The organism is Sorangium sp. So ce381, from assembly GCF_051473845.1.
In the GTDB taxonomy this organism is placed as follows: Bacteria; Myxococcota_A; Polyangia; order Polyangiales; family Polyangiaceae; genus Sorangium; species Sorangium atrum.
Window position 1 is genome coordinate 11,703,601 of sequence record NZ_CP150336.1, and the last position, 115,343, is coordinate 11,818,943.

93 protein-coding genes (2 of these 93 only partly in view) are annotated in these 115,343 nt (G+C 71.7%); 52 read left to right on the forward strand and 41 right to left on the reverse strand.

Annotated elements, in window-relative coordinates; genetic code table 11:
* Positions 1 to 196 carry the 5' portion of an NADP-dependent oxidoreductase gene (locus WMF29_RS43840; protein ID WP_437325986.1) on the reverse strand. Its footprint begins 830 nt before the window's first position, so the window shows 196 of its 1,026 coding nt (coding positions 1–196); its start codon is at positions 194 to 196; its stop codon lies beyond the left edge, outside the window.
* 150 nt (positions 197 to 346) lie between these two features.
* Between WMF29_RS43840 and WMF29_RS43845 the strand changes: the two genes are divergently transcribed.
* Positions 347 to 1,267, forward strand: coding sequence for a hypothetical protein (locus WMF29_RS43845; RefSeq protein ID WP_437325987.1), 921 nt, complete (start codon positions 347 to 349; stop codon positions 1,265 to 1,267).
* A 55-nt stretch (positions 1,268 to 1,322) separates the two neighbouring features.
* Here WMF29_RS43845 and WMF29_RS43850 read toward each other — a convergent pair whose 3' ends face one another.
* The 4 genes from WMF29_RS43850 to WMF29_RS43865 all read right to left on the reverse strand — a co-directional run bounded on the left by WMF29_RS43850 (position 1,323) and on the right by WMF29_RS43865 (position 6,061).
* A complete protein-coding gene (locus WMF29_RS43850) occupies positions 1,323 to 2,123 on the reverse strand; it encodes an MlaE family ABC transporter permease (RefSeq protein ID WP_437325988.1) in 801 nt (266 codons plus the stop codon).
* Positions 2,124 to 2,310: 187 nt separating this feature from the next.
* On the reverse strand, positions 2,311 to 2,862 hold the full coding sequence (gene tsaE, locus WMF29_RS43855; protein WP_437325989.1) for a tRNA (adenosine(37)-N6)-threonylcarbamoyltransferase complex ATPase subunit type 1 TsaE: 552 nt from the start codon (positions 2,860 to 2,862) through the stop codon (positions 2,311 to 2,313).
* Positions 2,863 to 2,865: 3 nt separating this feature from the next.
* Positions 2,866 to 4,005, reverse strand: a complete 1,140-nt coding sequence (locus WMF29_RS43860) for a hypothetical protein (RefSeq protein ID WP_437325990.1) — start codon at positions 4,003 to 4,005, stop codon at positions 2,866 to 2,868.
* A gap of 148 nt (positions 4,006 to 4,153) precedes the next feature.
* The gene (locus WMF29_RS43865; RefSeq protein ID WP_437325991.1) at positions 4,154 to 6,061 is read right to left on the reverse strand and encodes a hypothetical protein; all 1,908 of its coding nucleotides are present in this window, start codon (positions 6,059 to 6,061) and stop codon (positions 4,154 to 4,156) included.
* Between the two features lie 176 nt (positions 6,062 to 6,237).
* Between WMF29_RS43865 and WMF29_RS43870 the strand changes: the two genes are divergently transcribed.
* From WMF29_RS43870 to sdhB, 3 genes are read left to right on the forward strand one after another with little or no spacing between them, the layout of a single operon-like run.
* Positions 6,238 to 7,053: a succinate dehydrogenase gene (locus tag WMF29_RS43870; protein ID WP_437325992.1), complete on the forward strand. Its 816-nt coding sequence runs from the start codon at positions 6,238 to 6,240 to the stop codon at positions 7,051 to 7,053.
* A 55-nt stretch (positions 7,054 to 7,108) separates the two neighbouring features.
* Positions 7,109 to 9,154 (forward strand): succinate dehydrogenase flavoprotein subunit, encoded by a 2,046-nt coding sequence (gene sdhA / locus WMF29_RS43875; protein ID WP_272101827.1) that lies wholly within the window; start codon positions 7,109 to 7,111, stop codon positions 9,152 to 9,154.
* Between the two features lies 1 nt (position 9,155).
* Entirely contained in the window at positions 9,156 to 9,977 is an 822-nt protein-coding gene (sdhB, locus tag WMF29_RS43880) for a succinate dehydrogenase iron-sulfur subunit (protein WP_437325993.1), read from the forward strand.
* A gap of 11 nt (positions 9,978 to 9,988) precedes the next feature.
* Here the strand turns inward: sdhB and WMF29_RS43885 are convergent, their stop codons facing one another.
* The 6 genes from WMF29_RS43885 to WMF29_RS43910 all read right to left on the reverse strand — a co-directional run bounded on the left by WMF29_RS43885 (position 9,989) and on the right by WMF29_RS43910 (position 16,182).
* The gene (locus WMF29_RS43885) at positions 9,989 to 10,555 is read right to left on the reverse strand and encodes a hypothetical protein (RefSeq protein WP_437325994.1); all 567 of its coding nucleotides are present in this window, start codon (positions 10,553 to 10,555) and stop codon (positions 9,989 to 9,991) included.
* A gap of 110 nt (positions 10,556 to 10,665) precedes the next feature.
* Positions 10,666 to 11,550: a branched-chain amino acid ABC transporter permease gene (locus WMF29_RS43890; protein ID WP_437325995.1), complete on the reverse strand. Its 885-nt coding sequence runs from the start codon at positions 11,548 to 11,550 to the stop codon at positions 10,666 to 10,668.
* 85 nt (positions 11,551 to 11,635) lie between these two features.
* Positions 11,636 to 12,835, reverse strand: coding sequence for an ABC transporter substrate-binding protein (locus tag WMF29_RS43895; RefSeq protein WP_437325996.1), 1,200 nt, complete (start codon positions 12,833 to 12,835; stop codon positions 11,636 to 11,638).
* A gap of 317 nt (positions 12,836 to 13,152) precedes the next feature.
* Positions 13,153 to 13,911, reverse strand: a complete 759-nt coding sequence (locus WMF29_RS43900) for a TlyA family RNA methyltransferase (protein WP_437325997.1) — start codon at positions 13,909 to 13,911, stop codon at positions 13,153 to 13,155.
* Positions 13,908 to 15,035 (reverse strand): ABC transporter substrate-binding protein, encoded by a 1,128-nt coding sequence (locus tag WMF29_RS43905; RefSeq protein WP_437325998.1) that lies wholly within the window; start codon positions 15,033 to 15,035, stop codon positions 13,908 to 13,910. The genes WMF29_RS43900 and WMF29_RS43905 overlap by 4 nt, the downstream gene beginning before the upstream one ends.
* Entirely contained in the window at positions 15,028 to 16,182 is a 1,155-nt protein-coding gene (locus tag WMF29_RS43910) for a trypsin-like serine peptidase (RefSeq protein ID WP_437325999.1), read from the reverse strand. The genes WMF29_RS43905 and WMF29_RS43910 overlap by 8 nt, the downstream gene beginning before the upstream one ends.
* Before the next feature lie 305 nt (positions 16,183 to 16,487).
* Here WMF29_RS43910 and WMF29_RS43915 point away from each other — a divergent pair, with 305 nt between their 5' ends.
* The 4 genes from WMF29_RS43915 to WMF29_RS43930 all read left to right on the forward strand — a co-directional run bounded on the left by WMF29_RS43915 (position 16,488) and on the right by WMF29_RS43930 (position 21,604).
* Positions 16,488 to 19,013: a DNA internalization-related competence protein ComEC/Rec2 gene (locus WMF29_RS43915; protein ID WP_437326000.1), complete on the forward strand. Its 2,526-nt coding sequence runs from the start codon at positions 16,488 to 16,490 to the stop codon at positions 19,011 to 19,013.
* An 84-nt stretch (positions 19,014 to 19,097) separates the two neighbouring features.
* Positions 19,098 to 20,588, forward strand: a complete 1,491-nt coding sequence (locus WMF29_RS43920; protein WP_437326001.1) for a B12-binding domain-containing radical SAM protein — start codon at positions 19,098 to 19,100, stop codon at positions 20,586 to 20,588.
* Positions 20,589 to 20,626: 38 nt separating this feature from the next.
* Positions 20,627 to 20,875 (forward strand): glutaredoxin family protein, encoded by a 249-nt coding sequence (locus WMF29_RS43925; protein WP_272101817.1) that lies wholly within the window; start codon positions 20,627 to 20,629, stop codon positions 20,873 to 20,875.
* A 78-nt stretch (positions 20,876 to 20,953) separates the two neighbouring features.
* A complete protein-coding gene (locus WMF29_RS43930; protein WP_437326002.1) occupies positions 20,954 to 21,604 on the forward strand; it encodes a TlpA family protein disulfide reductase in 651 nt (216 codons plus the stop codon).
* A gap of 139 nt (positions 21,605 to 21,743) precedes the next feature.
* On the opposite strand, the gene WMF29_RS43935 is transcribed toward WMF29_RS43930, so the two are convergent.
* Positions 21,744 to 22,148 (reverse strand): hypothetical protein, encoded by a 405-nt coding sequence (locus tag WMF29_RS43935; RefSeq protein WP_437326003.1) that lies wholly within the window; start codon positions 22,146 to 22,148, stop codon positions 21,744 to 21,746.
* 198 nt (positions 22,149 to 22,346) lie between these two features.
* On the opposite strand from WMF29_RS43935, the gene WMF29_RS43940 reads away from it, so the two are divergent.
* Together WMF29_RS43940 and WMF29_RS43945 are read left to right on the forward strand one after the other, a co-directional pair.
* Positions 22,347 to 22,646 (forward strand): hypothetical protein, encoded by a 300-nt coding sequence (locus WMF29_RS43940; RefSeq protein WP_437326004.1) that lies wholly within the window; start codon positions 22,347 to 22,349, stop codon positions 22,644 to 22,646.
* A complete protein-coding gene (locus WMF29_RS43945) occupies positions 22,643 to 23,341 on the forward strand; it encodes a GbsR/MarR family transcriptional regulator (protein WP_437326005.1) in 699 nt (232 codons plus the stop codon). Before WMF29_RS43940 ends, WMF29_RS43945 begins: the two co-directional genes overlap by 4 nt.
* Positions 23,342 to 23,353: 12 nt before the next feature.
* Here WMF29_RS43945 and tssI read toward each other — a convergent pair whose 3' ends face one another.
* Positions 23,354 to 25,366, reverse strand: coding sequence for a type VI secretion system tip protein TssI/VgrG (tssI, locus tag WMF29_RS43950; protein WP_437326006.1), 2,013 nt, complete (start codon positions 25,364 to 25,366; stop codon positions 23,354 to 23,356).
* Positions 25,367 to 25,419: 53 nt separating this feature from the next.
* Between tssI and WMF29_RS43955 the strand changes: the two genes are divergently transcribed.
* Genes WMF29_RS43955 through WMF29_RS43975 form a run of 5 tightly spaced genes read left to right on the forward strand, consistent with a single transcriptional unit; the run spans position 25,420 to position 32,624 of the window.
* Positions 25,420 to 26,619 carry a hypothetical protein gene (locus tag WMF29_RS43955; protein ID WP_437326007.1) on the forward strand — a complete coding sequence of 400 codons (1,200 nt, stop codon included), beginning with the start codon at positions 25,420 to 25,422 and terminating at the stop codon, positions 26,617 to 26,619.
* Positions 26,619 to 28,856, forward strand: coding sequence for a pentapeptide repeat-containing protein (locus WMF29_RS43960; RefSeq protein WP_437326008.1), 2,238 nt, complete (start codon positions 26,619 to 26,621; stop codon positions 28,854 to 28,856). Before WMF29_RS43955 ends, WMF29_RS43960 begins: the two co-directional genes overlap by 1 nt.
* On the forward strand, positions 28,853 to 30,592 hold the full coding sequence (locus tag WMF29_RS43965; protein WP_437326009.1) for a pentapeptide repeat-containing protein: 1,740 nt from the start codon (positions 28,853 to 28,855) through the stop codon (positions 30,590 to 30,592). Before WMF29_RS43960 ends, WMF29_RS43965 begins: the two co-directional genes overlap by 4 nt.
* A gap of 19 nt (positions 30,593 to 30,611) precedes the next feature.
* A complete protein-coding gene (locus tag WMF29_RS43970) occupies positions 30,612 to 31,544 on the forward strand; it encodes a S41 family peptidase (protein WP_437326010.1) in 933 nt (310 codons plus the stop codon).
* A 42-nt stretch (positions 31,545 to 31,586) separates the two neighbouring features.
* Positions 31,587 to 32,624, forward strand: a complete 1,038-nt coding sequence (locus WMF29_RS43975) for a hypothetical protein (protein ID WP_437326011.1) — start codon at positions 31,587 to 31,589, stop codon at positions 32,622 to 32,624.
* 23 nt (positions 32,625 to 32,647) lie between these two features.
* Here WMF29_RS43975 and WMF29_RS43980 read toward each other — a convergent pair whose 3' ends face one another.
* The 12 genes from WMF29_RS43980 to WMF29_RS44035 form a co-directional block, all read right to left on the reverse strand.
* Positions 32,648 to 33,199 carry a DUF3540 domain-containing protein gene (locus tag WMF29_RS43980; RefSeq protein ID WP_437326012.1) on the reverse strand — a complete coding sequence of 184 codons (552 nt, stop codon included), beginning with the start codon at positions 33,197 to 33,199 and terminating at the stop codon, positions 32,648 to 32,650.
* A gap of 26 nt (positions 33,200 to 33,225) precedes the next feature.
* The gene (locus WMF29_RS43985) at positions 33,226 to 35,049 is read right to left on the reverse strand and encodes a DUF2169 family type VI secretion system accessory protein (RefSeq protein WP_437326013.1); all 1,824 of its coding nucleotides are present in this window, start codon (positions 35,047 to 35,049) and stop codon (positions 33,226 to 33,228) included.
* Between the two features lie 30 nt (positions 35,050 to 35,079).
* Entirely contained in the window at positions 35,080 to 36,138 is a 1,059-nt protein-coding gene (locus WMF29_RS43990; RefSeq protein ID WP_437326014.1) for an FHA domain-containing protein, read from the reverse strand.
* A gap of 225 nt (positions 36,139 to 36,363) precedes the next feature.
* Positions 36,364 to 37,002 carry a signal peptidase I gene (lepB, locus tag WMF29_RS43995; RefSeq protein WP_437326015.1) on the reverse strand — a complete coding sequence of 213 codons (639 nt, stop codon included), beginning with the start codon at positions 37,000 to 37,002 and terminating at the stop codon, positions 36,364 to 36,366.
* Positions 37,003 to 37,074: 72 nt separating this feature from the next.
* The gene (locus WMF29_RS44000) at positions 37,075 to 37,902 is read right to left on the reverse strand and encodes a trypsin-like serine peptidase (RefSeq protein WP_437326016.1); all 828 of its coding nucleotides are present in this window, start codon (positions 37,900 to 37,902) and stop codon (positions 37,075 to 37,077) included.
* Positions 37,903 to 38,225: 323 nt separating this feature from the next.
* Entirely contained in the window at positions 38,226 to 38,762 is a 537-nt protein-coding gene (locus WMF29_RS44005) for a hypothetical protein (RefSeq protein ID WP_437326017.1), read from the reverse strand.
* A gap of 230 nt (positions 38,763 to 38,992) precedes the next feature.
* The gene (gene proB / locus WMF29_RS44010; RefSeq protein WP_437326018.1) at positions 38,993 to 40,156 is read right to left on the reverse strand and encodes a glutamate 5-kinase; all 1,164 of its coding nucleotides are present in this window, start codon (positions 40,154 to 40,156) and stop codon (positions 38,993 to 38,995) included.
* The gene (locus WMF29_RS44015) at positions 40,149 to 40,802 is read right to left on the reverse strand and encodes a hypothetical protein (protein ID WP_437326019.1); all 654 of its coding nucleotides are present in this window, start codon (positions 40,800 to 40,802) and stop codon (positions 40,149 to 40,151) included. The genes proB and WMF29_RS44015 overlap by 8 nt, the downstream gene beginning before the upstream one ends.
* A 30-nt stretch (positions 40,803 to 40,832) precedes the next feature.
* The gene (locus tag WMF29_RS44020; RefSeq protein ID WP_437326020.1) at positions 40,833 to 41,831 is read right to left on the reverse strand and encodes an ABC transporter ATP-binding protein; all 999 of its coding nucleotides are present in this window, start codon (positions 41,829 to 41,831) and stop codon (positions 40,833 to 40,835) included.
* Positions 41,832 to 41,835: 4 nt separating this feature from the next.
* Positions 41,836 to 44,508, reverse strand: coding sequence for a signal peptide peptidase SppA (gene sppA, locus WMF29_RS44025; protein ID WP_437326021.1), 2,673 nt, complete (start codon positions 44,506 to 44,508; stop codon positions 41,836 to 41,838).
* The gene (locus WMF29_RS44030; protein ID WP_012240946.1) at positions 44,505 to 45,002 is read right to left on the reverse strand and encodes a DUF2505 domain-containing protein; all 498 of its coding nucleotides are present in this window, start codon (positions 45,000 to 45,002) and stop codon (positions 44,505 to 44,507) included. The genes sppA and WMF29_RS44030 overlap by 4 nt, the downstream gene beginning before the upstream one ends.
* 195 nt (positions 45,003 to 45,197) lie before the next feature.
* The gene (locus tag WMF29_RS44035) at positions 45,198 to 46,058 is read right to left on the reverse strand and encodes a hypothetical protein (protein WP_437326022.1); all 861 of its coding nucleotides are present in this window, start codon (positions 46,056 to 46,058) and stop codon (positions 45,198 to 45,200) included.
* A 687-nt stretch (positions 46,059 to 46,745) separates the two neighbouring features.
* On the opposite strand from WMF29_RS44035, the gene WMF29_RS44040 reads away from it, so the two are divergent.
* Together WMF29_RS44040 and WMF29_RS44045 are read left to right on the forward strand one after the other, a co-directional pair.
* Positions 46,746 to 49,172, forward strand: a complete 2,427-nt coding sequence (locus tag WMF29_RS44040; RefSeq protein WP_437326023.1) for a Kelch repeat-containing protein — start codon at positions 46,746 to 46,748, stop codon at positions 49,170 to 49,172.
* A 408-nt stretch (positions 49,173 to 49,580) separates the two neighbouring features.
* Positions 49,581 to 50,672: a hypothetical protein gene (locus WMF29_RS44045; protein ID WP_437326024.1), complete on the forward strand. Its 1,092-nt coding sequence runs from the start codon at positions 49,581 to 49,583 to the stop codon at positions 50,670 to 50,672.
* 88 nt (positions 50,673 to 50,760) lie between these two features.
* Here the strand turns inward: WMF29_RS44045 and WMF29_RS44050 are convergent, their stop codons facing one another.
* Positions 50,761 to 50,970, reverse strand: coding sequence for an aldo/keto reductase (locus WMF29_RS44050; RefSeq protein WP_437331233.1), 210 nt, complete (start codon positions 50,968 to 50,970; stop codon positions 50,761 to 50,763).
* A 565-nt stretch (positions 50,971 to 51,535) separates the two neighbouring features.
* Here WMF29_RS44050 and WMF29_RS44055 point away from each other — a divergent pair.
* Positions 51,536 to 52,579 (forward strand): hypothetical protein, encoded by a 1,044-nt coding sequence (locus WMF29_RS44055; protein ID WP_437326025.1) that lies wholly within the window; start codon positions 51,536 to 51,538, stop codon positions 52,577 to 52,579.
* A 40-nt stretch (positions 52,580 to 52,619) separates the two neighbouring features.
* On the opposite strand, the gene WMF29_RS44060 is transcribed toward WMF29_RS44055, so the two are convergent.
* A complete protein-coding gene (locus WMF29_RS44060; protein WP_437331234.1) occupies positions 52,620 to 53,096 on the reverse strand; it encodes a glutathione peroxidase in 477 nt (158 codons plus the stop codon).
* A 699-nt stretch (positions 53,097 to 53,795) separates the two neighbouring features.
* Between WMF29_RS44060 and WMF29_RS44065 the strand changes: the two genes are divergently transcribed.
* The 15 genes from WMF29_RS44065 (at position 53,796) to WMF29_RS44135 (ending at position 71,342) form a co-directional block, all read left to right on the forward strand.
* The gene (locus tag WMF29_RS44065; RefSeq protein WP_272095970.1) at positions 53,796 to 54,404 is read left to right on the forward strand and encodes a DUF4255 domain-containing protein; all 609 of its coding nucleotides are present in this window, start codon (positions 53,796 to 53,798) and stop codon (positions 54,402 to 54,404) included.
* A gap of 39 nt (positions 54,405 to 54,443) precedes the next feature.
* Positions 54,444 to 55,979, forward strand: a complete 1,536-nt coding sequence (locus WMF29_RS44070) for a phage tail sheath family protein (RefSeq protein ID WP_437326026.1) — start codon at positions 54,444 to 54,446, stop codon at positions 55,977 to 55,979.
* An 18-nt stretch (positions 55,980 to 55,997) separates the two neighbouring features.
* A complete protein-coding gene (locus WMF29_RS44075; RefSeq protein WP_272095973.1) occupies positions 55,998 to 56,459 on the forward strand; it encodes a phage tail protein in 462 nt (153 codons plus the stop codon).
* 17 nt (positions 56,460 to 56,476) lie between these two features.
* Positions 56,477 to 57,241 carry a hypothetical protein gene (locus WMF29_RS44080; RefSeq protein WP_437326027.1) on the forward strand — a complete coding sequence of 255 codons (765 nt, stop codon included), beginning with the start codon at positions 56,477 to 56,479 and terminating at the stop codon, positions 57,239 to 57,241.
* Between the two features lie 185 nt (positions 57,242 to 57,426).
* A complete protein-coding gene (locus tag WMF29_RS44085; RefSeq protein ID WP_437326028.1) occupies positions 57,427 to 58,704 on the forward strand; it encodes a hypothetical protein in 1,278 nt (425 codons plus the stop codon).
* Between the two features lie 19 nt (positions 58,705 to 58,723).
* Positions 58,724 to 59,320, forward strand: a complete 597-nt coding sequence (locus WMF29_RS44090) for a CIS tube protein (RefSeq protein WP_437326029.1) — start codon at positions 58,724 to 58,726, stop codon at positions 59,318 to 59,320.
* A 9-nt stretch (positions 59,321 to 59,329) separates the two neighbouring features.
* The gene (locus WMF29_RS44095; protein ID WP_272095979.1) at positions 59,330 to 59,623 is read left to right on the forward strand and encodes a hypothetical protein; all 294 of its coding nucleotides are present in this window, start codon (positions 59,330 to 59,332) and stop codon (positions 59,621 to 59,623) included.
* Positions 59,624 to 59,626: 3 nt separating this feature from the next.
* Positions 59,627 to 60,763, forward strand: coding sequence for a phage late control D family protein (locus tag WMF29_RS44100; protein ID WP_437326030.1), 1,137 nt, complete (start codon positions 59,627 to 59,629; stop codon positions 60,761 to 60,763).
* Positions 60,760 to 61,632 (forward strand): phage baseplate assembly protein V, encoded by an 873-nt coding sequence (locus WMF29_RS44105; protein ID WP_437326031.1) that lies wholly within the window; start codon positions 60,760 to 60,762, stop codon positions 61,630 to 61,632. The genes WMF29_RS44100 and WMF29_RS44105 overlap by 4 nt, the downstream gene beginning before the upstream one ends.
* 16 nt (positions 61,633 to 61,648) lie before the next feature.
* Entirely contained in the window at positions 61,649 to 62,077 is a 429-nt protein-coding gene (locus WMF29_RS44110; protein WP_437326032.1) for a hypothetical protein, read from the forward strand.
* Complete coding sequence (locus WMF29_RS44115; protein WP_272095983.1) at positions 62,074 to 62,463, forward strand: GPW/gp25 family protein; 390 nt, start codon at positions 62,074 to 62,076, stop codon at positions 62,461 to 62,463. The genes WMF29_RS44110 and WMF29_RS44115 overlap by 4 nt, the downstream gene beginning before the upstream one ends.
* Positions 62,464 to 62,481: 18 nt before the next feature.
* Positions 62,482 to 64,047 (forward strand): baseplate J/gp47 family protein, encoded by a 1,566-nt coding sequence (locus tag WMF29_RS44120; protein WP_437326033.1) that lies wholly within the window; start codon positions 62,482 to 62,484, stop codon positions 64,045 to 64,047.
* The gene (locus WMF29_RS44125; RefSeq protein WP_437326034.1) at positions 64,040 to 66,583 is read left to right on the forward strand and encodes a hypothetical protein; all 2,544 of its coding nucleotides are present in this window, start codon (positions 64,040 to 64,042) and stop codon (positions 66,581 to 66,583) included. The genes WMF29_RS44120 and WMF29_RS44125 overlap by 8 nt, the downstream gene beginning before the upstream one ends.
* Before the next feature lie 33 nt (positions 66,584 to 66,616).
* Entirely contained in the window at positions 66,617 to 68,209 is a 1,593-nt protein-coding gene (locus tag WMF29_RS44130) for an IPT/TIG domain-containing protein (RefSeq protein WP_437326035.1), read from the forward strand.
* 64 nt (positions 68,210 to 68,273) lie between these two features.
* Complete coding sequence (locus WMF29_RS44135; RefSeq protein ID WP_437326036.1) at positions 68,274 to 71,342, forward strand: VWA domain-containing protein; 3,069 nt, start codon at positions 68,274 to 68,276, stop codon at positions 71,340 to 71,342.
* Positions 71,343 to 71,509: 167 nt separating this feature from the next.
* Here the strand turns inward: WMF29_RS44135 and ycaC are convergent, their stop codons facing one another.
* From ycaC to WMF29_RS44170, 7 genes are all read right to left on the reverse strand, one after another.
* Positions 71,510 to 72,133: an isochorismate family cysteine hydrolase YcaC gene (gene ycaC, locus WMF29_RS44140; RefSeq protein WP_437296142.1), complete on the reverse strand. Its 624-nt coding sequence runs from the start codon at positions 72,131 to 72,133 to the stop codon at positions 71,510 to 71,512.
* Positions 72,134 to 72,202: 69 nt separating this feature from the next.
* A complete protein-coding gene (locus WMF29_RS44145; RefSeq protein ID WP_437331235.1) occupies positions 72,203 to 73,129 on the reverse strand; it encodes a pirin family protein in 927 nt (308 codons plus the stop codon).
* 98 nt (positions 73,130 to 73,227) lie between these two features.
* A complete protein-coding gene (locus tag WMF29_RS44150; RefSeq protein WP_437326037.1) occupies positions 73,228 to 74,148 on the reverse strand; it encodes a LysR family transcriptional regulator in 921 nt (306 codons plus the stop codon).
* 211 nt (positions 74,149 to 74,359) lie between these two features.
* The gene (locus WMF29_RS44155; protein ID WP_437326038.1) at positions 74,360 to 76,792 is read right to left on the reverse strand and encodes a glycosyltransferase; all 2,433 of its coding nucleotides are present in this window, start codon (positions 76,790 to 76,792) and stop codon (positions 74,360 to 74,362) included.
* A 204-nt stretch (positions 76,793 to 76,996) separates the two neighbouring features.
* Positions 76,997 to 77,998, reverse strand: a complete 1,002-nt coding sequence (locus WMF29_RS44160; protein ID WP_437326039.1) for a glycosyltransferase family protein — start codon at positions 77,996 to 77,998, stop codon at positions 76,997 to 76,999.
* Positions 77,974 to 78,945, reverse strand: coding sequence for a hypothetical protein (locus WMF29_RS44165; protein ID WP_437326040.1), 972 nt, complete (start codon positions 78,943 to 78,945; stop codon positions 77,974 to 77,976). The genes WMF29_RS44160 and WMF29_RS44165 overlap by 25 nt, the downstream gene beginning before the upstream one ends.
* A gap of 284 nt (positions 78,946 to 79,229) precedes the next feature.
* The gene (locus tag WMF29_RS44170) at positions 79,230 to 80,702 is read right to left on the reverse strand and encodes a hypothetical protein (protein ID WP_437326041.1); all 1,473 of its coding nucleotides are present in this window, start codon (positions 80,700 to 80,702) and stop codon (positions 79,230 to 79,232) included.
* Positions 80,703 to 80,910: 208 nt separating this feature from the next.
* Here WMF29_RS44170 and WMF29_RS44175 point away from each other — a divergent pair, with 208 nt between their 5' ends.
* The 11 genes from WMF29_RS44175 to WMF29_RS44225 all read left to right on the forward strand — a co-directional run bounded on the left by WMF29_RS44175 (position 80,911) and on the right by WMF29_RS44225 (position 94,409).
* Positions 80,911 to 83,088: a type VI secretion system Vgr family protein gene (locus tag WMF29_RS44175; RefSeq protein ID WP_437326042.1), complete on the forward strand. Its 2,178-nt coding sequence runs from the start codon at positions 80,911 to 80,913 to the stop codon at positions 83,086 to 83,088.
* A 43-nt stretch (positions 83,089 to 83,131) separates the two neighbouring features.
* On the forward strand, positions 83,132 to 84,361 hold the full coding sequence (locus tag WMF29_RS44180; protein WP_437326043.1) for a TIGR02270 family protein: 1,230 nt from the start codon (positions 83,132 to 83,134) through the stop codon (positions 84,359 to 84,361).
* A complete protein-coding gene (locus WMF29_RS44185) occupies positions 84,358 to 86,469 on the forward strand; it encodes a DUF2169 domain-containing protein (RefSeq protein WP_437326044.1) in 2,112 nt (703 codons plus the stop codon). The genes WMF29_RS44180 and WMF29_RS44185 overlap by 4 nt, the downstream gene beginning before the upstream one ends.
* 2 nt (positions 86,470 to 86,471) lie before the next feature.
* Positions 86,472 to 87,494: a DUF2169 family type VI secretion system accessory protein gene (locus tag WMF29_RS44190; protein ID WP_437326045.1), complete on the forward strand. Its 1,023-nt coding sequence runs from the start codon at positions 86,472 to 86,474 to the stop codon at positions 87,492 to 87,494.
* A complete protein-coding gene (locus tag WMF29_RS44195) occupies positions 87,491 to 88,561 on the forward strand; it encodes a hypothetical protein (RefSeq protein WP_437326046.1) in 1,071 nt (356 codons plus the stop codon). The genes WMF29_RS44190 and WMF29_RS44195 overlap by 4 nt, the downstream gene beginning before the upstream one ends.
* A gap of 12 nt (positions 88,562 to 88,573) precedes the next feature.
* Positions 88,574 to 89,059 carry a DUF4150 domain-containing protein gene (locus WMF29_RS44200; protein ID WP_272096004.1) on the forward strand — a complete coding sequence of 162 codons (486 nt, stop codon included), beginning with the start codon at positions 88,574 to 88,576 and terminating at the stop codon, positions 89,057 to 89,059.
* Between the two features lie 87 nt (positions 89,060 to 89,146).
* Entirely contained in the window at positions 89,147 to 90,556 is a 1,410-nt protein-coding gene (locus WMF29_RS44205; RefSeq protein ID WP_437326047.1) for a hypothetical protein, read from the forward strand.
* Between the two features lie 71 nt (positions 90,557 to 90,627).
* Positions 90,628 to 91,137 carry a hypothetical protein gene (locus WMF29_RS44210; protein WP_437326048.1) on the forward strand — a complete coding sequence of 170 codons (510 nt, stop codon included), beginning with the start codon at positions 90,628 to 90,630 and terminating at the stop codon, positions 91,135 to 91,137.
* A gap of 14 nt (positions 91,138 to 91,151) precedes the next feature.
* Positions 91,152 to 91,568 (forward strand): hypothetical protein, encoded by a 417-nt coding sequence (locus WMF29_RS44215; protein ID WP_012240971.1) that lies wholly within the window; start codon positions 91,152 to 91,154, stop codon positions 91,566 to 91,568.
* Entirely contained in the window at positions 91,565 to 93,928 is a 2,364-nt protein-coding gene (locus WMF29_RS44220) for a glycosyltransferase (protein WP_437326049.1), read from the forward strand. The genes WMF29_RS44215 and WMF29_RS44220 overlap by 4 nt, the downstream gene beginning before the upstream one ends.
* Positions 93,918 to 94,409, forward strand: a complete 492-nt coding sequence (locus WMF29_RS44225; protein WP_437326050.1) for a hypothetical protein — start codon at positions 93,918 to 93,920, stop codon at positions 94,407 to 94,409. The genes WMF29_RS44220 and WMF29_RS44225 overlap by 11 nt, the downstream gene beginning before the upstream one ends.
* A gap of 197 nt (positions 94,410 to 94,606) precedes the next feature.
* Here WMF29_RS44225 and WMF29_RS44230 read toward each other — a convergent pair whose 3' ends face one another.
* The 3 genes from WMF29_RS44230 to WMF29_RS44240 all read right to left on the reverse strand — a co-directional run bounded on the left by WMF29_RS44230 (position 94,607) and on the right by WMF29_RS44240 (position 99,650).
* Positions 94,607 to 96,757, reverse strand: coding sequence for an ATP-binding protein (locus WMF29_RS44230; RefSeq protein ID WP_437326051.1), 2,151 nt, complete (start codon positions 96,755 to 96,757; stop codon positions 94,607 to 94,609).
* A gap of 25 nt (positions 96,758 to 96,782) precedes the next feature.
* A complete protein-coding gene (locus tag WMF29_RS44235) occupies positions 96,783 to 98,606 on the reverse strand; it encodes an eCIS core domain-containing protein (protein WP_437326052.1) in 1,824 nt (607 codons plus the stop codon).
* Between the two features lie 375 nt (positions 98,607 to 98,981).
* Positions 98,982 to 99,650 carry a hypothetical protein gene (locus tag WMF29_RS44240; RefSeq protein WP_437326053.1) on the reverse strand — a complete coding sequence of 223 codons (669 nt, stop codon included), beginning with the start codon at positions 99,648 to 99,650 and terminating at the stop codon, positions 98,982 to 98,984.
* 416 nt (positions 99,651 to 100,066) lie between these two features.
* Here WMF29_RS44240 and WMF29_RS44245 point away from each other — a divergent pair, with 416 nt between their 5' ends.
* From WMF29_RS44245 to WMF29_RS44260, 4 genes are all read left to right on the forward strand, one after another.
* Positions 100,067 to 103,702, forward strand: coding sequence for an eCIS core domain-containing protein (locus WMF29_RS44245; protein ID WP_437326054.1), 3,636 nt, complete (start codon positions 100,067 to 100,069; stop codon positions 103,700 to 103,702).
* Positions 103,703 to 103,704: 2 nt separating this feature from the next.
* The gene (locus WMF29_RS44250) at positions 103,705 to 104,190 is read left to right on the forward strand and encodes a hypothetical protein (protein WP_437326055.1); all 486 of its coding nucleotides are present in this window, start codon (positions 103,705 to 103,707) and stop codon (positions 104,188 to 104,190) included.
* 16 nt (positions 104,191 to 104,206) lie between these two features.
* Complete coding sequence (locus tag WMF29_RS44255) at positions 104,207 to 105,571, forward strand: prolipoprotein diacylglyceryl transferase family protein (protein ID WP_437326056.1); 1,365 nt, start codon at positions 104,207 to 104,209, stop codon at positions 105,569 to 105,571.
* Positions 105,572 to 105,941: 370 nt separating this feature from the next.
* Positions 105,942 to 106,787: a hypothetical protein gene (locus tag WMF29_RS44260; RefSeq protein WP_437326057.1), complete on the forward strand. Its 846-nt coding sequence runs from the start codon at positions 105,942 to 105,944 to the stop codon at positions 106,785 to 106,787.
* Positions 106,788 to 106,823: 36 nt separating this feature from the next.
* Here WMF29_RS44260 and WMF29_RS44265 read toward each other — a convergent pair whose 3' ends face one another.
* Complete coding sequence (locus WMF29_RS44265; RefSeq protein ID WP_437326058.1) at positions 106,824 to 109,163, reverse strand: LysM peptidoglycan-binding domain-containing protein; 2,340 nt, start codon at positions 109,161 to 109,163, stop codon at positions 106,824 to 106,826.
* A gap of 1,247 nt (positions 109,164 to 110,410) precedes the next feature.
* Between WMF29_RS44265 and WMF29_RS44270 the strand changes: the two genes are divergently transcribed.
* The 4 genes from WMF29_RS44270 to WMF29_RS44285 all read left to right on the forward strand — a co-directional run bounded on the left by WMF29_RS44270 (position 110,411) and on the right by WMF29_RS44285 (position 112,663).
* Positions 110,411 to 111,019 carry a hypothetical protein gene (locus WMF29_RS44270; protein WP_437326059.1) on the forward strand — a complete coding sequence of 203 codons (609 nt, stop codon included), beginning with the start codon at positions 110,411 to 110,413 and terminating at the stop codon, positions 111,017 to 111,019.
* Positions 111,016 to 111,579, forward strand: a complete 564-nt coding sequence (locus WMF29_RS44275; protein ID WP_437326060.1) for a hypothetical protein — start codon at positions 111,016 to 111,018, stop codon at positions 111,577 to 111,579. Before WMF29_RS44270 ends, WMF29_RS44275 begins: the two co-directional genes overlap by 4 nt.
* Before the next feature lie 152 nt (positions 111,580 to 111,731).
* Positions 111,732 to 112,085, forward strand: coding sequence for a DUF3817 domain-containing protein (locus WMF29_RS44280; protein WP_437326061.1), 354 nt, complete (start codon positions 111,732 to 111,734; stop codon positions 112,083 to 112,085).
* A gap of 11 nt (positions 112,086 to 112,096) precedes the next feature.
* Positions 112,097 to 112,663 (forward strand): YaeQ family protein, encoded by a 567-nt coding sequence (locus WMF29_RS44285; protein WP_437326062.1) that lies wholly within the window; start codon positions 112,097 to 112,099, stop codon positions 112,661 to 112,663.
* A gap of 94 nt (positions 112,664 to 112,757) precedes the next feature.
* Here WMF29_RS44285 and WMF29_RS44290 read toward each other — a convergent pair whose 3' ends face one another.
* The 3 genes from WMF29_RS44290 to WMF29_RS44300 form a co-directional block, all read right to left on the reverse strand.
* A complete protein-coding gene (locus tag WMF29_RS44290) occupies positions 112,758 to 113,579 on the reverse strand; it encodes a phosphodiester glycosidase family protein (protein ID WP_437326063.1) in 822 nt (273 codons plus the stop codon).
* 64 nt (positions 113,580 to 113,643) lie between these two features.
* Entirely contained in the window at positions 113,644 to 114,207 is a 564-nt protein-coding gene (locus WMF29_RS44295; RefSeq protein ID WP_437326064.1) for a deaminase, read from the reverse strand.
* A 75-nt stretch (positions 114,208 to 114,282) separates the two neighbouring features.
* Positions 114,283 to 115,343 carry the 3' portion of a CotH kinase family protein gene (locus WMF29_RS44300; protein WP_437326065.1) on the reverse strand. Its footprint extends 679 nt past the window's final position, so the window shows 1,061 of its 1,740 coding nt (coding positions 680–1,740); its start codon lies off the right edge, out of view; it ends in the stop codon at positions 114,283 to 114,285.

Here is a 115,343-nt window from a genome sequence, read left to right on the forward strand (position 1 = left end):
GCATGTACTGCTTCATGTCGCTCATCCAGAGCCGGTTCGTCGGGTCGACGGACAGGTAGCGTGTGCGGACGAGGACTTCGCCATCGCCAGGCTCACGGACCGGAGCCTCGCGGAGCTCGAAATGGCTGCGGTCCGGCGGGCCCTCGGGGCGCGCCTTCAGGGTGTAGTGGCGGTTGGAGAGGGACGAGGTGCTCATCACACGAAGCTAGACGCCCGGAGGCTCCACCGGAAGGTGCAACCCGACCCCGCGGAAGGCGGGCTCGGGTACGTGCCCGGCGCGTCCTGCTCCTGAAGTCGGGCGCTTGGAGCCCGCGCTGGGCCCGCATAGCGTATCGAGACCTCTCCGATGGATCCCCGCGCGCACGATCGCCCCATCCGGCTCGACGTCGATCGCCTCGCCGTCCCCGGGGTGATCGGCGTCCGCGCTCGGGCGAGCCTCTCGTTCGGAGGCGCGCTCCACGTGGCGCTCGGGCCCGACGCGGGCTTTCCGGAGTTCCAGCAGCTCGACGACTGGAAGTCCGACCTCTCGCTCGTCGACGCGCGCGCCCTCGCGCCCCAGCTGCGGGCGGAGGCCGGGATCCAGCTGCCGGAGGAGCGCCTCGCGGAGATCGAGGTGCTCGATCGCGAGATGGCGGCGCTCGACGTCCCGCCGCTGAGCGATCCCCGAGAGATCGACGCCCTCTCCCTGTCGAGGTGCGCCAGGCTGCAAGCGCTCGACGCCGCCCAGCGTCGCGTGCTCGAGGCGCGCGGGGCGCCGTTCTGGGTCGCGGGGTATACGCGCCACTCGGACACGCTCTGGGCGCACCGGATCGGCGGGGCCGAGCCGTTCGACGCATGGGTATCCCGCCATGATACGGAGTGTCGCGCCGCGGAGGCCGCGGGGGAGCCGCCCGGCTGGATGGGTCGCGCCCGCTTCTTCGATCTCTGCCGGACGCTCTGGGCCGATCGGGCGCTCCGCGCGCTGACCGGAGGGGCGGTGAGCGAGCCAGGGCTGCTCTTCGGGCGGCGACGCGCGGCGGGGTGGGACTGCGGAGAGATGGTGGAGGACGAGATCGCCCGCGCCGGGCTCGACGCGGCCGCGGCGATTGCGGCGGGCGCAGAGGAGGTGACGCTCCCCCTGCACGGGCCGGCGCGGCGCGCGCGAATGCCTGCGTTCGAGATGCAGGTGTGGTCGATTCACCCGCTCGACGCGCCGAGTGAAGGGCCGTGGCCGACGCGCCCGATCGAGGTGCCGGCCGAGGACGTGTGGGTGCCAGTGGAGGGCTGAATTCGCAACCCAGCGATTCAGTCGACGTGATGTAGAGAAGGTCCGCCGCTGCGGCTCACATGTCGAGCAAGAGCTGCGTCAGGATGTAGTTCGTGACGAGCACGGTGACGCAGCTCTCGACGACCGCGCGCGTGGTCGCGACGCCGACGCCGCGCGCGCCGCCGGAGGCGTAGAAGCCGTGGCGGCACGAGATCGACGAGACGATGAAGCCGAAGACGCACGCCTTGATGAGCCCCATGGAGATGTCCTTGGGGAGGGCGAAGTCGCGGATGCTCTGGAAGAACGCGCCCGCGTCGCCGCCGAGCCAGAGCACGGCGACGAGGTACGAGCCGCACATGCCGACGCTCGTGTACAGGATGCAGAGCAGCGGCAGCATCACCGTCGCGGCGAAGAGCCGGGGCGAGAGCAGGTACTGCACGGGGCTCACGCCCATCGTCGCGATCGCGTCGATCTGCTCGGTGACGCGCATGTTGCCGAGCTCCGCGGCCATGGCGCTGCCGGCGCGGGCGGTGACCATGATCGCGGAGAAGACCGGCGCGAGCTCGCGGGCCAGCGAGACCGCGACGAGGCCGCCGACGCGGCCCTCCGCGCTGAACGCGCGCAGCGCGTAGGACGTCTGCAGCGTCACGACCATGCCGCTGAAGACGCCGGTCAGGCCGACGATGAAGACCGACTGCGCGCCCATGAAGTCCATCGCCGCGAGGAACTGGGCGGGGCGGAACGGCGGGCGCACGAGCCAGACGATCGTCTGGAAGGTGAGCGTGACGATGTTGCCGATGTTGTCGAGGAACGCGAGGACCGGCTCCAGCGCCCTGTTGAGCAGCTGGCCGCGGCTGGTCTCAGCGCCTTCCTTCACGGTGCGCTCTTGTACCACGCAACGCCGCCGCGCACGGGGCCGGGCTCACGATGGCCCTGCGCGCCCGCTCGCCCGCGCTGCGACGTGCGCTTCGCGCCGGCGTGTGGATCGAGCCGCCGGTCGAGCCTGCCCGAAGGCGCAGCGGTCCCCCGCTCGTCCTCGCCAGGCTCCGGCCGTTCGATGCGCTTCACGCAGCGCCTGGCCCGGCTCCCCGCGATCCGACGGGGCCGCGCCGCAGCTCGTCATCGAGCGCCGCGAGCACCTCGCCGCTCCGCGCGCCGGTCGCCCTGATCTCAGCGGCGCGGCCCGGAGCGGCCGGGTCCTCCGGCGCGGCGAGGTGGATCAGGAGCGCGTCGCCCCCGAGCGCCTCCACGAACGGCTCGCCCCACTCCACCAGGACGAGCGCGCCCTCGGCGCGGCGCTCGCGCAGCCCGAGCTGGGCGAGCTCCGCGGCGGCGTCGTCGCGCGCGTCCTCCGCGGAGGACGCGCCCCCGAGGCGGTAGGCGTCGGCGTGCGCGATGGGGACCCGGCCCTCGTGCTCGTGGACCAGCGTGAACGTCGGGCTGGTGATCGGGAGCTCCGGCGGGACGCCGAGCGCCCGGCAGAGGGCGCGGGCGAAGAACGTCTTCCCGGCGCCGAGATCGCCGGCGAGGACGACCAGATCGCCGCCCGCGAGGCGCCCGGCGAGCGCTCGCGCCAGGCGGATGGTGCTGCGGCGGCTCGGCAGCTCGATGCGCATGCGTCAGAACCGGGCACCGGCGCCGAGCGTCGCGCCGACGAGCAACAGGGAGCCGCCCCCCGTGGGAACCCACCGGAGGTTGCCGAGCTGGGCCTCGAGCTGCACCGAGGGGCTCAGCGCGAGCGCGACGTCGAGCGACGCCCCGAGCACCGGGTGGACCTCGAGGTCGCCGTGGTACGTCGTGAGATCGGGGCCCACGGCGCCGGCGCCGGACCTGAAGAACGCGCCCGCGCGGAGCGACGGGCCGAGGTGGAGCGGGAACGCGCGCCACGCGCCCTCGTGCGGCGTCAGGCTGGGCGTCAGCAGCAGGCGCGCGCCGCCCTCGATCCAGGCGGCGAACGGGCCGGCCAGGTTGCCGCCGCCGCCGGCGAACAGCTCGAGCCCGCGGTCGCCGGGCGCATAGGCCACGCGCGCCTCCCCGACCAGCGAGGCCGCGCTGCCGCTCGCGCCCGGGAGGCGCGCCGCCGCGACGGCCAGCCCGAGCGACGCGGACACGGCGACCCGGCGCCCGCCCGTGTACGCGGGCCACACGCGCTCCGGCCCGAGCGGATACGCCATCAGCACCTCCTTCGCGGGCGGCGCGGGCGGCGGCGCGGGCACCGGGGGCAGCACGATCGCCCCTCCCGCGGCCGGAGGCGGGGGCGCGCTCGCCGGAGCGGAGCGCGCGGCGCGCTCCCAGGGGAGCTCGCCGACGCCGATGCCCTCCGGGCGGAGCAGGACCGCCAGCAGCTCCTGCGTCTGCGGAGCCTCTTTACCCCGGTCGACCTCCCTGGCGACCGACTCGACCCGGCCCGTCGAGGCGAGGTACGCGGTGAGCTCGATCCGGGTGGTCGTGACCGCTGGATCGACGGTGCCGGTCAGGACCCAGTCCGCGCCCGTCCGCGCGCTCACGGCGCGGTACTCGTCCGCGCTGTCGGCGACGCCATCGGCGACGTCCTTGAGCGCGGCCGCGACCGCGCCGTCCGGCGCCGTGGTGTGGCCGAGGGCGGCGAGCCCGCGCGCGACCTCGGCCTGGGCGGCGCTCCGGGCGGCCTCGTCGGTGCCCCCGCGCGTGGGGAGCAACGCCACCCGATCGGCGAGCGCGGCGGGGGCGATCGCCAGGAGCGCGGCGGCGGTGGCACAGGAGAGGGCTCGGCGGATCATGCGGCGCCATGCTACGCCCGCCGGCAGGCCGGAGCAGCCCCGGGGCGACGCGCCGGCACGGTCTCCACGCTGTGCCTCGCGCGTCGTCCCCTGCGATGACCGGGCGCGGGCCGGGTGAGTCGCCTCGTTCACCGCGCTTTCGCCCCGCTCATCGCGCTTTCCCGCTCTCGCGGTGGCCGATCACCCGCGGCAGCACGCGCCGTCCGCCGAAGCCGTCCGCCGACGTCGTCCAGAGCTCCGCCGTCGCTGTGCTCATGGCGCTCGCCGCGGCGAGGCGCCGCGCCTTCACCTCCGCCGGGTCCTCGGTGCCCGTCTTCGGCAGCCGCTGCACGCCGGCCCAGGCGAGCACGCCGGCGTCGCGCCCGAGCGCCGCCCAGAAGCTCGGCGGCGACGGATGGGTGGCGAGCCAGGCCGCGAGCGCGGCCGCCGCGCCCGAGGAAGGCGTCGCCCTCGGATCGCCCGCGCCCGGCGGAGGCTGCGCGCCGGAGGGCGCCGCGAGGAGCGGGAAGAGCCCCGCCGTCGCGACGAGCGATCCCGGCGGCGGCGCGATGGCCGTCTCGAAGGCGACCGCGATCGTCACCGAGCGGGGAGCCGCGCGGAGCGCCTGTTCCGCGCAGCGCGCGTCGCCGGCGAGGACCATCCCGCGGATGGCCGGCGGCCGGAGGCCGCGCGCGTCGAAGGTCCCGTCGCAGGGGAGCGCGAGCGCGATGCCGTGCTCGGCCAGCGGCGCGGCCCCGGCAGCGCCCGGCGGCGCGGCCCCGGCGGCGCCCGCCGGCGCGGGGGCCGCGTCCTTCCGGACATCGGCATCGCCGCCCACGAGCGCCACCGGCTTCGCGCCCCGCTCCGCGAGCGCGGCGGCGAGCACCTCGATGCTCCTCGCGGGCTCCTCGCCCACGACGAAGACGAACGCGCCGTCCAGCGCCGCCGGCTCCGGCGGGTGGACGAGCAGCACCGGGATCGCGTGCGTCCGCGCGAACTTCGCCGCCTCGGTCGCCTGCTCCCGATCCGAGCCGGCGATGAGCACCGCGGCGCCCTCGGCGGTGAGGCTGTTCAGCGCCTCGTCCACGCTGCCCTCGCCGCCGTCGTCGCGGCTCACGAGCCGCGCGTCCGAGCCCGGCCGGAGCAGCCCGAGCCCGTGCGCCACGCCGGCGGCGATCTCGACTCCGCGGCGGCGCGACGCAGGCGTGCGCGTCGACAGCAGCAGGCCGACCGTGGGCGGCTCGACGCGCGCGGCATCCGCGCCGGCCGCGAGCTCGAAGATCGCGTCTCGCTGGGTGCCGAGCGCCGCGTCGGCCCGATCGATCAGCTCCTTCGCGAGCGCCACGTCGCGGCGCTCGCGGGCGACGATCGCGAGGCGCTCGGCGACCAGCGAGCGCAGGTCGACCTCCGGGCTCACGACCTCTCCGGTCGCCTGCCCGGCGCGGAGCGCCCGGACGAGGTGCTCGATCGGCACCTCGCGCAGCTGCGCCCCGATCTGCGCCCGGACGGCGGCGCGCCGGTCGTCGTCGGCCTCGCGCAGCCAGACGCTCATCAGCTCGATCGCCTGCGTCCACGCGTTCGCCTCCATCGCGGCCGTGGTGACCTCCTCGTTGAGGAGCTCGCGCACGTACGGGTCGATCATCTTGCTCACCAGCGGGCGCAGCACCCCGAAGGCGGGCCTCGGCTTGCCGGCCCGCCGGAGCGCCGCCCCGCGGATCACGCGCGCGAGATCGCCGACGGCGCTCCGCCCCGCCGCCTCGACCTCGGCCGCGAGCGCCTCGGCGCGGCGGAGGTCCCCGCGCTCCAGGGCGATCCACGCGAGGTGGACGGTCGCGACGCGCGCGAGGTCGTCGGAGGCGTGGCGCCCCCGGAAGGCGAGGAGCTCCGGCTCGAGCGCGATGCGCTCCGCGCGCGCGCCGTTCGCGAAGCGCGAGAGGAGGGGGCGCAGCTCGGCCTGGGCCGCGGGCGACCCGGCCAGCGCCGGGCTCACCGGCGCTCCGCCGTCCTGCGCGCCGCAGCCGGCGCCGGCGGTCGCGGCGGCGAGCGCGAGCAGGGCCGCGGCCGCGATCGCGGCCACGCGGGAGTGAAGTGGCCGACGTCGCCGGGCGGCGCGGCGGCGCGGGTTGGCCGCTGCGCCGCCGCTCGACGCGCCAAAGGCAGCGGAAAACCGGCCGGAACTGTCGACTGCGTTCACCTTGACGTCACCCGGGGCATCCCATACACCCGCCGCGCCCGCCTTCCATCGAGGTCAGCGTGTCCGAGGCAACCCCCGCGAGATCGCTCTTTCACGAGAGCCGCCGGTCCTTTCTCCTGCGCAAGCTGCATTCTCTCACCGGCGCCCTCCCAGTGGGCGGTTTCCTGCTCTTCCATTTCTGGACGAACGCGAAGGCGCTCCAGGGGCAGGAGCGGTTCGACGCGGCCGTCGCCGATATCTCGCACATGCCGTACCTGCCCGTGCTCGAGATCGGGCTCGTCGTGCTGCCGCTCGCGTTCCACGCCCTCTACGGGGTCAAGCTGGTGCTCGAGGGCAAGCCGAACGTCGGCAGCTACACGTTCTCGCGCAACTGGATGTACACGCTGCAGCGGGTCACGGGGGTGCTCGCCTTCGCGTTCATCGGCTTCCACCTCTGGTCGTACTGGGCGCAGAAGTGGCTGGGCCGGATGGCGCCCGAGGAGTTCTACCCGCGGCTGTGCGCCGACATGGCGTCGACGGTGGGCGGCGTCCCGGTGATCGCGCTCGTCTACCTCTTCGGCATCGCGGCGAGCGTGTTCCACTTCGCCAACGGCCTCTGGGGCTTCTGCTTCTCGTGGGGGATCACCGTGTCGCGCCGGGCGCAGCGGATGGCCGCGGTGGTCTTCGGCGCGGTGGGCCTCGTGGTCTTCCTGTTCGGCGCCAACACGGTGATCTATTTCGCCACCGGCGCGCCGTTCCCCGGGACGCCGGGCCCGTCCGCGGAGGGGGGCCGCACCTGCGCGGACATCGCGTCGTCGTCGACCGGTTCCACCGGCGCGCCCGCGCGCGCGTCTGTCAGCGCCGGCGCCGGCGTGGGCGCGCCGGCCTCGCACTGACCATCGTATCGGCCGCGCCCTTCCGGGGAGCGGCGCGGGAGCATCGGGATCGAACATGGCCGCGAAGAGCACGACGAGGAGCGAGGGGGGGAAGGTTCGGCGCGTGATCGTCGTCGGGGGCGGGCTCGCCGGCCTGATGACGGTGATCAAGCTGTGCGAGGCGAAGGTCCCTGTCGACCTGATCTCCCTCGTGCCGGTGAAGCGCTCGCACTCGGTGTGCGCGCAGGGCGGCATCAACGCCTCGGTGAACACGAAGGGCGAGGGCGACAGCCCCCAGGTGCACCTCGAGGAGACGGCGTACGGCGGCGATTTTCTCGCGAACCAGCCGCCCGTCAAGGGCATGGCCGAGGCCGCGCCGGGCATCGTGAACATGCTCGATCGTATGGGCGTGCCGTTCAACCGGACGCCCGAGGGCCTGCTCGACTTCCGCCGCTTCGGCGGCACGCTGTACCACCGCACGGCGTTCGCCGGCGCGACGACGGGGCAGCAGCTGCTCTACGCGCTCGACGAGCAGGTGCGGCGGTTCGAGCTCGCCGACGTGACCGACGAGCACGGCGTGGCGATCCCGGGCGAGAAGATGGTCCGGAAGTTCGAGTTCTGGGACTTCCTCGAGGCGATCCTCGACGACTCCGGCACGTGCGTGGGCTGCGTCGCGCAGGACCTGAAATCGATGCAGATCCGCGCCTTCACGGGCGACGCGGTCGTGCTCGCGACGGGCGGCTGCGGCATCGTCTTCGGCCGCTCCACGCTGAGCGTGATCTGCACGGGGACGGCGGCGTCGGCGGTCTACCAGCAGGGCGCTGTGTACGCGAACGGCGAGTTCATCCAGGTGCACCCGACGGCGATCCCCGGCGCCGACAAGCTGCGGCTCATCTCGGAGAGCGCGCGCGGCGAGGGCGGCCGCGTCTGGGTGCCGAAGGACAAGAGCGACGCGCGGAGCCCGCGGGACATCCCCGAGAAGGAGCGCGACTACCTCCTCGAGCGGATGTACCCCGGCTACGGCAACCTCGTCCCCCGCGACATCGCCGCGCGCGCGATCTTCAAGACGTGCTTCCACGAGGGGCGCGGCATCTGGAACCCCGCGACGGGCCGGAACGAGAACGAGGTCTACCTCGACCTGACCCACAAGGACGAGAAGTTCCTCCGGTCGAAGCTCGCGGGCATCCTCGAGATCTACGAGAAGTTCGCGGGCACCGACCCGTACAAGAACCCGATGAAGGTCTTCCCGGCGGTCCATTATTCGATGGGCGGCCTGTGGGTCGACTACGAGGCGGACGCGCGGGGCTCGCTCAAGGCCGGGTCGCCGCGCAACCACGCGACGAGCATCCCGGGCCTCTACGCGGTGGGCGAGGTGGACTACCAGTACCACGGGGCCAACCGGCTCGGCGCCAACTCGCTGCTCTCGTGCATCTACGGCGGCATGGTGTGCGGGCCGGCGGTGGCGACCTATCAGCGGAGCATCAGGCGGAGCGCGCTCGATCTGCCGCGCTCGATCTTCGACAAGGCCGAGAAGCGCGCCGAGGCGAGCTACCAGCGCATCCTGACGCAGAACCAGGACGCGAAGCAGCCGGAGAACGCGTACCGGCTGCACCAGGAGCTCGGCGAGACGATGCTGCGCGACTGCACGATCGAGCGCGACAACGCCACGCTCGACCGGGTGCTCGAGAAGCTCGGCGAGCTCGAGGAGCGGGCGGGGCGGATCAAGTGCACGGACACGGCCCCGCGGGTGAACCAGGGGGCGCAGTTCGTGCGCCACCTCGAGAACATGCTGGTGCTCGCGCGGGTCATCGCGCAGGGCGCGAGGAACCGCGACGAGTCGCGCGGGGCGCACTACAAGCCGGAGTTCCCGGCCCGGAACGACGCCGCGTGGATGCGCACGACGCTGGCGCGCCACGAGGAGAAGGGCGCGGTGAGGTTCGTCCGCGAGTTCGACTACGCGTGCGCCGGCCAGTCGATCCACGTGACGGACGCGGTGGACACGTCGCTCGTGACGCCGCGGGAGCGCAAGTACGAGCAGGCGGGCGCGGCGAGCGCAGCGAGCGCCGCGAACTCCGCGAACATCCAGACGACGACAGGGAAGCTGTCGCAGAAGAGCGTGTAGGATGGCCAAGGCGAGCGGAGACGAGGCGAACGGGGCGGCGGCGCCGGCGCAGCCGAAGGGCGAGGGCCGGCTTGTGCACCTGCGCGTGCGGCGGCAAGACACCGCGGACCGGACGGAGTCGCGGCGCTGGGAGGAGTTCAAGGTCCCCTACCTGCCGCAGATGAACGTGATCAGCGCGCTGCAGCAGATCCAGAAGGATCCGCGGACCGTGGACGGCAAGGAGGTGGCTCCTGTCGTCTGGGAGGCGGTGTGTCTGGAGGAGGTCTGCGGCTCGTGCACGATGGTGATCAACGGTCGAGTCCGACAGGCCTGCTCGGCGCTCATCGACCAGATCGCGCCGAAGGGCGAGGTGATCACGCTGGAGCCGATGTCCAAGTTCCCGCTCGTGCGCGACCTGCTCGTCGACCGGAGCCGGATGTTCGAGGACATGAAGCGCGTGCGGGCGTGGATTGACATCGACGGCACGCACGAGCTCGGCCCGGGCCCGCGCGAGTCGCCGGAGCGGCAGCAGGAGCGGTATCCGCTCTCCCGCTGCATGACGTGCGGCTGCTGCGTCGAGGCGTGCCCGCAGTACAGCGACGGGACGAAGTTCGTCGGCGCCTTCGCCATCAACCTGGTGCGGCTCTACAACATGCACCCTTCGGGGGCGATGCACGAGGGCGAGCGCCTCGAGTCGGTGATGAGCGAGGGTGGGATCACCGATTGCGGCAAGTCGCAGAACTGCGTCGAGGTGTGCCCGAAGGAGATCCCGCTCGTCGACTCGCTCGCGGCCGTCTCCCGCGACACGACGAAGCGCATGCTGTTCGGCTGGCTGCTGAAGTAGGGGCGCCCGACCTACGGAAACAGCGACCCCGTCGCGAGCCCGAGCCCGTTCCCGAGCCCCATCTGCAGCGCGTCCGGCGTGCGCGGCCGCGCCAGCTTGTCCATGCGCATCCCGAGGACGTGCGTGATCAGCGTGCAGGCCTGGTGCGCCCGCGCCGTCGCCTCGCACCCCATCCAGGCGCCGAGCGGCTCCCGCTCGCCGTCCTCGGCGTAGCGGATCACCGCGCCGCCCTCGGCGACCGTGATCCAGGCGTTCGCCTGGCGCGGCAGCGAGGCGTGCAGCACGCCGACCTGGCCCAGCGGATCGTCGTTCGGGCCCGTGACCCGGCCGTCCGGCTCGAGCAGCGCCACCGGCTCGGCCTCCAGGCCGAACACGCGCCCGCCGCGATCGACGCTGAGCTGGTGCTCGCCGTTCACGAGGATCTTGCCGTCCGGCATGATGTCGACCGTGAGGTCGGCGAGCGCCCAGCGCGCGCGGGGGATGTCGAGCAGCGCGCCGCCGCGCACCCAGTTGGCGGGGGGCACCGGGGCGCACGCCGCGAGCAGCGAGAGCGGTACGACGAGAGCGAGGCGTCGCATCCGCCGAGCATACCGCAAGGAGGCGCGGCGCGTGGGCCGTCGGGCCAGGGCGGCCCTGCTCGTTCTGGAGGATGGAAGCGCGGCGCGTGGGCCGGCTGGCCAGGGCGGCCTTACACCTTCTCGGTCCCGGTCGTGCCGAGCAGCCCCGTCGGCTTCACGAGGAGCACCCCGATCAGCACCGCGAACACAAGGACGTCCTGCAAGCCGGAGTAGGGCGTGAGCTTCGTCATCTCTCCGATGACCCCGATCAGCATGCCCCCGAGCATGGCGCCCGTGATGTTGCCGATGCCGCCGATGACCGCCGCCACGAACGCGCGGTTGCCGATCACGACGCCCATCGTGGGGTACACCTGCGACTGATCGAGGCAGTACAGCACCGCGCCCACCGCCGCGAGCATCGAGCCCGTGAGGAAGGTGAGCGCGATGATGCGGCTCGTGCGGACGCCCATCAGCCGGGCGGCCTCGACGTTCACGCTGAGCGCGCGCATCGCCTTGCCCGTCCAGGTGCGCCGCACGAGCAGCTCCAGGCCGATCATCACGAGGATCGAGGTGACGAAGATCACCTGCCGCGTGTGCTCGATCGGCAGGAGCTGCGGATAGCCGCGGTAGCGGGCGGTGAAGAGGAGCTGCGCCAGGTTCTGGAGGAGCACGCTCATCCCGAGCGCCGTGACCAGCGGCGTGATCCGGGTGTTCGCGAGGCCCCGCCCCCGGGAGCGGAGCGGCGCGTAAGCCACCTTCTCGACGATGACCCCGAGGACGCCCGCGAAGGCCATCGCGCAGAGGGTGCCGGCCACGCCCGCGAACAGCGGCGCGCTGTTGCCGCCGAACGCCGCGATCCCGAAGAGCCCGGCGAAGGCGCCCATCATGAAGATCTCGCTATGAGCGAAGTTGATGAGCTTGAGGATGCCGTAAACCATCGTGTAGCCGAGGGCGACCAGCGCGATCATCGATCCCTGGGCGAGCCCTGTGATCAGGGCATTCACGATCTTCTCCATGGAGACCTCTTTGACGCACGTTCCGCGCGTCCCGCGCGCTCCTCACGTTCGAGCCAGCGCGCGGGCCAGCGCGGAAACGACCGCGCTACTGCTTCTCAGCCTTCTCGTTGACCGTTGCGTAGTAGGTAAACTGCTTGTCCTTGATCCGGACGATGACGACCGGCTTGTTCGCGTTGCGCTCCGCATCGATGCTGATGACGCCCGTCGCGCCCTGGAACCCCTTGGTGTCCTGGATGGCCGCCCGGATGTCGTCCGGCGTCATCTCCTTCGCGCGCCCCATCGCGTCGGCGAGCAGCCTGGCCGCGTCGTAGGCCTGGGCCGCGATGCTCGACGGCGTGCGGTTGTACCGCTCCTTGTACTTCTTCACGAAGGCCTGCGAGTTGGGCCAGGGGACGTCCGGCGCGTAGTGGTTCGTGAAGTACGCGCCGTCGAGCTCCTCGGCGGCGTCGCGCAGGAGCTCGTTCGCGTCCCACCCGTCGCTGCCGACGAACATGCTCCCTGGTACGCCCGCGGCCTTGGCCTGCCGCGCGACCGGGGCCATGCTCGTGTAATAGATCGGCGCGTAGATCATCTCGGGGTTCGCCGACTTGAGCTCGTTGATGTACGTCGTGAAGTTGGTCTCCTTCTTGAGGAAGCTCTTCTCCATGACGATCTCGCCGCCCAGGCGCTTCACCTCGTCGCGGAACTCCTTGGCGAGGCCCGACGAGTAGAGGTCGTCGGAGGCGAAGAAGAGCCCCACCTTCTTCTTGCCGAGCGTGTTCACGATGAACTGCGCGCCCATCTGGCCCTGCACGTCGTCCGTGAAGCAGGCGCGGAACACGAACGGGCCCACCTTCGTCACGTCCGGGTTCGTGGAGGACGGCGTGATCATCGGCACCTTCTTCTTGTTGGCGACGATGCCGCCGGCGCGCGACCGCGACGAGGCGACCTCGCCGAGGAGGGCCAGCACGTGATCCCGATCGATCAGCTGCAGGACCTTGTTGGTCGCCTCCTCGGGCTTCGACTTGTTGTCCTCGTAGAGGACGTGGATCGGCTTGCCCTTGACCCCACCGGCCTTGTTGATCTCGTCGATCGCGAGATCGATAGCCTCTTTCGAGTCGACGCCGAACGCCGTCTCCTCGCCCGAGAGGCTGAAGTAAGCGCCGACCTTCCACTCGGCGTCGTCCTTCGCGTGCTCAGCCGCGTTGCCGGCCGGCCCTTCGCTCTTCTTGTCGCAACCGAGCGTCATCGCGCTGAGCGCGAGCGCCCCGGCGATCATCTTCACCAAACCCCGTCGTCCGAGCATGTCGTCGTCCTCCCTGTCGCCGGGCTGCCTCGCGTGGGTCGCCCGCGCTGGCCATGGCCGCCCACGCAGCGGCTCAGAGCGCGTGTACTCACCGCGTCTACCATTGTCTACGCGGCACGTCAGCACCGTCGGGCCGCGGCGCGGTCGGCGTGGAGCATCTTAAGTGTTCGATTTTCCACGGATTCCGGCGACCGAGCCCGGCGTCGTGGCGCGCGGCGTCGCAAGCCGCGGCCAGCCAACGCGGTGCGCATGGCGGCTAGCCGACGCCGCGGCTGGTCAACCGGGTGCACATGGCGGCTGGCTGACGCGGCGGCCGATCAACGCGGCGGCTGATCGACGCGGCGCGCATGGACGAAGTGCTCGACGTTCCCCTTCGGCCCGCGCACCGCGCTGTCGACCTGGCCGACGACCGAGAAGCCCGCGGCCTCGATGGCCTGGCGCCCCTCGGCGATCGCCGCGAGGCGGGTCGCCTCGTCGCGGATGACGCCGCGGCCGCGGGCGGCGGCCTCGCGGCCCGCCTCGAACTGCGGCTTGATCAGCGCCACGAGATCCCCCGAGGGGCGGAGCAGGCGGGCGATCGCGTCGATGAGGCGGGAGATGCTGATGAACGACGCGTCGACGACGACGAGATCGATGGGGACGTCGAAGTCCTCTCGCTGGAGCTCGCGGGCGTTGACCCGATCGCGCACCTCGACGCGCGCGTCGGCGCGGAGCTTGGCGGCGAGCTGGCCGTAGCCGACGTCGACGGCGAAGACCCGCGCCGCGCCGCGCTGGAGCAGGCAGTCGGTGAAGCCGCCGGTCGAGGCGCCCACGTCGACGCACGTCTTCCCGGCGACGTCGAGGCCGTGCGCGGCGAAGGCCGCGAGCGCGTGCTCGAGCTTGTCGCCGCCGCGCGAGACGAACCGGGGGCCGGAGGCGACGTGGACCTCGGCGTCCTCCGGGAGGAGCGTGCCCGGCTTGTCGATGCGGCGCGGCCCCGAGGTGACCTTGCCGGCCATGATCAGCGCCTGCGCCTCGGTCCGCGAGCCGACGAGCTTCCGGGCGACGAGCAGGGCGTCGGCGCGCACGCGGGTCATGGCGCCTCCGTCCTGGGCAGGGGCGCCGCGAGGCCCGCGGCGCCGGGGGAGGGGGGGACGGCCGCGTCGTCGGAGAGCGCCAGCGCGTCGCCGTGGAGCGCCCGCGCCACGGCGGCGAGGCCGTCGCCGATGCGGGGGCCCGGGCGCAGCACCACCTCGGCGTTCAGCGGGCGCAGGCGCCCCTCGCGCACGGCGCGCAGGGATCTCCAGCCGGGCGCGTCCCTGAGCGCCGCCAGCCTGGAGGGGCCCCGCATATCGCCTTCGCTGGACGTGCCGTCGAGCAGGACATCGGGATCCAGCACGAGCAGCTGCTCGACGCTGATCGACGGGTAGGGGCCGCCGCGGGTGATCACGTTCTCGCCGCCGGCCAGACGGATGAGCTCATCGGGGAAGCTGCCGGGGCCCGCGACGAAGAGGGGCGAGGTATCGTAAAGCAGGGCGGCCCGGACGCGCGGGGCGGCTTTCGCGGCGACGGCCTGCTCGACCGCGCGGCGCCGGGCGCGGATCCGGCCGATCGCCTGCTCCGCGCCGGGCGTCGCGTCGAGCCGCCGCCCGAGCTCCGTGAGCATGTCCTCGATCTGCGCGAGCGACTCGGTGTCGGGGAAACACGTCGCGATCCCGTGCGCGCGCAGCGACTCGTCGAGCGCGGGCCCCGCGGGGCCGCGGGCGCCGACGACGAGGGTCGGCGAGAGCGCGATGATCGCCTCGATGCTCGGATCGGCGTAGCCGCCGACGCTCGGCAGGCGGAGCACCTCGGGCGGGTGGTCGCAGTAGCGGGAGCGGCCGACGAGCGCCGCGCCGGCGCCGATCGCGCAGACCGCCTCCGTGGTGCTGGGCGACAGCGAGACGACGCGCGCTCCCGCCGCGCGCGACGGGGCGGTGCGCCCGCACGCCGCGAGCCCGAGCGCCGCGAGCCCGGCGAGCGCGGCCCGCCGCGAGAGCGCGGGGCCCGGCGCGCCCGGCAGGAGCGAGGCCCGCGCGGCGCCTGGCGGGAGCGCAGGCCCCGCAGCGCCCGGCAGGAGCGAGGCCGGCGCAGCGCCCGGCAGGAGCGCAGGCCCCGCAGCGCCCGGCAGGAGCGCGGGGCCGGCGGCGCTCCGCGTGGAGGAGCGCCGCTCGTCAGCCAAGCCGCTCCCGGCCGCGCAGCCGCCGGAGGCTCGCGAGGGCGCCCAGGCTCGCCGCCGCGAGCACCCAGGGGACCGGCTGCGTCGGATCAGGCCGCGGGTTGGCGCTGCAGGACCCGCTCCCCTCGTCGTCTGCGGACGGCTCCGAGACCTCGGCGCAGAAGCCGGGCTCGCCGTTGCAGCTGTAGCCGTCGGGGCATGCCGCTGCCCCGTTGCAGGGCCGCGTGCAGTAGCCGTCGAGGCACGCGTTCGCAGGGCACTGCTCCGGCTGTCCGCACGCGGCGCCGACCTCCGCCGAATAGGCGGGATCGGTGGGGTAGCCGGTCGCCCAGGGGGGCTCCTTGTATCCTCCGGCACGGGCGGCGCGCACGGTCGTCTCTTTAATCCATTCCGCCCAGCGGTACACATAGCCGTAGATCGGATACTCGCAGCCCGCGGCCCCGCGCGAGGTCACGCCGATCACGCGGTGCATCATATCGAGGCTGGGTCCGCCCGAGTCTCCCTCGCAGATGCCGGTGTCCCCGACCCACTCCGTCGCCTTCACCAGGGATGACGGGCAGCCGTCAGCCACGCAGTCGATGAACAGCCTGTCGCGGCGCCGCCGCAGGCCCGCGCCCGTGCTCGCGTCGTTCGTCGCCCCGAAGCCGACCGCGTAGTACTCCTCGCCCTCGGCGAGGGGCACGTCGACGCGCGGCACGAGCGGCACGGCCTCGCTCTCCGGGATCGCCTCCTCCAGGATCAGGATCGCCTGATCGTTGCCGCAGAACGCGTCCGTCCCCTCGCCGGGGAGCAGCACGACCTCGCTGCCACCGTAAAAACGCGCGTACCTGCCGATCTCCGCGTCGGTCGTCACGAAGATCCGCCGCGCGAGGTGCGTGTCCGTGAACCTCGTCGATCGACAGGTGATCTGGCCGTCGAGCTCATTGGCCATGTCCGACACGCAATGACGGGCCGTCAGCACCACGTTCGGGGCGATCAAGCTGCCGGTGCAGATCGCGCCGATCTCGTCGTTGTAGATGCCCACGACAGCCCTGTCGCCGTCGTCGAGATATCCGTCCTGAATGGCATCCGGCGCCTCACCGATCTCGTCAGGAGGCTCCTCCAGGGCGGAGCTGCACGCTGTCGCAGCGAGTCCCAGGGCGAGAATCAAGGCGACTCTGGGCAAGCAAAACGACATCGAATGCCTCCAAATACTGCAATGTCTGCGCGCGCTGCGGGCGCCGCAAGGAGCAGAAGATTCTAGAGGCGAAGTTGCGGTCGTGCACGCGCGCCGGGGGCGATGACCGACTCGTCTCGTTGCTTCCCCCACATAACAGAGAGCTCTTGCAGGATCGTCCGTCGCGTCGACGCCGCACGCCGCACGCCGCACGCCGCCATGGCGGCGCCAGGGGCACGGCGGCCGCTCCCCCGTGAAATACCGCGGGAAAGCGCGCGGCCCGGGTGTTGCGGGGCGGCGTGGCCGTGATCGATCCCGTGCTGCTCTTCGGCCTCGCGCTCGCCGCGGGCGCGCCGCTCGCCCTCTCTCCGCTGGCCACGGCGCTCGGCGCCGCGCTCGCCGCCGCGGCGCTCCGCCGCCGGGCCGGTCGCGCCGCGCTCGCCGCCGCCGGGGTAGCGCTCGTCGTGAGCGGCCTCCGCGCCCGCGCGCTGCTCGATGGCGCGGGCACGGCCTACGATGGCGCCCTAGCGCTGCTGCACCCGCCGGCGCGCTGCGAGGTGGCGTGCGCCGTCGTCGGCTCGCCGGTCGTGATCGGGGCGGCGCAGCAGCGCTCCGCAGCGGCGCGCGAGGTGGACGACGAGCCGCCTGCCTCGCGCATCGACGTGGAGCTCTCCGGCGGGACGTGCGGCGGGCGAGCGCTGCCGGGGCCGCTCCGGGCGCGCCTCTACGGCGCGCCGGTGGACCTCGCGCGGGGCGACCGGCTCGAGGTCACCGTGGACCTTGCGCCGATCCACCTGTTCCGGAACGAGGGGCTCCGGGACGGGAGCGCCGCGATCGCGCGGAGCGGGATCGTCGCGAGCGGGACGATCGTGGAGGCGCGGCGGACGTCGGAGGGGCGCTCCATCGGCGCCGCCGTCGATCGCGCGCGGGCCTTCGTGCGCGGGCGCATCGAGGCGACGTTCCACCCCGACGCGGTGGCGCTCGGGCGCGCGCTCGTGCTCGGCGAGACCGACCTCGCGCCCGAGGACCAGGACGCCTTCCGCGAGAGCGGCCTCGCGCACCTGCTCGCGGTCTCGGGGACCCACCTCGTCCTCGCGGTGGCGGGCTTCGCCGCGGCGCTCCGCGCGATCCTCGTCCGCGTCGGGCCGATCGCCGCCCGGTGGGACGCGGGTCGCATTACCGCGGCGCTGTGCGTGCCGGCCGCGTGGCTCTACGCCGACTTCGCCGGCGGCGGCGGCTCGGCGATGCGCGCCGCGGCGATGCTCAGCTGCGCGATGGGCGCCCGCCTCCTGGGCCTCCGTCCGGTGGGCGTCCGCTGCTTCGCCCTGTCGCTCGCGGGCGCCGCGGCCGTGGATCCGCTCGTCGCGTGGGATCTCTCGTTCGGCCTGTCCGCGGCCGCGACCGCCGGGCTGCTCTGGTTGCAGCGGCCGCTCGCCGCGCTGCTCGTCCCCGGCGAGGGGGAGCGCGGCGACGGCGGCGCCGAGGGCGGGTCGTCGCCGCGGGAGCTCGCGCGCAAGGTCCTCGCGCCCCTCGCGACGACGCTCGCCGCCATGTTCGGGTGCACGCCGCTGCTGCTCATGAACGGGGAGACGTTCCCGCTGCTCGGCGTGGCGGCGAACGTCGTCGCCGCGCCGATCGGCGAGCTGGCGGCGCTCCCGTTCTGCCTCGCGCACGCCGTGCTCTCGTGGGCGCCGCCGGTCGAGCGCGGGTGCGCGCTCGTCGGCTCGGGCGCGCTGCTCGCGGTCCGCGCCGTGGCCCGCGCCTCGGCGGACACCGGCGTGGTGCTGCGCCTGCCCGAGCCGTCGCCCGCCCAGCTGGCCGCGCTCGCCGCCGCGATCGCGATCGCGTGGGCCGCGGAGCGCCGCGGCCGCCGGCTCGCCGCGCTCGCCGCCGGCGCCGCCGCGTGGCTGCTGCTCGAGGGCGTCGCCACGCGCGCGGGCGCGCCGCGCGGCGTGCTGCGCGTCAACGTGCTCGACGTGGGGCAGGGCGACGCCATCCTGATCGACCTCCCCGAGGGCGGCGCGATGCTCGTCGACGCGGGCGGCTTCGTCGGCAGCCCCGTCGACACGGGCGCGCGCGTGCTCCGGCCGCTCCTGCGATCGCGCCGCCGTGCGCGCCTCGATGTGGTCGTCCTCTCGCACCCGCACCCCGATCACTTCGGCGGCTTGCCGGCCACGGTGGAGGGCGTCGAGGTCGGCGAATTCTGGGACACCGGCCAGGGCGAGGCCGAGGGCGCGGGCCCGGTCTACCGGAAGCTCCTGTCGGACCTGCGCCGGCGCGGCGTGCCCATCGTGCGGCCCGCCTCGCTCTGCGGCAGGCCGCGGGTCCTCTCGGGGGCGACGATCGAGGTGCTCGCGCCTTGCCCGGAGCTCCACCCCGACCGGGGCGCCAACGACAACTCGTTCGTCCTGCGCATCCGTTACGGGGCTCGTTCCGCGCTGCTCGTCGGCGACGCGGAGCACGAGGCCGAGGACGCGCTCGTGGCGCGCTACGGCGCCGCGCTCCGCGCCGATCTGCTCAAGGTGGGGCACCACGGCAGCCGGACGTCGACAGGCGCGGCGCTCCTCGCGGCCGTCGACCCCTCGATCGCCGCCGTGTCCTCGGGCGTCCGCAACCGCTTCGGGCACCCGAGCCCGGAGGTGCTCTCCCGCCTCTCGGCCGGCGGCGTCGCGATCGCGCGCACGGACCGCGGCGGCGCCCTGACCTGGGAGACCGACGGCGAGCGCGTCCTCTGGTCCCGCCCGGGCGAGCCGCCGCGCCCGGCGCCCGGTCTTCGCGGCCGGGGGGCCGCCGCCGGACACGCTCCGGAGAACGGTGGGCCGTGAGCTGGAAAAAATCGCCGCTCCGGACGGCTGTCAGCCGGCCTTCCCATCCTTGCGCCTGGACGTCCCCTGAGGGACGCTGGGCCGATGTCTCGTAGCGCGATGACGACCACGATCCGCCGCCGCCTGGCGGGCGAGATCGGTCGTATCGACAAGCAGGCGCCCTTCCGCGTCGCGCTGTCTTACCCCTCGCCGTACCGGGCCGGAATGAGCTCGCTCGGCTTCCTCCAGATCTACAAGACCATCCAGGCCGAGCCCGGGATGGCGTGCGAGCGGGCCTTCCTCCCGGACGACGAGGGGCAGGGCACGGACGGCCCCCCGATCACGTACGAGGGGCTCCGCCCCATCTCCGATTTCCCGGTCATCGCGCTCTCGGTGGCCTACGAGCTCGAGCTCGCCGGGGTCGTCCGCCTGCTCGAGCTGGCGGGGATACCGGCGCTCCGGGAGGAGCGCTCCTTTCGCGATCCGTTCGTCCTCGCGGGCGGTCCGCTCACGTTCTCGAACCCGCTGCCGCTCGCGGTGTTCGCCGACGCGATCATCATGGGCGAGGCCGACACCCTGGCCGTGGACGTGCTCCGCCTGCTGCGGGACGCCTCGTCGCGCGAGGCGGCGCTCGACGCGCTGGCGGCCCTCCCCCACGTCTTCGTCCCCGCGCGCCACGGCGCGGAGATGCCCCCGGTCGCGCAGTGCGACAACGCGCTCCTGCCCGCCTGGTCGCCGATCCGCGCCGAGGAGACCGAGCTCTCGAACATGTTCCTCATCGAGGCGGAGCGGGGCTGCTCGCGCGGGTGCACCTACTGCGTGATGCGCCGCTCGACCAACGGCGGCATGCGCATCGTCCCGAAGGAGCGCCTCCTCGAGCTCATCCCCGAGGACGCGAGGCGCGTCGGCCTCGTCGGCGCCGCGGTCAGCGATCACCCGAAGATCGTCGAGGTGGTCCGGACGCTCGCCGAGCGGGGCTGCGAGGTCGGGCTGAGCAGCCTCCGGCCGGACCGGCTGACCGACGAGTTCGTCGGCGCGCTGCGGCTCGCGGGCTACAAGACGCTGACGACGGCGATGGACGGCACGAGCGAGCGGGTCCGCGAGACGCTCGAGCGGCGCGCCCGGCCCAGGCACCTCCAGCGGGCCGCGGAGCTCGCGCGGCAGCACGGGATGAATCGGCTCAAGCTGTACCTGATGGTGGGCGTCCCCGGCGAGACCGACGCCGACATCGACGAGTGCGTCGCGTTCGTCACGGAGCTGTCCCGGATCGTGCCGGTCGCGCTCGGGATCGCGCCGTTCTGCCCGAAGCGCAACACGCCGCTCCACGGCGCGCGCTTCGCCGGGATCGACATCGTGAACAAGCGGCTCGACCGGCTCCGCCGCGGGCTGCGGGGCCGCGCGGACGTGCGGGCCACGAGCGCGCGCTGGGCGTGGGTCGAGGCGGTGCTCGCCGCCGGCGGCGAGGCCGAGGGGCGCGCCGTGCAGCAGGCCGTGCACGCGGGCGGCTCGTTCCGGGACTACGAGCGCGCGTTCGAGAAGATCAAGCGGCCGGAGCCGCCGCGCCGGCAGAGCCTGCCGCTGCTCGCGGCGGGGTGAGCGGGGCGGCAGCCCGGCCCGGAGGGTGCTACGTGACGATGAAGACGCTGACCCTCTTCACGCGCGAGCGATGCCACCTCTGCGAGGAGGCCCACGCCGCGCTCGAGCGCGTGCGCGCCCGGCTGCCGTTCGAGCTCGCCGTCGTCGACCTCGACCGGGAGGCCGGCCCGGAGAAGCGAGCGCTGTACGACTGGGAGGTCCCCGTTGTCGAGCTCGATGGGCGGAAGATCATGAAGTACCGCGTCGACGAGCGGCGGCTCGAGCGGCTGCTCTCCGGCCCGGAGTGAAGCCCGCGCGTCGACGCGCGGCGGCGGGGCGTTTCGGCCCGCTTTCGCCCTGCGCCGCGCTACGCTATGCGAACCCCCGTGAAGTGGACGACCATCGCGCAGCTCGCCTTCATCCTCGTCGCTGCCGTCACGGTCTACGGCTTCGTGCACGCGGCGCAGAATGACCAGCGCACGACAGGCTGCGAGGCCATCTGCGCCCTGCGCCCTGCGTACGCCGGCCGGAACCGGCTCGCGCCGGACTTCGAGCTGCCGGACATGAACGGCAAGCCCGTCCGGCTGTCGTCGTTCCGGGGCAAGACGGTCTTCCTGAACTTCTGGACCAAGACCTGCGCCCCGTGCCTGCAGGAGATGCCGGCGCTCGCGGAGCTCGGCCGGATCGCCCAGTCGCGGAAGGACATCGTCGTCCTCACGGTCTCGACCGACGAGGGGCCGGACGATGTGCGCGACGCGCTCAAGGTGGCTCTGAACGGAGACCCGCCGTTCCCGGTCCTCTTCGACCCCGAGTCCAAGGTCGTGATGGACCAGTACGGCACGCAGCTCTACCCGGAGACGTGGATCATCGATCCGAACGGGATCATCCGGGCCCGCTTCGACGGCGCGCGGGACTGGTCGAGCAGCCTGGCCATCGAGGTGGGCGAGATGGTCTCGCGCTGGGGCAGCTGCCCGGCCGATATCTACAAGAGCAAGCCGCGCGCCGGGTCCGTCGACGTCTGCACCGACGACTCCTGAAGGGCTCATTGCCCCGAGGGCGAGAGCGCCTGGGGTCCGCCCATGCAATGAAGCTCGAAGCCGCCAGCGTGCTCGCAACTCCGGCGCGCGCTCGCGCCCTCGAAGCGGCCGCGGGAGGCGCGGACCGGCAGGCGCGAGGTTATCGGCAGCCCGCTGCCGTATATGTCTTCCCGGCCGGACAGCAGTAGATCATGGATCCTTTGCAGCCCTGCGTGCAGGCGCCTGCGCCCGCTACGCGGTCCCATCCGCAGGAGCGGCCGCCCGGGCAATAGGGTATGCAGGAGCCGCCCACGGAGCCATAGCCCGAGGGACAGCAGTGCACGGCCTGGTTCCCGCTTTGACACTCGCTGGAGCCGGACCAGTCCGAGAGAGAGCAGCAGAGCCCGGAGCCGCAGGCCGTCAGCGCCTCGGACGCCTCCTCCACCTCTTCGGTGACGGCCTCGCTCGATGGGCTCTCGTCCGTCACCACGTCGGCCGGATACGCCATACACCCCATGAAATACGCCGACAAAATGACGCAGAGTCCAGCAATGAAACGTCGCATGATGCCCTCCTGGAATGGATCGAGGCGCCTCGCGCGACGAACACCTCGCGCGCTGTCCTCGATGGTTCGTTCGCCGCTGTCCTCGGTTGTCTGACAAGGTTCGTTGTTTTTCTTCCGTCGCTTCTTGGGGCGATTCGACGCGGGATCCTCACCCCGCCTCGCCGGCGCGGTGCTCCGCAGGGCAGCGGCCGCGCCCGGGTGGGCTCTGCCCCGAGTGCCGCCCCCACGCCCGACGGCAGTACCCGATCGTCGCCCACCCCGAACGGCGATCCGCCGTTCCTGGTCCTGTTCGACCCCGACGCCGAGATCGTGCTGGACGCGTACGGCACGCAGCTCTCCCATGAGACGTGGATCCTCGATCCGGCCGGGATCCTCCGGGCCCGCTTCGACGGCGCGCGGGACGGGTCGAGCAGCCTGGCGCTCGAGGTGGGCGAGATGATCGCGCGCTGGCCGCTTGGCGCACCCGCGAAAGATCGTTATGTGAGTCACCCATCATGACCGCCCGGAGGCCGACGTCGCCGACAGCGCACCCGCCGCAGCCGCCCGCAACGGGTGAGGGGGGCGACGGGAGCGCCTCGGACGAGCGGGTCGCGGCGGCGCGGCAGGCGCTGCTCGAGGGGGTCGGCGCCGAGATCGCCGCGTCGTTCCCCGGAATCACCCGGCTGGGTGGGCAGGTCGTGGCGGCGCTCTACCTGGCGGACGAGCCGCGCTCGATGGATGAGCTCAGCCAGGAGCTCGGCCGCTCCAAGAGCAACATCTTCGCGAACCTGCGCGGCCTCGAGGCGGCCGGGATCATCGAGCGCCGGCGGGAGTCGGGCGCGCGGCACGACTCGTTCGCGCTGCGCGGCAAGTACCCGGACGTGATCGTCGGCGCCTACCTGGGCCGCCTGCGCCGCGTGGTGCAGGACAAGCGCGCCCTCGCGCGGCGCGCGCTCTCGCTGCTCGGCGACGCGCAGGGCCCGGAGGCCGACGCGATGCGCTCGCGGCTCGACGACCTGTCGCGCAAGTACGACCTGTTCGCCGACCTGATGGAGCAGCTCCTGCCGTCGATCGACGGCCCTGTCGATCTCGAGCGGCTGATCGCGCAGGTGCCCGAGGCGATGGTCCGCTCCCTGAACGCGGCGGCCCGCGTCGCCTGGGCGGCGGGCGACGCGATCAGCCGCCTGAGCGGCCGAGCCGGTCGCAAGCGGTAGCGGCGGGCCGCGTCACCCGCGCGGCGGGCAGTCCCGCATCTCGATCAGGATGCCGGTCGACGTCTCGATCCGGTGCATCAGGTTCACCTCCCGGGTGACCGGCGACGGCGTGATCGGGTTGGGCGCGGCGCCCACGATCATCGGCCGGTCGGGGTCGCCGTCGACGAAGACCATCAGCACCTCGATGCCGGGCTTGAGCGGGAAATGGATCCCGTAGTTGGGCCCGGCGTGCGGCTGGATCATCCGCACGAGCCGCGAGGGGAACGCGCGCGACGCGGGATCCCCGGCGTCGAAGTGGAAGCGCACCCGGTAGCGCCCCTGCTCGTCGATCGGCGAGACCTCCCCGATCTCGCCGTCCGGGAGCGGCTCCACCAGCGCCGTCACGACCCCGTGGATCTTCGGCCGCGGCGCCGTCCGCGGCGGGCGGTAGGCCTGCCCGGCGCGCACGAGGCGCGCGCGGTTCACGTACTCCTGCTCGCCGCCGACCCCGCCCTCGATGGCCACCGGCTGCACCGCGCGGTGCTCGACCTCGACGGCCAGGAACCGCTCGCCGTCGAGCCGCGGGTGGCCCTCGAGCGCGAAGACGGCCCCGGGGATCAGCCGGAGCTCGTCGCTCTGGCACTCGAAATAGCGGCTCGACGAGGCCCGCTCCTCCGCGCGGATCTGCGCCAGCTGCTGGCCCTCCTCCGGCGTCTTGTGGTGGGCGCCGTACTCGACGACGCCGCCCCCGAGGCCCGCCGGCGACTCGTGCGCTGCCGTCATGTCGAGCCTTGGCGTCCGGTAATTGTACTCCTGCATGACGTACGTCGCGGGGAAGGCCCTGGCCTGCTCCCTGAGCTCGAACATGTCGCGCCGCTCGCCCCGCGGCCGGAACATCACCGCGTCGCCCCCTGGCAGCGGCTGGAAGCCCGTCGGCTCGTCGGTGAACACCATCACGTCGCGGCCCGACTCGTGCTCGAAGAAGAACGAGATCCCGAGGTGCTCGGCGAGCCGCGAGATGAAGGCCAGATCCGTCTCCTTGTACTGGACGATCATCTCCCGCTCGGGGTGATCGCGGTAGAGGCGCATCACCACGTCCTCGGGCCCGAGCCCCACCATCGCGAGCTTGTGCTGGATGAGCTTTGGCACGCTGATGTCGAGGAAGACCTGCTGGAGCTCCACGAGCGTCGCGCGGAACGCCCGCGGCGCGAGCCGGAGCCGGTAGGAGCGGAAAGCGGTCTCCGTCTCGTGCCGGTCCTCGACCTCGGCGATCATGCCGTGCACGGTCCGCTCGTCCGCGCCCTGGACCTCGAACACGAGCGCCGCCGTGGCCCCCAGCACCTGGTCGATCGAGAGCTCGGCGCCGTCGCTGCACACGACGTCGATGTCGTACGAGAAGAGCTGGCCGATGGCCTCTTTGCCGTGCACCCCGCGCACCCGGACGAGGTCGCAGGAGAAATCGTCGGAGTCGAGCCGCAGGATCGGCGCCTGCCGTGCCCGGTCCCGGAGCGCGGCCTTCGCCTCTTGAAGCGCTTCCATCGGCGCCGTGCGCGGCGGGCTCAGCGCCGATCCCGCCGCGCCGAGATCGCGGAACGGCAGGTGATCGGGCGCCCCTGGGCCGCCCTGGGACGGCGGGAGCTCCCGCGGCCCTCCGGCGGTCGCCCCCGGGCGCAACGGCGGCGCTTCCCGCGGCCCTCCTGCGGTCGCCCGCAGCGGCGATGACGGCCCCTCGCGAGGCCCTCCGGCGCTCGCCTGCACCGGCGCTTCGAGGAGCTCTCGATCGTCCGGAGACGGCGCTGGCGGGGCATCATCCGGCCCGGCTGCCTCCTCCGGGCTCTCGACGCACGCCGCGCGGGTGATGGGCTCGCTGCACGGGGGCCCTGCGTCGGGGGCCTCGCGGATGCGCGCGGCGGGGGACCCCGCGGCCATCGTCACGCCGGTGGGCGCGCGGTGCGCCGTCGCGGCCGTGGGCTCACCGCACGGCGGCGCGGCGGCGGGTGGGGACGGCTCGCTGCACCTCAGGGGTTCCGTCGGCTCTCGGTTCATCGTCGCGCCTCCTCCGCGGCTCGCCTGGTACTGTACCCGACGCGGAGGCACGCATGGGTACGCGCGAGGGTGAGGGTATCAACGGGAAATACCTCCTCATCGAGGTCCCGAATTTCAACGACGCGGCGTCCGACGCCGAGGCGATGGGCTCGTATCTCCGCCTCGGCGCGGTCAAGGACCCGAGCCTCGCCGCCAACCCGGGCGCGCCGAGGGCGACCGGCGAGGACCTCGCTGCCCGGGTGACCTCGTTCATCGACGACACCCGCAAGCGCGACGGCTGCCCCGATTTCATCCCCGAGGCCGAGCGGCAGGCCGAGACAGCAAAGCTCCACACCAAGGGCGGCTGGCGCGACCACTCCGACGGCAACCGCATCACCACCACGCGCGGCGACAAGGTCGAGGTCATCAAGGGCAATTACCGCATGCTCGTCCTCGGCCGGCAGGAGGACACCGCCGGCTGGGACGTCTCCGGCGGCCATATCCAGGACGCCACCGATCTCTGGACCGCCGCCACCACCATCGAATGGGTCCAGAACTATAGCGGCACCTGGAAGGTCACCGAGAAGACCGAGAAGGGCGACGTCGACACCACCTACCACGGCGACACGTTCGATCGCTTCTATGGCAACAAGCAAACCAGCATCACGGGCTCCGAGGCCCCCACGGCCGAGCGACCGAACCCCACCTGCCTGAGCTCCACCTGGGCGCAGCGGATCGAGTCGTACACCGGCTCGGCGGCCTGCCCTGTGCCGCTGATCTCCGACGAGACCTGGGCCGACCAGATCGCCAGCAAGACGACGGCGACCGCGATCAGCGACGAGACAACCGCGCAGACGATCTCCAGCACGACGAGCGCCACGTCGATCAGCGACGAGACCGCCGCGAGCACCGTGTCCAGCACGACGACCGCCTCGCTCGTGTCGGATACGACCATCGGCGAGGTCCAGTCGGTCACCATCGGCAATACGAGCGACGTCACCATCGGCAATGCGGCGTCGATCACCGTCGGCGCCACCGAGGAGGTCACGATCGGCGGCCTTGTCGAGCTGACGATCGCGGCCATGCTCGAGGTCTCGCTCACGGCGGGGGTCTCGATCAACATGGGCCCCAAGGCCGAGCTCAACCTGACCAACCGGCAGGAGCTCTCCGACTTCCGCACCAACGTGAAGAACATCTGCGCGAGCGTCTCGTCGGCCGAGTCGGTGAGCACAGGGGCGTACAACCTGATGTCCGGCGTCATCAACCTGTTCTGATGCAGACCAAAAACCTCACGCCCTTCCCCTTCGGCGCCAAGGTCTGCTCGCGGAGGCCGCCGCAGCCCGAGGTGGTCCTCGTCGTCCGCGGACGGTTCTCGCTCCGCCTCGGCGAGCCGCTCGCGCCGCTGGAAGGGCAGCTCGCGCAGGGGGCGCTGACCGCCGAGACCTTCGAGGGAGGCGACGGCGAGCGCGACGGCGAGCGCACGTACCCCGGCGATTTCGCCGACTGGAAGCCGGCCGCGGATCTCCTGCTCCGCGGCGCCTGCCACCCGCCTCCCGGCGAGCCGCAGCGCGAGCACCCCGTGGGCTTCGCGGTCGGGAGCTGGTCGAAATCGCTGCTCGTCCCGGCGCCGCGCGAGGGCCGCCTGGTGCCCGCGCCCTTCGGGCCGATCCACCCGGATTCGCCCGAGCACCGCCGGATGCTCGGCAAGGAGTACGGCCCCTCGTACCGGAAGACCCGCGCCCCGTGGTACGCCGAGGACTTCGACTGGGCCTATTTCCAGGCCGCCCCGCCGGATCAGCGCCTCGCCGGCCCCCTGCGCGGCGACGAGGAGGTCACGCTCTTGAACCTCCACCCCGCCGCGCAGACCGCCTCCTTCCGCCTGCCAGGCCTCCGGATCCGCGCGGTCGTCGAGGACGCCCAGGGCCGCGTGCAGGACGCCCGCATGAGCCTCGATACGCTCTTCGTCGAGCCGGACGCGGGCCTCGTGACCCTGACCTGGCGCGGCCACGCCGAGGTGGCCGAGGACGATCTCGCCGACGTGCGCGCCGTCGTCATCGCCGCCGAGCCGCTCTCGGATGCGCCGCTGCCGCTCGACCAGTACCGGGAGCAGCTCGCCCAGCTCGCCCGCGATCCGCGCGGCCTCGAGGATCTCCCGCCGGAGGTGCGCGACGCCTACGACCTCGTCCGCGACGGCGCGCCGCGGCCGCCGCGCGCCGCCGCGGACGAGGCGGATCCGGTATCGAAGCTCCTCGCCGAGCGGCTCGGCGGCCTGCACGCGCCGGAGCAGGACCGCGTGCGGCAGCTCGTCGCGAAGCTCCGGGCCCTGCGCACCCCCGAGGGCGTCGACCTCGAGCGCACCATCGCGCAGGCGCTCGCGCGGCTCCCGGCGCAGCGGCAGGCCGCGTACCTCCCGGCCACGCCCGCCGGCACGCCGCGCGTCCCCATGGGCGGCGCGCTCGACGCGCTCGTCGCGCGCGTCGAGAAGCTCCGCCGGGACGCGGCCGCGCGCGGGACGGAGCTCGAGGGCGTCGAACGCCTCGACGCGCTGCTCCGCGATGCCCGCCTCCGCGAGATCGTCCCCGGCTACCGGCTCCCCGGCGAGGCCGCGGCGCCGCCGCCCGAGCCAGGCCCCGGCGCCGACCTCTCGGGGCGCGATCTCTCCGGGCAGGACCTCTCGGGCCGCGATCTCTCCGGGGCGAAGCTCTCCGGCGCGCTCCTCTCGGGGGCGAACCTCTCGGGGACGAACCTCTCGAACGCGGATCTCTCGCGGGCCGTGCTGTTCGAGGCGAACCTCGAGGGCGCCGCGCTCTCGGGCGCCGACCTCTCCCAGGCGAACCTCACCGGCGCGCGCGCCGCGGGCGCCGATCTGCGCGGCGCGACGCTCGACCAGGCCATCTTCACCCGCGCCGATCTCGCCCGCGCCCGCCTGGCGAGGGCGCGGGGGCGCGGCGCGCTGCTCGACGCGGCCGACCTCCGCGAGATCGACGGGGAGGAGCTCCACCTCGACGGCGCCGTGCTCCAGGGGGCGAAGCTCGATCGGGCCTCCTTGCGAGGCGCGTCGCTCGTCGGGTGCATGTGCGCCGGGTCCTCCGCGACGGACGCGGATCTCACGGGCGCGTCCCTGCCGCGCACGAGCTTCGCCGACGCCGATCTCGAGCGCGCGACGCTCGTGGAAGCGCGCGGCGAGGGCGCGGCGCTGCTCCGGGCGAAGCTCGACGGCGCAGACCTCCAGTATGCGTCCCTCCCGCGGGCGCACCTCTCGTGGGCCTCGGCCCGGGGCGCTCGCTTCGCGTGCGCGGTCCTGCGCGGGAGCCGCTTCTACCGCGCCTCCCTGGAGCGCGCCGACCTCGCGCAGGCCGATCTCTTCGGCGCCGACCTCTGCAAGGCGCGCCTCGACGGCGCCTCCTTCGCCGGGGCCAGCCTGTACGGCGCCCGCCTCGAGGGCGCGAGCGCCGCCGGCTGCGATTTCAAGGGGGCGAACCTGCGGCGCTCCAGCCTGGAGGGCGCGTGAAGAGCGTCGAGGAGCTCCTCGACCGCATCCGCGCCGGCGCGCCGCTCCAGGGCGCCCGCCTCGATGGCCTCGACCTCCGAGGCCTGGATCTCACGAACCTCGATCTCGCTCGCGCCCGGTTCCTTCGCGCCAGCCTGCGCGGCGCGCGGCTCGCGGGCAGCACCCTCTCGGGGGCGCACTTCGTCGAGTGCGACCTCCGCGACGCGGACCTCGCGGGCTGCGCGCTGGACGGCGCGCTCGTGCTCGGCTCGAACCTCGAGGGCGCGCGCCTCGCCGGCGCGACGCTCGTCCGCGCGAAGCTCTCGTACCAGCGCCTCGCCCGCGCCGATCTCTCCGGCGCGACGATCGTCGAGGTCGAGGCGGTGAGCTCGGACTGGTCCGGCGCCCGGCTCGCCGGCGCGACAATCGAGGGCTCGCGCCTCGACCTCGCGAACCTCGAGGGCGCGGATCTCACGGAGGCCCGCATCGCGCGCGCCTCCTTCACTCGCGCGAACCTCCGCCGCGCGCGCCTCTCCCGCGCCCGCGTCGAGGCCGGCGCCTTCGTGGGGGCCGATCTCACCGGCGCGGACCTCGACGGCGCGGAGCTCGACCGCGCGGTCTTCGTCAAGGCGGACCTGCGCGGCGTCCGCTTCCCGAAGCGCATGCACGGCGTGGTCCTCGACGAGGCAAAGCTCGGCCGACCCGAGCTCGCGGGCAAGGACCTCGCCGGGACGGACCTCACGGGCGCGGATCTCTCCGGCCTCGACCTCACGGGCGCGGATCTCTCCCTCTGCTCGCTGCGCGGCGCCGACCTGCGCGGCGCGAGCCTCCGCGGCGCTCGCCTCGAGCGCTCGATCCTCTCGGACTGCGATCTCACCGGCGCGGACCTCCGGGGCGCGAGCCTCCTCGGCTGCGACCTCTCGCGCTCGATCCTCCGCGGCGTGGACCTCTCGGGCCGCGATCTGGAGTCGGTGATCCTCATCGAGGCCGATCTCGAGGGGGCCGATCTCACGGCCGCGCGCCTCATCCGCTGCATCCTCGACCGGGCGCGGCTCGCGCGCGCGAACCTGACGCGCGCGGTGCTCCAGCAGGCGCTCCTCCGCGGAGCCGCGCTGGAGGGCGCCGTGCTCGGCAAGACGATCTTCGATCGCGTCGATTTCACCGGCGTGGATCTGCGCGCCGTCTCCTTCGCCGGCCTCACGGTGCACCGCTGCGCCTTCATGGAGGCGAACCTCGAGCGGATGAGCCTCCGCGACTGCGATTTCATGGGCAGCGATTTCTCGAAGGCGAACCTGCGCGGCGCCGATTTCGAGGGATCCATCCTGACGCAAGCCAGGCTCCGCGAGGCCGCGCTGGACGGCGCGAGCCTGCCGAGTGTCGTGGCGAAGGCCGCCTATTTCGGGGGCGCCTCGCTGCGCGGGGCGAAGCTCTCGCGGGCGATGCTCCGGTACGCCACGTTCACCCGGGCGGACCTCGACGGCGCGAACCTCGCCGCCGCGGATCTGCGCGAGTCCATGCTCGATCATGCCGAGGCCCGCGGCGCGCTCTTCCTCTCGGCGCGCCTCGAGCGCGCCGACCTGTCGCACGCGCGCGTCGAGGAGGCCGACTTCAGCGAGGCCGATCTCGGCGGCGCCAACCTGCACGCCCTCCACGACAAGGGCGCGCGCTTCTCCGGCGCGAGGCTGCTCGGCGCGCGCCGGACGGACGTCGATCGGCTGGAGGCGGAGGCGTACACGCCCCCGCGGCCGCCCCGATAAGAGCGAAAGGAGCGGACGCGTGCTGCCTGCGAGCAACAACGGCGCCGGGATGAACATCGGGTTTCCGGACGTGTGCCTGACGCCGGTGGGGCCGGTGGTGGTGCCGATCCCGTACCCGAACTTCGCGCTCAACGCGATGGCGGTGAATTTCTCGGTGAAGGTGAAGGTGTCGATGATGAACGCGCTGAACCTCGGCACGACCATCCCGATGACCTTCGGGATGGAGCCCGGGGTGGCGCACCCGCTCTACATGGATGTCGGGGCGTATGTGGCGGGCAATTCCAAGGTGATCATCGAGGGGTTGCCGGCGATCAACCTCACCTGTCCCACGACCGGGAACGCCGGGAACAACGCGGTGGGCGCGGTGCTGGTGCCGAGCGCGGTGAACGTGTTCTACACGTGCGCGGCGGCGCCGGAGGAGGTGCTCCCGGGCGCGGAGAACGTGGCGCACGCGCTGCTGGGCGATGGGATCGGGGTGATCCGGATCCGGGTGTTCTCGCTAGACCTGCCGGCCTTGGTGTACCGGGCGATGCGCGCGCTCGAGGCCGAAGGGATGCGGGAGCTGGTCATCGATCTGCGGGACAACCCGGGAGGCGAGCTGCGGGCGTTCGTGGAGCTGGCGGGGGATTTCCTGCCGGCGGGGAGCGTGGTGGCGACGGTGACGGACGGCGATGGGGACGAGGTGGTCCATCGCTCGCGGCAGGAGGAGCCGTATACGGTCCCGGTGACGATCCTGGTGAACCGCGGGACGGCCTCGGCCGCGGAGCTGTTCGCGGGGTGCCTGAAGGCGCACGGGCGGGCGGGGATCGCGGGGGAGAGGACGTACGGCAAGGCGGTGGGGCTTTCGCTATGCGCGAGTGAGGAGGGCGTGCGGATGGCGGCGGCGGTGCGGGTCACGCTGCCGGGCGGGGCGGAGGTGCAGAGGGTGGGGGTCCAGCCATCCGTAGAATGAGATCTCGGATAGCAGGACGCAGCGTCACGCGCGGAGCCCACGGTGAAGAAGAATCAACTCCAGCCGAAGCCCAAGAAAAAAAACAGAGGCAATGCCCAGGAAAGCCCCAGCGATACGTCACGACCCCTCCACAGGTCGGTGGGAAGGGGCGGTAGAGCGGCGACTACCACGAACAGCAGCATCTCCTCGCCGTCGCATTCCGTGACGAGCTCCACCGGCGAGCGCCGGGGCCCTCCTGTGATGCAGACTCCCCCGGTGGTGGAGCGGTTCCAGCGCCCCGCCGGGACGCTCATGGAGCGGGCGGCGCTCGACGATGCTGCGACGCGGCGATACTATCGGGATGAGCTGCCGCCGATACCTGCGCGGAACTTCGATAGGTCGGACCGGGTTGCGAGATCCATGAACATCGGCACGCTGCGCCGGCTGGGCCGATATGTGGACCAGAATAAGCCGGCTCATCTCGGCAGAGATCTCATGTACACCATGAACCTCTCTACATGCACGGCGCTCGCGATGTACTCTCCGACGACCGGGGAAGCCTTGCTCCTCCATGCAGACGCGACGAGCAACCCGGCGCTCTTCGCGCAGGACATCTGGGATTATGCCAACATGATCCGATTCCAGCTCGACAATCCTTCGTTCGCCGACAGTGGATCCGAGATCGTGCTGTTCTGCACGGATGAGCGGGAGAGCTCGCTGGCCATCGTCGAGACGGCGCTCCGACAAGCGTTCGCTGACGAGCCGGAGGTCCTGAGCCAGGTGCTCTGTCAGATCAGTACGCGTTTCTACGACGTGGGCCGAAACAGCCATATCACCGTAGGCGGTGGCAATCCCCCGATGATCGTCCTGCCGGATCGCGAGCTCAAGGACTATATGATCAAGCGCTATACTGTGAAGAGCGATGCCGACGTGGAGGCGGCGAGGAAGGAGCTGCTCGCGCTGTTCGCACAATCCGACCCCGCATCCGAGATCGAGTCGGGGATGCGTTTCGACATCGTAGAGCGCGCGCTCGAGGTCGGGCACAAGGATATCGTCGAACTGTTCGATCCAGATGGTAAGATACGAAGGCTCATGTCGTAACGGACCGTGGCCGAGCCCGCGCATCAGCCGAGGTGGATTTCCTTCCCGTTGATCGTCATCGTCTCCTCGGTCAGCACCGTCGCGCTCTTCGCCTTCGTCGTCGCCGAGCCGTCCACCACCGTGTGGCTCTCGCGCGCGTGCAGGCTGAACAGGTCGGTCACGCGCTGGACGAGCGACGCCGCCTTCTGCACCAGCGATCCCGCGAACACCCGCACCTTGTCGCCGTACACGTCCACCTCCGGCCCCCGGAGCTCGACGCCCCGGTCCCCGGACAGCCTGAGCGCCCCGCCCGCGGCCCGGACGTCGACGTCGCCTTGGAGCTCCAGCGTCACCTTGCCGGTCCCGTGCAGGACGCCGATGACATAGAAGCGCGCGCCCCGGCCGATCACGAGGAGCACGTCACCCACCGCCGGCGCGTAAGGGAGCGCCAGCGCCATCGTCGCCTCTGCGCTCTCACCGTCCGGCAGCTCGACCACCACCGCCTGGCCGCGGGCTTCCAGCACGTGCGCCGGCCCCAGGTACTCCTCGGCGCGCGTGGACGTGGCGCGCTCTCGAACCACGGCTCCCTCCGACATGGTGGTCCCTCCATCCTCGCTCCGGCTCAGTCCTTGCGGAAGCGCTTGTACAGGCTGCCGAGGAGATTGGGCCGCTCTCGCTTCGGCTCGGACGGCGCCGGGGCCGGCGCGCGCGGCTCGGGCGAACGCTCGACCTCGGGATCGCGCGCCGGCGCGGGCAGCGGCTCGGCGGCGCGCGCGGGCGCGGCAACCGGCGCTGGCGCGGCGGCTTGCGTGGGCGCAGGTGCAGGCGCGGCGGCTTGCGTGGGCGCAGGTGCAGGCGCGGCGGCTTGCGTGGGCGCAGGTGCAGGCGCGGCGGCCTGCGTGGGCGCAGGTGCAGGCGTTGCGATCTCCATGGGCGTAGGCGCAGGCGCGATGTCTTGCGCTAGCGATGGTGCCGTCTGCGCAGGCGCAGGCGCGGCCTCCGGCTCGCTCAGCTCGATCGTGCCCTCCAGCGGCGACGCGATCGCCGGGACCGCCGCCGCGCCGCCCGCCGCCCACGGCGCGCTCGGGCGCTCGCCGCCCTCCCGCTCGCCACGCGCCCCGGCAGGCGCGATCGGAAACGGCGCGCTCACCGCGTCGTCCTGGCCCGGGCCTCGGACCCTCACGGGCGGCAGGGGCACGGTGCGCGCCTCGCGCGGCCTCCGCTCGCTCCCCGCCGGCGGCAACGTGTCATCGAGCGGGAACGTGCCCTCGAGCGGGTGCGCCCCGTCACGCACCGGCTCTCGCCTGGCCGCGCCGCCCGCGACGCTCACCGGCGCATCCACGACGTCGTCCTCGCCGAGCCGCACCGTGGAGCTCCAGTCCGTCCGCTTCGCGCTCTCCCCCGCGGCCGCGCCCGCCGCGCTCGGCGCGCCCGCAGGCGCCTCGCTGAGGTCCGGCCACGGCACCGGCTCGTCCCCCACCTCCACGCCCACCGCGGCGCGCAGCGCCGGGAGCACCTCCTCCGAGGCCACCTGGAAGCTCCCGCGGAAGACCACCGCGCAGCGCTCGGCGTCGGGCTGCACGATCAGCGTGTCGCCCACGAGCGGCAGCCACCGCGCCGCGCCGTTCGGCAGGAGGATCGTCGCGAGCGCCCGCAGCGCCGGCAGGCGCGTCGCCAGCGTCGGATGGTGCTGGCTCAGGCCCTCCAGCACGATCTCCTCGCCGCCGAGCACCCGATCGAACCGCTGATCCGCAGGCGCGGACTGGAAGTACGACCAGTCGAAATCGTCCGGGATCGACGCGATCCCCTCCAGCTCGGCGCGCGCGAGCCCGCGGAGCAGCCGCGTCCGGCTCGGCACGATCGGCGGGATCGGCCCGAGGCCCACCGGCGCGCGCCCCCCGCCCAGCGGCAGCAGGTTGGGCAGCGCGCTGCCGCCTGCGCGCTCGTCGGCGCCGGCGCCGACGCCGAGCGGGTTCTCCGGCTCCCCGGGGCCGCCATACGCGCGCTGGTACTCGATCGGCATCTTCACGAACGGCTCGGGCAGCGCGCCCGCCGCCGCCCCGCCCGCCCGATCGCCCACGACCTCGAGGCTCTTGTCCACGAGCGCCGCCCCCGCGCGCAGGAGCGCGAGCCGCACCGCCATCCGCCGGACCGGCGCCCCGCCCGGCGCCCACGCGTGCCCGGTGAGCACCACCTCGGCGCGCCCGAGCCACGGCGCGAGCTCGCTCGCCGCGAGCAGCGGCTTCATCGGGTTGCCCCGCGTGTAGACCTCGCTCCGGACGATCTCCAGCGGCTCGATACGCCGCGCCTCGCCGCCGGGGACCATCGCGAACGTGGCCTTGGCGACGAGGGTCACATGGAGCTGGCCGCGGCTGCGCCACAGCGTCGCGCCCGCCGCGACCGGGCCGGCGCGGAGGACGTCGAGGGCAGGACGCGCGGTGGTCATGGGCGAGGGCGCCGCGCCCGCGGGCCAGCGTCAGTTCGTGTTGAGCTCGACGCGCAGGAGCTTGCGGCCGATGAAGAGGTAGTCGCCGTGGGCGAGCTCGCGCTCGCTCTTGATGCGCACGTAGGTGCCGTTGCGGCTGTTGAGATCGGTCAGCGTGAACTTGCCGTTGTGCTCCTCGAGCCGGCAGTGCGAGCCCGACATGTACAGGTCGACGGGGAAGTTCAGGTCGCCGCCCTCGCGCCCGATCTGCAGCGAGGTGCCGCGCGCGCAGACGGTCATGCCGACCGCGCCGCCCTGGAGCACCTGCGTGAGGCGGAACGGGCTCGGGTGCTTCGGCGAGGAGTAGAAGAAGGTCCCGTCCGGATCCTGGCCGTCGGAGGCGCGCGGCGTCGGATCGAGCCGGAAGAGCTGCTCGCCCGCGAGGAACGTGTCGCCCGGGGTGATGTCGATCGTGCCGCGCACGCGGATGTACACGCCGTTCAGCGAGCCCTCGTCGCGCACCACCAGCTTGCCGTCGCGGTAGAAGAAGTTCGCGTGCTTCGGCGAGACGAACGGGTCGTCCGGGAAGACGAGCTGCCCGTTGCGGCCGACGATGTGCTGCTCCGCCTTGAGGTGGAACGAGAGGCCGTCCATGCCCTCGCCGCGGATGAGGATCAGCTTCGCCTTCGCCGGGTTCTGCATGTCCCCGAAGAACAGCGTCTGCGCGTTGAGGATCTCGGGCGGGACCGCCGTTCCGCACCTCCCACAGAACTTGTGGCCCGAGGGGACACCGCTCGAGCAGGAACGGCAGACGTAGTTACGGGCTTGCTCCATCAGCTCCTCCTGGGAGAGTTCGGCGAATTCGCTCTTGGACGAGGTGGTCTTGGGGCCCCGGCCCTGACCGCGCGCGCTCGTCGGGTCGAGCCGGGCGCCCGCGCTGCCGGCCGCGGGCGTCGGGGAGCGCCGGGCCGGCGTGGTCGTCGAGCTCGCCCGGCGCGGCGTGAACAGGGCCAAGTCGTTCGCGCACTCAGGGCAACGCGCGGTGCCCATCGGGCTCCACAGGTCGCACTGGCCACAGACGATGCCAATCTCGTTCTGCTCGGTGTGCAAACGTCTCCTCGGTGCATTGGAGGACCGCGGATCGCGGTTCTCCGACCCGCGCCAGTGGAAGGCCGCCGTGGCGGACCTCCGACCGATGAAGCGAGCCAGGACGGGAACCCGGGCCGCTGCTGGCGCTCGATCCCCGACCCGGGTGGAGAGAGACACGGTTCTAGACGTCGATCAGCGGAGGGGTCAAGCTCGAGGTGCGCCGGCCAGGTCGACGACCGGCCCTGCTCAGCGCACGAAGGTGAAGCGGCGCCGGTCGTCGCTCCAGCCGGCGCCGCCCCAGAGCCGGAAGACGATCCGCTGGTTGCACGCGGCGCGCGGCTGCAGGCCGTAGTCGCGCGAGTCGTCGTGGTAGCTCCGGTTGTCGCTCAGCAGGAAGACCGTGTCGGGCCGCACCTCGACGCGGTGGCGGCGCTCGAGCGGGGGCCTGCGCCCGGTCGCCCGGGCGTGGAGGCCGGGGCCCATCATCACCATGTCGCACGAGAGCTGCACCGGGTTGCCCGTGGCCGGGTCGGTGATGCTCACCTTGGGCTCGGCGCACGCCGTCTCGGGGTCGTAGCTCTGCCCGTTCACGAGGAGGACGGTGTGGTCGACCTCGACCTTGTCGCCCGGCAAGCCCGCGATCCTGCCGACGATGTGGCTGCCAGGGGCCTCGGGATCCGGGCACCGCACCAGCTCGCCGAAGCCGGGCGTGCCCCGCGTCAGCACGACGACCACGTCGCCCGGGGCGATGCTCGGCGCGAGCGAGGCGCCGAGCATCGGGTCGTTCGGCACCTTCCAGACGTCGAGCACGAGCGCGCGGAGCACGACGCCGAGCAACAGCAGGGTTCCCAGGATCCAGAGCAGCCCGTTGAACAGCTTCCGCATGCAGCGGCGCAGCCTAGCGCAGCTCCGGCCGCGGGCGTCGGGCAAGCGCAGCTTGAAGGCGCCGCGGCGCCGTCAACGCAGGCACCCCCGGTACGGCGGAAGCTCGCTCGGGCTCGCGCCCGCCGCGATCTCGCGGGCGGCGGAGAACAGCTCGGGCCACACGTCGAGGCGGCTGAAATACGAGGTCCCGGTGGTGTGCTCGTCACCGTCCATCACGCTCGACGAGATGACGCCGACGACGTCGCCGCCTCGATCGCTGCGCGCCGGCCCCCCGGAGTCGCCGGGGCAGATCGAGGCGATCGCGACGAACTGCCCCGGGTTCACGGCGTCGATCGTGCCGCCCAGCCGCGGCGCGAGGTGGATCGGGTCGCGCGAGAGCGCGCAGCGGCCGAAGCCGTAGGGCGTCACCTGCTCCCTGGACACCGGCTCCCCCTCGATGCGCGGCGGCAGGGTCGGGATCCCGACGAGGCGCCGCGACAGCACGAGGATGGCGATGTCGCCCTCGCCCGACGTGTACCCGCAGTCCGGCGACACCACCGCGCGGACCGTCACGTCGCCCCACGGCAGGTGGTCGCCCCCGAGCTCGATCGAGATCGCCTCGGGATCCTGATCGCGGCGCAGCGTCCTGCCGTTGTCGTCCCGCGCCGCGACGCAGTGGTGCGCGGTGAGCACCAGGTCCTCGGTGATGAGCGTCCCCGTGCACGTCACGTCGGTGACGATCCGGACGATCGCGTCCTCGTTCGTCGCCAGCTCGAACGGAGGCCGGAGCTCGAGCGGGCGCTGCTCCATGCCCGGCTTCGCCGCGGGGATCGGCAGCCCCGCGTTGGTGATCGGCCGCGCACAGCCCGCGGCCACGGTGAGGGCGAGCGCGATCACCACGGCGGCGCCGCGTCGGTACAACCCTGACCTTGCGGTCGCAAGGGCGCCCAGCGTGCGAGCTTGCGGCTGTTCCACCTGAGGGAGACCCTCCCAAGCGCAACCGGTTGTTCTCTCGGACAGCGCCCCCGGTACGAACGCGCCGAGCAATGCCAAAGACTACGACATAAGGCGGTGACCGTCATTCGACAACGACAGGGTTTCCAAGCTTGGATACGGCCTCGACGATCGCCGATCGCATCGGGCGTCCCGTCGTCTGGCCGCCTTGTAGCCGCCTTGTTGTAGTTGCCTTGTACATTTACGCCTGCGCTTACGTTCGCGCGTGCGCCGATGTTCCCCGCGCCGCGCTAGCGCACCGCGACGAGGCGCACCTGGCTCGCGCTGCGCGAGTAGGCGTCGAGCGCGGCGCGGGCGGCGGCCGCGTCGACCTGCGGATCCTCGACGCCCGCGGCGACGAGCTGCTCGAGAAAGGCGCGCTGGTGCTCGGACTTCGCCGCGAGCCACGCGGGGCAGGCGCCGGCCGCGCAGGCCGCCGACGCCTGCTCGGCCGCGGCGAGGGCGTCCCGGACGCGGCCTCGGTGGACGAGCGCCCGCGCCGAGAGGTGCGCCGCCTCCGGGAGCGCGCGCACATCGCCGGGCGCCGCGTCGAGGGCCGAGGAGGCGAGTCCGGGCTGATCGCGCTCCAGGTAGGCGGCGGCGAGCGCGGTGACGCTGGCCGGCGTCCTGCCCTCGGCGTAGCGGGCCTCGAGCGCCGCGAGCTCGTCGGCCCCCGCCGCGGCGCGCGACGGCAGGAGCTCCGACGCCCGGACGCTCGGCCCGAGCCCGATCGTCCAGGCGACCCCCGCGAGAACCAAGCCGTTCGCGACGAACAACCCGATGCGCATCACCCGACCTCCAGGAACCGGCAGGGACCCCCGGCCGTCGGCGGCGGCCGGCGGTGACGGGCAGTCGCGTGCGGTAACATGCGGTAAACCCAAGCGACAGCGGGGCGGCGCGAAGGTTCCCGCGAAGCGCGAGCGGCGCGCAATCACGCGCAATCAGAGGTTGGCCCGATGGTCGGCCCGGGCATTGGCCGGGTGGCCGGCGCACCTACAGGGCGGCCGGGGTCGCGGGGCTACTCGCTCGGGAGCACGACCAGGTCGTCGCGGTGGACGACGACGTCGTCATCACCGGCCTCCTCGCGCTTCTTCCTCGCGGTGCGCGCGGCGTCGCTCGCGGACATCCGCGCGAGCCCGCGCGCGATCTCGGTGCCGTCCGGGTCGACGACGGCCACGGCGTCGCCCGGGAGGAAGGTGCCGCGCACGCCGAGGACGCCGACGGCGAGGATGCTCCGGTTCTTCGAGCCGATCGCCTCGGCGGCGCCCCGGTCGACGAGGATGGCGCCGCGCGGGCGCAGCGTGTACGCGATCCAGTGCTTGCGCGCGCTGAGCCGCTGCGGGACGGCGGCGAAGAGGGTGCCGACGTCCTCGCCCGAGACGATGCGCGTGATGATGCCCGCCTCGCGGGCGGCGCCGATGACCACGTGCGAGCCCGCGAGCGTCGCGCGCCGCGCGGCTTCGACCTTGCTGGCCATGCCGCCGGTGCCGACGCCGGAGGTCGACGCGCCCGCGAGGTGCCGCGCCTCGCGGGCGACGCTGCGCACGAACGGCACCCGGCGCCCGTCGCCGTCGAGCAGGCCCTCGACGTCCGAGAGGAGGATGAGGAGATCGGCCTCGCAGAGCGGGGTCACCATCGCCGCGAGCTGGTCGTTGTCGCCGAACTTGATCTCCTCGACCGCGACCGCGTCGTTCTCGTTGATGATCGGGATGGCGCCCGCCTCGAGCAGCGCGGCCAGGGCGTTCCTCGCGTTGTTCGTGCGCGTGCGGTCCGCGAGGTCGGCGTGCGTGAGGAGCACCTGCGCGACGAGCAGGCCGACCTTGCCGAAGGCCTCCTCGTAGCGCTGCATCAGCACGCTCTGGCCCGCGGCGGCGGCGGCCTGGAGCCAGGCCATGTCCTTCGGGCGCGACTTCAGCCCGAGCTTCGCCACGCCGAGGGCGATGGCGCCGCTCGACACGATGACGAGGCTCCGGCCGGAGCGGCCGCGGAGCGCGGCCACCTCGGCGGCGAGCCGGTCCCAGGCGTCGCCGGAGAGGCTCTTCGAGCCGATCTTGACGATGATGCGGCGGCAGCGCCGGAGCGCGGCGCGCGCGGCCTGCGGATCCAGCTCCGGCGCGGCGTCGGCCGCGGGGCGGCCCGCGGCGCCGCCCTTCGTGGCGGTGCGGTCCTCGGTGTCAGTCATTGGGGAGGCCGGCGGCGGCGATCTCGTCGAACGCCGCGTCGAGGCGGCGCTCGATGTACTCCGGGACGGAGGCGCCCGCGAGCAGGAAGGCGTCGATCCAGCGCGTGAACTCGTCGCGCAGGTCCTCGGTGCCGCTCGGCAGGACGGTGAAGCTCGCCTGGAGCGACGGGGACAGCGCGCGGCGCACGGCGCGATCGACGGCGTCGCGGACCCAGCGCGCCTCCTCGGCGTGGACGCGCACGGCGGTGCTCCGGCGGAAGCGCGTGATGTAGCGGTCCAGGAGGTGGCCGAGGGCGTAGACCTCCAGGCCGCGCGCGGCCGCCGCGAGGGCCAGGGCCGGGTTGAGCCGCCGGAGGACCTCCTTCGTGACGAGCTGCGCGGCCTTGCGGAGCGGGGTCTGCTCCGAGCCGGGCTCGACGAGGAGCGCGCGCGCGTCGGTGGTGAGGCTGAGGCCGTGGCGGGCGACGGTGTCCTGCACGATGGCCCCGCGGATGCGCAGCAGCATGCGCGCGGGGAGCACCGGGACCGGGATCCACGAGGCGCCCACCGCGAAGGCGGTGAGCACGGCGAGTCGACCTCCGGGAGGCGGGCCGCCCGGGGTGACCTGAGCGGCGGTCGGCTTGTTCGCGGCGGGTTCGGATGACATCGGGCGCACGGTACTACGGCGGCCGGCAGGTCAGAAGAGGGGGGTGAGCTCGACGATCGCGGCGCGGCAGCGCGTCGCGGCGAGGACGACGTCGCGGGTGGTCGCGCCCTCGGGCAGCGCGGCGGCGAAGCGCACCGGCCCGCCCCGCAGCGCGATCCCCCGGGCGGCGAGCTCCTCGCGGAGGAGCTCCGCGTTCGTGCGGACGGTGACGGCGTAGAGGCGGCTCCCGGCGGCGATCTCCGCGAACGTGCCCGAGAAGGCGAGCTCGCCGCCCGCGAGCACGAGCACGTCGGTGGCGCCGCGGACCAGGGCGCCCCGCGGGCCCTCGACGTCGAGCCGCGCCGCCGTGAGCAGCGCGCCGCGGCCCTCGGTGGCGCCCGCGAGCGCGGCCAGGACGAAGGCGGCCGCGGCGCCGTCGAGGCCGACGAGCGGATCCTCGGCGATCACCACGGCGGGCGCGGTCACGATCGCCTGGGCGAGGACGAGCGCGCGGCGCTCGGGCAGCGCGAGCGCGCTCAGCGCGCGCTTCCGCGAAGCCGCGAGGCCGACGCGGGCCAGGGCGGGGGCCACCATGTCGGCCGCCGCGCGCGGCGAGGCGCCCGCGAGGCGCGCGCCCCAGCCGACGTAGGCGTCCGCGGTCCACGCGAGCGGCAGCGGCGGATCGAGCGGCGCCGCCCCGCTCGCCGCGCGGTGCGCGGAGCGCGCCACGTCGCGCCCCGCGACCTCGAGGCGCCCGGCGACGACGCGCGCCTCGCCGGGCGCCGCGTCGCCCGCGTCGTCCGCCGCGCCGGCCTGCGCCGGCCTCCGGAGGGACGAGAACGGGACGCCCGTGAGCGCCGCGAAGAGCGCGCCGGCGTCGCCGGCGCAGAGCACGCGATCGCCGCGCGTCGCCGCGGTGAGCGCGTCGATGGCGACGACGTCGTCCACCGCGATGCGCGCCGCGCGGGCGTGGAGCAGCGGCGGCGCGGCGGGCCCGGCCTGCTCCGCGGGCTCGGCGGTCCTGGGCGACGCGGGCTCGAGCTGCTCCATCGGCTCAGCGTTCCTTCGACGCGGGCGACGCGGGCGGCGCGGATCCTCCGGGCTCGTCCTCACGGGCCGTGCCGGGCGCGCCGAACGAGATCTCCCCGGCGAACTCGCTGCGCGCGAGCGGCCTGTCCGCGCCGAACACGAAGAACGGCGTGAGGGCGCGCGCGGCGTCGAGCATCACGGGCGGGATGCTCGCCCTCGCCAGCTCGCCCTGGGCCTGCGCGGAGAAGCCGACCAGGCTGAGGGCGTAGCCGAGGAGCGACGTGTCCTCCTCGGGGAGCGACAGGACGGGCGCGTCGTCGGGCAGCTGGCCCAGCCGGCGCGCCTCGTCGATCGCCTGCCGGAGCCCGCCGAGGCGATCGATGAGCCGGCGCTCGAGGGCCTGGGCGCCGGTCCACACCTGCCCGCGCCCGAGCGCGTCGACCTCCTCGGCCTTCATGTGCCGGTTCTCGACGATGCGGGCGACGAACCGGTCGTAGAACTGCTTCACCTTGACGCCGAGCTGCTCGCGCTCGTCGTCGGTGTACGGCCTGTAGAGCGACTCGGCGTCGGCGCGGGGCGACGAGCGGAACGTCTCGATGCTGACGCCGAGCTTCTCCAGGAGCCCCGTGACGTCGACCTTCCCGTAGAAGACGCCGATGGATCCGGTGATCGAGGAGCGGCTCGCGAAGATCGGGGCGCCGGCGACGGACGCGTAGTAACCGCCGCTCGCGGCCGACGAGCCCATCGAGACGATGAGCGGCTTCACGCGCGCCGTGAGGATCGCCTCGCGCAGGATGACGTCCGCGGCGAGCGTCGAGCCCCCGCCGGTCTCGACCCGGAGCACGACGGCGCGGACGCTGCGGTCCTCGCGCGCGCGGCGCAGCGCGCCCGCGACGGTGTACGAGCCGGCGAGCTTGACGCCGACGAACGGGATCGACCGGCTCTCGCCGTCGATCATGTCGCCGTCGAGGTAGACGAGCGCGACCTTGGGCGAGCGGCCCCAGCGCTCGGGCGCCTCGTCGGGCGGATCGTCGTCGACGACGCGGGAGGCGCGCCCCATCACCTCGTCGATGACGCGGCCGAGCTCGTCGTCGTAGGCGAGCATGTCGACGAGGCCGCTCTGCCGCGCCTCCTGGGCGAGGAACGGCCCGCGCGCGATCCGCCGCTCGAGCTCCGGGGCGGGGATGCGGCGCCCGGCGCTCACCTCGGCGAGGAAGGCGTCGTTGAGCTGATCGAGCAGCGCCTGGTGGTCGTCGTTGCCGACCCGGGTGCTCGTCTCGCGCGCGAACTGCTCGGCGGCGAGCTTGTGCGCGCCGATGCGGACGATGTCGGCCTGCACGCCGAGCTTCTTCAGGAGGCCGCCGAAGTAGAAGTAGCTCGACGACATGCCGGCGAAGCGCAGCCCGCCCGCGGGGTTCATCGCGATGACGTCGGCGCTCGAGCACACGTGGAGCGAGCGCCCGCCGGCGTCCTCGAGGTGGCAGAGGACCTTCTTGCCGTGGCTCCTCAGGTTGCGGATCGCGTCGGAGACCTCCTCGGCGTGGGCGAGCGAGCTGGCCGGCTCCGCGCGGAGCACGAGGGCGACGCCGGAGACCTCCGGGTCCTCGGCGAGGCGCCAGAGCTGCTGGAGGAGCCGCGTATGCCTGCGGACGCCCGGGGTCGAGTCGAGGCGGACGCGGACGACGCGGGCCGGCAGCTGGACGCCCCGCTCGGAGAAGCTGCGGAGCGCGACGCCGGCGTAGAAGCCGGTGCCGCTCTTCGTGATGGCGTTGCCGAAGACGCCGCCGGCGGAGACCTGCAGCTCGTCGACGTTGACGTCGAGGCCCGCCATGGCGGCGATCTTCGGGCCGCCGTCGGCCGTGAGGTCGCGCAGCGTCACGTCGCCCCGGAGCGTGCCCACGTAGGGCACGCGCAGGCCGAGGGTCGCCCGGGGCGTCCAGGCGCCGCTCTCGTCGGGGTCGCTGTTCTCGACGTAGGAGGTCTCGAGCCCGATCTCGAGCGCGCGCCTGCCGCCCACGGGCCGCACGGCGACGCCGAAGTCGTAGCTGCGCTCGATGGCCTCGCGGAGGCGGTTCTCGGGGCGGTTCCAGTCGCGCGCGACGGCCGAGAGCGAGAGCCAGGTGGAGGGCCGGAGCGTGACGCCGCTCGTGAGCGAGAAGTACCCGTCGAGCGCCGGCGCGTCGGAGCTGCCCCAGCCGAGCGTCGTGCCGAAGGCGAAGGTGGGGCCGGTGTCGAGGGCGAGCCCCCAGCGGACCCAGCGCGACGGGCTGTCGAACGGCGCCGGCGCGCCGTCGGGCGGGTCGAGGAAGTCGAGCCGCAGGCCTGTCGACACGTACCAGAGCGGCACGCCGAGCGCGATCGAGTGGCCACGCGCGGGCAGCGGCGAGGCGGAGCCCGTGTGGACCCAGGTCCACCGGAGCTCGGTGCCCGGGAGGAAGGAGAGGTTCGCGGGGTTCACCGCGATGGCCGAGGTGTCGTCGCTGCTGGCGACGGGCTTGCCGGGATCGGGGAGCGGCTGCGAGGGGCCATCGGCCGGCGCGGCGCGCGCGGCGGTCGCGCCGGCGAGCGCGCAGAGGCCCGCGCACAGGCCGAGCAGCGCGGCGGTGACGCTGGCGGGGTGAGTGATGCTTGCGAGCCGCCCCAGCCGGGCGGGGCGCGAGGAGCGGGCGAGGCTTCGGGGGCGGGGTAGGTTGTTCATGCGCGGATGAGCTCCCGGAGCGTATCCGCTTCCGCGTCGTACGTCCGCTGGACCTCGGCGAGGGCGAGGCGCTCGACGAGCGGGCCGAGCAGGTGCAGCCGGATCTGGATGTCGCCATCGACGCGGCGGCGGGTGCGGCCCTGGGGCAGGCGCTCGAGCCGGTATGTCCCCGCCGAGCGGAAGTAGCTGCGCCACTGCTCCTTCGGGCTGACCTGCCACGTGGAGGCGTGGTCCGAGAGGCGGTAGGTCGAGCGCTCCTCCCAGGACATGGCGTCCTTCGCGACGGGGTAGCTCCGGAAGATCGGCAGCGGCGCGCTCGCCTGGAAGCGCAGGACGCGGAGGAGCTCGCCGTCGCGGAGCGCGTGCTCGACGGTCACGACGCTCTCGAGGGAGGCGACCCGCGTGGCGAGCCGCGGCCCGAGGTCCGGCGAGAGCACGGCGAGCTCCACGGCGTCGAGGGGCGCGTCGAGCTCGTGCGAGATGGTGAAGTGCACGCGGCCTTGTAACACGCCCGCTTCGAGGACCCGGCGCGGGGCGGGAGGATCGAGCGCGAGCGTGGGAGGATCGAGCGCGAGCGTGGGAGGATCGAGCGCGGGCGTGGGAGGATCGAGCGCGGGCGTGGGAGGATCGAGCGCGGGCGTGGGAGGATCGAGCGCGGGCGTGGGAGGATCGGGCTGCGCGGTGGCCGGTTACACTTCCAGGGCCGGCTCCGGGATGGTGACGGGCGCGGTGGCCGTGGCTTTCCGGTGGGAGCGCCGCTTCACGCTCGCCCGATAGCGGGAGACGAACTTCGCTGCGAGCTTGGGCTGATCGCGGAAAGCGTAGCGGCCGCCTTCGCGGATCTCCCTGGCGAGCTCGTCGGCGGCCCAGAAGGCGCGGTTGCGGAGCTCGAGCGCCTGCGCGGCGCTCGCGTCCGAGGCCTCGTTGGCGGCGGCGTCCTCGAGGGCGTCGGCGAGCGCGTTGGCCCTCTGGAGATCCTTGCTCGTGATATCGGTCACGCCGAGCGAGCCCTCGTGGTCGGCCCAGAAGTCGACGAGATCGCGCAGGTCCTGGATGGTGTCCGCCAGGCCGGAGCCCTCGGCGATGCGCGAGAGCTCGGCCTGGGCGGCGTCGTCGTTCCGGCAGCCCCAGCGGCCGCCGGCCACGAGCTTCGCGTCGAGCGCCTCGGCCTCGTCGCGGAGCCTCCGCTGCGCGGACGTGAGCTTCACGGCGCCGCGCGCCTTCTGCCACGCCTTCTCGATCGCGCCGAGCCGCCGCGCGAAGCGCGCGAGGAGATCCACCTTGTCTGCGGCGATACCGATCTTCGAGAGGCGCGCCTGCTGAGCGCTTGCGAGGCGCGTCAGGGAGGTGAGCTCGCGCTCGGCGACGCTCAGGGGGATATCGGGCGGGGACGCGTAGCCCGGGTCGAGCGCGAGGAGCGCCTCGTCGGTGGTGGGGTCGTGGGTCGTCGCGGCCGGGCGCTTCTTCTTTGCTGCCGGCGTCCTGCTGGACGACCTGGCTTTGGAAGACGTGGATTCGAGTGTGTTCGCGATGATGCGTCTCGGGGGCATGAATCCCTCCTGGTTGAGAAGTACCGGAGGATGGTTGCGTATCGAGAGTGGCTGTCAAGGACGTTTGGCGCGATGAGGTGCCTGAATCCTGCTGCGAGCAGCCATGCGCGCGACACCGGGGGAGGCGCGGCCGGCGAGGAGAGGAGAGGGAGGGGTGCTGTAATCGACTGTAATCGAGCGGGTGTTGACACGGAGGGTGCATGCGGACATAGGTGGTCGCGAATTCCAGATACCTTGCGTCGGCGACCAGGCGTAGCGTGGCGCCAGGACTCGACCTCAGCGCCATCGTTACCAAGGCCGACCCGCGGGCCAGCCTCACGTATGCATGGAGCGGCTGAGCGCGCGTGCGGCGGCGCCGCGATCGAGCGCGTGGCCGGCGCGCGCGTGGAGCGTGCCGTGACGTCGAGCCCGTGCCCGGCGTGAATGCCGGCCGAGCGGGCGCATCGAAGCGGCTATATGCATCGCTTCGATGGCCCCACGCCCGCCGTGCGACCGTCTCCATCTCCCACCGGCGGCCCGTCACCTGGCGGTGCGCGGCGCCCGCCCCGCTCCCGCGAGCCCGAGGCGCGCGCGCTGCGGCGGCCCTGCGCCGCGCCGGCTCGCCGCCGCGGCGCGGGGCTCTCGACCGCGCTCCGGCTCTGCCTCATGGCGTCCGCTGCCGTGTTTTCCTCCGGTTGCGCGAGCGGCATGCAGGACGAACTCGACCCCGCCGAGGCCGAGCTGCGCGCCCTCTTCCCGGAGCAGGCCGGGCTGGTGCTCGCTGCCGACGGCGCCCTGGCGCGCGGCGAGCTCGGCTATTCCGCGGCGACGGCGCCCGGCGAGGCCGCGCCGGGCAGCGGCTCGTCGGCGCGGGGGCTCGTCGTCCACCTGCCCGAGCGCGGGAGCGAGGAGATCCGGATCGAGCTGCCGGACGGCTTTCACGTGCGCGTCCGCGAGCGCAGGGGGCTCGGCGCCGGACGGCTCGTGGGGACTCGGGAGATCACCGGCGGAGATGCCGTCGCCTATGCGCACGAAGGTGGGTATTCCTTCTGGACGGCGGCGCACGGGGGATACGAAGAGTGGCTCCTCCTCCGACCGGGCACCTTCCGGCCGGACGCGCCCGTTGCCGCGTGGTCCGTTCAGGGCGCGACGCTGCGGCGGCGCGGCGCGGCGATCGAGCTCGCCGACGAGGCCGGCGTCGCGCGCCTCGCCGTGATGGCGCCGTCGGCCTTCGCGCGCGGGGGCCGGAGGGTCTCGACGCGCCTCGACGCCGAGGGCTCGACGCTCTCGCTCTGGGTCGACGCCCCGCCGGAGGAGGCCGTGCTGGTGGACCCGCTGTGGGTGGCGACCGGGAGGATGATCACGTCGCGCGCCGAGCATACGGCGACCTTGCTGGAGGACGGCAGGGTCCTCATCGCGGGGGGGTTCCTGGGCGTGGACGAGGGGTTCACTTGCAATCCGAGTTTCTCGACGACGCCGCTCGGCAGCGCGGAGATCTACGATCCCGCGACGGGCGCGTTCCTTGCGGCGGCGCCGATGGCTGCTGTGCACGGCGTTCACACCGCGACACGCCTCGCGGACGGGAGGGTGCTGGTCATCGGCGAAGAGGACGGGGGCACGAGCGCCGAGATCTACGATGACGCGCTCGATGCATGGCGAGCGGCATCGGCACCATCGGTGTCGCGGTCGAGACCCACGGCCACGCTGCTCGACGACGGGCGGGTCCTCCTCACCGGAGGAAGGGCCGGGTCTGCGGCGACGGAGAGCACCGAGACCTACGACCCGGCGACCGACACGTGGGCCCCAGGACCCCCCATGCTGAATGCCCGCGCCGCTCACCAGGCCACGCGGCTGCTCGATGGACGCGTGCTGGTTACGGGCGGCACCTACGGGGCGGTCGCGGGTGTCGTCGAGATCTTCGACCCGGCGACAGCGACCTGGTCGGCCGCGGCGCCGCTCGGTGACGGCGCTCGCTGGTTGACGGCGACGCTGCTCCTCGACGGACGCGTGCTCGTCACGGGCCTCGCAGGCGCCGCCGAGGTCTACGATCCTGCTGTGGACGCGTGGACCGCGGCGCCAGGCAAGTGGGGCGACACGCCCGCGACGGGCTCGTGGGATGACTGGACCTACGTGACCGGGCTCGGCGTGCTCGGCGAGGCGGCGGCGCGGCTCCCCGGCGGCCAGGTCATGATCAGCGGAGGCATCGAGGCGATCTACTATGCGGACCCCTGGGGAGGGACCAGCTGCAGTTCGCTCTATCTTGAGCACGCCCACGACACCTACGATCGAGTCCAGCTCTACGATCCGGTCACCAACGTGTGGTCACCAAGCGACAGTATCCCAGCTCCGCGAGGCTATCACTCCGCCACGTCGCTCGATGACGGCGACGTGCTCGTGGCGGGCGGGTACACGTGGCTCTGGTCGACGCGCGAGGGCCTCAGCACGGACAGCGCCGTCGTGTATGCCAGCGACCCCTTGATGAACGGCGCGCCCTGCTCGACCGCCACGCAATGCGCGAGCGGGATCTGCGTGGACGGCGTGTGCTGCGCGTCGCCGTGCAGCGGTGCTGAGTGCATCGCCTGCTCCATCGCGGCGGGGGGCACGGCGGACGGGGTGTGCACGCGTGCCCACGGCGTCCCGTGTGACGACGGCGACGCGTGCACGCTCGACGATTCCTGCGACGCCGGGGTGTGCGCCGGAGATCCATCGAGCAGCGCGGAGTGCGGCGCTGGAGAGGGGGGCGGTGGCGAGGGCGGCGCCGGCGCTGACGCTGGAGGCGCTGGCGCCGGCGATGGCGGCGCCAACGCTGGTGCAGGGGGCGCCGGCGGTGGCGAGGGGGGCGCCGTCGCTGGCGCTGGAGGCGCTGGCGCCGGCAATGGCGGCGCCAACGCTGGCGCAGGAGGCGCTGACGCTGGCGAGGGGGGCGCCGGAACAGGCAACAGCGGAGCTGTCACCAGCGCGGGAAGCGCCGGCGCGAGCGACGTCGATTCCAGCACGACCCCGCCTTCCAGCAGCGGCTGCAGCGCGGCGGGCTCGAGCTCCGACTGGCAGCCTGTCGCCGCTGGGCTCGCGATGCTCCTCGGCGCGCGCTGCAGGCGGGCCCGCCGTGCGCCGCCCCCTCGCGACGCCGCATAGAACGTCTTCTCCAGGGGCTTGCTCCGCTCGCGCGCCCGGCATGATCGCCCGCCGGGCGCGTTGGCTGAGAACAGCTCAATGTCATCGAGGTTCATGCCATCCTTGAATGTAGGGCACGCTGGTTGCAGGAGGCGCTTCATGAAGACCAACTCGGGACACACTGGTTTCGCTGCGGGTTCCCTCGTCGTGCTCGCGATGATTGCGGGCTGTGGCAAAGTCACGGTCGAACTACCGGGCTCTGTGGATGTCGAGCCACCGGGCTCCGAGGATGCCGAGCCACCGGGCTCCGAGGATGCCGAGCCACCGGGCTCCGAGGATGCCGAGCCACCGGGCTCCGAGGATGCCGAGCCACCGGGCTCCGAGGATGCCGAGCCACCGGGCCCTGAAGATGTCGACTCCTCGGGCTCAGTGAATAGCGAGCCGCCGGGCCCTGTGGATGGCGAGCCGCAGAGCTGCGTTGAAAGCACCCAGGTATCGTTCTATGCGCCCTCGGGGATGGACGCCGACTGGCTTCTTCCGGTGGATGGGGAACGGTTCATCGCGGTTGGAGCACCAGCGAACGGAGGGGTCGCGGAGCTCGACGAGGCCGGCAACGTGGTGTGGAGCTCGACCCCCCTGCCCGGCGGATTTCTGAAGACCGGCGCGAAGACCCAGGACGGGGGCCTCATGGTCGCGGGCCAGGTGTATGATTCGACGTCTCCCTCCCGCAAGGGGTTGTGGCTCGGTCGGCTCGACGGAGCCGGTCAGCTGCTGGAGAGCCGGCAGCTCGGACCATCGACCTACAACGTACACGTCGACATCGAGCTGCTCCCGCACCCGACCGGGGGATACGTGCTCTCCACCCACGACAGCGAGGCCGAGGGCGCCGCGCCTCGGCTGCGCCTGCTGCGGCTGGACGACGCGGGCGAGATCGTCCACGAACGGTTCACGCCGCTCGCTCCCGGCTCCGCGATGCCGGAGTCCTGGAGTCGGGGCGGGGCCGCGCTTCTGCCCGGAGGCGACGTGGTTCAGCTGACCGCGCACGCCGGTTACCTGCGCGTCGTCCGCAGCACCGAGCAGACGGCGCCGGTGTTCGACCGTGTGCTGGAGGAGGTCGGCGAGGCGTGGCCCCAGGACATCGCGGCCCTGCCCGATGGCCGTATCGCGATCGCTGCGATAAGCGTCGGTCAGAGTCATGTCATCCTGCTGGACGCCGACGGAACGGTGATCTGGGCCAGGGACTATCACCCTGAGCTGGACACCGAGCTTAACGCCATCGCGCACGATCCGAGCACAGGGCTCTTGCACCTCGGCGGGGCGACGCGGGGAGCGGACGGAGGAGCGCAGCGGACCTGGCTGCTCTCCGTCGATACGGACGGGGAGCTGCGCTGGGAGTACGAAGGTGATGTTGGCACGCCGAGCCGGATCAATGGAGTCACATCGCTCCCCGGCGGTGGGTTCGTGGCAGCTGGATTCGGCGATTTCGTCTACGCCGTGGTCCGCCCGAAGGCGTGTCCGTGAGCGGCTAATGTCGCGTTTCCAGGAGGGTAGGCGGTAGGAATCGGAATTGCATTACCCTTCGCTGAGCGCCTTTCGTTGACGGCGTGGATCAGGGGACGTCTGTCGGGTCCCAGCTCGCGCGGAAGCCGACATCGAGCCCGTCGAGCGTGCGCATCGTGTCGGCGTCGAGCGCGAAGTCGAAGATCGCGCCGTTCTCCGCGATGCGCGCGGGCGTGACCGACTTCGGCAGGACGATCAAGCCGTGCTGCACGGCCCACCGCGACATCACTTGCGCCGGTGTGCGCCCGGCCTTTAACAGCCGTGAAGACTCTGCGGTTGCAGGTCATCGCGTCAGGGGAGGGCCCGGTCGCTCGTTCAGCGGAGACGAGGACGGAGAGAAGAACGATTTCATGTTCGCTCAGCCGGCGCCGGTCACGTAGGTGCTGGTGGCGCAGATCATCCGCGAACACCGCGATGGTTTCTATCCGTCGAATCGCTTCCCCGTCGCCGCAGGCTTGACCTTCAGCCCTGAACGCGGGGCGCGTCACGGGGGGTCGTGGGCGAACAGGCGATGGGCGAAGGATGCGAATGCAGCGATGCCATATAAAATAAACGCCGGCAGATCCATTGGACGATCCCATGCAGCCGGCGCCGGCCGCATGGCAGATAACGTGGGGTGATCCCCTCCACGCGACGGGGTGACGAGCAAAGGTCCCATTCGCGGGTATCCAGGCGCTCACGCGGCACCTTGCTGGGAATCGCGGCCTCCTCGTCTCGACAGTCCAGCGCGGCAGTGCTACCCATCACACGTGTCCGGCGCTGAGGGGGAGGACATGTCATTACATCATGGCCTGTCGCCGATGGACGCAGGAAAGGATCGCCGTATGCGCACCAATCGAATCCGAGGTCTGCGGGCAGCTCAGCTGGCGTTCGCGTCCGCATCTGCGGGAGCAGCCTTCTGCTTCGCAGCGTGCTCGGCCGACACGGGCTCCAGGGCCGAGGACATGGGCGAGCTGGACCAGAATCTTGCAGCCTGTTCGTATACGGTCACGACGAGCTCGTACGAAGGAGCCCCGGAGTACTGGGGAACAATCAAGGTCAAGAACACGGGCGCGAGCGCGCTGAAGAAGCCGATCGTCGCCTTCGACGTGCCGAGCGGTGTCACGTGCGATCATCACGAGCCGGGCTGGACCCACACACAAGCCGGCTCCCGATGCACCTATTCGAGGACATCGAACGTGTCCATCGCCCGCGGCGCGTCGTTCACACTCAATTTTTCCACCGACTCGGCGTCCTCGTTCAGCCCGTCTCGCATCGAGCTCCGCGACACCAGCTGCTCCAGCGGCGGCAGCACGACGGGTGGCGGCAGCAGCACGACGGGTGGCGGCAGCACGACGGGCACGGGCGGCAGCACGACGGGCACGGGCGGCAGCACGACGGGCACGGGCGGCGGCAGCACCACAGGCACGGGCGGCAGCACGACGGGCACGGGCGGCAGCACGACGGGCGGCGGCGGTGGTGGCGGCGGCTCGGGCGTGGTGTGGCAGACGGCCAGCCTGACGGAGTTCGAGTCTTACCCCGACCCCGGCAGCGAGGAGTGCATCGAGTACAACGGGTGCACGTGGGCCGGTCAGTTCGCGGCCCTCGACGGAAAGCAGCCGGAGAGCTGGGTCAGAGAGAACAACATCGCCGCGGTGCACTCGAAGGATTTCGAGAGGTACAAGCTCAAGACCCTGCGCCTTCGAAAGAATGGCAAAGAGATCGACGTCAAGGTCTATGACATGTGCTCCGACTCCGATTGCAGCGGGTGTTGCACGCGGAACGCGCAGCCGTCCGGGTACCTGATCGATATCGAGAAGTACACCGCTCAGCGGTTCGGGGTCCCGGCGTCTGGACAGGTCGAGTGGAGGTGCCTCGACTGCAATTGACGGCCGCCTCGTCAGTCCGGCGGCTCGGTCGCCGCCTTGCTCAGCCGCCGAGCGCCCTGTCGATCGCCTGCGTGAGCTTCGGGTCGTCCGGCGCCACGGACGATTCGAACCGCGCGATCACCGACCCGTCCTTGCCGATCAGGAACTTGGTGAAGTTCCACTTCACCTCACCCGCAGGTGCGGCTTGCGTGAGGAAGGCGTAGAGGGGGTGCTTGCTGCCCCCCTTGACCGGGATCTTCGAGAACATGGGAAAGCTGACGCCGAACTTCGTGGAGCAGAAGGCGGCGATCTCGGCGTCGGTCCCCGGCTCTTGCGCGCCGAAATCGTTCGAGGGGAAGCCGAGGACGGCGAAGCCGCGATCCTTGAGCCGCTCATGGAGCTCCTCGAGCCCCGCGTACTGCGGCGTATAGCCGCATTCGGAGGCGGTGTTCACCACGAGCAGCACCTTGCCTCGGTAGTCGCCGAGGGAGCGGTCCTGTCCGTCGATGGTCTTCATGGTGAAGTCGTAGAGCGACATGGCTTTTCCTTCCTGAGCAGCGCCGGGCGTGCGCTCCGGCGAGCTGCGCTCGACATCCCTTCCACAGCCCGACGCGCAGGCGAGGGCGAGCGAGGCGGTCAGGGCGAGTTGGCACCGGAGCACGCGCGGCGAGCGTTCCATGGCGGCATGGATAGACGCGCGTCCGGACCGCGTCGAGCAGGAACGCGCTCCGAGCCGAGGTGACGCCGCCGCAGATCTTCGCGGCGCCCGGGGTCAGGTTTTCGCGGGCGTCGCGGTCATTTTTCTGCGGGGAGAGGTCACATTCCCGCGGATCTTGGTGGTCCGAATCCTGCAAATCTGCCAGGCCATCTACACTCTGAGCGCAATGCGGAAGAATCGCTTCAATTACGAGGAGCCGAGAGCCGCGGTCACCGAGGCCACAAACGATGCCTCGCCAGTAAGCGGAAGGAGCCCGTTGGCTCGCATTTCCATTTTTTCTTTTTCTCTTGCAACCGGTGCGGGCCGCGTGTAGGACTGCAATGCCCCCTTCCAGGGGGGACAAAAATGAGGGGTCGGGACACCGGGCGCTGCGCGTCCCCGGGGTGCTGAAAATTCGCGCGTCGCTTAATCAAGTCTTCGGCGAGCCGCGCATAGGTTCATCGCGTGTGTGAGGGCCCCGTACGGCCCTCTTCGAGCGACCTTTGCCTCACACGACATGTGCGGGGGTGATGAGCATCGATGATTCGCGATCTTGATGATACGATCCGTGAGCTGATCACGGCGCGCGCGCCGACCGGGTCTCAGCTCGCGAACGCGGAGATCAGCTTCGATCTACCTGACGCACAGTGGCGGGCGGGGCTCTCTACCCTCACGCTCAATTGCTACCTGTACGACATCCAAGAGAACCGCGAGATACGGACCAACGAGCCGATCACCGCGCGCAGCGCCGATAAAAAGAGGGCCACGCGCCTGGCTCCGCCGGTTCGCATCGACTGCGCGTACTGCATCACGGCGTGGAGCCCCTCCACGAGCGACGCGGTGCTCGAGGAGCACCGCCTGCTCAGCCAAGCGCTCCTCTTGTTGCTCCGCCACCCCACGATCCCCGCGGCGGTGCTGAAGGGCAGCCTCGCAACGCAGATCCCTCCTTATCCGACGGTGATCGCCTCCAAAGAGGGGGTGAAGAACCAACCCGAGTTCTGGCACGCGCTCGATCAGAAGCTGAAACCCTCACTCAACTACGTGGTCACGCTCGCGATGTTGCTCGAAGACATCCCGTCCGACGCGGCGCTCGGCCATGTCGTCGAGAGCGTGATCGTGGAGACCGATCACAAGACACCCGAAGGCTGAGCGACCGGACAGCCGGCACGATCCTTCTAGATCGCGAGGATGAGCATGAATGTTGGCATCAATCTGTTAGAGGTCGATGGCAAGGCGACGCCGAGCATCCAAGCGGCACCCACCTCGGTGGCGGGTTTCATCGTCCGCTCCAAGCGGGGCGTGCCGGGCAAGGTCCGGCAGGTGACGAGCTTCGCGGACTTTCGCGACTATTTCGGCGATTACGACAAAGCCGCGTTCGGCGCCTACGCGGTGCGCGGCTTCTTCGATAACGGTGGCTCGCTCGCGTACGTGACGCGCGCCGTCGCCACGGCGGCGTCGGGCTCGGTGACCGCCGCCACGCCGGCCACGCGCGATTTCCCGTCAGCGGGCGCGGGCGCGACCACGGCGATCACCGTGACGGCGGGGTACCGCGGCAGCCCCGATCCGGGGGCGTGGGGAAAGAGCATCTCCGTCGGCATCACCTCCAACAGCGATGGCACCTACAACCTCGCCGTCCAGTACAACGGGGTCCAGGTCGAGCTCTGGGAGAAGATCAAGTTCGGGGGCGTCGGAGCCGAGAACCCGCTCAAGATCAACGACGAGGTCGCGGGCTCCAAGTACATCGTGGTGGCCGTCCCGTCGGCCGCCACGGCGAACCCGGCGCCGACGGCGAGCCCGGCGTTCGCGCCGCTCAACTCCGGCGGCGCGGACGACAACCTCGACGCCTCCGGGCGGGAGTCCGATCGCGTCGCCGAGCTGCAAAAGGCCGTCGACAACCGGGTCTTCGACGGGGTCGATGTCCAGCTCCTCTGCTGCCCCGAGACCCACGACGCCGCGCTGGTGAACGCGGCGCTCACTTACTGCGCGGACCGCGGCGACTGCATGTTCGTCGGTCACACGGCGGAGAACGCGGACGCCGACGCGGCCAAGGCCTATGGCCAGCCGCTCCGCGGAGACAAGCGCTACGGGGCGATCTATTTCCCCTTCATCCGCGTGAGCGATCCGCTGGGCGGCTTCCGGTGGATCCCGCCCACGGGCCACGTCCTCGGCGTCTATGCCCGGACGGAGCGGGAGCGCGGCATCTGGAAGGCGCCGGCCGGCAACGCGGCCAGCGTCAACAACGCGCTCGACGTGAAGTTCGCCATCAACGACGTCAAGCACACCGATCTGGTCAAGAACGGCTCGGTGAACGCGGTGCGGTTCATCGCCGGCCAGGGCATCGTGGTCGACAGCTCGAGGACGCTCAGCACCAACCCGCTCTGGCTCTACGTCAACGTGCGCTTGCTCTTCAATTTCGTGAAGAGCTCGCTCAAATACGGCCTGCGCTGGGTCGTGCAGGAGCCGAACGATCCGACCCTCTGGAGCAAGGTCAAATACAACAGCGTCACGCCGTTCCTCATGGGGCTCTGGAGGCGAGGCGCGTTCGGCCCCGGCGCGCCCGACAAGGTGTTCAGCGTCAAGGTCGACGGCGAGAACAATCCTCCCGCGAACATTCAACAGGGCATCTTCAACGTCGAGGTCTATTTCTATCCTTCGCGTCCGGCCGAGACGGTCATCATCACCGTGGGGCAACAAGAAGGCGGCGCGTCGGCAAGCGATCGCTGATCGGGAGGAGGGCTCATCATGGCGGATCTTGGGTTCACCGAAGCGTACAGGACGCACGAGTTCGTGGTCGAGATCGAGGGCATCGAGAGCCCAGGCGTCACGAAGGTGACGGGCCTGAGCGACGGCGAGGTCGACGCGATCGACCAGCCCGACGGAGGCTCCAACATCGTCCACAAGATCAGCTCGGGCATCATCAAGCACGGGGATATCACCATCGAGCGGAACATGGACGGGACCGCCGCGGACAAGGCGTTCAAGGACTGGTTCCAGGAGATGTTCAAGATCGACGGCACGGGCCTCGGGTCCAAGCTGCGGCGCAACGGTTCGGTCGTGAAGAAGCAGTTCGGCGCGGAGGTGATGCGCTTCGCGTTCGAGGGCGCGTGGATCAAGTCGTCCAAGTTCACCGATCTCGACGCCTCCGCTTCGGGGCTCATGAAGCAGACCATCGTGCTCGCCATCGAGCGGATGACGCGCATCTGACGGATCGCGGGCCCACGATGAGCGCACGCCAAGTGGAGTACGAGGTCACCCTGCCCGTCGGACACACCGACGCTTCGGGTCGCGTGCACCGCCGCGCTTCGATCCGGAAGATGCGCGGGCACGAGGAGGCGCTGTTCTACGATCCGCTCCTCACCCCCGGGCGCCTCGTCACGGAGCTCGTCAAGGGCTGCCTGATCCGCCTGGGCGACATCGACGCGATCACGAGCGATCTCGTGTCGCAGCTCTACTCGGCGGACCGCAACTACCTCATCGTCGAGCTGCGCCGGATCACGCTCGGGGATCAGCTCCAGGCGTCGTACACGTGCCCGAGCTGCGGGGGCGAGACGACGGTGGTCGAGGACCTCGGGAGCCTGGAGGTCCGCCGCCTCACCAACGGATCGAGCCCCCAGGCCATCGCGATCACGCTCGAAGACGGATACGAAGATCGCGACGGCGCGGTGCACCGCGAGGTGCAGGTCCGCCTCCCCCGCGGGGCGGACGAGGAGTTCGTCTCGCGCACGGCCGAGAAGGATCCGCTGCGCGCCCGGGACGCCTTGATCCTCCGCTGCATCGAGTCGTTCGGCGCCCTCCGGCGCCAGGCGCTCGAGTCGTACGGGATCAAGATCCTGCGCGATCTCACGATGGGCGATCGGCGGCTCCTGTACCAGGCGATCGAGGCGCAGACGCCGGGGGTGAACTTCCGGCGGTCCATCCGCTGCGCGCATTGCAACGGCCAATTCAGCGCCGTGCTGGAGGCGTCCGGTTTTTTCGTGTTGGGCTAGGTGGAGGAGCTCGCATTGCTCGCGAGGTCTTCTATCTAGCCTATCATCTGCACTGGTCGAGGACGGAGATCATGGACCTGGACGTGAGCGAGCGGCGAGCCTTCGTGAGGATGCTCGCCGAGCGTATCGAGTCCGAGAACGAGATGATCGACGAGCTGAACCGGCGTCTCCAACGAAGGTGAACCATGCCCAAGGGTCCCCTCATCCGCGATGTGGCGCCTGCACCGAGCGTCGCTCCGATCGACGCGGCGCTCGCGATTGGCCGGACCCGCGCGCGCGCGGTCGCGACGGCGCCGCGGCTGGGCGTGTGGATGCTGGATGTCCGCCCGCGCCGCGGCGCCGCCGTCGGGATGGGTGGATTCGAGGGAATCGCCGCGGTCTTCAAGCTCCCGGCTCTCCAGGGGGAGCGCCCGGCGCCCCAAGGCGTCTCCGCGGTGGGGCCTCCGCCCGTCGCCCGGGGCCCCGAGCCCCAAGGCATCTCCGCGGCGGCAAGGCCCGCGCTCGTCTTCGGCGGCCATGGCCCCGAGCCTCGAGGCATACCCGCGGCGGCGCCCGCGAGTTCCCCTGCGGTCACGACGGGAGGGCTCGAGAGGTCCCCCGCGGTCGCGACGGGAGGGCTCGAGAGGTCCCCCGCGGTCGCGACGGGAGGGCTCGAGAGGCCTCCCGTGGTCGCGGCGGGAGAGCTCGATGGGCTCCCGGCGGTCACGATGGTGGAACCTCTCAGGTCTCCGCGGATCCCCGCGGTCTTCGAGCTCGCGGGCCCCGACGCCGTTCCTGCGCGATCTCCCCTCCCGCAGCGCGGCGGCGCCCTGGAGGGGAGCGCCGTCATGCCGTTCCTCCACTCGAGGCGAATGGCGATGGCGTCGATGCGATCGGCCGCCGGCGTGTGGGGCCCGATCGTCTCTCCTCTCCTCCCCGCGGCCTCCAGCCTCTCGCGGTGGGTGGTCCCGAACGTCTCCGGACCGAACCTCTCCACGGGCCCGGATCGACGCCGCGCCGCACCCTTTACGCCTCTGGCCGATCACGGCGCTCCGAGCCCCCCTCGAGGCGCCCTCGATCCCCTCGACTCCATCCCTGAATGGGGGGACTCGCCGACGGACGGAGCGCGAGGATCTTCCACCGTCGACGTCGATCTCCCCGACATCGATGTTCCATCGCCCGCTCGCGACGCGGCGCCCCCGACCGAGGCTCCGATCGAGGGCCCGGCGCTGGTCCACCGGCGCGCTCCGTCACCCTCGCTCCCGGCGCGCGGCCTCGACGGGCTCGCGGGTCCTTTGATGGATCTCGTGAGGCGCGAGGTCTCGGAGGAGGTGGCGCGCGCCGCCGAGCACAAGCCGCCGCCGCCGCCGCCCCCGCCCGCGCACAGGGTGGACGTGGAGAGCGACGATTTCGTCCGCGGGCTGATGAACCGGATGGCCTCGATCGCCCGCGACGAGCAGTTCCGCAGCGGGCGACTGCGTTGATGACGGAAGGAGCGATGTGATGAGCGAGCGACAAGTCCTGCGTGGGTTCCTCGCGAACGTCGACGTCCTCCCGCCTCTGATCGTCACGTTCCAGTTCAACCCTGCGTCGATCAGCGACAACAAGGCGGTGAGCTACGCCGACCGCGCCCAGACGATCGGCTGCAACGCGCCTGGGAAGGTCTACACGGGCGGCGGACACCGTACCATCAGCTTCGATCTCAAGCTCCATGGCCTCGAGGAGGGCACGAACAAGCTCAACCCGACGCCGCTCGACAACGGCGTCTCCACCGAGCTCGCCAAGCTCCGCTCGTTCCTCTACCCCAAGGCGGACGCGTGGGCGACCCTGAGCGGGCTCTTCGGAGGGGGCGGCGAGGGGACGCGCATCTCGGCGCCGCCCACGTGTTATTTCGGGTTCGGGACGCGCATCCTCGAGTGCGTCCTCACCGATCTCCGCGTCAGCGAGACGCAGTTCAACAGCATGCTCGCGCCGGTCCGGGCCGACGTGGGCGTCACGCTCGTCGTCATCGAAGAGACCGAAAGCGCGCTCTACGAGTTCGACAAGCAGCACCGCAACGTGCTCGCCGCGCTCGGCCTGCAGAACATTCGCTTGTTTTGAGGGACCACGATGCCGCTCTCCATCCACTCTCGTTACCATGGCCTCCCTACCGTCGATGTCGGCGGATCGGTCAGCCTCGCGCAGCGCCCGCCGGCTCCGGAGCGGGATTACCCGGACAGCCTCATCCACGAGATCGTGGGCGGAGAGACGCTCGACCAGCTCGCGAAGCTCTATTACGGCAGGGAGGACCTCTGGTGGCGAATCGCCGACGCCAACCCGCGCCGCTTCGCGCACGCGTGGGGGCCGGGCGACAAGCTCGTCATCCCTCCCATCCAGGTCGCCACCAGGACCGCGGCGAGGTGACCTTTGGGCGCGGACCTCTTCTACCGCGTGAGCGTGGACGCGAGCGGCGCCGGCTACGACCTGTCCGGTGACATCGTGTCGCTCACCGTCGAGCAGCGCGACGCCCAGCCCGACTCCATGGTCGTGACGCTCAGCGATCCCTACAAGGTGCTGAGCCACGCGGTGCAGGAGGGCATGGACGTCGAGGTCGAGCTCGGCACGAGCGACGATCACGCGCTCGTGTTCGCGGGGCGCATCTACCGGGTCGACGGCAGCTTCCCCGAGAACGGCGTCCCCACGCTCCGGGTCCAGGCGTACGACCGGAGCATGAAGATGGGGCTCAAACGTCGCAATCGCCCCTTCACCGACATGGCGCTCTCCGACATCGTGAGGAACGTCGCCGGTCTCCACGGCTTTGCCAGCGTCAACGTGGACGTGGTCGGCGACCCGCGCTTCACGGGCAACGGCATCCGGCAGCAGGACAAGACAGATCTCGACTTCCTCCTCGACCTCGCGCGGACCTACGGGTGCGTGATGTATGTCCGGCCCGGCGACTCGGGCGACACCCTCCATTTCGTCTCCCAATACACCGTGATGATGACCGAGCCCTCGGTCACCCTCCATTATGGGCGCGCCGGGGCCGCGCACCCGCTCTACAGCTTTCAATCGAGCGCGAACGTGAGCGACGTCGAGCTCCCTCGGGTGCTCTCGGGCATCGACTTCGACACGGGCCAGGCCACGAGCGTGACCACGGCGCAGGCGCTCGAGGTGCGCGAGGAAGAGGACCCGTTCTTCGACGAGAACCTCACCGCCTTCCGGACCGACCACCCCGTGAAGGCCGCGCAGCTCGAGGTCCTCATCGGGGCAGCCTCGGCCACGCAAGCCGTGCTCCGGGAGGAGCTCGGCACCTCCACGCGGCAAGGCGTCCCCACCTTCACCACCGAGGCCGAGCTCAACACCCTGGCGCAGAACCAGTTCTCGACCAGCCTGCGCGGCATGCGAGGGAGCGGCTCCTCGCCCGGGATCAAGGAGATGTTCGCCCGATCGAGCGTATCCATCCAGGACGTCGGCGGGCGCTTCTCGGGCACCTGGTACCTCTCCCAGGTGCGGCACAAGCTCGATCGAGAGGGGTACAAAACCGAGTTCGAGTGCCGACGATGAGCGACATGGGCGACACGGGTACGGCCGAGCGGCGCGAGCAGCGCTATTACGGCAAATACGCCGGGATCGTGATGGACAACGCCGCTCAGGGCGGGGGCGCGCACCGCGGCCAGATCAAGGTGCGCGTGCCGGGGATACTCGAAGAGGAGCCCGGCGGCGGCGCCGACCGCCCCATCGAGGTGGTCGCCGCGCCGAGCTTCCTCCCCGGCTTCTTCTTCATCCCCGAGGCCGAGGCGCCGGTGTGGGTCGAGTTCGTCGCGGGAGACATCAACTTTCCAATCTGGACCGGCGTCTTTTATCCAAACGACGCTCCGCCCAACGACAGCGGCGGGAGCGCCCCGGACGAGCACAAGAAGATCATCCGCACGCCCTCCGGTCAGGTGATCCACCTCGACGACACGAGCGGGAGCGAGAAGCTCGTGATCAAGGACGAGAAGAACAAGAACACCGTCACGATGGACGCGAGCGGCGTCAAGGTGGAGTGCGAGCAGAGCAGCGGGACAGGCACGATCACCATGGACTCGAACGGGGTCACCATCGAGTTCGGGCAGGCCAAGCTGACGCTCTCGCAGAGCGCCATCGAGCTCAAGGCCGGCGCCACGGTGTCCCTCAAGCTCGATGCGTCGAGCGGCGCCACGCTCGAAGGTGGACCGCTGAGCAAGGTGGCCGCGGGCCCCTCGGGGGTGACCGTCACGGACGCGACCGGCGCGGCGCAGGGGGTGGTGCTCGGGCAGATCCTCTCGTGGCTGCTCGCTCATACGCACATCGGCAACATGGGCGCTCCGACGCCGCTCAACCCGGGACAGCTCGCGCAGCTCACGGCGCAGATGTCGGCGGGGTCGGGCGTGGCGTCGAGGCCGGGCGGTTGATCGAGGAGGAGGCGAGATGGCGCTCAATATCGGTGACAGGGACGCGACCAGGGGCATGACCAAGGTGATCTTCGACGCCATGGACGCCGAGCTCCGCCCGCCGATGGAGCAGTCGCTCCGCGACACCGGATCCCCCGAGGACGAGATCCAGAAGGCGGTCATCAAGGCGCAGGCCAACTGGCGGCAGCTCAGCTTCGTCATCGCCTCGGGGCTGGTCTCGTCGCTGCGCAGGGATCCATCGCCTTCCCCCGCGGACCCGGTGTTCGGAGAGGCGTTCTCGTCCAGGGTCGAGGACGCGGTGTTCTGGGACTGGCTCAAGGGCTTCGTCGGCGTGTTCCAGAGCTGGGCGCCCACCACGGCGGACGGCGTGAGCCTCAAGAACGCGATCAACAGCTACCTCTCGGGCAAGCCCGTGCCCGAGCAGCTCCGAGGGATCCTCCAGTGAGCGACGCCATCCGCGGGCTCTCCTTCCCCTTCCGCATCACCGAGGGCGGCGGCGTCGCCGAGCAGCGCGGGACGGACAAGCTCAAAGAGAACATCGTGCAGATCCTGCTCACCGGCGCGGGGGAGCGCGTGATGCGGCGCGACTACGGCGGCGGCCTCCGCAAGCTCCTCCACGACCCGAGCAACGTCGCGCTCAAGGCCATCGTGCAGCACCAGATCGCCAAGGCGGTGAGCCGGTTCGAGCCCCGCGTCCTCGTGCAGAGCATCGAGGTCGAGGCGAGGCGCGACGGCGGCGCCGAGCAGCTCTGGGTCTCGATTTCATACGTCATCCGCCGCACGCGGCAGACACAATCGCTCAGCGTCCCCATCGGCCTCGGCGGGATCTGAGCGAGGGAGGAGCGTCCCATGAGCGACGAGCAAGGGCGAATCGACTACACCAACAAGGATTACGAGTCCCTCCGCGCGGCCCTCCTCGAGCTCGCGGCGGAGCGGCTGCCCGAGTGGACCGATCACTCGCCGAACGACATGGGCGTCGTGCTGCTCGAGCTCTTCGCGCACATGGGCGACTCCCTCTTCTACAACCAGGATCGCATCGCGGCCGAGAGCTTCCTCGCGACCGCGCGCGAGCGGAGGAGCGTCGTCAACCTGCTCCGCCTCATCGGCTACGAGCTCCGCCCCCCCACCGCCGCGTCGGCCGATCTCACCCTGCTCTTCGCGAGCAACGCGACGGGCTCCGCCACCATCCCGACGGGGGCGCAGTTCACGACGACCAAGGAGAGCACCGGCGTCGCCGTCAAGTTCCAGCTCATCAAGCCCGCTGTCACGATCGCCAGGGTCGAGGACCTCCCGCTCATGCGCGTGGACGAGCGCGGGGAGCTCGTCCCCTTCGTGGTGGGCGGCGCCCGGCCGATCGACAACACCGTGTTCAGGGCCTACGAGACCTTGCCCGTCGTCCAGGTCGATGATCCTCCGCCGCCTCCCAAGGACATCCTCGGATCGTCGGACGGCAGCGCGGGACAGCGGTTCCGGCTCGCGCTCAAGCCGCTCATCGACGAGACGCTCGTCGTGACGGTCGACGAGGGCGCGAGCGAGGCGTGGACGCGCGTGCCGAGCCTGCTCCACAGCAGCGGCAGAGACAAGCATTATGTCGTCCGGCGCGACGAGGACGACTACGCGTGGATCGAGTTCGGCAACAACACCTACGGGAAGGCGCCTCGCCGGGGCCGGAACAACATCACCGCGCGCTACCTGGTCGGCGGCGGCGAGAAGGGCAACGTGCCGCCGAGGGCGATCTCCAAGATCGTGATCACGCCCGACGTCCCGGGCCTCAAGCGGGTGATGAACGTCAAGGCGGCGAGCGGGGGCGGAGAGCACGAGGCGGCGGCAGCGGCCGCGGCGCGGGCGCCGCAGCAGTTCCGCTCGTCCGGGCGGGCCGTCACGGCGGCCGACTACGAGCTCCACGCCAAGAGCTACGGCGTCGCCAAGGTGCGCGCGTTCGCGCCGTCGTGGAACAAGGTCAACCTGGTTGTGGCGCCCGAGGGCGGCGGCGCCCCGAGCGAGACGCTCCGGCGCGATCTCGAGGCGTACTTCGATGGCAAACGGATGATCACCACGCAGATCGAGATCGTCGATCCGAAGACCCCGCTCGTCCTCATCGAGGGGGATCTGGTGGTGGAGCCGCGCTTCTCGCAGCCGCTCGTCAAGGCGCGCGTCGAGGCCGTGATGCGCGAGCTCTGGTCGTTCGCCAACGTCGACTTCGAGGACCACCTCTACATCAGCAAGATCTACGAGGCCATCGAGGGCGTCGAGGGCGTCGGGGCCATCAACATCACCCGCTTCGCCCGCGCCGACGCCCCCGCGGGCAGCCCGGCCATCCCCCCCGACGGCACGCTGCGCTTCTCGTTCAACGAGATCCCCGACGTCAAGGGGATCTCGTTGAACAGCGTCACCGGAGGGCGCCTCGATGCCTGAGCTCGACGCCCGAGCCGACGCGCGCGGCGAGCGCATCGACCTCGATCTCACGCTCGTAGGAACGGCCGAGTCCGTGCCGCACGCGCGCGTGCTGCGGCGCCGCTCCTCGACCCCCAAGTCGGCGACCGACGGGCTCGTCGTGCTCGACCTCGCCGATCTGTTCACCCAGGCTGGTGATCCTTGGCCGGAGGTGCGGCGGCAGCGCTACCTCGTGCTCAACACGCTCGCGGAGGGCGGCATGGTGCAGGCCGAGCTCGCCGCCTACGTGGGCGCGGGCGGCGCCGTGGAGCAGGTGGTGATCACCGCCTATGATCGCACGAGCGACGGAGTTCGTGTCGTCCGGATCGACCAGGTGAGCCGGGTGGTCACGACCGGCGGCGCCACGGAGATCTTTCAGCGCATCGGCGCCGCGCCCGAGACCTCGGCGGGCACCTTCACGGTCTCGAGCGGCCAGGTGGTGTGGTCGGCGGGCGCCGTGACGCTCGCTGTGGACTATGACCGCCGGGAAGATCAAGAGATCGTCTCCACCGTCCTGGAGGAGGGGGGAGCGCGCGTCCGCTTCTCCACCCGCGCGGACGGCGAGGACGTCCGCGTCACCGACTACCGAGCTTCGTTCAACCCCGACACCGGCGAGTGGACGCGAACCCTTCGAATCGCCGACGAGGAGCGCTCGTCCAAGGCCCCGCGCGGCGCGCTCGACCCTGGCCCGACGCGCTTCCCCTCGAGCGCCGCGCGAGGGCTGGAGCCGGGGACGACCTATTATTACGCCGCGTTCGCCGCGACGTCCGGGGCCTTCGCCGCGAAGCCGTTTGCGACGGCCGCGGCGACGGCCACGGCGAGCTACGGAGGCGGTGATCTCCTGTATCGCCTGCTCCCCGAGGCGCACCGCTTCTTCGACGAGCGCGAGGCCGCCCAGGCAGGCGCGGGGCAGCTCCGCCGCTTCCTCCGGATCTTCGGGGACGGCGTCGATCTCGCGCGGAGCACGGCGGAGGGGCTCCTCTCGCTCCACGACGTCATCACGGTGGACGCGGCGCACCTGCCTCGCCTGGCCGCGTGGATCGGCTGGGAGCCCGATCGGACGCTGGCCGAAGAGGTGCAGCGCACGGACATCCTCGCCGCGCCCGAGATCTTCGGCACGGTCGGGACGATCCCCAACCTCACGTCGCTGGTGAGCAGGGTCACGGGGTACGAGTGCGATGTCAAAGAGTTCGTGAACAACGTGTTCATGACCAACGCGCCCGAGGCCTCGCGCCATGTGCAGGTGTATCAAGCCGTCAACACGGGAGCGGGCTTCGGGGCGCCGGGCCCTCAGGCCAACCTGTACCCACCATCGAACGAGCCCGCGATCACCCAGGCCCGGCCGGACGCGTTCGACGGCGAGCCCTCGGCCGCGATCGGCCCGGGAGGCTCGGTGTGGCTCTTCTGGCACGCTCACCGCGCCCTCGCAGGCCGGCCGGGGCGCCGCCGCGTCTGGGCCCAGCGGCTCAAGGGCCTCGATCCCGCGCCGATCGACGTGCTCGGCGATCTGCCCGATGACCCGGGCTTCGTCGACGAGGGCCCGGCCGCGCTCTTCGACGGATCCAGGATGTGGCTCTTCTGGTCGTCCAACCGCGGCAAGACAACCGATCTGTGGGCGCGTACGTTCACCGGCGATCTGGCGACGCGGAGCGCGCCCGTGCGCCTCACGAGCCACGCCGCGCCGGACGCGCGGCCCGCCGCTGCGCGCGACACGAGCGGTCGTATCTGGGTGTTCTGGGAGTCCCGCCGCCGCGGCCCCACGGATATCTGGGCCATCAGCACGGCGGACGGGGTGACGTGGGACAAGCCGGTCCGCGTCACGTCCGGTGACGCGCGGGATCAGATGCCCGCGGCCGTGATCGATCCGGCCGGGGTCCTGCGCCTGTTCTGGAGCGCGGACAGGGGCGATCGCAGCGTGATCCTGCAGACGAAGCGGACCGGCGCGGGCTTCAGCGCGCCCGAGGAGGTCGTCTCGGCCGCCCCCGGCGTCCGCAACGAGGCGCCCGCCGCCGTGGTGTGGAACGGAAGCGTGTGGCTCCTCTGGTGCTCGAACCAGGGTGGCAGGTTCCGTATCTGGGCCAGGGTGCAGGCGGGCGGCACGGTGTGGGGGACACCGTTCCTGGCGATCGGCCGCCCCTCGAACGACAGGGACCCCGCGCCGGTCCTGGACGGCGCGGCGCTGTCGCTCTTCTTCTCGTCGCGGGAGGGCGGGGAGCGCTTCCAGTCGCGCACCGTCGATACGGCGTCTCCCGCGGGAAAGCTCGCCCTCAAGACCATGCACCGCCACGCCGATCGGATGCACTACACCTACGACACGCGGCGCGCCAAGGAGAGCTTTTATGCGCGCGACGCGGTCGGGATCTACCTTCGCGCGTCGGGCGTGCCCGACGTCGAGCAGCGCCAGGCCGTCACGCGCGCAGGGGCGTTCGTCGCGCCGTTCCGACCGCTCCAGATGAGGCTCGTGTGGATCCTGGAGCGCACCGACGGATCGATCGAGGCCGTGCAATCGGACGGTTGAGCAGGACTGTCGTCGAAAACGAGGAATCAAGCCATGGGTAACTTCTCCAAATCGCCGCTCGACGTGCTCAAGGACAACATCGACAACGGGTATGTCGGCCTCCACGTCGAGCAGGGCGTGCCCGTCCTCGATCGCGACCTGAACCTCCTCGGCGACCTCATCATGGCGCGCCTCCGGAGCGTCGTCGGCCGGTACATCGGCGACGGCGTGCCGGACGCGGCGACGACGTTCAACATCGCCCCGGTGAGCCCCGCGGCGGCGGACGACTTCATGATCAGCGCAGGGGGAGCGGGCGTGTTCCTGGCGGGCGGCATGGAGATGTCCATCAGCGCCTCGATCCGCTACAAGGCCCAGCCCGGCGGCGTGCCCGCGCTGAGCACCTCGGGGCCCAGGACGGACACCATTTATCTGGACACGTTCACCGACGAGGTGGGGGCCGATCCGGTGATCAAGCTCGACAACCCGGACGACGTGGGGATGCGGACCTCGGTCCGGCGCAAGCCCAACTGGGTCGTGCGCGTGGCCGAGGGGGTGGACGTGACCACCAGCCCGCCGGGCGCGCTGCCCGCGGCGCCGTTCGGGCACACGTATACGCCGCTCGCGCTCCTCACGCGGCCCGCGGGCGGGGCCGCCATCACGGCGGCCATGCTCAAGGACCTCCGGCGAAAGAACATGTCGTTCGCGCTGCTCGAGCAGCGCATCCAGACGCTGGAGCGCCTCCTCGGGCCCTTCATCACCAGCTTCACTCCGCAGACCGTGAGGCCCGCGCAGACGAGCCCGATCACCATCACCGGGCGTAATTTCCAGGTGGGCACCCCCCAGGTGCTGCTGGGAGACACCCCGGCCATCGTCGATCTGGCGGCCTCGACGGACACGAGCCTCGTCGTGAGGCCGCCGCTCGGCACCCGCCCTGGCACGTGGCCCCTCAAGGTGCGCAACGACGTCGGCGAGGCCACCGCGCTGCAGAGCATCACGGTGCTCGCGTTGAGCGCACCCTCCTTCGCGGCGGCCGGGACCCAGATCACGCCCAAGCAGCAGCGCGTCGGGAACGCCATCACCATCAACGGACTCAACCTCTCGCTCGTCAACAAGATCACGTTCAACGCGGCGGCGCCGGTGGTCGCGCAGCCGAGCGACGTCCTCGGCCAGAACAACAGCCAGATCCAGGTCAGGATCCCCGATACGGTCGTGCCCAACCTCACGGCCATCAACGTCACGCTCGCGATCGAGGGGGCCATCCTCGCCGACGGATCGCCGGTGTCGCTCGCCACCACGGTGGACACGGTGCAGGTGCAGCCTGCGAGCGCGCCGTTCTTCAACGGCTTCACGGGCGCGGGCAGCCAGATCTCGCCGACCAGCCAGAGGATCAACAGCAACGTGACGCTCAAAGGTCAAAACTTCGGGTCGGGCTCGCCCAAACCCACGGTCACGTTCAACGCACCCACGCCGGTCTCGGCAGCACCCGGGGACATCACGGTCACCGCGCCCGACGGGGCCGGTCAGCAGACCATCTCGGTCAGGGTGCCTGTGGGGCTCCCGACCGGCGCGGGCGTCACGGTCACGGTCACGGTCGCCGGCTGGTCGGCCACCTCCACCGAGGTGCTCACCGTCCTGCCGGCCGTTTGACGCGCTGGCGTCGGGGCTTCGTCGATCACGATACTCATCTCGCCGATTATCCAAGGGAGGACTCATGGCTCATCAAGTGTATCCGAACGCGGCGCCGCTCTCCGTGGCGGCCGGCGCCACGGTGACGCAAAGCTTCAGCGCTGTCGCGGCCGGCGGCGTGGCGCCCAACAGCGGCATCTCTGCCATGTTCGTTCACTTCGTCGTCATCGGCGGGGGCGCGACGGCCACGGTCGGGCTCAGCGTCGTCACCGGCGCGGGGACGGGAGCGACCACGACGCTCGTCCTCGATGGTGGTCTCCAGAGCGTGGTCACCGCGGGAGGGGCCGAGATCGCGAGCGTCGAGTACCTGTCCACGGGCGTCGCCAACGTCTTTCGGATCGACTTCTACCCTTCGGGCGCGACCAACGATCTCCCTGGGACGACCTGGAACCTCACCTTCACGCGGGCCGTGGCCGCCGCGCCGCCCAGTCAGAGGTACACGTGGGTCGTGGCCGATGACGTGAACGAGTCGCAGCAACCGTGGATCCATGCGCCGGACGCTCCGGTGGACGTGGGCACGGCGCTCATGAAGGACCTCCTCACCGGGCAGTCGTACGACGTCTCGGCCACCGTCGACAACTGGGGGACGAAGGAGCTCACGGTCAGCACGCTGGTCATGACGACGCAGGGGGATTACACGCTCAAGACCAAGACGAGCCCCATCGCGCCCGGCGCCTCGGGCGTCTTCACCTTCACGTTCAAGTCGCCGCCCGAGGCCGGCGCTCACCCCGGCGCCTTCACCCTCGCGCACGACGACCCGACGCCCGGCCACGACGCGGTGGTCGATTTCACGGCGAGCACCGGATCCATCGAGGTGGTCCTGCTGCTCGACGCCTCGGGCAGCATGAGCTGGAGGCCGAACGGCACCACGGCGACGAACCCCGACCAGTCTCGCTGGTATCAGCTCGCGCAGGCGTCCGGGAACTTCCTTCATACGTTGTCCCACTTCGCGAGCACCCAGGGCCAGTTCGCGGTCGTGCTCTTCCCCAAGATCACCGGCGGTCCTCCGGGGGTGCTCGTCCCCAGGACCAAGATCCCTGCCAACCCCAGCTCGGCGATCGCGGCCATCAACGGGGTGACGCCCTCGGGCGGCACGCCGATGGGCGAAGGCGTCGACCAGGCCGCCGGCTCTCCCGGCGTGCCCAACAGCCATGGGCTGTTCAGCGGCGCCGAGGTCGATGTCGCTCACAACCACCGCTGGCTGGTGCTCATGTCCGACGGGTATCACAACCAGGGCAATGCCCCGTCGGAGCAGGCGAGTTACTACGTGGACGAGAAGAAGGTCCGCGCGATCACCGTGGCGTACGGCGATGAGGGCGAGGTCGATCACGGCCGCCTCCAGCGCATCGCCCAGGCCGGCCAGGGCGCCGCGGCGGCTCCCGTCTTCCTCGACGCGGGTCCGAACGACCTCGGCACCGGGCTCATCGGCCAGTTCAACGTCGCGATCAAAGAGGGCCTGGCGCTCGGCTCCATCATCGACCCCGAGGGCGAGCTCACGAACGCCAAGCCGCAGTCGGTTCACCCGTTCGAGGTGACCGCGCACGACCGGAAGGTGTCCGTCACCGTCCACTGGCTCCGCCCGGACAAACGCGTCGAGGTCGAGCTCATCTCCCCGCTCGGCGAGGTGATCACGGTCCAGGCGCAGCCGGACGGCGTGCGCAGGGTCCGGAGCGAGCTCTACATCTCGTATTTCCTCGACGAGGACGGCCTCCTCAACACCAAAGATCCGGCCAAGCCTCGTCATGGCACCTGGCGGATCGTGGTCCGCCGCGGCATGAGCGACGACAAGGTGCCCTTCCGGTATGCGTATCAAGTCCTCACCGACTCGGGGCTCGGCTTCGCGCTCACGACGACGCCCGGCGCGCATGTCACGGGGGATTCCATCGACGTCCGAGGGAGGCTCGCGATCGACGGGCTCCCCATCGACGACGCGGCGGTGGTGGTGGTGCTCGAGTCGCCCGTCGACTCGATCCTCAACTGGATCGCTCGCAACCACGTTCCGGCCGACCTGATGAAGAAGGCGGCGTCGGAGATCCGGGAGCGGCGGGAGAAGGACTTCACGGCGATGTTCGTGAAGCTCTGGGCGCTCCGGGAAATGGGGCTCGTATTCAACGACGCCACGGTGAAGCAGAAGGTGCCGATGGTGTACGACCCGACCGACCAGGTGTACAGGGCGACCATCCCGGACACCAAGATCCAAGGCACCTATGCCGCGTACGCGATCGCCAGGGGCGACGACCCCGCGGGCAACCCGTACCGCCGCGAGCGGCGTCTGGAGGTGGGCGTCTCCCCCGTCCCCGATCGCGCGTCGTCGCCGATCGACTTCGATTACTCGATCGTCGACGGTGATATGAACGTGAATATCCGGTTCTGGCCTCAGGACCGCTTTGGCAACGTGATCCTGATCGATCCCTCGTTCGACGACCGGATCGTCGTCAGGGCGTGGGGCGGCAAGGTGGGCCAGCTCCGGATGCACCCCGACATCGACGGCAGCTACGTCGTGCAGATCCAGTACCCGATCAAGAGCCCGCCGCACGTGGACATCGAGGTGCTCGGCGTCTCGCTCCTCCACGGCTTCCAGCTCCTTGTCCTCAACGACCTTGTCTTCGCCGACCAGGTGAGCAAGCTGCGCCTCGGCGCCGAGGCCGCCCCCGGCGCCAATCGACACACCGACGGTGACGCGGTGCTCGGCGATCCCACGCCGAAGCCGCGGGATGTGTTCGTGTCGCTCGGCGCGTACGGCGAACTCGCGGTCGCGGCGCCAGCGATGGCGGGCCCGGCCCGCGCGGTGACGGTGTTCGTCCAGCCCGAGGAGGTCCTGCAATCCTATCGCGTCGAGGTGTTGCCCGCGGCGGCGCGCTCGCCGATCGATCTGTTCTCGGCGGTCAAGGCCGGTGTGCTCAAGGCCCTTCGCCAGAAGTGGATCCCGCTCGGCGACTCGCCCGGCGTCACGCGCACCTTCAGCCTCGTCCGGGTGGCGCCCAACGGGGTGAGCGCGGTCCGCGTCGTTGACACGAGCGGCAAGACGCGGGGGCGCGATCGATTGCCCAGCGCGAGCCCGGGCGTGAGCCTCCGCGGCATCGGCTTCCGCTGAGGTCGAATCTTCAACCCTCCTCCAGCATCACCGCGCAGGGCCCGAGCTCCGCTGGCACGAAGCTCGTGCCCGCGCCTCGGGCTGGACAGCCTGAAGGCGCCGAAGCGGCTCGGCTGATCCCTCGATTCATTCCCGGCGGGCGAGACGGCGGCGAGCCACCGCCGCCGTCACTTCTTCGTCAGCGCGTTGTAGCTGGTGATGAGGTTGCGATAGTCGGGGATGTGGTTCGAGAACAGCGTCGCCAATCCCTCGATGTCGTTGCGCCAATCGCGGTGCAGCTCGCAGGCGACGCCGAACCACGTCATGAGCTGCGCGCCGGCTTGGGACATGCGATCCCAGGCGGAGTGCCGGGTGATCTCGTTGAACGTCCCGGACGCGTCCGTGACGACGAAGACCTGAAAACCCTCCTCGATCGCCGACAGCGCGGGAAAGGCCACGCAGACTTCGGTCACGACGCCCGCGATGATGAGCTGCTGTTTGCCCGTGGCCTTGACGGCTTTGACGAAGTCCTCGTTGTCCCACGCGTTGATGTTGCCGGGGCGCGCGATGTACGGCGCGTCCGGGAACTGCTCTTTCAGCTCCGGCATGAGCGGGCCGTTGGGGCCGGACTCGAAGCTGGTCGTGAGGATCGTCGGCAGCTTGAAGTACTTCGCGAGATCGGAGAGCGCGAGCACGTTGTTCTTGAACGTGTCCGGCTGGATGTCGCGCACGAGCGACAAAAGTCCCGCCTGATGATCGACCAGCAACACGGCGGCGTTGTTCTTGTCGAGTCGAACGTACGGCTTGGTCATGGGCTGTCTCCTCTTCTATCGTCGTGGGTGATGCGTCTGTGTGGCTCGACGCCCGAGCATGCAAGTCGTTCAATCGTCCAGATGGCCGAACTTGCCGCTCGCGAAGTCGGCGAACGCCTGCTGGATTTCTTGCGCGCTGTTCATGACGAACGGGCCGTACTGGACGATGGGCTCGTCGATCGGCTCGCCGCTCAGGACGAGCAGGTGGGCCTCCGATTCGGCTTCGATGAACAAGCGCTCGCCGGCGTTCTCGAGCACCGCGAGGTCGTGCGCCGCGGCATGCGTTCCGTTGATCGCGATGTCGCCTTTCATGACGAGCAGGCCCAGGTTATGGCGCGCCGGGAAGGTGAACTCGACCCTGCCTCGCGCGTTCAGGCGGACGTCGAAGACATCGATCTTCGTGAACGTCTGCGCGGGGCCCTTCTCGCCTTGGTATTCTCCTGCGATGACCCGCACGGAGCCCGCATTCTCGGGGAGAGCCACGATGCCCATCCGATCGCCGGTGATGCTTTGATACCGAGGCGGCGACATCTTGTGCGCCTTCGGCAGATTCACCCATAGCTGCGCCATCTGGAACGGGCCGCCGCGGCGCGCGTAGCTCTCTTCGTGAACCTCCTTGTGAAGGATTCCGGACGCCGCCGTCATCCATTGCACGTCGCCCGGACCGATCACGCCGCCGCCGCCCGCGCTGTCGTGGTGCGCGACGCTCCCTTGCCAGGCGAGCGTGACCGTCTCGAAGCCTCGGTGGGGATGCACGCCGACGCCCCGCGGCCTCGCCGTCGGCGAGTACTCGTACGTCGGGTGATAATCCAGCAACAGAAACGGGTTCAGCTTTCGCGCAGCCTCCGGAATCGCCGAAAAGAACCCCGCGACCCGGAAGCCGTTGCCCACCCAGTGCAGGCCTGGAGCCCGGTAGATCCCCTCGATCTTTCGGAGCTCGGTCCGCGCTGCTCGGGTGGCGCTCGTCCGCGTCTGCATCGTATTCGTGGTGGTCATGGCTGCGTTCTCCTGACACGAGGAGGAATAGACATGCCGAGTTCGTAGAACAATACGCAACAGTGGGAAGAACTGTTCCAATTTTTGGAACAGTCCTGTCACATGCCGGCGGCCACGCTCGGCGTGGCGGATAACACGAGGCGCTGGCGGAGCAGGTCGAGGAACGCTACCACCTTCGGCGAGAGGTGCCGTGTGCTCGGATAGAGCGCGAACACGGGCACTTCGGGCGCCGACCAGGACGCGAGCACCGGCACGAGCCGCCCCGCGGCGAGGTCTTCCGCGCACAGGTACTCCGGCAAGAGCGCTACGCCGAAACCCGCGCGAGCGACCGAGCGAAGCATCTCGTAGTCGTTGACGACGAGCCGCGGGTGAACCGTGATCTCGGCGATCCTGGGCCCCGACCTGAGCTCCCAGGAGCTTCCCTCCGGTGCGAACACGATGCACGGGTGGTCCGCGAGCTCGGCAATGTCGTTCGGCTCGCCAAGCGCCCTTTTGACCTCGGGCGCAGCGACCAGACGGCGCCGCACGGCTCCGAGACGCCGGGCGACGAGGCTCGTGTCCGGCGTGGTGCCGGCCCGCAGCGCGAGGTCGAAGCGCTCCTCGACGACGTCGACCCTGCGATCGGTGCAAACCAGGTCGACCTGGACATCTGGGAAAAGACGCAGGTATTCGGCGAAGATCGGTCCGAGAACGGAGAACGCGAGCGGGGCCGTCACCCGCAAGAGCCCCCGGGGCGTCGACTGGAGCTGCGAGACCGCGAGCTCTGCCTCCTCGAGCGCGGCGACGATGCGAACGCAGTGCTCGTAGTAGACGCGACCGACGTCCGTGAGGCTCAAGGTTCGCGTGGTCCGCTGGAGCAGCCGCGCGCCGACGCGCGACTCGAGATCGGAGATCTTCCGGCTCACGGTCGACTTCGGCATCCCGACGGCGGTCGCCGCCGCCGTGAAGCTGCCTCCCTGAACAACCCTCGTGAAGAGGACGATTTCGTCGAGAGCGACGTTGGGTAGGCGAGGATCCATGGATGGTACAATCTACGCAAAATGCGCGGATTGTTCCAAGCGATCGCGACCTCTTTCGATCCGCCTGCGCAAAGTCGCGCCCCGCTGGTTCGGGCGCAACCACGCACGCGCTCGAGCGCGCCGGGGCTCCGGCCAGCGACGCAGCGGTGTCAGATCGAGTCCCGAGCTGCAACGCCCGAGCTGCAACCGAGGAAGAGCAGCGCCAGGAGGCTCACACACCGACGCGCTCGACGCGCACCCGCACCTCGGCGGCCGTCAGCGCCGCATCGCGGCCCGCCGCCCCTGCGCCGAGCTCCACCGAGCCGCCCGCGATCTCCGCGATGAGGAGCGGCCCCGTCGCCTTCACGATGCGGCGGGCCTGGTCCAGCACGCGCGCCCTCTCGTCCTCCGTCGCGCCGGCGAGGACACCGCTGAGGATGACCCCGCAGGCGCGGTTCGCCGGCAGCGCGGAGAGCCCGGCGACGGTCGCCACGCGGGCCGCGAGGCCGCACACCTGCGCCACGTCGCGCGCGAGGAGCTCGGCCGCCTCGCCGACCACGACGACGCCGCCGTAGAGCCCGCGCAAGGCGGGGGCGGCGACCGCCCTCACGCCGCGGACGAGCCGCGCGCGCGCCTCGACCGCGTCGGGCGAGCAGTCCGGCAGGCGCTCCGCCGCCGGCGCGTCCGGGGCAGCAGCCATGACGGCCGGGGGCAGCGCCGCCCGGATCGCGGCGAGCCGCGCCCGCCACCACCGCGCGCCATGGGCGATCTCCCGGGCGCGGCGGTCGCGCTCGTCTCGCCCTCGATGGACGTGGACGTGGAACGCCTCGGATACGGGCTTTTGCGGCTGGCGCAGGGCGCGCACGCTCGTGAGCAGGCGTATGTCGATGAGGTCCGCGCGCCGCACGCCCTCCAGCAGATCGACGAAGGCTCCCTTCTCGGCGCCACCGCCGATGAACCACTCGTCGAAGCCGCCGAGCGCATCGACCAGGCCTCGCCAGACGATGGGCATCCCGTCGCGCACATCGGAGAGCGGCTCGGAGCCCGGGGTGCCGGGGCGGAGCCGATCCCCCTGGGCGCCGGGCGCGCCGTCGTCGAGCGGCGTGCCCGAGAGGAGCGGAGCGAGCCCCTCGACGGCGCCCGAGGCCGCCCACGCGGCCGAGCGCTCGATCCACGCGGCCGGCGGCAATGCGACGCGGGCCAGCGCCGGCGTGAGCACGGCCGGCACGCCGCGCGCGAGCGCCGCGTCGTGCTCCGAGAGCGCGTGCTCGACCGCCTCGGGCGAGAGCAGGACATCGGCGTCCAGGAACCAGATCAAGGGCGCGCGGGCGGCGCGAACGCCCGCGTTCCTGGCATGGCTGCAGTGCGGGAACTGCCCCCGCGGGCGCGGGCTGTCGACGATCTCGACCCGGAAGGGGTGAGAGCCCGGCTCCGCCGCGGCGCGGATCGCGCCGCCTGGATCGCCGCCGTCGCACACCACCACGACCTCGAAGGACGACGGGGCGGCGGTCTGCGCGCGCAGCGCGGCCACGGCGCGCCGCAGGAGGGGCGCGGTCGAGGGTTGGCACGGGATCACGAGGGCGATGCGCGGGGGAGCGGCGCTCCTCGCGTGAGCCTCTGCAGCGGAGCCGGGCGCGCCGGCCGCAGAGCCGGCCGCGCCGCGCGCAGAGCCGGCCGCGTCGCGCGCGGCGCCGCATCCGACGGCCGCATCGCCCGCGGACGCGCCTCTGTCGCCCGCTCCCGCCGCAGGGCCGGCCCTCAGCGCCGGCCGCTCGCCGAGCACCTCCCACAAGCTGGCGAGGCACCGCTCGCGCTCGCTCAGGTACGCGTCCCGCGCCGCTTCCTGGATGCGCCGGAGATCCGCCTCCGTGAACGCCATGCAGCGCTCGACCGCATCGCGCACGTCCTCCGGAGCCACCGCGTGCGTGCGCACAAGGCCCTGCGCGCCGTGCGGCGCGGCCGGCATGCGCAGCGCGCAGCCGTCGGTCTCGCTCATCGCCTCGGTGTCGGGCACGAGGACCGCGGCGCCGACCGACAGGCCCTCGTGGAGCGCGTGGCCCCAGCCCTCGTAACGAGACGGACAGAGGTGGAATCGAGACGCGTTCTGGTAGAAGCGAAGCCGCCGCTCGTCGACGCGCCCCGCGAACTCGACGTTTCGCGGCCTGAGCGGCCAGCCGAGCGAGGACACGACCGTCAGCGGATACGGGATGCGGTGGCGCTCCCAGGCCAGAAGCACCGAGTCCGTGCCCTTCGCGTCGGAGCCGCCAGGGACGTGCAGGAAGCGCCGCGCCCGAGGCACGGCCGGGTCCCAGCGGTCCTCCGAGAAGAAGCCGAGGTGGCGGGCCCGCGGCGTGAGCGGGGCGAAATGCGACAGCGCGTCCCGGGTCTTGCACAGGACGAGCTCGAAATCGTCGAGCGCGGACCGGGCCTCCGGCCGCCACCACTCGGCGTTCGGGATCAGCCAGCGGCGCGGCGCGCCCTCGGCGAGGCGCGGCTCGTAGACCTCGAGGAAGATGACGAGATCGGCGCCCCCCACGCGTTCGGAACGCTGGAAGTGAACGCCGGTGACCCGGTGACCCCAGCTCTCCAGGAGGCTGCCGAGAAGGCGGTAGTCGCGCTCGAGCCCCTTGCCGTTGTCGATGTTGGTGACGATGTGGATCTGCATCGGAAGCATCCCGTCGAATTTTTCGGGAAGATTCACAGGGAGGCGGGGAGGCGGGGAGAAGGAGAGAGGGGGAATAAAATCCCATCAATCTCCCCGTCTCCCCGCCTCCCTGTTCAATTCTCTGTCAAATGAAGGGATTTGTCATGATCCGCATCTCAGCCCGATCCAGCCGCGGCGCCGCGAGCGTCCTCCACAAGGCCGTGGTCACACCCAGCCCCTCAGCCCCGCGTGGTGCTCGCCGAGGATGCCGAGCATCTGGCGCATGCGGTGCACATACGTGAAGCTCGTTTTGACGCGCGCGTGACCGGCGCGCCGGATCGCCTCGCGCTCGTCGTCGTGCTTCACGTAATAGTCGATGAGGCGCCGCAAGGCCGCGAAATCGCCGAACGGATAGAAGACCACGTGCTCGCGATCCCGGAACTCCTCCTCCAGGCCGAAGATGTAGGGGTGGATCATGAAGCCTCCCCGGCCGAGCGTCTCGTAGATGCGATCGGACCAGTAATGCGGGTGATCGAAGCCGACACACAGGCTGTCGCCCACGACGACCTTCGCCGAGGCGTACAGGCGGTTGAGGGCGTCGCCGCGCACGCAGCTCTCCGGCGAGCCGTGCTTCACGAAGCGGCGGCCGTACGTCTCCGACAGGAAATCCACGAGGCGCCTCCGATAAGGCCACTCCGGATGATAATCGTACGAGCCCACGAAGCAGACGTCGGCCGCGACGCCGGGGTCGACGTCCGCGAGATAACACTCGGCGCCGTACACGCCGGGCTTCAGGTAATGGTGGCGTATCCCCTGCGCCCGGAAGAACGCCTCGCTCCCGCCGTCGGGCGTGAACACGTGCTGCGTGCGCCAGAACGGGTCGAGCCGGAGATCGCGGCCGCGCGAGAGGCCGGCGTACAGGTCGAGGTGGTACGAGGCCGTCGGGATGGGCAGCTGCGTGATCCAGCGCAGCGCGTCGCCGCGCAGGCCCCAGGTGCGGGTGTAGAGCAGCAGATCGACGTCGCGCGCCATGCCGTCGAGCTCCTGCAGGGTGAAGGCGTTCTCCTGGGCCTGGACGACCTCGACGCCGAGCTCTCGCAGGCTCTCGCCGACGTGGTTCTCTGTCGAGAACGACGGGCCGAAATTGCCGATGTACAGGATGCGGCGGCGCATGGGCGAGGGGGCCACGACGGCAGCGCCCGTCAGGGCGGCGGGTCCAGCGGCCACGTGACCACGAGCGCGCGCGCGTCGGGCGTGCGCGCCTTCGAGAGCACCGCGAGCGTCACGGTGCGATCCGTGACCAGCACGCACGGCGCGGAGAAGGTCGCTGGATCGGCGCCGCCGGCGTCCACGGGGAGCACGCGGAACGCGGCGCCCGGGGCCGGCCGGTGCGCGACGAGCAGGTGGGCGGCGGAGGTCGCGACGATCACGAGCCCGCCGCCCGCGCGGTCGGCGTCGAGCTCGAAGACGCGGCGGTCGCCGAACGGCGCGTCCTCGGCGCCGGCAGGGCCGTACGCCGCATCGCGGGCCGAGACGCGCACCGTGCCGGGCAGCGCGCCGCCGCGCGAGGCGCCGGGGGCGACGCGCTTGCACACCGCGGTGGGGCCCGGCGACCCGGCGAGGACCACGACGTCGATGCACTCGCCGAGCGGGCGCTCCGTCGAGGCACCGCCGGCCGCCGCGGGCTCCAGCACGACCGCCGTCGCGTTGTCGACAACGGCGGACACGGCGCCCGAAGCGCCGGGGGAGGGCGCGGGGAGCGAGCCGGCGGCCGCGCCGCGCACGAACCGAGGCCCGCTGAAGCTCGCGAACGGCCGGTGCGCCGTGAGCGAGGTGCGGAGACCGGAGGCGCCGTCGAGCCGGACGAGCGCGTTCACCGCGCCGCCCGCGACCTCCACCACGAACGACAGCGCGCCGCCGTCCGCCGCCGCGGCGTCCCAGCGGGGCAGCGCGGGCAAGAGCTGCGGGATCGTGGCGACGGCGCCCGACGGACCGCGGCCCGCGAGCGGCAAGGCCCAGATGTCCGTGCGGTGCGGCGGGGCCGCGCTGTGCGTCGACGACGCGAGCAGCACGGGCGCCCCGTCGAGCGCGACGAGGCGCAAGGTGTCCGCGAGCGGGGCGTCGGGCAGCGCGGCGGGAGAGAGCGCGAGGGGCGGAGGGGGCGTTTCGTTCATGGGCGCAGATCCGGGGGCGGGGCGGCACGCGGCGGCGGCGAGACAGACGAGGAGCGCGGGCGCGGGAGGCCCGCGCCGCGGCCTCCAGGGGGTGTTGGTCGAGCGAGGCGAGGGCATGCCGGTCGACCTCCGCGCTGCGCTAGCGCGACAGACGGGTTGAAGCCGCATGAGAACAGCAAGAAATTGAACCGCCAAGGCGCCGAGGACGCCAAGATTTTATTGTCTTCTTGGCGTCCTCGGCGCCTTGGCGGTTCATTCCCCTGGTTTCCAAGCTGGTCGGTGCTCTAGATGCGGGCGTTCGTGCGCATGTTCCACAGCTGCACGAGGGCCTGCGGGTTCGACGATTTCGGGTAGCCGGCGAGCGCGGCCGCGAACAGCCCGTCGATCGCGCCGGTCTCCCACGTGGCCGCGTCGGCGAACGGCCCGCCGCCATACGAGGGGTCGTAGAGCTGTCCGCCGTGCACGACGATGAAATGGTTGAAGAACGCGGGCGGGGGCTCGGGGTTCCGCTGGCCGGGGATCCCCGGCAGGTTGACCACGTCGGTCCACATGCGGTGGGTCCACGGGGCGGGCTGCGTCGCCGCGTTCCACTGCCAGTTCTTCACGAGGAACCCTTGAGATCCCGAGGTCCACGCCGCCACCGTGACGACGACCACCACCTTGTCGGCGCTGGTGATGCCGTGGACCTTGAGCATGTCGATGAAGAACTCGGCCCACGAGCCGCACTGCCCGCTGCCGTCGGCGCTCGCGAGGAGCAGGCGGGTGTTCGTGCAGGTGGTCGTGTTCGGGTTCCAGTACGTGAGGCCAACGCCGTCGCGCTTGCGCGTGAGCGCCCGCGTGGCGAAGGGCGCGAAGCTCTGGGACACGACGCGCCCCTCGGTCGTCTCGCCCTGGGCCGCGCGGCACGAGATGTCCACGAGCGTCCAGTGAACCGTGCCGGCCGGCGCGCCGAGCACCGCGTACACGAGGTGCGTCGTCGTGCCGGCGCCGACCCAGCCGGTGCCGGCGGCGTTCGCCTCCCACGCGATCGTCAGCGGATCGTAGCAGGCGACGACGTCCGGCAGCGGCGCGCTGCTCGTCATCGTGGGCGTGGAGACGTCGACCGACCCGGGCGAGACGCTGACCGTGCACGTCCACTCGAGCGTGGCGCCGCCGGCCATGGCGCGGCCGCGCAGCTGCACGGACTCGGTCCCGGTGGGCGGCCGGAGCACGCGCAGCACCACGGCGAGCGGGACACGCGCGCCGCGGACGTAGCAGACCGGCGACTGATCCGTTGCCTGCCGGGTGCTCAGCCACTCGGGGGAGGCGAAGTTCCCGAGAGAGTCCCGCTCCACCGCGTGGTTCGCCGCGAAGTCGACCTGGATCACGCCGACCAGCGCATGGACGATGTCGGGCGCCTTCGGCGACGGCTGCACCGGCGGCGGCACCTCGAGCGGCCTGCGCGCCTCCGAGGCGCGCGGCGGCGGGCCGCGGAAGGCGAGGATGCACCCCGTCCGGAGCAGCTCGGCGACGCGCTCGCGGAGCAGGTCGAGCTCGCGCGCCGCGTCGAGCGACACGATGCCGGCGCCCGCGGCGCACAGCTCGCTCAGGAGATCGACGCGCTCGCGGTCCGGCTCCTCCGAAGGGAACCACGCGGGCACCTCGAGGGCGGCCAGGTGAGGCTCGATCGGCTCCGCGCCCTGGGGCAGGACCGCGCCGGCTGCGCGGACGAAGCCGACGTCTCCGTACGCATCGACGACCTGCCAGACGTTGCCCATGAATCCGCGCGATCCGCTGTCCGCTGTTCCCCCGGCGCCCGATCTGACTAGGCCCGCCCTCGCCGTGCGTCAACCGTTCGTCAAGCAGCGCGCCGGCATGTCGACGGCATGTCGACAGCGTCGACGCGCGTGAATGTGCCCACCCGGCCGACGAGCGATGGTAGGCTCGACGGCTCGGGCTCCCGGACGGGCGAGGGCGAGGCGACCGATGGCTGACGGTGCGATCGAGTTTGATTTCGCTGTGGAAGGCGCGACCGATCCGTGGCGCGTCGCGCGGATCGAGGGGCACGAGGGCATATCGCGGCTGTTCCACTTCCGCGTGACGCTCGCGTCGACGGACGCCGCGCTGGCGTTCGACGGGCTGGTCGGGCAAACGTGCCTGCTCACCATCCGGAACGACGCGTCGACTCGGTACATCCACGGCATCGTCGCGCGCTTCGAGCAGCACGAGGAGGGGCGCTCGGTCACCACGTACCTGGCGACGGTCGTCCCGCGGGCGTGGCGCCTGCAGCACCGGCACGACTACCGGATCTTCCAGGAGGCGACGGCGCCGGAGATCATCGACAAGGTGCTCCGCGCGGCGGGCCTGTCCTCCGACGATTTCCGCATCTCGACGGCGATGACCCACGATCGGCGGGAGTACAGCGTGCAGTACGCCGAGACGGACTGGGCGTTCATCAGCCGGCTGATGGAAGAGACAGGCATGTTCTGCTTCTTCGAGCACAAGGCCGACAACCACGTGCTCGTCTTCGGCGACGCGCCGTTCGTCCACGAGCCCATCGACGGATCGAGCGTCGTGCCGTACCGGGCCGCCGGCGGGGCGCTCACCTCGCAGGAGGCCGTCTCCCGCTTCTCGATGGCCGAGGAGGTCCGGCCCGGCAAGGTCACCGTCCGCGACTACAACTTCCAGAAGCCCAGCCTGAGCCTGGAGGGGGAGGCGGAGGCCGACCGCGACACCGACCTCGAGGTGTACGTGTATGCGACCGAGCACGATCTGCCCGAGGAGGGCGCCCAGCTCGCGAAGCTCCGGCTCGAGCAGCTCCAGCTCGTGCGCCGCACCGCGGAGGGGCAGGGGAGCGTGCTCCGGTTCATGCCCGGGGCCACCTTCACGCTCGAGGACCACGGCCGCGAGAGCTTCAACCGCGGATACCTGATCACGCGCGTCGACCATTTCGGCTCGCGGGCCGTCGGGGGGGAGTCGCAGGATACCGTCGTCGGGTACTCCAATCGATTCCAGTGCATCCCGGACGACGTGCCCTACCGCACGCCCGTGCAGACGCCCAAGCCGACCCCCCGCGGCATCCAGACGGCGATCGTCGTGGGCCCGGCGGGCGAGGAGATCCACACGGACATCTATGGCCGGGTGAAGGTGCAGTTCCACTGGGACCGGAAGGGGCGCCGCAACGAGCACAGCTCGTGCTGGATGCGCGTGAGCCAGATCTGGGCGGGCGCCGCGTGGGGCTCGATGTACATCCCGCGCATCGGCCACGAGGTCGTCATCGACTTCCTCGAGGGCGACCCGGATCGCCCGCTGATCGTCGGGCGCGTCTACCACGGCGCGAACGTGCCGCCCTACGCGCTGCCGGCCGAGAAGACGAAGAGCACCATCAAGTCGGACACATCGCCGGGCGGCGGCGGCTCGAACGAGCTCAGGTTCGAGGACAGGAAAGGCGCGGAGGAGATCTACCTGCACGCGCAGAAGGACTGGAACATCGAGGTCGAGAACGACAAGACCCAGTCCGTCGGCCACGACGAGCGCCTGACCGTTGGCCACGACCGGAAGAAGCGCATCGACAACAGCCAGTGGGAGTCGATCGGCGCCTTCAAGACCACGGAGGTCGGCGAGGATCACAACGAGAAGATCGGCGCGAACCGCACGCTCGGCGTCGTCGAGAGCGAGAGCGTGGACATCGGCGAGGACGCGAGCCTGAAGATCGGGCAGGGCCGGAAGACCGATGTCGGGAAGGACGACATCGAGTCGGTGGGCGGCAAGCGCGAGCTCTCGGTGGGCGGCGAGGAGACCGTCAAGGTGGGTGATCGCGCGACGCTGGAGATCGGCTCGAAGCGCAACACCACCGTCGGCGCCGACGACTCGCTGTCGGTCGGCGGCACCGAGACCCGGAACATCGACGTGGACGCGACCGAGTCCGTCGGCGGGAAGAAGACCGTCAAGGTCGGCGAGAAGTTCACGCTGGAGTGCGGGAGCGGCAAGATCATCGTCGACAGCTCCGGCAAGATCACCGTCGAGGGGTCGGACATCACCGTGAAGGGCTCGGGCACCGTCAAGGTGGAGGGCGCCAAGGTCGAGGTGAAGAGCGACGGTGACGTGAGCGTCAAGGCGGGCTCGAACATCAAGCTCTCGGGGAGCGGGGTCGACATCAACTGAGCGGCGTCGCGCAGGATCGGAGCCGAGGCGGATGGTTCACGAGGTGGTGGCTGATCACGCGGAGATGGCGTCGTTCCTCTGGGAGCTCCGCGAGATGGCCGTGAGGTCGCACCACTACACGCTGGCCGATCTCGCGGAGCTCGAGGAGCGCGTCGATGCCCACCTCGATGGGCTCCGGATCGCGGGGGAGCCCGGCTGGGAGCTCACGCTGGCCGCCCTCTCGACGAAGGATCCCGGCGCGTTCTTCGCGGCGGCCGTCGCCGCGGTCGAGGCGCGCGACTACCCGGGCTTCGCGGCCGTGCTCGACGCGACGGAGGAGGCGGACGAGCCCGCCGCCGGCATCGCGGGCGCCCTCGCGTGGGCGTCGCCGGCCGACGCGTTCGCGATCGTGGCGCCGATGCTGTCGGGGGCGCAGCCGCCGGCGCTGCGCCGCCTGGCGCTGGCCGCGTGCGTCGCGCACCGCCGCGATCCCGGGCAGCTCCTCGGCTACGCGATCTGCGACGGCGACGCGGCGGTCCGCGCGCTGGCCTTCCGCGCGGCCGGCGCGCTGGGCCGCGCCGATCTGGCGGGTGAGCTCCGCGGCGCGTGGGGCTCGGACGACGAGGCCGAGCGCTTCTGGTCGGCGTGGGCCGGCGCGCTGCTCGGGGCGCGCGGCGCGGACGAGGCGCTGTGGAGCGTCGCCGGGCGGAGCGGCGCGTTCGCCGAGGAGGCGGCCGACTGCGCCGCCCGCGTGAGCCCGCCGGGCGAGGCCCGCCGCCGGATCGAGGCGCTGATGCGGTCGCCCGGCCTCGGGCGGGTCTGCCTCGTCGCGGCGGGGGCGCTGGGCGATCCGGCGCTGCTGCCGTGGGTGCTCGACCGGCTGGACGTCGCGCCGCTCGCGCGGCTCGCCGGCGAGGCGCTCTCGCGCATCACAGGCGCGCCGATCGAGGGGGCGCTGCGCGGGGCCCCGGCGCCCGGCTTCGACGCCGGGCCGAGCGACGATCCGCGCGACGCCAGCGTGAAGATGGACCCGGACACGCAGCTCCCGTGGCCGCACGGGGTGAACGCGCGGGCGCTCTGGGCGGCGCACCGCGGGCGCTTCGCGTCGGGGGTGCGCCACGTGGAGGGCCGCCCGCTGGACGAAGGGGCGCTCGATCGCGTGCTCCGGCTCGGCGGCCAGCGGCGCCGCGCGGGCGCTGCGTTCGAGCGGGCGGCGCGCGCGCCGGGCCGCCCGCTGTTCGACGTGACCGCGCGGGTCGAGCGGCAGAGGGCCGCGCTCGGGGCCTCGCCGTGACGGCGCCGCCCGCGCCGCGCGCCCTCGGGCACGCCGCGGTCGCGGTGCGCCCCTTCCGCTCCCGGGGGCGGGTGATGCTCGCGGTGGTCGTCAAGGCGACCTTCCAGCTCGAGCACAAGCGCGCCATGTCGCCGCTCCCGCCCGCGCCGATCGTCGCGGCGGACGTGCGCGCGGGGCGCGCCGCGGCCGACCCGCGCGCCGCCATCTCGGCGGCCGCGGAGATGGCCCCGTTCCTTCCGCGCGCGGACGTCCTCCTCGGCGGGCACGCCTGGGCCCGCGGCCGGAGCCCGGCGCCGCTCGTCCCGGTCCGCCTGCGCGTCGGCCTCGACGCGGCCGTCCTCCTCGACAAGGCCCTGCACGTCTACGGCGATCGCGGCGGCAACGGCCGCGGCGCCCCGCAGCCGTTCCTCGCCATGCCGCTCGGCTACGAGCGCGCCCCCGGCGGGCCGGCCGACCCCGACAACCCGGCCGGCGTCGATCCGCGCGCCGGCCGCGCGCCCAACATCATCGATCCCCGGCAGCCTACCCGCGCGGCCGGCTTCGGGCCGATCGCGGCGCACTGGCCCGCGCGGCAGCGCCGGCTGGGCAACGCCGATCCGCGCGGCGTGCAGGCCCCGTGGCCCGTGGTCCCGGACGGCTTCGACTGGGCGTATTTCCAGGCGGCGCCGGTCGATCAACAGACGCCGTATCTCCGGGGGAACGAGTGGATCCTGATCGAGGGGATGCACCCGGATCTCGACCGCATCGAGGCCTGGTTGCCTGGCCCCGTCGCCGAGGCGCGGGTCGCGTTCGGGGGGGCGGCGCAGCCGCAGGCGTTGCCGCTGGTCGCCGACATGCTCGTGATCGACGCCGATCGCTGGCTTTGCTCGCTCGTGTGGCGCGCCAGCGCGGTGCTGCCGGGCGAGGAGGCCCTTGCCGGCGTCCGGGTCACGGCCAGGGTCGCGCTCCCGGGCGAGGACGTGCCGTGGGACCCCGCGGCAGCGCCGCCGGCCCGCGCGGAGAGGGCGCAGGCGGCGCCGCAGCAGGCGCGAGCGGCGCAGGCGGCGCCGCAGCAGGCGCGAGCGGCGCAGGCGCCGGCTGCGGCGAGCCCGCAGCGGGCAGGGCGCGCGGCGGAGCATCCGCTGGCGGGGACGGTGGCGCTCGATCCGGAGGAGGCGTCGGCTGCGGCGAGCCCGCAGCGGGCGGGGCGCGGGGCGGCGGACCATCCGCTGGCCGGGACGGTGCCGGTCGATCCGGACGAGGGGCAGCCGAACCCCGCCTTGCCGTTCCGGTCGCCCGCGGCCTCCGTGGGAGGACCGCGCCTCGAGAGATCTGGCACGGCGGAGATGCCCGCCGCAGCGGGGACGCCGCCCGCGGAGCCGCGGCGCGGCGGGCTGCCCTTCGTGGCGCCGGCGGCTGCGGGGGCAGCTTCAGGGGCGCTGCCGTTCGCGCCAGCCGTCCCGTCTTCCCCGGGCGCCCGCGATGGCGCGGCGGCGTGGGCGCTGCCGTTCGCCGCCCCCGCCGCGGCGTCGCCTGCGGCGCCGGTCCGATCGCCGGCGGCGGCGTCCGGCGTGCTGCCGTTCGCGCCGGCGCCGGCGGCGTCCGGCGTGCTGCCGTTCGTATCGCCGGCGGCGGCGTCCGGCGTGCTGCCGTTTGCGCCGGCGCCGTCCGCGCCCGTTCCCGCTGCTCCCCAGGCGCCGTCCGCGCCCCCTCCCGCGCCGTCCGCGCCGGAGCGCTCCTCGCCGTGGGCGTCGGGCGCGGCGCCCCGCGCCGCCTCCGAGCCGCAATCGCCGTGGGTGTCGGGCGCAGCCGCGGCTTCGGCGCACATCGCCTCGCCGCCCTCGCCGCCGCCCGCCGCGCCGTCGTACGCCCTCTCCCAGCCGCGCATCGCGCCGTCGTACGCCCTGGACTCGTCGCCTGCCGCCGCACCCTGGCCCGCCGCGGCGGCCGCCGCCGCCCCTGCCCGGCGCCCCGCGCGCCCGCGCCGGCAGCGCCTCGCCCCGGACGCGCGCCCCTCGTCGGAGCCGCTCATCCCGCCGCGCAAGCGCCGCCCCGCGAAGGTCGCGGCCGACGGCCTCGGCGCCTCGTTCCTCCGCTCGGTGCCCGACGTCGCGCCCACGCCCACCTGAACATGGACCTCCGCAACCGAACCCCCTTCGTCGCCGAGCGCATCGTCCACGTCGATGCCGCCGGCGCCGAGGTGCTCGTCGTCCTCGTCAAGGCGACGCTCGCCATCCACGCCGGCGGCCGCCTCGCGCCCGCGGCCGAGCAGGTGCCGCTCCAGCACGCCGACGCCTTCCACGGCGAGCCGGGCCTCTCGAGCGTCCGCTACGAGAGCGATCTCGCGCCGCACAAGGTCGGCACGGACGTCGTCGTCCTCGGCCACGCGTACCCGCCCGGCCGCCGCGACGCCGAGGTCCAGGTCTCCGTGCGCGTCGGCCCGATCCGCACGACCATCGCCGTCTTCGGCGACCGCACCTGGGCCCGCCCCGCGTCCCCCGCGCCCTTCGAGCGGATGCCGCTCGTGTACGAGCGCGCGTTCGGCGGGCGGGACGAGTCCGCCGAGTCCGCCGCCGACCACGAGGTCGAGCCGCGCAACCCCGTCGGACGCGGGTTCCGGGCGCGCCGCTCGCTCGTCGACCCCGCGCAGCTCGCCATGCCGAACCTCGAAGATCCCAGGAAGCCGCTCCGCTCCCCGGACGATCGCCCCGAGCCCGTCGGCCTCGGCTTCATCGGGCGCAGCTGGCAGCCGCGCCTGCGCTACGCCGCCACGGCGCCCGACCCCTCGTCGCCGCCGCCTCCCGCCGGGTCGCCGCCCCCTGCGCCGTCGCCGTTCCTGCCCGCCGCCTTCGACCCTCGCTACCACCAGGGCGCGCACCCGCGCCTCGTGGCCACGCCGCACCTGCGCGGCGGCGAGCCGGTCGAGCTCGTGCACCTGAGCCCCCTCGGCCCGCAGCGCTTCTCGCTGCCCCCCGCGGCGCCTCGCGCCGTGGTCCTCATCGACTCCGAGCGCCGCCCGCTCCCGCTGGTCCTCGACACCGTGGTCCTCGAGCCCGACGACCTCCGCGCCGTGCTCGTGTACCGGGGCGCCATGCCCGTCGGTCGCGATGTCTTCCGCGTGCGCCGCATCGAGGTGGAGCCCGCGCCCGCATGAGCACCGGAGCCGTCATCACCGCCGCCGGCATGGTCACCGCGCTCGGCGACACCGCCGCGTCCACCACGGCCGCGGTCCGCGCTCGCCTCACGCGCTTCCGCGAGTGGCCGAGCTACCCCTGCCTCCCCGCCGACCCGCCCCGCCCGGAGGAGCCCTTCTCCGTGGTCGCGGCGTACACCGATCTCCCCCGCGCGCTCGACCTCCCGGTCCGCTTGCTCGCGCTGGCGCTCCAGGACCTCGCGACCTCCGCCGATCTCGCGCGCGCCGACCTGGAGGACGCGTCGTTCTTCCTCGCGCGCCCCTCGCCGGGCCCCTCCGCGCACCACCACGAGCTGCGCGACGCCTTCCGGGAGAGGCTCGCGGACGCCGCCGGCATCGACGCCGTGACCCGCGGCCTCCTCGCCCCCGACGGGCACGCCGCCATGCTCCTCGGCCTGGCCCACGCGGCGCGCGCCGTCGAGGCCGACCCCGGCACGCCCTGGATCGTGGCCGGCGCCGACGCCCTGGTCGACGTGGGGCTGCTCGAGGCGCTCGACCACGCGCGCCGGCTCAAGAGCCGCCGCAACCTCGACGGGTTCATCCCGGGCGAGGCCGCGGCGGCGCTGCTCGTCGAGCACCGCCGCCGCGCCGAGGCGCGCGGCGCCCCCATCCTGGCCGAGATCGAGGGCTCGGGCGTCGGCCAGGAACCCCAGACCATCGAGAGCGGCGATCCCCCCTCGGGCGCGGCGCTCGCCGCGGCGCTCGCCGCCGCGTGCGCCGCCGGCGGCCCGCCCGCGTGGGTCCTCTGCGATCTCAACGGCGAGAGCTACAGGGCCAAGGAGTGGGGGCTCGCGCGCGTCCGCGCGCCGGCGCTCCTCGGGGGCGTGCGGGCGCTGTGGCACCCCGCCGACGGCTACGGCGACGTCGGCGCCGCGACCGGCGGGTGCCTCGCGGCCGCGTGCGTGCGATCGTTCGAGCGAGGCGCGGCGCGCGCGTCCCCCGCGGGGCGCGCCGCGCTCTTCGCGGGCTCCGGCGACGGGACGCGCGCCGCCGTGTGCCTCGTCTCGGCTGCAGCGAAGAGGGCGTGAAGGAGGAGCGATATGCCTGTCACCGTAGGAGTCAACTCACGCACGGTCGTCCACGCCGCGAGCAATGGAATGACCATCGCTTTCCCGGACGTGTGCCTCACCCCCGCGCCGCCCGCCCCGCCGGTCCCCGTGCCCTATCCCAACATCGCCATGTCGTCCGACGCCGCGAGCACCGCGAAGAACGTCAAGGCCGACGGCAACCCGCTCTGCCATCAGGACAGCAACTTCTCCCGCAGCAGCGGCGACGAGGCGGGCACGAACGGGGGCGTCGCCTCCGGCGTGAACATGAACAAGGCCGAGTTCATCAGCTACTCGTTCGACGTCAAGGTCGAGGGGAAAGGCTGCGCCCGCGCGCTCGATCTCATGCTCCACAACAGCAAGAACACCCCGCCCACGCCGGTCATCCAGCCGCCGCTCATCGTCATCGTCATGGAGGAGCCCCCGCCCGCGCCCGAGAACCCCAAGGACTGGGGCGTCGACAAGATCGAGGTGTTCTGAGGGGGCCGCCGCGGAGCGAGCCTCGACCCGCGCCCGCTGATGGACTGATGGACCGGACTCCCCGCTGATTCGTCCTGGAGCTCTCGCATGCCGACGATCAAGCAATACGTGAACCTCCCTGTCGCCGCGACCGGCGTGAACGGTCCTGTGCGGCAGCTGCGCGTCACGCCCAACCAGGTGCCCAACGTCGCGCCCGGCGATCGCGTGGACTGGTGGATCGAGCCCGACCCGGGCAACGAGAGCCTCGCATTCCAGTCGCTGACCGAGCGCACGAGGCTCGCGCACGGCGCGGCCCCCGGGGTGACGGTCGGCGCAGGGCACCACTTCGACAACACGCTGACGTTCACGCACATCGGCGGCGACAAGTACACGATCAAGGCGTCGCGCGACGGGCAGCGGGCGCAGTTCCTCGCCACCGACGAGTTCCAGACGTGGCGAAAGCTCTATTATACGGTCTGGTACTCCGGCGCGCAGACGCTCGCCACGTACAACAACATCGATCCGCGGTTCGTGGGCGAGTTCGCGCGGCACTTCATCGAGCTGGAGCGCAGGGCGGTCCTCCCGGCGCTCGCGACCGTGGACTCGGCCCGCGTCGACTTCCAGAGCCTGTCGCAGCAGGCGGTCAGCTCGCCGACCTTCGACTGGCCGTTCATGAACGGCGGCCCGAACGCGCTGCTCAACCTGCGCGTCGGCGGCGCGCCCCCCGGGGGAGGCACGCTGACCGACAAGCCGCTTCACATGGCCTTCCTGCTGGTGCCGAACTGCTATTACACGCAGCTGGAGCGGCGCGCGTTGCCCACGGCGAACAACGCGGTCGGGAGCATCACCACGTTCCGCACCGTGTGGCGTGACCCCACGAACGGCAACAACTTCATGTGGACGGCGCAGGCGTCGTGGCCGGCGGCCGGCGCCACCGACGTGCGGGCGTACTTCACCTTCACGCCCGGGTCGCCGAACCGCGTCAACTGGAACCTCACCACGCTGCCGGGCCTCACGGCCCACCTCGCCACGCCGGGCAACACGTACAACCTCACCTTCTCGTTCATCTGGAAGAGCTCGATCAACGGCTATAGCTGGGGCAATTTCTGCGTCGTCGGGTGCACGGGCCCCGGCCGGAGCGAGACGGCGGTCCTCGGCACCTTCGTCCACGAGATGGGGCACGGCATCGGGCAGACCGTCCGGCAGGAGCCGCAGTACAGCGCGACCGGCGTCGCGCTCGCCACGCAGCTCGCCAACCCCCGCTGGTACACCGACCAGTTCGGCGGGCAGGGCCCGCACTGCAACACGAACGCAGGCCTCACGCCGGACCCGTCCACCACGTCGGGCCAGCGGTACGACTGGTGGCCCGCGCTCGGTGGGCGGCTCTGCACCATCTACCACGCCGGCCACAGCAACCGCGACGACGGCGTCTTCTGCCCCGTGTGCGCCCCGCGCATCCGCCGCGTGCGCCTCGATACGCCGGCGCAGACCTCCCGCAACTGGAACCACTTTGGCTGAACCTCGCGGGCGGGGGGCGCGCTGCTCCCTCGACCCCGCGCCCCGCGCCGCACCCACGTCGAGAGGACCCCATGGACATCGAACCCCGGACACCCTTTGGCTTCGCCCCCCACGCGGGCTCGCCCGAGATCGCGGCCGGCAAGGAGGCCATCCGACTCGCGATCTCGCGGGTGTCCTTCGCGGCGGGCACGGTGGAGCTCGACGTCTCGGCGTCGTTCCTGTTCCCGGACGCCGTCGCGAGCCGCTACCGCGACGTCGAGGAGTCGATGGTCCTCGTCGTCCACGACATCGAGCAGGCGGACGGCGGCGCCCTGCTCGCGCGCAACACGTTCATCGAGTTCCCGGCGGGCGAGCGCGACGGCCCGAACCAGCTCGCCGAGCCCGCGCTGCCCATGCCGGGCCGCGGGAGCCTCGCGTCCGAGGGCTATCAGGGCGCCTGGCTCAACGTCACCGTCGCTTTCCCCTGCGCCGTGGCGGTGCCCCGTTACCGGCCGAGCGTCTATGTGTACCTCGTCCTCGAGAACTACGTGTCGAACGTGATAGGCATCGATCTCGTCGACAAGAAGGCCATCGACTTCTGACCGGCGGTGAACCCATGCTCGTCCGATCCGTCTCTTTCGGCCTGACCGCGGAGACGCCCGCGACCTCCGGCGCCGGCGTCGTCCTCGCCCAGCCGGGCCCGCCCACCGTCGAGGGCGGCGCCCTCGTCCACGTCGTCCACGGCAGCTCGCGCGTGCCCGCCGTCGATATCGAGGTCGAGCGCGCCGAGGTGCTCCGCGGCGTCTTTCTCACGCTGATCTACGCGCCCGCGCAGGGCGGCGTCACGGTGCCTCTGCTCGGGCCGAGGCTCGTCTTCCCCGACGACATCGACGACGTGGGCGCGGACCTCGTGGGCAGCTTCCGGTGCGAGATCGTCCTGGCACCCCGGGTCGGGGCGTTCTATCTGCACGCGGCGTATCGCCAGTACGTCTCCAACGTGGTTCGCCTCATGGCCCCGCCCGGTGCCCGATGACGCCTGTTTATTCCGTTATCGTCGTCACGTGGAACAACCTCCAGTACACGGCGCGATGTGTGGACGCGCTCCTCCGCACGCTCCCCTCGGACGCGGAGGTGGTCTTCGTCGACAACGGCTCGGAGGACGGCACCCCCGCTTACCTCACCGACGTCGCGCGCCGGCTCGGGGACGCCGCCAAGACGGTCTTCCTGGACGAGAACCTCGGCCTGGCCGGCGGCGCGAACCGGGGACTCGAGGTCGCTGCCGGGGAGTACCTGGTGTTCCTCGACAACGACGTCGTGGTGACGCCGAGGTGGCTGGAGGGGCTGCGAGAGTGCATGGAGGAGGCGCCGCGGGCCGTGCCCGGCGCGCGGCGCGTCGGGCTGGTCGGGCCCGTGACGAACAGCGCGCGCGGCCCGCAGAAGGTGCAGAACCCGCCGCCGTTCCAGCCGGAGGCGCTGAACGAGCTCGCGGCCGAGCACCGCGAGGCGTTCCGCCGGCGGTGGGCGCCGACGTTCGCCCTCTCGACCTTCTGCCTGATGATGCGCCGCGAGGTCTACGCCGAGATCGGCGGCCTCGACGAGCGCTTCTTCCCGGTGGGCCACGAGGGCCCCGACCTCGCCTTGCGGGCGCAGGAGCGCGGCTTCGAGTGCATGATCGCGAGCGACGTGTACGTGCACCACGAGGGGAGCGCCACGCTCAGCAAGGCGTTCCCGGGCGCGCAGGGCGGCCTCGGGGGCGCGGAGCTCTTCTTCGAGAAGTGGCGCGCCCGCCGCGCGGGGAAGACGCGGCTCGTGGCCGCGTACCGCGTCAGGGACGCGGAGGCGACGCTGCGCGAGAGCCTCGACGCGACAGCGCGGTTCGCCGACGCGATCGTCGTGCTGGACGACGGATCGACGGACGGGACGGGGGCGATCGCGCGGTCGCACCCCGCCGTGACCAGGTACGAGCGGACGGAGCTGCCGTCGATCGTCGATGAACGGCGCGATCGTGACCGCGCCCTGCAGATGGCGGCGGAGCTCTCCCCGGACTGGGTCATCGCGGTCGACGCCGACGAGGTGTTCGAGATGGACCGCGCGCGCGCCGAGCGCCTCATGCAGCTCGCCGATCCGCACATCAAGGCGCTCGGCTTCCACTGGTACACGTTCTGGGAGCCGACGCGCACGTACTTCCGGGCGGACGGCGCGCTCGGGGCCATGTCGGGGTACCGCATGTACCGGAATGAGCCGGGCATGCGCGTCGCCCGGGGGGCCGGGGGCGGCCTGCCCGGCGGCGGCATCCCCGAGATGCCGGACGGGTGCGGGCGCTTCACCGACGTCCGCGTGCGGCGGCTCGGCTACGACACCGAGGCGTCACGGCAGGCGCGGCTCGCGCTCCACGGGCGGCCGGACCCGTCCACGCCGCCGCGCGCGGGCGCGCCCCCCGAGCTGGCCGATCTCGCGAGCAACACGGTGACGCTGCGCAGGTATGCGCCCGCGTCCGGCGTATCGCTCTGCATCATCGCGAGGAACGAGGCGGAGCGGCTGGAGCGGTTCCTCGCGTTCCTCGAGCCGTTCGTCGACGAGATATGCGTCGTCGACAACGGCAGCGACGACGCGACGGTCGAGATCGCGCGGAGGTTCACCGACCGGATTCGCGTCCACCGGACGGACCGGCTGGATCTGGCCGAGGTGCGCAACGTGGGCCTGGAGATGGCCACGCGGCCCTGGATCTTGAGCCTCGACCCGGACGAGGAGCTCGCCCACTGGGATCTGCCGCGCGTCGTGCGGCTCATGGATGACCTCGACGTCCATGCCTATTCGTTCGAGATCGCCAATCATCAGAAGGACGGCCCGCCCGTCATGACGATCGCCGTGCGGCTGTTCCGCAACGACGCGCGGATCCGGTACGGGCGCGCCGTCCACGAGACGGTGCAGCCGAGCCTCGACCGGCACCCGGAGCTGGTCGTCCGCCCGTCCGGCGTGGAGATCCAGCACTACGGCTTCCTGAAGGACGACGGCGTCATGGAAGAGAAGCTGTCGCGCTACCTGGAGGCGAATCAGCGCATGCGCGAGGAGGATCCGGCGGATCCGATGCCCTGGTACAACGAGGGTCTCCACCTCCTGAACGACGGCCGCGACGACGAGGCGATCGCCTTTCTGGAGAGGGCCATGGTGCTCGGCCAGCGCTTCCTCTCGCCGCGATCGAGCCTGGCGCAGATCTACCAGCACCGGGCGCTCGCGCTGTGGCAGAGCATGGTCGCCGAGCTCCCGCCGGGTCACCCCGTGCGGCCGACGGCGGAGGAGAGCGCGGCGGCGCTGGGCCGCATCACGCCGGCGCGGATGCTGGTGGGGCAGGCGCGCCGGCGCAGGCTCCAGGGGCCGTCGCATGGCGAGTGAGGGGCGGCGCGCGTTCATCGCGCAGGTCACCGCGGGGGCCGGCCTCGTGGCGCTCGGCGGCTGCGGCGGCGCGCCCGGGGCGGCAGGCGCGATCGCGGGGGCGAGGGGCGCGCCTGCGGCGGGGAAGGCCGCGCCAACGGCGCCGGCCGTGGCGGCGCCTTCCATCGAGGCCGCGCTGCGGGGCGGCGTGCTCGCGCTCCGCTACCGGTACCCGAGCTCCATCGGCGAGCGGCTCGTCGCCGCCCCGTGGGCCGCCACGCTCATGGTCGCCATCCACCCGGCGTCGGCGTCCCCTACCTGCCGGAGCCTCGCGAGCGGGGCGCTCCGCACCAAGGCTCCCGTGCTGGATCGAGGGATGTTCCGCGCAGAGGCCGAGGTCGATCTGGCGGCGTTCTTCGGCCTGAAGGCGCCGTTCGTGCGCTATGTGCACGCGTCGTTCCTCCACCTCCGGTCCGACGTGCTGCGCGTCGCGGCCGGGTGAGCCGAGCGCGAGCACGCCTGTCGTGACCGAGCGCGCGGCGCGTGCGCCTCGGGGCCGCGCGGGCTGCTGACCTGGGCATTCGCGTTCATCCGTAGGACAGCAAGGATGTCCTACGTCCGGAGAGGCCTTGCTCGATGACGGAGATACGAGACATCGGGGGTTCCTTCGGAGGAGACGTGACCCGGAGCTGCACGCCGTCATGATTCCGCGTCGTCGTTGGCGTAGGACCCGAACTCGTTTGACACCGGCGTGCGGCCTAGCTTCTGGAGCTCGCGCTTCGTGGCGCGGACCACGTGCCGCATAGTGACGATCCCGCCGTCGCTCGCGGCGAGGAAGGCCGCGGCGACCGCGATGTTCTTGATGTTGCCGCCCGAGAACTTGAACTGACGCGCCATGAACGCCAGATCGAGCTCCGCGTCGCGCGGGGTATCGATGGGCCAGACCTGTCGCCAGATGCGGAGGCGCTCCTCCTCCTCCGGGAGCGGGAACGTGATCATGAACGCCATGCGGCGCGCGAATGCGTCGTCCAGGTTCCTCCGCAGGTTCGTCGCGAGGACCGTGATCCCTTCGTACTCCTCCATCCGCTGGAGCAGGTAGCTCGTCTCGATGTTGGCATACCGATCGTGCGCGTCCTTGACCTCGGAGCGCTTCCCGAAGAGCGCGTCCGCCTCGTCGAAGAAGAGGATGGCGTTGCTCGTCTCGGCGGCCGCGAAGATCTGCGACAGGTTCTTCTCGGTCTCGCCGATGTACTTGCTCACCACCGAGGAGAGATCGATGCGATAGAGATCGAGCCGCAGCGCGCCCGCGATGATCTCCGCGGCCATCGTCTTGCCCGTGCCGGAGGGGCCCGCGAACAGGACGTTCAGCCCGCGACCGAGCGAGAGCTTGCCCGCGAAGCCCCACTCGTCGAGCACGCGGCCGCGGTGGGTCACGCGATCGCAGATCTCGCGGAGCTGCCGTACCGCGTCCTCCGCGAGCACGAGATCATCCCAGCGATAACGCGGGCGGATCCTCCGCGCGAGCTGGTCGACGGCGTGGCTCGAGCGGCCGCGGCACGCGTCGTAGACGTCGTCCACCGCGGGCGCGTCCTCGTCCCCTCGGAGGCGCGCGCGGCGCCTCGCGCCCGCGGCTGCGCCCCGGATCTGCGCGGCGCTGAAGCGAAACTTGGCCGCGACGGCGTCGATCTCGGCGCCGAAGCCGGGCAGCGCCTCTCGCCACAGCGCCGCGCGCTCCACGCCGTTCGGCATGGGCACGTCGATCTCGACGAAGTCGACGCGCTCCGACGGCTCCGGCTCCCACGGCGCGTCGCGGGACACGAAGATTGCGAGCCCCCCTGGCAGCTGCGGCAGCTCGCGGGCGAGCGCCTCGAGGATGCGCGGCATCCTGGCTCCAGCGTCGCCGAGGAAGAGCGCCGCGCCGCGCAGGACGGCCTCGCGCAGGAGCAGCGACAGCGGCCCCGCCGGAGGATCCGGGAGCGCCGCGAGGTGCTCGCCGTCGACGGCGAGCACCTCGCGGCCGGCGCGCGCGCACGCGGCGCTCGCGACGTCGAGGCCGTCGCCGTGGCATGGCTCGCGGAGGTGCACGAGGAGCGACCGCGCGACGCCGCCGCAGCGCGCGAGCTCACGCGCGAGCTCGTCGACGCGCGCGGCCGCGAACGCGGGCTCGTGCCGGGGAGCGCGCCGGACGCGGCGGACAAAGGGCGCGAGCGACGGGTCGACCTCGTCGGAGTCGAAGAGGTGGCGCACGATGCGCTCGTCGAGCTTGAGGGTGGAGGCCAACCACGGCGCGTGCAGGCGCCCGTCGTCCCCGAGCAGCCGCACGATCGCGTGGCGGACGAGCGGCGCGTCGGAGAAGAAGCGCGAGGCGGCGTCGAGCTTCTCTTCCAGCGAGCTCGAAAGCAGGTTCAACGCCAGATCGACGCTCAGGCGGCGACGCGTCGAATCGCCCTGGAGGAGCGCGAAGACCTCCTCGTAGCGAAGATCGACCTCCGAGGCGAGGCACAAGAGGACGATGTCGGCGTCGAGCGGCGTCAGGCCGAAGCGCCTGCAAAGCTCGACGAAGCGGAGAGGGACCCCGGATCGAAGCGATTCCTCGCGTCGCTCGCGGAGCTCCGCGCAGATTGCCTCCCAGCCGCTCGACCACTTCTCTGTCGGCTCCGCGCGGGACGAGCTCCACGACGGCAGCCCGCCGGGACCGGAGAGGAGGTCATCGAGCGCGCCCCCGGTGGTCTGGAGCAGCTCCGCGGAGCCGGTCGCCTGGCGCGCGCGCCAGACGCACAGACGGATGATGGCGTCGATCCGATCGATCTCAGCGAGCAGGTGCTCGCGCGAAGAGGAATAAGCGATCATCGAAGCGCTCGAGAGGATCCGTGCCTCAGAAGGTGAAGTTCAGGGCTGCGCCGAAGCGGAACCAGCGCATCGCCGCCGGGTCGTCCCGAATCTCGTGGCCGAGCGCGCCCTCGACCCGAAGGTCGATGTTGGGCATGCTCGGGAGCATGCCCGAGGTGAGGCCAATGGAGAGCCCGCCTTCGGCATACGGGGACGTTCGCGCCGGCACGGGCGCTCGCGGATCGGTCCTCTCGTCGCGGAACTGATGGTAGACACCGCCGGTCCCGAAGAGGCCGAAGGTGGCGGCGAAGTTCGCCGGCGATGTGCGCCACTCGAGCGCTGCCGTCGCGCCGAGCAGGAGCGCTTCCCGATAGAGCGGGGGCAGGGTCGAGAGATAAATGCCCTGCGCGCCGAGGCGCAGCTCGAGCTGGCGTTGGCGCGTAAGGGGAAGCCCGACGGTGAAGGCGCCACCGAGCGCAATCGCGCTGCCCCCGGGAAAAAGCATACCGCCGGCGAGGAAGTCGAGCCGGTAGTCCGGCGACCGCCGCGTGATCCCGTTGAGCGCGACGGAGCACCCGGGGAACGCGGCCTCCAGAAAGAGCTGGGCAAAACGGAAGTGCCGCTCGTTGTACTGCGCGAAGCGACCGTAACTATAGCGGTCGCCCAGCTGCGTCAGGTCGGTCCGCACGCGCTCGTCGCGCGCCCACTGAGGGACGCGCTGCCGCACCGCGGGATCGTCCTCGCGGTACTCGTCCCCCATCCCGAGGAGCTGGTGGCCCGACTCGTGGACGACGAATCCGGTGTTCATGTCCCGCGCGCAGATCGTGCCGGCGTCGCCGCGCCCGCCGCGATTGACGACGTTCACGGTCCTGTTCGGGCTCGAGGCATCGAGCGTCGCCGCGGGGACGATCTCGATGTCTCGGTTGGCGCAGTTGTTCTCGCACCCCGTGATCCGCGCGGTGAACTGGTCGCGCAGTCCCGCGTTGACCGCGGCGACGTACTCGCGCCCGATCTCCTGGACCCGCGCGGCGGAGAGCGGGGTCACCGCGGTCGTGCTGGCCGGCTCCTCGCAGATGCCCGGGGTCCCCGATGTCGCCTGCTGGACGAAGTTGAACTTGTACGGGAGCCTCATCTGGCAAGTCTGCGCGTCGAATTGCACGGCGACCTCGCCCTGGCTGATGCTCTGCTGCGGAGCGCTCCCCACCGCGGGCGCGAACTCTTCCCGATGGACCGTGCCCGAGATGGTGTCCCCGGACCGGGTGGGCGCGCTCTGGACGGTCTCCACGAAGTCCGTGGTGCCACCGCCCGAGCGATCCTGGAACCTCCTCTGTCGGAACGGGGCCGCCTGGCGGGTGATGACGCTGCGGCCCGCGCCGCCTTGCCGCTGGACGACGTGCGCGAGCTCGTGCGCGAGGAGCCTCGCTCCTTCGTGTGTGGCCGGCGCGAACTCACCGCGCGCAAAGGCGATGTCGTCGCCGAGCGAGAAGGCGCGCGCGTGGATCGCGTCCGCCGCGTCGGCCGCGCGCGCGTGGTCGTGGATGCGCACGCGCGAGAAATCGTGCTGGAAGCGTGGCTCGAAGAAGCTCCGGACGCCGGGCGACATGGGCGCTCCGCCCTCCGCGACCGCCGCCGCTGCCGCGCCAGCGCCCGCGGCCGCCAGTCCGCGCGCGTCCGGCTTGGTCAGGACGACCCCGTCCTGCTCCTCCTCGTGCGCGGCGCATGCGCCGCACTTGCGGCGGATGACGGGCGCCGGCGCCGCCGCGGCGCTCTCGCCGCGCGCGGGCGGCGCGGCCGGATCCCGGGCAGGCGCCGGCATCCGCATGACCGCGTCCGCGAGCCGATCCGCCTCGTGCTCGAGCGGGTCGTCCACGGAGCCCACCCTCAGCTTCGGTTGAACCGCGCGCGCGGCGCCTTCGCTGGCGGGAGACGGCGGAGCCGAGAAGCGTCGCGCGAGCGTGACGCCCCCGGGCGCACGCGGAGAGGGCGTGTCGCCGCGCGGCGCCGCCGAGGAGGAGCGCTGTCGAGAGCATTCGCCGCATACGGGGGCCGCGGAGATGGCCCCGGGCTCCACTCCTGCCGCGCTCACGCCTCGGGTCGCTCCCGGAGACGGCGCCCGCCAGAGGGGGGGCTGCGCGCGCACCGCGCGATTCGCGATCGCGGGCTGCGTTCCTCGAGCCAGCTCTCGGACATCGAACATGGATATACGGTAACAGCGTATCAGACCGATGTCGACGCGCGATATGCGCTAGTCTTTCTCCGGTTCCGGTTCCGGTTCCGGGCCGGCGATGGGCTGGTCGCAGATCGCGCGCTCGGTATCGGTGACGCAGCCGAGGTCGAGGACCTCGGCGCGGCTCGAGGTCGCGCTCTGACAGAGGCGGTGCATGCCGCTCGGACCGCATTCGTCGCGGAGATCGACGAGGGTCGAGCAGTCCCGCGCCACGATCCGCTCGTGGCTCGGGCCCCGCTGCGCGCCGTGCGCGTCGGACCCGCTTGCGAGCCGATATTCGAGCCATGCAATGCGGTACGAGTCCCCCGCGCCTCGTCCGATCACCGCGAAGCGCCGCCCGGATCCATCGGTGAAGTTGCCCGTCCAGACAGCGACGAACGGGCTCCGCGCCCTCGATGCGTCGAGGATGCGTGCGCGGGTCTGCTCGGCGCAGGCATGGCCGCAGACGCCGCGGCGCGCGTCGTCGCGGAGCTCCTGCGCTGCGCCGCGCGCCTCAGGCTCCGATCCGGAGAGCATTTCCGGGATCACGCGCTCGAGCGTGCACGGCTCCGGCGGCCGCGCCCCAGGCGGCGTGCGTCCGCGCGCATGTCCGCACGCGGACGACAGCGCGCTGACCGCGATAACGAGCGTCCATGCGCCGTGCGTCCCCCACGCCGCCCTCCCCATCGACGCGCTTTGTACCATCACGGTGGAACATACACCAGCGGCGCTCCGCGCATCGAGGACACGCGGCTCCAGGCGCCGGCGCGCAAACGGCCGATCCATCAAGGAAAGGCGCGCGTGTTCGTCGACGCCGACGCCTCGCCTGTACGGATCTCCTACGGATGTGGCTATGGCGCGATCCCGCGCCGGGAGCCGGCCTTTGTCCTCGCGAGGGCCGACGCGCTGATCTATGCTGCATCCGCGTGCGCGAGACGATAACAGCGGCCAATGCGGCGCGCTCCGACGCGCGGGATACGCAGGTCAGGAGCGCGCGTGTAGGCGCCGAGACGCCCGAAGCGTCGCCACAGGCCCACGGCGTCGTCTCGCCGGTGCACATGCGCGGCTTTCGAGGTCGCCTGGAGTCCCGTGTCCGCGCCGCCGCCGATGCCGAGCTGCGCGACGTGGGGCGAACCGCGGAGGGGTGTCCATTCATCGAGGCGTGGCTCGCGTATTACGTGAACGCGTCCGACGAGCATCTCGAGCGCGCCATTCGCGTCTACGCGCGACCCCGCGAGCCCACGTTGGACGGGTATCTCTCCGCCGTCGATGAGCGAATCCGCCTCTCCGTGCGCAGGTGGCGCGCGAGCGGGGCGCTCGATACGCCGCCCGGCCCGGGGCCGGCCGTCCCGCGCGATCTCGCGACGCTCGGACCGGGGCGGCCGGTCGCGTCGGCGCTCCAGGGCGACGTGGAGCGCGATCTCGGCTTGCCGCTCGCCGATATCCGCGTGCACGAAGGTCCAGCGGCCGCCGCGGTCGCCGCCCGGCACGGCGCGCATGCGCTGTCCTTCGGGTCGGACATCGTGCTCGGGTCGCCGCCGGCGATCCCGCGCGACCTCCTCCTCCTGCATGAGCTCGCCCACGCCGCGCAGCAGCGGCCGTCGCCCCGGGGCGCTTCGGCAGGGGCCGCGGCGCTCGAGCGCGACGCGGATCGCACGGCGATGGGCCTCTTTGGCCGACGCGCGCTGAGCGCGGGCGACGCGAGCCTGGCGGAGCTCCACGCGCACGCCGAGCAGCACGGCGTCGCGGCCGCCGCGCTGGACGACGCGCGCGCCAGCCCGCGCCCGCGCCTCGTGAGCCCGCTCGGATTGCACCGCTGCGGGGGCGACGCCGACGAGGAGGCGAGCCAGGCGACCGCCACCAGCGCTCCGCCCGCGCGCGTCCCCGACGCCGCGGCGAGCCAGGGGACCGTCGGGTCGAGCCAGGGGCCCGTCGGGTCGAGCCAGGGGCCCGTCGCGACGGGGACAGCGCAGCCGGCGGTCTCGCTGCCGGGGTCCAGCGCGGCGCCCACGCCCCCCCAGGGGCTCACCGCGCTCCAGTCGGAGCTCGATCTCGTCGCGGAGCGCCTCGATAGCCTCGCGAGCGAGCGCTCGTCCGACGCCGCGCTCGCGACGGCGATCACCGGAGCGCGAACCGAGCTCGCGCGCACGCGCACGCAGCTCGTCGGCGGCACGGTCGACGCCGAGCGCGTCCGTACCGCCCTCGAGATCCTCGAGCGCCTCGAGACCATCTTCCCCTTGCTCGACGAGCAGGAGCGCGCGCTCGCGGGCCGCTCGGAGCACCTCAGCGCCGTGTCCGCGGTGCGGGCCAGCTACATGCAGGCGCTCGGCCACCTCTTCGCAGCCGACGCGCGCGCCACCTTCAACGCCGCGGAAGCCGCGGCGCAGCGCCTGCCGCGCGCGCTCGTGAACGTGGATCTCGACGCGATCGAGCGGCACGCGGCGCGCAACCGGGAACACCTGCTCCCGTCGCAGCGGCTCGGCGATTGGGTGCAGGAGATGCGCACGCGCCTCGACGCGCTGGAGGCGCGCAGGACGGCGTCGACGTCCGCGTCCACCCTCGCGAGCGAAGCCGAGCTCGTGCAGCTCGGACTCGAGGGCATGGAGCAGTACGACCGCTATCTCCGCGCGTTCGAGTTCATGCTCCGGAGCCGCCCGGGGGTGCTGGACACCCCGACCGTCAGCGCGATGAACCGCATCCGAGATCGTATGGAGGCGATCCGGCTCGCGTTCTACGCCGGGAACGTCGCTGACCTGCGCGCCCGCGTGACGAGCGTCCGGGAGGACCAGCACCTCGACACGTTCTACCGCGCGCTCCCGGGGATGATGGGCACGACGCAGCTCATCGCGCGGATCGGGGTCGCGTACATCGCGGCGCTCGCGACCGGCGGCGTCGGAGGCATCTTCGCCGGCGGAGCGCGGGCCGCGGCGACGGGGATCACGGTCCGCGGCGCGCTCAGCTTTGCCGGCACCGTCGCGCTGGAGACGCTCGTGTTCACGGGGGTGAACACGACGCTCAACACCTTCCTCTTCGGAGACCGACCCACGTTCGGCAGCGTGCTCCGCGATCTGGCGTGGAACGCAGGCTTGTTCACCGTTCTCCGCGCGACCGGCGCCGCGACGACGCGCGGCCTCCGCGTCGCGGAGCTCGAGGTGCTCTCCGGACCGGTTCACCTCGTCACGCCGTTCCCGATCCTCCAGGGGTACGGGATCCTCCGCTTCCGCGCGGAGCGCGGCCGGTGGCCGTCGCGCGCCGAGCTTGGCCAGATGACGGCGGAGAACGTGCTCACGATGGTGGCGCTCTCCGTCGGCCTGCGCGTCGTGCAGCGCTGGACGGCCTCTCGGCCCGACTCCGCGCTCCGCCGCTTCCGTGACGCATACGGGCTCCGTTTCTCCGGGCTCGAGGCGGTGCGCGCGCGCCTGCAGTCCGAGATCGCGGCGCTCGAGCAGCGCGGGGCGCCGGACGCCGAGATCGAGGCGGCGCGCGGCCGCCTGGAGGCGCTCGAGCGCGAGTTCCAGGCGCTCATGCGCGAGGTGCAGGCCGATCGGCGCTTCAACCTCGACGACCTGCGGAACGAGCTCGACACGATCCGCGACATGGCCGACGCGACAGGCTCCGAGCTGCTCGCGAGCGCGCTCGGGATCCCGGAGGCGGTCGCGCTCGAGCGCGCGGGGTCGCGCAGCCACACGTACGCGTCAGGGACGACGGGGTTGCTCTACGATGCGCTGAGGGCCGCCGGCGCGATCGTCACGAGGACGCAAGATCCGGCGACGGGCTTGCGTACGGTGGAGGCACGCTTCGGGAGCGAGCGCCCCATCCTCTTCCGGGAGCGCCCGGCCGGCGAGATCCGCATCGACCCGACGGGCGCCGACGTCCAGCTGCTGTTCACCGAGCTCTCCGTCACTCGCGCGGAAGCGCAGCGGATGCTGCTCCGCATGATGACCGAGCACCTGGCGCGCGAACCGACGCGGGACTTCGCGTGGGCGCTCACGCAGGTGCGGCGCCAGGTGCGAGACCTCCTCGCGCGCCCCGGGGCGCAGGCGTCCGCCCAGGAGCTCCTCCTCGACCTGAGCAGGACGGGGCGCCTGCGCGCGGCCGCCGACCCCGCGCTCGTCACCGAAACGACGCAGCTCGAGACCGCCGGCATCCTCAGCTCGCCCGAGTGGCTCGACGCCAGGAGCGCGCCGCAGTTCGAGGGGGTCGTGACCGAATGGCTGGCGCGCGTCCGCGTGACGGTGCCGCCGGGAGGCCGGATCTTGCGCCGGATCCGGTTCGTCGGGGACGCGTTCATCGACGCCGCGGGCACGACGCCGTTCGCCCGGAGGAACGGGCGCCCGCTCGTGAACACCGACATCACCGAGCTCGACTACGCCGCTGTCATTTCCCGTGGCACCTCGATCGAAGTGCACACCGTGGCCAACGTGAAGGCGGGCCGTACGCAGGCTGCCGACGCAGCGGCTCAGAATCGAAGCGCCCTCGCCGTCATTCGCGGCCCGACCGCGGCCGGGCTGCCGCAGGTCACCATCGACGGTCGACCTGCATTCGCTCGGATAACCCGCGTCACCGCGCTGGACGGCGCGACCGAGGTGGATCTCACGGGACAGCTGACCGAGGCGCCCGGCGGCGCGGCGGTGGAGCAGACGATCGGGCCCCAGGGGGGGAGGGGCTACACGGCCGCGGTGCCATTCGGACGAAGCCAGATACGCGATCTGGCGCAGCTCCTCGTCGAGCGTCAGCTCATCACCTCGGGACGGTACTAGCCATGGCGATCGAGCTCTCTCTTTTCCTCCTGCCGCCGGGCGGGGCGGCGCCGCCGCGCCTGCCGGAAGAAGACGGCATCCCCAGGGTGGTCGACGGGGGCGGCGCTCGCGTCCACGACGCGCTCGACCTCTCCGACGCGCTCGGCCGCTTGCACCCGGTCGCGCGCGCGCTCATCGAGCGGAACGACGCTGCGGAGCCCGAGGAGCGACGCTTCGCCGCGTCGGAGCTCTCGCCGCTCTGCGCCTTGGTCGACGACGTCGGCGCTCGCCTGCGCGTGTGCGTGGACGACGCCGATCGCCCCCTCCGCCCTGCCGCCGAGCCGCTCCTCGACGCCGGCGTCTGCGTCGAGAGCGCAGGTCGCATGCTCCTCGCGCGGAGCGGCCACGGCCTGCTCCGCGTGATCGACGATCTGGATGACGTCCGCCGGGCGCTCTCCTGGGCCGAGGCGCACGGATGGGCCGTCGCGTGCGACTTCGACCTCCCGTGACGCTCACGCTGCTGCCGTGTCCTCCGTGCCCTTCCTGAACGCGAGCTTCGATCGACTTCCGCGCGTCGTCTTCGGCCGCCATGCGCGCGAGGTGCCCGCGTTCCGGAGCCTGGGAATCGCCGGCTATTACCTCGCGCTCGTCGTCATGGTCGGCGCCTCGGTGCTTCGCGCCGGCTCGCTCCTCGTCGCGCTCGCGGTCTCGGCGGCGTGCGCGCTGTCGTTCTTCGGATGGGCGCTGATCCGTCGCGCGGTCACGGGACGCGAGACGCTCGTGCTCCTCGAGCACGTCTGGATCGCCGAAGCGTGCGCGGCGGCGACGCTCCACGCGATGGGCGCGCCCGTCTTGCCTTACCTCGACGCGGTCAGCCTCGGCCTCGCCTTCTTCCTCGCGTCGGGGCGGCTCGGCTGCCTGGTCGTCGGCTGTTGCCACGGCCGCCCGAGCTCCGTCGGCATCGTCTACGACGCATCGATCGCTGAAGGCGGCCTGCCGGAGCACCTCGTCGGTGTGCGCCTCTTCCCTGTGCAGCTCCTCGAGGCGACCGGCCTCGTCGCGATCGGGCTCGTCGGGCTCGTCGGGCTCCCCTTCGCCGCCGAAGGGCGGGTGTTCGCTTGGTTCCTCGCGTCGTACGCCGTCTTCCGGTTCGGCCTCGAAGGGCTGCGCGGCGACGAGCGCCCGACGTTCCTCACATTCTCGGCCAGCCGCTGGATGGCGATTGCAGAGCTCGCGTTCGCCGTCGTGCTCGTCGATGGCGCCGCCGGCGCCCGCGATGCTCGCATGCTCGCCGCGGCCGCGTGCCTGGCCGCGCTGCTCGCCCTCGTGCTCGCGTACCGGATCGTCGCCGACCCGACGCGGGTGCTCCTCGCGCCGGCGCACGTCGCCGAGGTGCGCGACTTCGTGGCGTCGGTGGAGCGCTCGGACGCGCCGCGCCTTCATCGTACGTCGGCGGGGGTGTCGGTCGTCGTCTCGACCCCGCGCGACGCGCCGAGCGATCGGCTCGTGTCGCTCCATGTCCCGAGAGGGCGGCGCGATCTCCAGGCGGTGTGCGCGCTCGCGGCTCGCGCCTTCCCGGGGCTCTCGCCCGACCATACGCGCTGGATCGAGGGCGGGCTGCTCGTGACCAGGGTGACGTCGCGGCTTCTGGCGGACGACAGCCCGCGTGAGCGGGCGCTCTACTTCCGCGTCGCCCGCGACGCGCAGCGCGCCCCTGAGGATGCCCTCGCCGAAGCCGCGCCGCGCGCTGAAGCCGATCTCCCTCGGGCGACGCCGGAGCAGGGGCGTCAGGGGCCGTCGTCGCGCTCGGAGGTCGATTTCCGGCGAGGGCGCTTCTCGAGCGCGTCGCGCGGTTTCGACGCCGAAGCTGGGGGTGACGCGCAGCGGTGATCGGGAGCATCGTCTGGCCGGCCTCTCCTTGGCCGCCCGAGCGCGGGTCAACGATCTCTGCGCGCTCTTGCTTGCCGTTCTGATGAGGGCTGTTCGGCAGCATGAGATATCGCACGATGCCGAGCCGCTCGGGCTCCTCCCGCATCTCGGCGGCCTTCATGGCACTTCCACGATCGCTGTAGGCGCCGCGCCGCAGCCCCCGCTTCTGGATCCCGTGGCTGAAGCCGTGCACGAGGCTCTCGATACTTTCGCAGTCGAGGTACCGCTGCGCGTGGCAGAACACCCGCGAACAGCCGCCGAGCAGGCCGAAGAGATAGGGTGTCTTCAGCGCGCGCGTGCAGGCGCGCCGCGGATCGGATACCCTGAAGGAATGAAGTCCCTCGCGGCGCGTGCCCGCCCGGCCCTCGTGACGGCCCTGGTGCTGGTGGGGTGCGTGTCCTGCCACGGCAGCCAGCCTGCGCCGCCCGCGGCGTCCTCCGTCCAGGCCAGCATCCCCGCCCGGGTCGGCATTCCCGGGGACGCCCAGCCACCCGTCCAGCTCATCGTCCCCGATCTCGCCGAGTTCGAGCGCCCCAACGCGGTGCTCCTCCCGGGCCGCGTCTTTCCTCTGGGTTGGTCGCGCAGCGGCCTGTTCGCCTATGTCTACGAGCCACCCGACGAAGCCTGTGGATGTTACTTCTTCCACCTGATCGTCCAGGATCTGGCCACCCATCGGATCACGTGGGAGCACCGCTACGAATCCGGAGAGATCCGCGAGGGGGATCCCGATCAGCTCACGAGCTTGCAGGCTGTGTGGCGGGCCCGCGGCGGCATGCTCTCCGCCCGCCTGCACGAGCTCGGTATCGTCCGGAGCAACGAGCCCGCGCTGCGGCCGTTCTCGACCTCTGACGGCGGTGGGCCGCGCGTCCAGATCCACACCACCACGGTCGGCGATGACTCCCCTGTCGGGTTTGCCCACATCACGAGCTATCGAGTCGATATCACGACCCCACGAGGCACCACGACGATTCACCGCAGCGGGTCGCCGGAGACGCCGGACGAGACCGGGACGCCGAGCATCGGCCCCGTGGAGGTGACCGCTCCCGGCTACCTTCGGAGCCCCCATGACACCCGTGTGGCGGTGTTGATCCAGGAGACGTGGCGCGGCTGGGAAGGCCGCCCCTACGTCGCGAAGCTCCTGTTCGCGGGCGCCGACCTCAACGGCGCCACACGCTGACAGCGCCTGCACCGGCGCTGTGAGCTTCGCGCCCGCTCACGTCACCCACGCGGAGAGCTTCTTGGCCAGCTCGGCCGGCTTGCTCGAGCCCGACGCCCCCAGGAACTTCACCAGGTCGACGAGCTGCGTGTGCCGGGCCCAGAACTTCTTGTAGAAGGCCGTCCGCAGCGCCTCCCGCGCGGTGGCGACGCCCCCCTTGCCGCCCGATTTCTCTGTCGCGAGCGCCGTGTTCTCGGCCGCGGTCGCGTCCACCGCCAGCGCCACCACCGTGGTCTCCTCGTCGGCCACGATCTTGGCGAGCGTGACGTCCGCGGCCAGCTTGGCGTCCCCGCTCACCAGCTTCCTGAGGCTGATCACGAGGCCCGGATAAGCGCTGCGCGCGGCCAGGTACTCCTTGATGTTCTCGCCCTCGCCGATGGTCTTCCACGACACCGTCTCGTGCGGGAGCAGATCCTTCTCTGCCAGCCCGAAGTCTGCCATGAGCTTCGAGGCGAGCACGAACGACGAGCGCTTCTGGGCCGCGTTGATGTCGCCGTAGAGGTACCACTTCTTCACCTTGGTATCCGGGTCCCTGTTGTCGCGCGCCACCTGGTAGAGCTCCGCGTCCTTCATGGCGATCAGCCGCGCCTTCAGGTTCGGCGACAGCTCCATCGCCTTGATGGCGGCGCGGTTCGCGGCGATCGTGGCGGTGTCCTTGGAGCTCGACGGCAGATCGAGCGCTTCCTCGGCGCCGCTGTGCTCGATGCCGATGGCGTGAGAGTTGCTGGACGTGTCGTATCCCGGCTTGGTCTTGCCGACGTGTGACACCTTCTTGTCGACCGGCACGGTCAGGGTGATCTTCCCGTTCTCGTCGATCAGGTAGTGCGCGCCGATGGTCTGCTTCGCCGCGATCCGGCTGCTGTAGCCGGCCAGCGTGCTGCTGCCCGAACTGCTGCCGGTCTGGTGCAGGATCACGCTGTTCACATCCTTCTTGGGCAATGAGCCCGACGCGAGCTTTCCGTAGTCCTCCGTGCGATCGTCAACGGGCACGTCCTTGTAGTCGCCCATCGTCATCGAGGTCCAGGCGCGCATGATCCAGCCCTTGCCCGTCCCCGCCGCGACCGCCGGCTTGCCCGCCTTGAACACCGGCCCTTCGACCTCGATCCAGTCCGCCGAGCTCGCCTTGAGCGTCACGGTGTCACCCGTCTGGAAGAACAGCCTGACGCCACCCGACACCTGATAGGTCGCCTTGTCCGACTTGCGCAGGAAGCTGTCCTCGCGCATCACCCCGCTCGCATAGTCCTTGCCCGGGTCGTGGCCGGAGTCGGTCGAGGTGCTCGCCGGGGCCGGCGTCGCAGCAGGCTTGGTCGGGGCCGGCGTCGCGGGCGGACTGGCCGGCGTCACCGCCGGTGTCGCCGGCGGCTTGGCCGGCGTCGCCGCCGGTGTCGCGGGCGGCTTGGCCGGCGCCGGCGTGCCGCCCGCCATGGGGATCGTGAGCGTCTGCCCCATCGCGATGTCGGTCCCGGTCATTCCATTGGCCTTCTGGATATCGGCCACCGATACCCCGTGCGCCTTGGCGATCGAGTAGAGCGTGTCTTTCGCCTTCACCGTGTAGCTCACCGAGCTGGGGCCGCCCGCGACCGGGATGGTCAGCACCTGCCCCGGGGCGATGGTGTTGCTGGTCAGCTTGTTGGCTGCCTTGATGTCGTCTACCGTGGCGCCGTAGATGCGCCCGATGCTGTAGAGCGTCTCGTCCGACGCCACCGTGTGCGAACACGGCTTGCCGTCGGGCACGACCAGCGTCTTCCCGACCGGCAAGGTGTCCGTGGCCTTCAGGCCATTGGCGTCGAGCAGCGCCTCCTCCGTGACACCGTACTTCGACGCGATACCGTAGATCGTCTCCTTGGCTGCCACCGTGTGACACGAGCGCTGGATGAGCCTGTGGATTGAGCCAGGGCCACCGCCGCTCGGCAGGGCGCGCTGCTGGATCGTGTGCGTCAGCTCGTGCGCGAGCAGCCGGCGGCCCTCCACCGTGGAGGGCGCATATTCGCCGGAGCCGAACACGATGTCGCTCCCGATGGTGTACGCGCGCGCCCGCACCGCCCGCGCACCGTCCGCGGCCTCGCTGTCCGTATGCACTCGCACCCCGCCGAGATCGCGCCCGAAGCGCGGCTCGAACCAAGCGCGGAGCGAGGCCGGCAGCGGCTGTCCGCCGCGCTGCGCCGCGCGCACCGCGGCCCCGGTGTCCAGACCGGCTCCGGCGCCCGCCGACGGCGCGCGCTTGGTCTGGATCGTCGTGCTCTCCTCGTCTTTGCACGCCGCGCACTTACGTTGGATCGAGACAGGTGCCGAGTCGCTGGACCCCGGCTCCGCCGTCCGCATCACGCTGTCGGCCACCTCGTCCGCCTCGCGCTCGTACGGGTCTCCCGGGGAGCTGATGGTCGCCTTCCGCTGGATCGGCGGCGGCCTGACGGCGAAGCGGGCCCAATCGAACCGGGGAGCCGGTGCGACAGGTCCCGGTGCGACAGATTGAGATGCCTCGGCCTCCGCCTCTGTCTCCGAACCAGCGCGCGCGACGCGCGACCAGGGAGCGCTTGCAAGAGCGGGTAAGCGCGGCTCGAAGTCGCGCCGTCTCGCTTCGGTCAGCTCGGACGAAGTCGCCGCTCCGGCGTTGCTCGACGTGGCCAGCCGAAACCAGGGCGGGTTCATCGGCGGCGCATTGACCAGGCGCTGCGACGCAGGCTTCGCGGCAGGAGAAGGCGCCAAAGATGGACGCGGCTTCCGGTCGAACGAGAACATGGAGGAGCTCTCCTCGTCGTGGTTGTTCGGACCCTACCAGCTCTTGACGGGCATGCCCACGGCGGTGTTCCTGTCGAGAGCGCTGTCCGCCGCCGGTGCAGCGGTCCGCCCGAGCGCTGCACGACAAGCCCGAGTCATGCGCGAATGCGTGGTCGCGCAAGGATCCGGTCGAAGACCAGGACGAACGAGTAACGCGGGGAGAAGGAACTCCAAGCGTATCGGAAACATCAAGCCCCAATTGCGGGACCTGCCCCCGTGTTGACCGAACATTTCTTCTATGCGATTCGACACCCCCTGAAAAAGTAACGCCATATCAATAATTTAGCCATGCATCGAAGGGACCACGCTCACGCCACGGCTTTCGGGGGCGAGCTGGTGGAACTCCAGATCCATCGGGCACCGGAACGCCGCTGTTCCGGCGCGCAGGCCGACCATCGCACACCTCGGCACGGGTCTTTTTCCGCGTGGTGTAGGCAATATTACACGGCCGGGTGAGCTCATTGGATCTCTCGGTTTTTGTAGGCGGATCAGTGGATCTGTACTTTTCACGTTATGTCAACTGCCGTTCGTTGGTGGGAAATTCTTGACAGGTCGGAATGGCTTCGCGTGGGCTATCCTCTCGAAAGCACGCTCCTCCCGACCACGACCCACCGGTCCCACCTCGCCGAATCTTGATCATCGCAACACGTTCATTCGAAACGCCGAAGGGTGGGTGGCCCGTGTTTCGTCGTTTCTTGTGATCGGTGGTGAGTTTCCTCACTGCAGGGAATTTCGCGGCGCGAGAGCGGTCCGTTGTCGCGCCTCTCCAAAGGCGAGTAATCTCTTCCCGAGATAGCGAACACGACATGAGCACGTATGAACTTCTCCAATGGTTGGGGCTCGGGGCGGGCGCCCTCGTCCTGGTCGCGATCGTGGCGAGCGCGATCAAGCTCTCGCGCGCGACGGACGCGGTCTGGCCGAACTGTGCGACGAGGTACGGGCTGACCTTCGATCAACAGAACGAGGGCAACGCGCTCACGTCACAGCGCCACGTCAAGTCGCTCACCGGCGCCGTGCAGAACGTGCCGCTCCGCGTCATCTCCAGCTGGAGCATGGTGGGCAACACCAGAACCACCTCCACGGCCTTCTATGCGCGCTCGTTGTATCCGGCGCCGCATCGCTTCTCGCTCCAGATCACGCGCGGCGCGGGTGGCCCGCAGCACCACCTGGTGCCGACGGGCGACCCGAACTTCGATCGCATGATGTCGCTCAGGAGCGACTCGCCCGCCCTCTCTCGTGCGCTCATGAACTCGGCGGTGAAGGCAGCGCTGCTCAAGCTGCCCATGAATCAGGTAGGGCTCTCTTACGACAACGGCGAGCTCTGTCTCTCCTACGGCGGTCAGCCGCTGAAGCCCGCCGAGCTCGAAGCCCCCATTGACGCCCTGATCGCCCTGGGTCACTCGAGGCTCGCATGATGGCCTCGCCCTCCGACCCGCGGCAGGCGTACCTCCGAGACCTCGGAGCGGCCCACGGCTTCACGCTCGAAGAGCTCGAGATGAACCGGCAAGGGCGCCTTCATCCGGCGCAGGCCAAGCGCGGCAAGAGCTCCGGCATCGGCTGCGGGGTGTTCTTGCTGCTGCTCGGGTTACTCGTCGCCGCCGGGGGTGTCGGAGGTGCGCTCTACCTCCACGACGATTACTCGAAGCCGATTTCCGACACCGACATGAACGGGCTCTACGCGCTCGGCGGGGGCGGCGTCGTGCTGGGCGGGTTGCTCGGTATCGGCGCGCTGTTGACGTTCTGGAAGGTCAGCGCGAGGCGCAAGACGTACGCCCAGAGCCCCGCGCTGGTCGCCCAGGGGCCGCTCCAAAAGGTGCACGTCGACGGCCGCGGCGGCATGCCGAGCCAATGGCGCTACGCGATCGGCGGAGTCGCCTTCGTCGTCTCGCAGAAAGCGTGGGAGCTCACGACGCACGGCGCCCACTACCGCGTTTATCACCTGGCGGGCGATCTTCTGAGCATCGAGCCGCTGTGAGAGCTCTACAGGAACGCCGGCGGCTACGTCGCCCAGATCGACGCCCCGAGGGGTGAAACACGTTCCAGATGGCCTCTCCTTCGCTCGCGTGGTATCCGGCTGGAGCGCGGGTCGCGCGCGATGCGAACAGCGGCGCGCTCCGGAGGTCATCGATGTTGAACACAGCGGTCGGAAGGTTCCGTCTCGTCGCCTTGGGCGAGGGAGCGTCGTTTCTCCTCCTCCTCGGGGTCGCGATGCCGCTCAAGTACTTCGCAGGCTTTCCGGCCGCGGTCCGCGTCGTCGGTATGGTGCACGGCCTCTTGTTCGTGCTCTACGTGTTCGGCGTGATCGAGGCGGTGGCCGCCGGGCGCTGGTCGGTGGGGCAGGGGCTCCGAGCGCTGCTCGCGTCGCTGATCCCCTTCGGCCCGTTCGTGCTCGACGCCCGTCTGCGGCGGGAGCAACAAGAAGAGGCAGCGGCGTTGCCCGAAGCCGCGTCCGGCGACAGCGGCGCGGCGCACCGAGGCTAGCGGGAGCATCGATGGCACTCCCCTCGACGCGAATGGACTTCCGCATCGACCTCTCGCACGTCGATCGCGGCCGGGAGGCGAGCGAGCGGGTGATCGTCGCCCGCCACCCGTCGGAGAGCGCCGAGCACGTCATGCTGCGGGTGCTCGCGTATTGCCTCTTTCACGAAGAGGGCCTCGCGTTCGGCCCAGGGCTCGCCGACGCCGAGGGGGCAGACCTCTGGACGCGCGATCCCGCGGGCCGCGTCCTCACCTGGATCGAGTGCGGCGCGGCGCCGTTCGAGAAGCTCAAGAGAGTCGTGCAGCACAACGCGGGCGTGGCCGTTCACGCGCTCTTCTCGGACGCGCGCCGGCGCGACGAGCTCGTGTCCGGCGCGCGTGAGGCCGCCTCGCGCGCGAGCAAGGTCACCGGCGCGATCTCGCTCTCCACCGTCGACCATCGCCTCGTCGCCGCGCTCGCGGAGAACACGGGGTTGCGGCGCCAATGGGCGGTCACGATCGTGGGCGATCACCTCTATATCGAGGCCGACGGCAGCACGCTCGACGGCGAGGTCGTCCGCTCGCGGCTCGAAGAGCCGTGATCGCGTCGCGACAAGAGGGCAGGTTCTAACCTCCGGCCGTCGCGCTGCAGAGGACGCGAGCGGTCCACTCCGGCCTCAGAACCGCATTCCCCTGTCAGGGATCCAGCCGCACCGCGATCGCGTGCCGGATCGGCCCCCGCGGCGCCATCTCGCGCGCGCCGCCGTCCTCGCGCCACGCCAGGCCGGTCGAGGGTCCGCCGTCCAGGTTGAGGGCCTGCTCGCATCCGCGCGCCACCAGCATGTCGGCGAGCAGCCCCAGCGTAGGCCCGCTCTGCGCCCGGTCCCCGCGCGCGACGATGGCCTCCATGCGCCGCCCCCTGTCGAGCACGCACAGCGCCGTCCGCTCCGCCCGCGGGCCGCCGTCGCTGCGCACGTTCCGGCGGCCGGAGAGCACCAGCCGGGGCAGCCCCTGGACCGCGAGGTGAGCGCCGGGCGAAAGGACGAACCCGGCGGCGTCGTGCAGGGCGGCGCGGCCGCCGGAGACCACCAGCACGCCGCCCCCGAGCGAGGGCGCGAGCGGCGCGAGCTCCCGGCCATCGACCACGACGAGCCCCTCGGGTCTCCTCTGTCGATCGAAAAAGCCACCGTTGATGACGAACGACGCGCGGGTGCGTTCGAGCACCCCCGCGACGTCGCGCGACATCTCGACGTCGACGACCTCGAAATGGGCGTTCGCGAGGCGGAACGCGATGACATGGACGCGGTAGTCCTCTCCCTCGACGGTCATCACCTCGGGCTGGACGGGGGCGCCGGCCGCCGGGCCCTCCGGGGGAGAAAGCGTCGCGGGAGCGGGCGGCGGGGGCTCCGGAGGAGCGGGCGCGCTCGGCGCGGGGCGCCGCGACGCGAGCGCAGCGGCGCCGAGGAGCGCGAGCGCCGCCATCGACAGAAGCGCCTTCGGGGAAGCGCGGAGCGTCACGAGCCTGCTCTACTCGATCCGCGAGCGCGCCCAGTACTTCGGCGAAGCCATCTCTGTGCGATCCTTAACGCTTTGCGAGCAGCGCCTCGATTCGGGACTGATCGACGCCGTAGATCTCCGCGAGCCGCGGGACGCGGTCCGATGCCGGAAAGGTCAGCGCGCGCCGCAGCGGCTCGTGAGGATGGTGATCGAGCACCCAACCCCCGAGCTGCCGGCGGATTTCCGCTTCGCATACGCCCTCGACGACCTCGACGCCCCCTTCGCGCAGGATGCGAACGCCTGCGCCGTCGACGCGCGGGTTCGGGTCGTTCATCCCGATCACGACGCGGGCCACGCCGCGCTCGATGATGGATCGCGAGCACGCCGGCGTGCGGCCGTGGAACGAGCAGGGCTCGAGGGTCGAAACCAGCGTCGCTCCGACCACGCTGAACCCGCGCGCGTGCGCCGCGCGTGCCGCGGCGATCTCCGCGTGATCTTCACCCGGCCCCAGGGTATGCCCGCTGCCGAGGAGCTCCCCGGCGGCGCTCACGATCGCGCAGCCGACCCAAGGGTTGTCGCCCGTTCCTCCGCGCGCCCGTTCGGCCTCCTCGATCGCGAGGCGCATCCATTTCTCGTGGTCGTTGCTCATCGAACGCAGGCATGACCCTACCTCATGCCGGCCGTGTACGCGATGAAAGCTCGGCCGTGCTCATGAAACGCACGTTCACCACGTCATGAGCTCGTCGCGAATCCAGCTCGCCCGCCTGCGGAGAAAGTCCTTGAGGAGGCTGATCTCGGCGTCGTAGGACCCATCGAGAGGCGGGGAATCCGGCCAGCGCGCGAAGTTTCTCTCCACGGCCGGAGCTCCCGCCTTGCGCACCAGGCCGTCCACCATGGCGTCGAGCTCGTCGGGCGCGAGCTCGCCCTCGAGCAGCGCCAAGAATCGCGCCTTGTACCGCGCCTTGAACGCTGGATCGCGGAACAGCGGCCCCCACCAGCCCTCCGTGAAGTAGTCGGTCCCGTCGGAGCCCTCGAGCTTCCACTCTTCCGGCTCGAACGCGCGTTCGTCGTAGGGCGTCCCGAGGCTCCGGTCGAAGTCCCACACGGGACCGGCCGAGAGCAGGCCCTGTCGATCCTTGAAGAAGTACGTGCTGATCCGCAGGGCATCGACGTTCTTCGTCAGGGCGCCGATGATGTTGTGATCGATGAAGGCGTCTTGATCGATGAAGCTCGAGTAGTGTTTGCCGCTGCTGGGCTGCTTGAAGTCATCCGCGTTGACGGCCTCACCGAAGTCGTCGACGTAACGGCGAATGTAGTCGAGCTGCGGCTTTCGCGCGCGTTCCAGCATCTCCTCCGGATCGGGGTACACGGACTGGAGTTCCAGGCCGCCGGCCTGGAATTGACTCTCGCCCTTGTCGACGCGCAAGATGAAGCCGCCCGTCACGTTCGGCTCCGTGAGGTCGCCGGCCGAGAGCTTGGCCACCGGGACGCGATCCTTACCGCGCTTGATCTTCTCGATCGCCGTGTAGAACCCGAGGAAGCTCTTCTTCGCCACGTCAGCCCCCGAGTCGACGAGAAACACCTCGACGAAGCTCGTACGCGGCGCGTACCGGCCGATGCGGTTGCTCATCTCGAAGGCGAGCGCGTTGCGGATCAGCGAGCGGTCGAAGCTCACCGGATCGCTCAGCACCCAGTCGGAGTCCGCCGGCATCCCCAGGAGCGCCCTGTCGAGATCCGTGTCCAGAGCGTCGTCGCGGAATTCGACGGAGTATTGCTTCTTCGGAA

What these genes read in the sequence shown, in the direction of transcription:
- WMF29_RS44090 (WP_437326029.1), top strand. Translation starts at nt 58,724, where the DNA reads ATGAGCGAGCGACAAGTCCTGCGTGGGTTCCTCGCGAACGTCGACGTC.
- WMF29_RS44040 (WP_437326023.1), top strand. Translation starts at nt 46,746, where the DNA reads ATGCAGGACGAACTCGACCCCGCCGAGGCCGAGCTGCGCGCCCTCTTC.
- WMF29_RS44120 (WP_437326033.1), top strand. Translation starts at nt 62,482, where the DNA reads ATGAGCGACGAGCAAGGGCGAATCGACTACACCAACAAGGATTACGAG.
- WMF29_RS43945 (WP_437326005.1), top strand. Translation starts at nt 22,643, where the DNA reads ATGACCGCCCGGAGGCCGACGTCGCCGACAGCGCACCCGCCGCAGCCG.
- WMF29_RS44055 (WP_437326025.1), top strand. Translation starts at nt 51,536, where the DNA reads ATGCGCACCAATCGAATCCGAGGTCTGCGGGCAGCTCAGCTGGCGTTC.
- WMF29_RS44150 (WP_437326037.1), bottom strand. Translation starts at nt 74,148, where the DNA reads ATGGATCCTCGCCTACCCAACGTCGCTCTCGACGAAATCGTCCTCTTC.
- WMF29_RS44225 (WP_437326050.1), top strand. Translation starts at nt 93,918, where the DNA reads ATGGCGAGTGAGGGGCGGCGCGCGTTCATCGCGCAGGTCACCGCGGGG.
- WMF29_RS44080 (WP_437326027.1), top strand. Translation starts at nt 56,477, where the DNA reads ATGAGCGCACGCCAAGTGGAGTACGAGGTCACCCTGCCCGTCGGACAC.
- WMF29_RS44105 (WP_437326031.1), top strand. Translation starts at nt 60,760, where the DNA reads ATGAGCGACATGGGCGACACGGGTACGGCCGAGCGGCGCGAGCAGCGC.
- WMF29_RS44195 (WP_437326046.1), top strand. Translation starts at nt 87,491, where the DNA reads ATGAGCACCGGAGCCGTCATCACCGCCGCCGGCATGGTCACCGCGCTC.
- WMF29_RS43900 (WP_437325997.1), bottom strand. Translation starts at nt 13,911, where the DNA reads ATGACCCGCGTGCGCGCCGACGCCCTGCTCGTCGCCCGGAAGCTCGTC.
- WMF29_RS44190 (WP_437326045.1), top strand. Translation starts at nt 86,472, where the DNA reads ATGGACCTCCGCAACCGAACCCCCTTCGTCGCCGAGCGCATCGTCCAC.
- WMF29_RS44135 (WP_437326036.1), top strand. Translation starts at nt 68,274, where the DNA reads ATGGCTCATCAAGTGTATCCGAACGCGGCGCCGCTCTCCGTGGCGGCC.
- WMF29_RS44130 (WP_437326035.1), top strand. Translation starts at nt 66,617, where the DNA reads ATGGGTAACTTCTCCAAATCGCCGCTCGACGTGCTCAAGGACAACATC.
- WMF29_RS44145 (WP_437331235.1), bottom strand. Translation starts at nt 73,129, where the DNA reads ATGACCACCACGAATACGATGCAGACGCGGACGAGCGCCACCCGAGCA.
- lepB (WP_437326015.1), bottom strand. Translation starts at nt 37,002, where the DNA reads ATGCGGAAGCTGTTCAACGGGCTGCTCTGGATCCTGGGAACCCTGCTG.
- WMF29_RS44275 (WP_437326060.1), top strand. Translation starts at nt 111,016, where the DNA reads ATGATGGCCTCGCCCTCCGACCCGCGGCAGGCGTACCTCCGAGACCTC.
- WMF29_RS43985 (WP_437326013.1), bottom strand. Translation starts at nt 35,049, where the DNA reads ATGACCACCGCGCGTCCTGCCCTCGACGTCCTCCGCGCCGGCCCGGTC.
- WMF29_RS43980 (WP_437326012.1), bottom strand. Translation starts at nt 33,199, where the DNA reads ATGTCGGAGGGAGCCGTGGTTCGAGAGCGCGCCACGTCCACGCGCGCC.
- ycaC (WP_437296142.1), bottom strand. Translation starts at nt 72,133, where the DNA reads ATGACCAAGCCGTACGTTCGACTCGACAAGAACAACGCCGCCGTGTTG.
- sdhA (WP_272101827.1), top strand. Translation starts at nt 7,109, where the DNA reads ATGGCCGCGAAGAGCACGACGAGGAGCGAGGGGGGGAAGGTTCGGCGC.
- WMF29_RS43895 (WP_437325996.1), bottom strand. Translation starts at nt 12,835, where the DNA reads ATGCTCGGACGACGGGGTTTGGTGAAGATGATCGCCGGGGCGCTCGCG.
- WMF29_RS44230 (WP_437326051.1), bottom strand. Translation starts at nt 96,757, where the DNA reads ATGATCGCTTATTCCTCTTCGCGCGAGCACCTGCTCGCTGAGATCGAT.
- sppA (WP_437326021.1), bottom strand. Translation starts at nt 44,508, where the DNA reads ATGAACAACCTACCCCGCCCCCGAAGCCTCGCCCGCTCCTCGCGCCCC.
- WMF29_RS43885 (WP_437325994.1), bottom strand. Translation starts at nt 10,555, where the DNA reads ATGCGACGCCTCGCTCTCGTCGTACCGCTCTCGCTGCTCGCGGCGTGC.
- WMF29_RS44280 (WP_437326061.1), top strand. Translation starts at nt 111,732, where the DNA reads ATGTTGAACACAGCGGTCGGAAGGTTCCGTCTCGTCGCCTTGGGCGAG.
- WMF29_RS44125 (WP_437326034.1), top strand. Translation starts at nt 64,040, where the DNA reads ATGCCTGAGCTCGACGCCCGAGCCGACGCGCGCGGCGAGCGCATCGAC.
- WMF29_RS43890 (WP_437325995.1), bottom strand. Translation starts at nt 11,550, where the DNA reads ATGGAGAAGATCGTGAATGCCCTGATCACAGGGCTCGCCCAGGGATCG.
- WMF29_RS44095 (WP_272095979.1), top strand. Translation starts at nt 59,330, where the DNA reads ATGCCGCTCTCCATCCACTCTCGTTACCATGGCCTCCCTACCGTCGAT.
- WMF29_RS44285 (WP_437326062.1), top strand. Translation starts at nt 112,097, where the DNA reads ATGGCACTCCCCTCGACGCGAATGGACTTCCGCATCGACCTCTCGCAC.
- WMF29_RS44205 (WP_437326047.1), top strand. Translation starts at nt 89,147, where the DNA reads ATGCCGACGATCAAGCAATACGTGAACCTCCCTGTCGCCGCGACCGGC.
- WMF29_RS44005 (WP_437326017.1), bottom strand. Translation starts at nt 38,762, where the DNA reads ATGCGCATCGGGTTGTTCGTCGCGAACGGCTTGGTTCTCGCGGGGGTC.
- WMF29_RS43935 (WP_437326003.1), bottom strand. Translation starts at nt 22,148, where the DNA reads ATGCGACGTTTCATTGCTGGACTCTGCGTCATTTTGTCGGCGTATTTC.
- WMF29_RS44215 (WP_012240971.1), top strand. Translation starts at nt 91,152, where the DNA reads ATGCTCGTCCGATCCGTCTCTTTCGGCCTGACCGCGGAGACGCCCGCG.
- WMF29_RS44210 (WP_437326048.1), top strand. Translation starts at nt 90,628, where the DNA reads ATGGACATCGAACCCCGGACACCCTTTGGCTTCGCCCCCCACGCGGGC.
- WMF29_RS43955 (WP_437326007.1), top strand. Translation starts at nt 25,420, where the DNA reads ATGGGTACGCGCGAGGGTGAGGGTATCAACGGGAAATACCTCCTCATC.
- WMF29_RS44035 (WP_437326022.1), bottom strand. Translation starts at nt 46,058, where the DNA reads ATGCCCCCGAGACGCATCATCGCGAACACACTCGAATCCACGTCTTCC.
- WMF29_RS44065 (WP_272095970.1), top strand. Translation starts at nt 53,796, where the DNA reads ATGATTCGCGATCTTGATGATACGATCCGTGAGCTGATCACGGCGCGC.
- WMF29_RS44170 (WP_437326041.1), bottom strand. Translation starts at nt 80,702, where the DNA reads ATGGGCAACGTCTGGCAGGTCGTCGATGCGTACGGAGACGTCGGCTTC.
- WMF29_RS44070 (WP_437326026.1), top strand. Translation starts at nt 54,444, where the DNA reads ATGAGCATGAATGTTGGCATCAATCTGTTAGAGGTCGATGGCAAGGCG.
- WMF29_RS44075 (WP_272095973.1), top strand. Translation starts at nt 55,998, where the DNA reads ATGGCGGATCTTGGGTTCACCGAAGCGTACAGGACGCACGAGTTCGTG.
- tssI (WP_437326006.1), bottom strand. Translation starts at nt 25,366, where the DNA reads ATGAACCGAGAGCCGACGGAACCCCTGAGGTGCAGCGAGCCGTCCCCA.
- WMF29_RS44015 (WP_437326019.1), bottom strand. Translation starts at nt 40,802, where the DNA reads ATGTCATCCGAACCCGCCGCGAACAAGCCGACCGCCGCTCAGGTCACC.
- sdhB (WP_437325993.1), top strand. Translation starts at nt 9,156, where the DNA reads ATGGCCAAGGCGAGCGGAGACGAGGCGAACGGGGCGGCGGCGCCGGCG.
- WMF29_RS44020 (WP_437326020.1), bottom strand. Translation starts at nt 41,831, where the DNA reads ATGGAGCAGCTCGAGCCCGCGTCGCCCAGGACCGCCGAGCCCGCGGAG.
- WMF29_RS44085 (WP_437326028.1), top strand. Translation starts at nt 57,427, where the DNA reads ATGCCCAAGGGTCCCCTCATCCGCGATGTGGCGCCTGCACCGAGCGTC.
- WMF29_RS44270 (WP_437326059.1), top strand. Translation starts at nt 110,411, where the DNA reads ATGAGCACGTATGAACTTCTCCAATGGTTGGGGCTCGGGGCGGGCGCC.
- WMF29_RS44165 (WP_437326040.1), bottom strand. Translation starts at nt 78,945, where the DNA reads ATGAACGAAACGCCCCCTCCGCCCCTCGCGCTCTCTCCCGCCGCGCTG.
- tsaE (WP_437325989.1), bottom strand. Translation starts at nt 2,862, where the DNA reads ATGCGCATCGAGCTGCCGAGCCGCCGCAGCACCATCCGCCTGGCGCGA.
- WMF29_RS44220 (WP_437326049.1), top strand. Translation starts at nt 91,565, where the DNA reads ATGACGCCTGTTTATTCCGTTATCGTCGTCACGTGGAACAACCTCCAG.
- proB (WP_437326018.1), bottom strand. Translation starts at nt 40,156, where the DNA reads ATGACTGACACCGAGGACCGCACCGCCACGAAGGGCGGCGCCGCGGGC.
- WMF29_RS44200 (WP_272096004.1), top strand. Translation starts at nt 88,574, where the DNA reads ATGCCTGTCACCGTAGGAGTCAACTCACGCACGGTCGTCCACGCCGCG.
- WMF29_RS43845 (WP_437325987.1), top strand. Translation starts at nt 347, where the DNA reads ATGGATCCCCGCGCGCACGATCGCCCCATCCGGCTCGACGTCGATCGC.
- WMF29_RS44060 (WP_437331234.1), bottom strand. Translation starts at nt 53,096, where the DNA reads ATGTCGCTCTACGACTTCACCATGAAGACCATCGACGGACAGGACCGC.
- WMF29_RS44110 (WP_437326032.1), top strand. Translation starts at nt 61,649, where the DNA reads ATGGCGCTCAATATCGGTGACAGGGACGCGACCAGGGGCATGACCAAG.
- WMF29_RS43860 (WP_437325990.1), bottom strand. Translation starts at nt 4,005, where the DNA reads ATGATCCGCCGAGCCCTCTCCTGTGCCACCGCCGCCGCGCTCCTGGCG.
- WMF29_RS43925 (WP_272101817.1), top strand. Translation starts at nt 20,627, where the DNA reads ATGAAGACGCTGACCCTCTTCACGCGCGAGCGATGCCACCTCTGCGAG.
- WMF29_RS44175 (WP_437326042.1), top strand. Translation starts at nt 80,911, where the DNA reads ATGGCTGACGGTGCGATCGAGTTTGATTTCGCTGTGGAAGGCGCGACC.
- WMF29_RS43920 (WP_437326001.1), top strand. Translation starts at nt 19,098, where the DNA reads ATGTCTCGTAGCGCGATGACGACCACGATCCGCCGCCGCCTGGCGGGC.
- WMF29_RS44250 (WP_437326055.1), top strand. Translation starts at nt 103,705, where the DNA reads ATGGCGATCGAGCTCTCTCTTTTCCTCCTGCCGCCGGGCGGGGCGGCG.
- WMF29_RS44260 (WP_437326057.1), top strand. Translation starts at nt 105,942, where the DNA reads ATGAAGTCCCTCGCGGCGCGTGCCCGCCCGGCCCTCGTGACGGCCCTG.
- WMF29_RS44155 (WP_437326038.1), bottom strand. Translation starts at nt 76,792, where the DNA reads ATGCAGATCCACATCGTCACCAACATCGACAACGGCAAGGGGCTCGAG.
- WMF29_RS43960 (WP_437326008.1), top strand. Translation starts at nt 26,619, where the DNA reads ATGCAGACCAAAAACCTCACGCCCTTCCCCTTCGGCGCCAAGGTCTGC.
- WMF29_RS44295 (WP_437326064.1), bottom strand. Translation starts at nt 114,207, where the DNA reads ATGAGCAACGACCACGAGAAATGGATGCGCCTCGCGATCGAGGAGGCC.